General features: G+C 60.4%; 106 protein-coding genes, 2 tRNA genes and 1 pseudogene (2 of these 109 running past the window's edge). 49 read left to right on the forward strand and 60 right to left on the reverse strand.

Annotated features, from left to right (window positions below):
• The 5 genes from ACY8D3_RS14820 to ptsP all read right to left on the reverse strand — a co-directional run.
• On the reverse strand, nucleotides 1-2,700 hold the 5' portion of the coding sequence (locus ACY8D3_RS14820) for a putative bifunctional diguanylate cyclase/phosphodiesterase (protein WP_462379544.1). Its footprint begins 48 nt before the window's first position; the window shows 2,700 of its 2,748 coding nt (coding positions 1-2,700); its start codon is at nucleotides 2,698-2,700; the stop codon falls past the left edge of the window.
• Between the two features lie 2 nt (nucleotides 2,701-2,702).
• Nucleotides 2,703-3,170: a prepilin-type N-terminal cleavage/methylation domain-containing protein gene (locus ACY8D3_RS14825; RefSeq protein WP_462379545.1), complete on the reverse strand. Its 468-nt coding sequence runs from the start codon at nucleotides 3,168-3,170 to the stop codon at nucleotides 2,703-2,705.
• Between the two features lie 101 nt (nucleotides 3,171-3,271).
• Nucleotides 3,272-5,008: a fructose-specific PTS transporter subunit EIIC gene (locus tag ACY8D3_RS14830; RefSeq protein WP_462379546.1), complete on the reverse strand. Its 1,737-nt coding sequence runs from the start codon at nucleotides 5,006-5,008 to the stop codon at nucleotides 3,272-3,274.
• A complete protein-coding gene (gene pfkB, locus ACY8D3_RS14835) occupies nucleotides 5,005-5,964 on the reverse strand; it encodes a 1-phosphofructokinase (protein WP_462379547.1) in 960 nt (319 codons plus the stop codon). The genes ACY8D3_RS14830 and pfkB overlap by 4 nt, the downstream gene beginning before the upstream one ends.
• Complete coding sequence (gene ptsP, locus ACY8D3_RS14840; RefSeq protein WP_462379548.1) at nucleotides 5,964-8,840, reverse strand: phosphoenolpyruvate--protein phosphotransferase; 2,877 nt, start codon at nucleotides 8,838-8,840, stop codon at nucleotides 5,964-5,966. The genes pfkB and ptsP overlap by 1 nt, the downstream gene beginning before the upstream one ends.
• 187 nt (nucleotides 8,841-9,027) lie before the next feature.
• Between ptsP and cra the strand changes: the two genes are divergently transcribed.
• Together cra and ACY8D3_RS14850 are read left to right on the forward strand one after the other, a co-directional pair.
• Nucleotides 9,028-10,008: a catabolite repressor/activator gene (cra, locus tag ACY8D3_RS14845; RefSeq protein ID WP_462379549.1), complete on the forward strand. Its 981-nt coding sequence runs from the start codon at nucleotides 9,028-9,030 to the stop codon at nucleotides 10,006-10,008.
• A gap of 10 nt (nucleotides 10,009-10,018) precedes the next feature.
• Nucleotides 10,019-10,795, forward strand: coding sequence for a TatD family hydrolase (locus ACY8D3_RS14850; protein WP_462379550.1), 777 nt, complete (start codon nucleotides 10,019-10,021; stop codon nucleotides 10,793-10,795).
• Between the two features lie 208 nt (nucleotides 10,796-11,003).
• Here ACY8D3_RS14850 and ampE read toward each other — a convergent pair whose 3' ends face one another.
• From ampE to ACY8D3_RS14865, 3 genes are all read right to left on the reverse strand, one after another.
• On the reverse strand, nucleotides 11,004-11,840 hold the full coding sequence (ampE, locus tag ACY8D3_RS14855) for a regulatory signaling modulator protein AmpE (RefSeq protein ID WP_462379551.1): 837 nt from the start codon (nucleotides 11,838-11,840) through the stop codon (nucleotides 11,004-11,006).
• A 4-nt stretch (nucleotides 11,841-11,844) separates the two neighbouring features.
• Nucleotides 11,845-12,396: a 1,6-anhydro-N-acetylmuramyl-L-alanine amidase AmpD gene (gene ampD / locus ACY8D3_RS14860; RefSeq protein ID WP_462379552.1), complete on the reverse strand. Its 552-nt coding sequence runs from the start codon at nucleotides 12,394-12,396 to the stop codon at nucleotides 11,845-11,847.
• A gap of 175 nt (nucleotides 12,397-12,571) precedes the next feature.
• Nucleotides 12,572-14,839, reverse strand: coding sequence for a DUF1631 domain-containing protein (locus tag ACY8D3_RS14865; protein WP_462379553.1), 2,268 nt, complete (start codon nucleotides 14,837-14,839; stop codon nucleotides 12,572-12,574).
• A gap of 269 nt (nucleotides 14,840-15,108) precedes the next feature.
• Here ACY8D3_RS14865 and nadC point away from each other — a divergent pair, with 269 nt between their 5' ends.
• Nucleotides 15,109-15,957 (forward strand): carboxylating nicotinate-nucleotide diphosphorylase, encoded by an 849-nt coding sequence (gene nadC / locus ACY8D3_RS14870; RefSeq protein WP_462379554.1) that lies wholly within the window; start codon nucleotides 15,109-15,111, stop codon nucleotides 15,955-15,957.
• A 312-nt stretch (nucleotides 15,958-16,269) separates the two neighbouring features.
• On the opposite strand, the gene ACY8D3_RS14875 is transcribed toward nadC, so the two are convergent.
• Complete coding sequence (locus ACY8D3_RS14875; RefSeq protein WP_462379555.1) at nucleotides 16,270-16,647, reverse strand: hypothetical protein; 378 nt, start codon at nucleotides 16,645-16,647, stop codon at nucleotides 16,270-16,272.
• Between the two features lie 13 nt (nucleotides 16,648-16,660).
• Nucleotides 16,661-17,368, reverse strand: a complete 708-nt coding sequence (locus ACY8D3_RS14880; protein ID WP_462379556.1) for a COG3904 family protein — start codon at nucleotides 17,366-17,368, stop codon at nucleotides 16,661-16,663.
• An 882-nt stretch (nucleotides 17,369-18,250) separates the two neighbouring features.
• On the opposite strand from ACY8D3_RS14880, the gene ACY8D3_RS14885 reads away from it, so the two are divergent.
• Entirely contained in the window at nucleotides 18,251-19,465 is a 1,215-nt protein-coding gene (locus ACY8D3_RS14885) for a tyrosine-type recombinase/integrase (protein WP_462379558.1), read from the forward strand.
• Here the strand turns inward: ACY8D3_RS14885 and ACY8D3_RS14890 are convergent.
• Complete coding sequence (locus ACY8D3_RS14890; protein WP_462379559.1) at nucleotides 19,462-20,025, reverse strand: hypothetical protein; 564 nt, start codon at nucleotides 20,023-20,025, stop codon at nucleotides 19,462-19,464. The genes ACY8D3_RS14885 and ACY8D3_RS14890 overlap by 4 nt on opposite strands.
• 152 nt (nucleotides 20,026-20,177) lie before the next feature.
• Between ACY8D3_RS14890 and ACY8D3_RS14895 the strand changes: the two genes are divergently transcribed.
• The 14 genes from ACY8D3_RS14895 (at nucleotide 20,178) to ACY8D3_RS14960 (ending at nucleotide 28,555) form a co-directional block, all read left to right on the forward strand.
• Complete coding sequence (locus ACY8D3_RS14895; protein ID WP_462379560.1) at nucleotides 20,178-20,375, forward strand: helix-turn-helix domain-containing protein; 198 nt, start codon at nucleotides 20,178-20,180, stop codon at nucleotides 20,373-20,375.
• The gene (locus tag ACY8D3_RS14900) at nucleotides 20,372-20,593 is read left to right on the forward strand and encodes a hypothetical protein (protein WP_462379561.1); all 222 of its coding nucleotides are present in this window, start codon (nucleotides 20,372-20,374) and stop codon (nucleotides 20,591-20,593) included. Before ACY8D3_RS14895 ends, ACY8D3_RS14900 begins: the two co-directional genes overlap by 4 nt.
• Nucleotides 20,590-20,721, forward strand: a complete 132-nt coding sequence (locus tag ACY8D3_RS14905; RefSeq protein ID WP_462379562.1) for a hypothetical protein — start codon at nucleotides 20,590-20,592, stop codon at nucleotides 20,719-20,721. Before ACY8D3_RS14900 ends, ACY8D3_RS14905 begins: the two co-directional genes overlap by 4 nt.
• A complete protein-coding gene (locus ACY8D3_RS14910) occupies nucleotides 20,718-20,966 on the forward strand; it encodes a hypothetical protein (protein ID WP_462379563.1) in 249 nt (82 codons plus the stop codon). The genes ACY8D3_RS14905 and ACY8D3_RS14910 overlap by 4 nt, the downstream gene beginning before the upstream one ends.
• Nucleotides 20,950-21,195: a hypothetical protein gene (locus ACY8D3_RS14915; protein ID WP_462379564.1), complete on the forward strand. Its 246-nt coding sequence runs from the start codon at nucleotides 20,950-20,952 to the stop codon at nucleotides 21,193-21,195. Before ACY8D3_RS14910 ends, ACY8D3_RS14915 begins: the two co-directional genes overlap by 17 nt.
• Nucleotides 21,196-21,280: 85 nt before the next feature.
• Nucleotides 21,281-21,517, forward strand: coding sequence for a helix-turn-helix domain-containing protein (locus ACY8D3_RS14920; RefSeq protein ID WP_462379565.1), 237 nt, complete (start codon nucleotides 21,281-21,283; stop codon nucleotides 21,515-21,517).
• Nucleotides 21,518-22,667: 1,150 nt separating this feature from the next.
• On the forward strand, nucleotides 22,668-23,882 hold the full coding sequence (locus ACY8D3_RS14925; protein WP_462379566.1) for a phage major capsid protein: 1,215 nt from the start codon (nucleotides 22,668-22,670) through the stop codon (nucleotides 23,880-23,882).
• On the forward strand, nucleotides 23,882-24,388 hold the full coding sequence (locus tag ACY8D3_RS14930; protein WP_462379568.1) for an HK97 family phage prohead protease: 507 nt from the start codon (nucleotides 23,882-23,884) through the stop codon (nucleotides 24,386-24,388). The genes ACY8D3_RS14925 and ACY8D3_RS14930 overlap by 1 nt, the downstream gene beginning before the upstream one ends.
• Nucleotides 24,385-25,635, forward strand: coding sequence for a phage portal protein (locus ACY8D3_RS14935; RefSeq protein WP_462379569.1), 1,251 nt, complete (start codon nucleotides 24,385-24,387; stop codon nucleotides 25,633-25,635). Before ACY8D3_RS14930 ends, ACY8D3_RS14935 begins: the two co-directional genes overlap by 4 nt.
• A complete protein-coding gene (locus ACY8D3_RS14940) occupies nucleotides 25,632-26,006 on the forward strand; it encodes an HNH endonuclease (RefSeq protein WP_462379571.1) in 375 nt (124 codons plus the stop codon). The genes ACY8D3_RS14935 and ACY8D3_RS14940 overlap by 4 nt, the downstream gene beginning before the upstream one ends.
• A gap of 5 nt (nucleotides 26,007-26,011) precedes the next feature.
• Nucleotides 26,012-26,473, forward strand: coding sequence for a TerS protein (locus ACY8D3_RS14945; RefSeq protein ID WP_462379573.1), 462 nt, complete (start codon nucleotides 26,012-26,014; stop codon nucleotides 26,471-26,473).
• Nucleotides 26,470-27,966, forward strand: a complete 1,497-nt coding sequence (locus tag ACY8D3_RS14950; RefSeq protein WP_462379575.1) for a terminase large subunit — start codon at nucleotides 26,470-26,472, stop codon at nucleotides 27,964-27,966. The genes ACY8D3_RS14945 and ACY8D3_RS14950 overlap by 4 nt, the downstream gene beginning before the upstream one ends.
• The gene (locus ACY8D3_RS14955; RefSeq protein ID WP_462379577.1) at nucleotides 27,963-28,238 is read left to right on the forward strand and encodes a head-tail connector protein; all 276 of its coding nucleotides are present in this window, start codon (nucleotides 27,963-27,965) and stop codon (nucleotides 28,236-28,238) included. Before ACY8D3_RS14950 ends, ACY8D3_RS14955 begins: the two co-directional genes overlap by 4 nt.
• Nucleotides 28,238-28,555: a phage head closure protein gene (locus ACY8D3_RS14960; protein WP_462379579.1), complete on the forward strand. Its 318-nt coding sequence runs from the start codon at nucleotides 28,238-28,240 to the stop codon at nucleotides 28,553-28,555. Before ACY8D3_RS14955 ends, ACY8D3_RS14960 begins: the two co-directional genes overlap by 1 nt.
• Before the next feature lie 320 nt (nucleotides 28,556-28,875).
• Here ACY8D3_RS14960 and ACY8D3_RS14965 read toward each other — a convergent pair.
• The 3 genes from ACY8D3_RS14965 to ACY8D3_RS14975 all read right to left on the reverse strand — a co-directional run bounded on the left by ACY8D3_RS14965 (nucleotide 28,876) and on the right by ACY8D3_RS14975 (nucleotide 30,916).
• Nucleotides 28,876-28,951 (reverse strand) — tRNA-Thr (locus ACY8D3_RS14965).
• A gap of 132 nt (nucleotides 28,952-29,083) precedes the next feature.
• Entirely contained in the window at nucleotides 29,084-29,614 is a 531-nt protein-coding gene (locus ACY8D3_RS14970; RefSeq protein WP_462379581.1) for an REP-associated tyrosine transposase, read from the reverse strand.
• 840 nt (nucleotides 29,615-30,454) lie between these two features.
• Nucleotides 30,455-30,916 (reverse strand): pilin, encoded by a 462-nt coding sequence (locus ACY8D3_RS14975; RefSeq protein WP_462379583.1) that lies wholly within the window; start codon nucleotides 30,914-30,916, stop codon nucleotides 30,455-30,457.
• A 226-nt stretch (nucleotides 30,917-31,142) separates the two neighbouring features.
• Between ACY8D3_RS14975 and pilB the strand changes: the two genes are divergently transcribed.
• From pilB to yacG, 5 genes are all read left to right on the forward strand, one after another.
• On the forward strand, nucleotides 31,143-32,843 hold the full coding sequence (pilB, locus tag ACY8D3_RS14980; RefSeq protein WP_462379585.1) for a type IV-A pilus assembly ATPase PilB: 1,701 nt from the start codon (nucleotides 31,143-31,145) through the stop codon (nucleotides 32,841-32,843).
• Nucleotides 32,844-32,845: 2 nt separating this feature from the next.
• A complete protein-coding gene (locus tag ACY8D3_RS14985) occupies nucleotides 32,846-34,063 on the forward strand; it encodes a type II secretion system F family protein (protein WP_462379586.1) in 1,218 nt (405 codons plus the stop codon).
• Between the two features lies 1 nt (nucleotide 34,064).
• Entirely contained in the window at nucleotides 34,065-34,937 is an 873-nt protein-coding gene (locus ACY8D3_RS14990; protein WP_462379588.1) for a prepilin peptidase, read from the forward strand.
• Between the two features lie 322 nt (nucleotides 34,938-35,259).
• Nucleotides 35,260-35,877: a dephospho-CoA kinase gene (gene coaE / locus ACY8D3_RS14995; protein WP_462379589.1), complete on the forward strand. Its 618-nt coding sequence runs from the start codon at nucleotides 35,260-35,262 to the stop codon at nucleotides 35,875-35,877.
• The gene (gene yacG / locus ACY8D3_RS15000) at nucleotides 35,874-36,065 is read left to right on the forward strand and encodes a DNA gyrase inhibitor YacG (RefSeq protein WP_462379590.1); all 192 of its coding nucleotides are present in this window, start codon (nucleotides 35,874-35,876) and stop codon (nucleotides 36,063-36,065) included. The genes coaE and yacG overlap by 4 nt, the downstream gene beginning before the upstream one ends.
• Nucleotides 36,066-36,106: 41 nt before the next feature.
• Here the strand turns inward: yacG and ACY8D3_RS15005 are convergent, their stop codons facing one another.
• Nucleotides 36,107-36,676, reverse strand: coding sequence for a pseudouridine synthase (locus tag ACY8D3_RS15005; protein WP_462384398.1), 570 nt, complete (start codon nucleotides 36,674-36,676; stop codon nucleotides 36,107-36,109).
• A 194-nt stretch (nucleotides 36,677-36,870) separates the two neighbouring features.
• Between ACY8D3_RS15005 and ACY8D3_RS15010 the strand changes: the two genes are divergently transcribed.
• Together ACY8D3_RS15010 and ACY8D3_RS15015 are read left to right on the forward strand one after the other, a co-directional pair.
• Nucleotides 36,871-37,329 carry a GNAT family N-acetyltransferase gene (locus ACY8D3_RS15010; protein ID WP_462379591.1) on the forward strand — a complete coding sequence of 153 codons (459 nt, stop codon included), beginning with the start codon at nucleotides 36,871-36,873 and terminating at the stop codon, nucleotides 37,327-37,329.
• A gap of 36 nt (nucleotides 37,330-37,365) precedes the next feature.
• On the forward strand, nucleotides 37,366-37,584 hold the full coding sequence (locus ACY8D3_RS15015; protein WP_462379592.1) for a hypothetical protein: 219 nt from the start codon (nucleotides 37,366-37,368) through the stop codon (nucleotides 37,582-37,584).
• A gap of 82 nt (nucleotides 37,585-37,666) precedes the next feature.
• Here ACY8D3_RS15015 and amn read toward each other — a convergent pair whose 3' ends face one another.
• On the reverse strand, nucleotides 37,667-39,139 hold the full coding sequence (gene amn, locus ACY8D3_RS15020; RefSeq protein ID WP_462379593.1) for an AMP nucleosidase: 1,473 nt from the start codon (nucleotides 39,137-39,139) through the stop codon (nucleotides 37,667-37,669).
• A 261-nt stretch (nucleotides 39,140-39,400) separates the two neighbouring features.
• Here amn and ACY8D3_RS15025 point away from each other — a divergent pair, with 261 nt between their 5' ends.
• The 4 genes from ACY8D3_RS15025 to ACY8D3_RS15040 all read left to right on the forward strand — a co-directional run bounded on the left by ACY8D3_RS15025 (nucleotide 39,401) and on the right by ACY8D3_RS15040 (nucleotide 42,908).
• On the forward strand, nucleotides 39,401-40,198 hold the full coding sequence (locus ACY8D3_RS15025; RefSeq protein ID WP_462379594.1) for a hydroxymethylpyrimidine/phosphomethylpyrimidine kinase: 798 nt from the start codon (nucleotides 39,401-39,403) through the stop codon (nucleotides 40,196-40,198).
• Nucleotides 40,199-40,210: 12 nt separating this feature from the next.
• Complete coding sequence (gene thiE / locus ACY8D3_RS15030; protein ID WP_462379595.1) at nucleotides 40,211-40,840, forward strand: thiamine phosphate synthase; 630 nt, start codon at nucleotides 40,211-40,213, stop codon at nucleotides 40,838-40,840.
• 13 nt (nucleotides 40,841-40,853) lie between these two features.
• Nucleotides 40,854-42,146 carry a glutamate-1-semialdehyde 2,1-aminomutase gene (gene hemL, locus ACY8D3_RS15035; RefSeq protein ID WP_462379596.1) on the forward strand — a complete coding sequence of 431 codons (1,293 nt, stop codon included), beginning with the start codon at nucleotides 40,854-40,856 and terminating at the stop codon, nucleotides 42,144-42,146.
• A gap of 222 nt (nucleotides 42,147-42,368) precedes the next feature.
• Nucleotides 42,369-42,908 carry a tetratricopeptide repeat protein gene (locus ACY8D3_RS15040; RefSeq protein ID WP_462379597.1) on the forward strand — a complete coding sequence of 180 codons (540 nt, stop codon included), beginning with the start codon at nucleotides 42,369-42,371 and terminating at the stop codon, nucleotides 42,906-42,908.
• 127 nt (nucleotides 42,909-43,035) lie between these two features.
• Here the strand turns inward: ACY8D3_RS15040 and ACY8D3_RS15045 are convergent, their stop codons facing one another.
• Entirely contained in the window at nucleotides 43,036-43,365 is a 330-nt protein-coding gene (locus ACY8D3_RS15045) for a DUF1820 family protein (protein ID WP_462379598.1), read from the reverse strand.
• Nucleotides 43,366-43,518: 153 nt separating this feature from the next.
• Here ACY8D3_RS15045 and miaB point away from each other — a divergent pair, with 153 nt between their 5' ends.
• From miaB to lnt, 5 genes are all read left to right on the forward strand, one after another.
• Entirely contained in the window at nucleotides 43,519-44,862 is a 1,344-nt protein-coding gene (miaB, locus tag ACY8D3_RS15050) for a tRNA (N6-isopentenyl adenosine(37)-C2)-methylthiotransferase MiaB (RefSeq protein ID WP_462379599.1), read from the forward strand.
• A 181-nt stretch (nucleotides 44,863-45,043) separates the two neighbouring features.
• Nucleotides 45,044-46,069: a PhoH family protein gene (locus ACY8D3_RS15055; RefSeq protein WP_462379600.1), complete on the forward strand. Its 1,026-nt coding sequence runs from the start codon at nucleotides 45,044-45,046 to the stop codon at nucleotides 46,067-46,069.
• Nucleotides 46,062-46,538: an rRNA maturation RNase YbeY gene (gene ybeY, locus ACY8D3_RS15060; protein WP_462379601.1), complete on the forward strand. Its 477-nt coding sequence runs from the start codon at nucleotides 46,062-46,064 to the stop codon at nucleotides 46,536-46,538. The genes ACY8D3_RS15055 and ybeY overlap by 8 nt, the downstream gene beginning before the upstream one ends.
• 8 nt (nucleotides 46,539-46,546) lie before the next feature.
• Nucleotides 46,547-47,386, forward strand: coding sequence for an HlyC/CorC family transporter (locus ACY8D3_RS15065; RefSeq protein ID WP_462379603.1), 840 nt, complete (start codon nucleotides 46,547-46,549; stop codon nucleotides 47,384-47,386).
• A gap of 72 nt (nucleotides 47,387-47,458) precedes the next feature.
• On the forward strand, nucleotides 47,459-48,985 hold the full coding sequence (gene lnt, locus ACY8D3_RS15070) for an apolipoprotein N-acyltransferase (RefSeq protein ID WP_462379604.1): 1,527 nt from the start codon (nucleotides 47,459-47,461) through the stop codon (nucleotides 48,983-48,985).
• On the opposite strand, the gene ACY8D3_RS15075 is transcribed toward lnt, so the two are convergent.
• Both ACY8D3_RS15075 and ACY8D3_RS15080 read right to left on the reverse strand, forming a co-directional pair.
• Nucleotides 48,973-49,758 carry a YdcF family protein gene (locus ACY8D3_RS15075; protein ID WP_462379605.1) on the reverse strand — a complete coding sequence of 262 codons (786 nt, stop codon included), beginning with the start codon at nucleotides 49,756-49,758 and terminating at the stop codon, nucleotides 48,973-48,975. The genes lnt and ACY8D3_RS15075 overlap by 13 nt on opposite strands.
• A gap of 25 nt (nucleotides 49,759-49,783) precedes the next feature.
• On the reverse strand, nucleotides 49,784-50,164 hold the full coding sequence (locus ACY8D3_RS15080) for a hypothetical protein (protein ID WP_462379606.1): 381 nt from the start codon (nucleotides 50,162-50,164) through the stop codon (nucleotides 49,784-49,786).
• A 202-nt stretch (nucleotides 50,165-50,366) separates the two neighbouring features.
• Here ACY8D3_RS15080 and leuS point away from each other — a divergent pair, with 202 nt between their 5' ends.
• From leuS to lipA, 4 genes are all read left to right on the forward strand, one after another.
• The gene (gene leuS / locus ACY8D3_RS15085) at nucleotides 50,367-52,973 is read left to right on the forward strand and encodes a leucine--tRNA ligase (protein ID WP_462384400.1); all 2,607 of its coding nucleotides are present in this window, start codon (nucleotides 50,367-50,369) and stop codon (nucleotides 52,971-52,973) included.
• 46 nt (nucleotides 52,974-53,019) lie between these two features.
• Nucleotides 53,020-53,628, forward strand: a complete 609-nt coding sequence (locus tag ACY8D3_RS15090) for an LPS-assembly lipoprotein LptE (protein ID WP_462379607.1) — start codon at nucleotides 53,020-53,022, stop codon at nucleotides 53,626-53,628.
• Between the two features lie 39 nt (nucleotides 53,629-53,667).
• Entirely contained in the window at nucleotides 53,668-54,696 is a 1,029-nt protein-coding gene (gene holA, locus ACY8D3_RS15095; protein WP_462379608.1) for a DNA polymerase III subunit delta, read from the forward strand.
• A gap of 153 nt (nucleotides 54,697-54,849) precedes the next feature.
• Entirely contained in the window at nucleotides 54,850-55,902 is a 1,053-nt protein-coding gene (lipA, locus tag ACY8D3_RS15100) for a lipoyl synthase (protein ID WP_462379609.1), read from the forward strand.
• A gap of 148 nt (nucleotides 55,903-56,050) precedes the next feature.
• On the opposite strand, the gene lipB is transcribed toward lipA, so the two are convergent.
• The 11 genes from lipB to ACY8D3_RS15155 form a co-directional block, all read right to left on the reverse strand.
• Complete coding sequence (lipB, locus tag ACY8D3_RS15105; RefSeq protein ID WP_462379610.1) at nucleotides 56,051-56,677, reverse strand: lipoyl(octanoyl) transferase LipB; 627 nt, start codon at nucleotides 56,675-56,677, stop codon at nucleotides 56,051-56,053.
• Entirely contained in the window at nucleotides 56,677-56,955 is a 279-nt protein-coding gene (locus ACY8D3_RS15110; protein WP_462379611.1) for a DUF493 domain-containing protein, read from the reverse strand. Before ACY8D3_RS15110 ends, lipB begins: the two co-directional genes overlap by 1 nt.
• 70 nt (nucleotides 56,956-57,025) lie before the next feature.
• Entirely contained in the window at nucleotides 57,026-58,186 is a 1,161-nt protein-coding gene (locus tag ACY8D3_RS15115; protein ID WP_462379612.1) for a D-alanyl-D-alanine carboxypeptidase family protein, read from the reverse strand.
• A gap of 77 nt (nucleotides 58,187-58,263) precedes the next feature.
• Entirely contained in the window at nucleotides 58,264-59,238 is a 975-nt protein-coding gene (locus ACY8D3_RS15120) for a septal ring lytic transglycosylase RlpA family protein (protein WP_462379614.1), read from the reverse strand.
• Nucleotides 59,238-60,242, reverse strand: coding sequence for a lytic murein transglycosylase B (gene mltB / locus ACY8D3_RS15125; protein ID WP_462379615.1), 1,005 nt, complete (start codon nucleotides 60,240-60,242; stop codon nucleotides 59,238-59,240). Before mltB ends, ACY8D3_RS15120 begins: the two co-directional genes overlap by 1 nt.
• 17 nt (nucleotides 60,243-60,259) lie before the next feature.
• Complete coding sequence (gene rodA, locus ACY8D3_RS15130; protein WP_462379616.1) at nucleotides 60,260-61,402, reverse strand: rod shape-determining protein RodA; 1,143 nt, start codon at nucleotides 61,400-61,402, stop codon at nucleotides 60,260-60,262.
• Nucleotides 61,395-63,296 (reverse strand): penicillin-binding protein 2, encoded by a 1,902-nt coding sequence (mrdA, locus tag ACY8D3_RS15135; protein WP_462379617.1) that lies wholly within the window; start codon nucleotides 63,294-63,296, stop codon nucleotides 61,395-61,397. Before mrdA ends, rodA begins: the two co-directional genes overlap by 8 nt.
• 11 nt (nucleotides 63,297-63,307) lie before the next feature.
• Nucleotides 63,308-63,775, reverse strand: coding sequence for a 23S rRNA (pseudouridine(1915)-N(3))-methyltransferase RlmH (gene rlmH / locus ACY8D3_RS15140; protein WP_462379618.1), 468 nt, complete (start codon nucleotides 63,773-63,775; stop codon nucleotides 63,308-63,310).
• Between the two features lie 12 nt (nucleotides 63,776-63,787).
• On the reverse strand, nucleotides 63,788-64,138 hold the full coding sequence (rsfS, locus tag ACY8D3_RS15145; RefSeq protein ID WP_462379619.1) for a ribosome silencing factor: 351 nt from the start codon (nucleotides 64,136-64,138) through the stop codon (nucleotides 63,788-63,790).
• A gap of 15 nt (nucleotides 64,139-64,153) precedes the next feature.
• Nucleotides 64,154-64,807 (reverse strand): nicotinate-nucleotide adenylyltransferase, encoded by a 654-nt coding sequence (gene nadD / locus ACY8D3_RS15150; protein ID WP_462379621.1) that lies wholly within the window; start codon nucleotides 64,805-64,807, stop codon nucleotides 64,154-64,156.
• On the reverse strand, nucleotides 64,807-66,072 hold the full coding sequence (locus tag ACY8D3_RS15155) for a glutamate-5-semialdehyde dehydrogenase (protein WP_462379623.1): 1,266 nt from the start codon (nucleotides 66,070-66,072) through the stop codon (nucleotides 64,807-64,809). The genes nadD and ACY8D3_RS15155 overlap by 1 nt, the downstream gene beginning before the upstream one ends.
• Before the next feature lie 238 nt (nucleotides 66,073-66,310).
• On the opposite strand from ACY8D3_RS15155, the gene ACY8D3_RS15160 reads away from it, so the two are divergent.
• Nucleotides 66,311-67,630, forward strand: coding sequence for a bifunctional DedA family/phosphatase PAP2 family protein (locus ACY8D3_RS15160; protein ID WP_462379624.1), 1,320 nt, complete (start codon nucleotides 66,311-66,313; stop codon nucleotides 67,628-67,630).
• Nucleotide 67,631: 1 nt separating this feature from the next.
• Here ACY8D3_RS15160 and ACY8D3_RS15165 read toward each other — a convergent pair whose 3' ends face one another.
• The 3 genes from ACY8D3_RS15165 to ACY8D3_RS15175 are packed head-to-tail and all read right to left on the reverse strand — an operon-like array spanning nucleotide 67,632 to nucleotide 69,318.
• Nucleotides 67,632-68,222, reverse strand: a complete 591-nt coding sequence (locus ACY8D3_RS15165) for an LON peptidase substrate-binding domain-containing protein (RefSeq protein ID WP_462379625.1) — start codon at nucleotides 68,220-68,222, stop codon at nucleotides 67,632-67,634.
• A 20-nt stretch (nucleotides 68,223-68,242) separates the two neighbouring features.
• Complete coding sequence (locus tag ACY8D3_RS15170; RefSeq protein ID WP_462379626.1) at nucleotides 68,243-68,959, reverse strand: LrgB family protein; 717 nt, start codon at nucleotides 68,957-68,959, stop codon at nucleotides 68,243-68,245.
• On the reverse strand, nucleotides 68,956-69,318 hold the full coding sequence (locus tag ACY8D3_RS15175; protein WP_462379627.1) for a CidA/LrgA family protein: 363 nt from the start codon (nucleotides 69,316-69,318) through the stop codon (nucleotides 68,956-68,958). The genes ACY8D3_RS15170 and ACY8D3_RS15175 overlap by 4 nt, the downstream gene beginning before the upstream one ends.
• A 211-nt stretch (nucleotides 69,319-69,529) precedes the next feature.
• On the opposite strand from ACY8D3_RS15175, the gene ACY8D3_RS15180 reads away from it, so the two are divergent.
• Entirely contained in the window at nucleotides 69,530-70,174 is a 645-nt protein-coding gene (locus ACY8D3_RS15180) for a Rossmann-fold NAD(P)-binding domain-containing protein (RefSeq protein WP_462379628.1), read from the forward strand.
• Nucleotides 70,175-70,183: 9 nt separating this feature from the next.
• On the opposite strand, the gene dnaB is transcribed toward ACY8D3_RS15180, so the two are convergent.
• From dnaB to rnr, 8 genes are all read right to left on the reverse strand, one after another.
• A complete protein-coding gene (dnaB, locus tag ACY8D3_RS15185; protein WP_462379629.1) occupies nucleotides 70,184-71,578 on the reverse strand; it encodes a replicative DNA helicase in 1,395 nt (464 codons plus the stop codon).
• A gap of 152 nt (nucleotides 71,579-71,730) precedes the next feature.
• Nucleotides 71,731-72,177 carry a 50S ribosomal protein L9 gene (gene rplI / locus ACY8D3_RS15190; RefSeq protein ID WP_462379630.1) on the reverse strand — a complete coding sequence of 149 codons (447 nt, stop codon included), beginning with the start codon at nucleotides 72,175-72,177 and terminating at the stop codon, nucleotides 71,731-71,733.
• Nucleotides 72,178-72,197: 20 nt separating this feature from the next.
• Complete coding sequence (locus ACY8D3_RS15195; RefSeq protein ID WP_462379631.1) at nucleotides 72,198-73,085, reverse strand: hypothetical protein; 888 nt, start codon at nucleotides 73,083-73,085, stop codon at nucleotides 72,198-72,200.
• 37 nt (nucleotides 73,086-73,122) lie between these two features.
• A complete protein-coding gene (gene rpsR / locus ACY8D3_RS15200; protein ID WP_003095634.1) occupies nucleotides 73,123-73,353 on the reverse strand; it encodes a 30S ribosomal protein S18 in 231 nt (76 codons plus the stop codon).
• Between the two features lie 26 nt (nucleotides 73,354-73,379).
• Nucleotides 73,380-73,796: a 30S ribosomal protein S6 gene (gene rpsF, locus ACY8D3_RS15205; protein WP_462379632.1), complete on the reverse strand. Its 417-nt coding sequence runs from the start codon at nucleotides 73,794-73,796 to the stop codon at nucleotides 73,380-73,382.
• 245 nt (nucleotides 73,797-74,041) lie between these two features.
• The gene (locus ACY8D3_RS15210; RefSeq protein ID WP_462379633.1) at nucleotides 74,042-76,570 is read right to left on the reverse strand and encodes a response regulator; all 2,529 of its coding nucleotides are present in this window, start codon (nucleotides 76,568-76,570) and stop codon (nucleotides 74,042-74,044) included.
• A 213-nt stretch (nucleotides 76,571-76,783) separates the two neighbouring features.
• On the reverse strand, nucleotides 76,784-77,533 hold the full coding sequence (gene rlmB / locus ACY8D3_RS15215) for a 23S rRNA (guanosine(2251)-2'-O)-methyltransferase RlmB (RefSeq protein ID WP_462379634.1): 750 nt from the start codon (nucleotides 77,531-77,533) through the stop codon (nucleotides 76,784-76,786).
• On the reverse strand, nucleotides 77,530-80,142 hold the full coding sequence (gene rnr / locus ACY8D3_RS15220) for a ribonuclease R (RefSeq protein ID WP_462379635.1): 2,613 nt from the start codon (nucleotides 80,140-80,142) through the stop codon (nucleotides 77,530-77,532). Before rnr ends, rlmB begins: the two co-directional genes overlap by 4 nt.
• A 207-nt stretch (nucleotides 80,143-80,349) precedes the next feature.
• Between rnr and ACY8D3_RS15225 the strand changes: the two genes are divergently transcribed.
• Nucleotides 80,350-80,436 (forward strand) — tRNA-Leu (locus ACY8D3_RS15225).
• Between the two features lie 273 nt (nucleotides 80,437-80,709).
• Here ACY8D3_RS15225 and ACY8D3_RS15230 read toward each other — a convergent pair.
• From ACY8D3_RS15230 to ACY8D3_RS15280, 11 genes are all read right to left on the reverse strand, one after another.
• Nucleotides 80,710-82,005 carry an adenylosuccinate synthase gene (locus ACY8D3_RS15230; RefSeq protein ID WP_462379636.1) on the reverse strand — a complete coding sequence of 432 codons (1,296 nt, stop codon included), beginning with the start codon at nucleotides 82,003-82,005 and terminating at the stop codon, nucleotides 80,710-80,712.
• 48 nt (nucleotides 82,006-82,053) lie between these two features.
• Complete coding sequence (locus ACY8D3_RS15235; RefSeq protein ID WP_462379637.1) at nucleotides 82,054-83,241, reverse strand: ATP phosphoribosyltransferase regulatory subunit; 1,188 nt, start codon at nucleotides 83,239-83,241, stop codon at nucleotides 82,054-82,056.
• Between the two features lie 225 nt (nucleotides 83,242-83,466).
• Nucleotides 83,467-84,336, reverse strand: a complete 870-nt coding sequence (gene hflC, locus ACY8D3_RS15240) for a protease modulator HflC (RefSeq protein WP_462379638.1) — start codon at nucleotides 84,334-84,336, stop codon at nucleotides 83,467-83,469.
• Entirely contained in the window at nucleotides 84,336-85,514 is a 1,179-nt protein-coding gene (gene hflK, locus ACY8D3_RS15245) for an FtsH protease activity modulator HflK (RefSeq protein WP_462379639.1), read from the reverse strand. The genes hflC and hflK overlap by 1 nt, the downstream gene beginning before the upstream one ends.
• A 95-nt stretch (nucleotides 85,515-85,609) precedes the next feature.
• On the reverse strand, nucleotides 85,610-86,911 hold the full coding sequence (gene hflX, locus ACY8D3_RS15250; RefSeq protein ID WP_462379641.1) for a ribosome rescue GTPase HflX: 1,302 nt from the start codon (nucleotides 86,909-86,911) through the stop codon (nucleotides 85,610-85,612).
• A gap of 11 nt (nucleotides 86,912-86,922) precedes the next feature.
• Nucleotides 86,923-87,177 carry an RNA chaperone Hfq gene (hfq, locus tag ACY8D3_RS15255; protein WP_462379642.1) on the reverse strand — a complete coding sequence of 85 codons (255 nt, stop codon included), beginning with the start codon at nucleotides 87,175-87,177 and terminating at the stop codon, nucleotides 86,923-86,925.
• An 85-nt stretch (nucleotides 87,178-87,262) separates the two neighbouring features.
• Nucleotides 87,263-88,234 (reverse strand): tRNA (adenosine(37)-N6)-dimethylallyltransferase MiaA, encoded by a 972-nt coding sequence (miaA, locus tag ACY8D3_RS15260; protein ID WP_462379643.1) that lies wholly within the window; start codon nucleotides 88,232-88,234, stop codon nucleotides 87,263-87,265.
• An 85-nt stretch (nucleotides 88,235-88,319) separates the two neighbouring features.
• Nucleotides 88,320-90,236, reverse strand: coding sequence for a DNA mismatch repair endonuclease MutL (gene mutL / locus ACY8D3_RS15265; RefSeq protein WP_462379644.1), 1,917 nt, complete (start codon nucleotides 90,234-90,236; stop codon nucleotides 88,320-88,322).
• On the reverse strand, nucleotides 90,229-91,659 hold the full coding sequence (locus tag ACY8D3_RS15270; RefSeq protein WP_462379646.1) for an N-acetylmuramoyl-L-alanine amidase: 1,431 nt from the start codon (nucleotides 91,657-91,659) through the stop codon (nucleotides 90,229-90,231). The genes mutL and ACY8D3_RS15270 overlap by 8 nt, the downstream gene beginning before the upstream one ends.
• Nucleotides 91,660-91,666: 7 nt before the next feature.
• On the reverse strand, nucleotides 91,667-92,095 hold the full coding sequence (tsaE, locus tag ACY8D3_RS15275) for a tRNA (adenosine(37)-N6)-threonylcarbamoyltransferase complex ATPase subunit type 1 TsaE (RefSeq protein ID WP_462384402.1): 429 nt from the start codon (nucleotides 92,093-92,095) through the stop codon (nucleotides 91,667-91,669).
• 26 nt (nucleotides 92,096-92,121) lie between these two features.
• Nucleotides 92,122-93,627, reverse strand: a complete 1,506-nt coding sequence (locus ACY8D3_RS15280) for an NAD(P)H-hydrate dehydratase (protein ID WP_462379647.1) — start codon at nucleotides 93,625-93,627, stop codon at nucleotides 92,122-92,124.
• A gap of 61 nt (nucleotides 93,628-93,688) precedes the next feature.
• Here ACY8D3_RS15280 and queG point away from each other — a divergent pair, with 61 nt between their 5' ends.
• Complete coding sequence (queG, locus tag ACY8D3_RS15285) at nucleotides 93,689-94,783, forward strand: tRNA epoxyqueuosine(34) reductase QueG (protein ID WP_462379648.1); 1,095 nt, start codon at nucleotides 93,689-93,691, stop codon at nucleotides 94,781-94,783.
• On the opposite strand, the gene orn is transcribed toward queG, so the two are convergent.
• Nucleotides 94,784-95,326: an oligoribonuclease gene (orn, locus tag ACY8D3_RS15290; protein ID WP_462379649.1), complete on the reverse strand. Its 543-nt coding sequence runs from the start codon at nucleotides 95,324-95,326 to the stop codon at nucleotides 94,784-94,786.
• A 29-nt stretch (nucleotides 95,327-95,355) separates the two neighbouring features.
• Entirely contained in the window at nucleotides 95,356-96,168 is an 813-nt protein-coding gene (locus ACY8D3_RS15295; protein ID WP_462379650.1) for a class I SAM-dependent methyltransferase, read from the reverse strand.
• Nucleotides 96,169-96,291: 123 nt separating this feature from the next.
• Between ACY8D3_RS15295 and rsgA the strand changes: the two genes are divergently transcribed.
• The gene (rsgA, locus tag ACY8D3_RS15300; protein WP_462379651.1) at nucleotides 96,292-97,311 is read left to right on the forward strand and encodes a small ribosomal subunit biogenesis GTPase RsgA; all 1,020 of its coding nucleotides are present in this window, start codon (nucleotides 96,292-96,294) and stop codon (nucleotides 97,309-97,311) included.
• A gap of 57 nt (nucleotides 97,312-97,368) precedes the next feature.
• Here rsgA and motB read toward each other — a convergent pair whose 3' ends face one another.
• Together motB and motA are read right to left on the reverse strand one after the other, a co-directional pair.
• On the reverse strand, nucleotides 97,369-98,397 hold the full coding sequence (gene motB, locus ACY8D3_RS15305) for a flagellar motor protein MotB (RefSeq protein ID WP_462379652.1): 1,029 nt from the start codon (nucleotides 98,395-98,397) through the stop codon (nucleotides 97,369-97,371).
• Nucleotides 98,398-98,406: 9 nt separating this feature from the next.
• The gene (gene motA, locus ACY8D3_RS15310) at nucleotides 98,407-99,258 is read right to left on the reverse strand and encodes a flagellar motor stator protein MotA (RefSeq protein WP_462379653.1); all 852 of its coding nucleotides are present in this window, start codon (nucleotides 99,256-99,258) and stop codon (nucleotides 98,407-98,409) included.
• A 217-nt stretch (nucleotides 99,259-99,475) separates the two neighbouring features.
• Here motA and ACY8D3_RS15315 point away from each other — a divergent pair, with 217 nt between their 5' ends.
• The 5 genes from ACY8D3_RS15315 (at nucleotide 99,476) to ACY8D3_RS15335 (ending at nucleotide 106,906) form a co-directional block, all read left to right on the forward strand.
• On the forward strand, nucleotides 99,476-101,041 hold the full coding sequence (locus ACY8D3_RS15315) for an HDOD domain-containing protein (RefSeq protein ID WP_462379654.1): 1,566 nt from the start codon (nucleotides 99,476-99,478) through the stop codon (nucleotides 101,039-101,041).
• Between the two features lie 84 nt (nucleotides 101,042-101,125).
• Nucleotides 101,126-101,941, forward strand: a complete 816-nt coding sequence (locus tag ACY8D3_RS15320) for a rhodanese-like domain-containing protein (RefSeq protein WP_462379655.1) — start codon at nucleotides 101,126-101,128, stop codon at nucleotides 101,939-101,941.
• A 30-nt stretch (nucleotides 101,942-101,971) separates the two neighbouring features.
• Nucleotides 101,972-102,847 carry an archaetidylserine decarboxylase gene (asd, locus tag ACY8D3_RS15325; RefSeq protein WP_462379656.1) on the forward strand — a complete coding sequence of 292 codons (876 nt, stop codon included), beginning with the start codon at nucleotides 101,972-101,974 and terminating at the stop codon, nucleotides 102,845-102,847.
• 123 nt (nucleotides 102,848-102,970) lie between these two features.
• Nucleotides 102,971-104,698, forward strand: a complete 1,728-nt coding sequence (locus ACY8D3_RS15330; RefSeq protein ID WP_462379657.1) for a molecular chaperone — start codon at nucleotides 102,971-102,973, stop codon at nucleotides 104,696-104,698.
• A 153-nt stretch (nucleotides 104,699-104,851) separates the two neighbouring features.
• Nucleotides 104,852-106,906 (forward strand): GGDEF/EAL domain-containing response regulator, encoded by a 2,055-nt coding sequence (locus ACY8D3_RS15335; RefSeq protein ID WP_462379658.1) that lies wholly within the window; start codon nucleotides 104,852-104,854, stop codon nucleotides 106,904-106,906.
• Nucleotides 106,907-106,934: 28 nt separating this feature from the next.
• Here ACY8D3_RS15335 and serB read toward each other — a convergent pair.
• Nucleotides 106,935-107,837, reverse strand: a pseudogene (gene serB, locus ACY8D3_RS15340) (phosphoserine phosphatase SerB); the annotation flags it as partial.
• A 532-nt stretch (nucleotides 107,838-108,369) separates the two neighbouring features.
• Here serB and ACY8D3_RS15345 point away from each other — a divergent pair.
• Nucleotides 108,370-109,935, forward strand: a complete 1,566-nt coding sequence (locus ACY8D3_RS15345) for a histidine kinase (protein WP_462379659.1) — start codon at nucleotides 108,370-108,372, stop codon at nucleotides 109,933-109,935.
• Nucleotides 109,936-109,954: 19 nt separating this feature from the next.
• Here the strand turns inward: ACY8D3_RS15345 and ACY8D3_RS15350 are convergent, their stop codons facing one another.
• From ACY8D3_RS15350 to ACY8D3_RS15360, 3 genes are all read right to left on the reverse strand, one after another.
• A complete protein-coding gene (locus tag ACY8D3_RS15350; RefSeq protein ID WP_462379660.1) occupies nucleotides 109,955-111,766 on the reverse strand; it encodes a glycoside hydrolase family 15 protein in 1,812 nt (603 codons plus the stop codon).
• The gene (gene fabG / locus ACY8D3_RS15355) at nucleotides 111,759-112,559 is read right to left on the reverse strand and encodes a 3-oxoacyl-ACP reductase FabG (protein ID WP_462379661.1); all 801 of its coding nucleotides are present in this window, start codon (nucleotides 112,557-112,559) and stop codon (nucleotides 111,759-111,761) included. Before fabG ends, ACY8D3_RS15350 begins: the two co-directional genes overlap by 8 nt.
• A 96-nt stretch (nucleotides 112,560-112,655) precedes the next feature.
• Nucleotides 112,656-113,290 carry the 3' portion of a type IV pili methyl-accepting chemotaxis transducer N-terminal domain-containing protein gene (locus tag ACY8D3_RS15360; protein WP_462379662.1) on the reverse strand. Its footprint extends 139 nt past the window's final position, so only the last 635 of its 774 coding nucleotides appear in the window; its start codon lies off the right edge, out of view — the gene reads right to left on this strand; the stop codon is at nucleotides 112,656-112,658.

Raw genomic sequence — 113,290 nt, forward strand, 5'->3', positions numbered from 1 at the left:
TTGCAGGAACGCCGACGCAGGTACCGGCCTGCAGTAATAGAAGCCTTGATAGGTATCACAGCCATTCGCCACCAGCCAATCTCGCTCCTCGACAGTCTCGACACCTTCCGCCACGCTCTGAAGACCGAAGTGGCGGCATAGCTCAAGCATGGCCGACACGATGGCGGTATCCGTCTCTGGACTGCCCAGGCCGCGCACGAACGCCTGGTCAATCTTCAGCTTGTTTACGGGAAATCGTTTGAGGTAGGCGAGCGAACTGTATCCGGTACCGAAGTCGTCGATGGCAAGCGAGACACCCAGCGACCGCAGGCCATGCAAGGTTTTCAACGCATGGTCGAGGTTGCCGATCAGCGCGCCTTCGGTGATTTCGAGCTCAAGGCGTGCGGGCGTCACCGCGTACCGCGCGAGCAATCCGGAAACGAAGTCGATGAAGTCCTTTCGCTCGAACTGCGGCGCCGAAACGTTGACTGAAAGCCGCCCAAGCTCGGCGCCGCATTCATGCCATTCGCCCAGCTGGCGGCACGCTTCTTCGAGCACCCAGGCATCGATGTCGGCGATCAGACAAGATTCTTCGGCCACCGGAATGAACACAGCGGGTGACACCATGCCGCGAACCGGGTGGGGCCACCGTAGCAGAGCTTCGGCGCCAACGAGCCGCCCGTCCGGGTCGACCTGCCCCTGGTAGTGCAGCTCGAACTGACCTTCCTCTAACGCTTGGCGAATCTCGCTCTCCAGCTCCAGGCGGTCTCGAGCAGCCTGCTGCATTTCATCCGTGTAAAAGCGATAGCCATTGCCGCCACCGTGCTTGGCACGGTACATCGCGGCATCGGCTTGCTTCATCAGCGTATCGGGGTCGGTGCCATGCGCGGGGTAAAGCGCGACCCCGATACTGGCGGTGCTGCGCAGCGTATGCGCATCCACCTCGGCCGGGAGCGCCACGGTGTCCAGCACGCGCTGGACGACCTGCGCCCCATACGTACGCACGTCCGTGCTTGCAGAAGGCATATTCACGATCAGGGTGAATTCATCGCCCCCGAGCCGAGCGACCATATCGTACGGGCCGATGCAGGCAGCGATCCGTTGGGCAATGATTTGTAGAAAACTGTCGCCCGTCGCATGGCCAATGGTGTCGTTGATAAGCTTGAAACGGTCCAGATCGATAAACAGAATCGCCGCCGCGGTTTGCTGGTCCGCCGCACGCTTGATGGTAGCCGCCAGCCCTTGCCTGAAGGCCGCGCGGTTGGGCAAGCCAGTCAGGTCGTCCGTGTTGGCCTGCTGGTAGAGTCGCTGCTGCCAAAGCGCACGCGTCATGGCCAGGGTTATGCGGCCAATCCCGCTCTCGATGGCCGGCCGCCTGGCTTTCAATGCGATCCTGTCTTGTGCACTGCCCAGCATCACCATGCCTACGGTCTCATTGCCCGTACGAAGCGGCACGACTAACCAGCTGACGACGCCGTGCTGGTCTTCCAGCGGGAGCCACGCAGGTGGATGGGCAACAAGCCGCGCACCTGATGGCGTATCGAACAGCTCACAGTGGTCAGCGGCACTCAACGAAGCCTGGTGAAGCCGCCGCTTGGTATGTACTTCCGCGACCGCTTCGTCGGCCTTAAGCACCACAGCCACGCATTCGGCATTGAGCAGATCACGCACCCTTGCGATTACGTCGGTCATCGCCTGCTGAGGGTTCATTGACGAGAGAATGATGCCGTCAATGGCCGCCTGACCTTCGATCTGCCGAAACTGCTCTGCCACGCGCGCGGTCATGAGGTTGAAGGCGTCGGCCAGCGCTTCGAATTCGTCGCCGCTCTTCAGCTCGACCGGCTTGCCGAACTCACCTGCCCCGACCATGCGCGTGGCGTCATGCAGCGTTTCAAGCGGCCGCAGTACGCGTTTTATCTGCGAAATCCCCACCAGTACCGCGCCCAGTATCGCGACGAGAATGACCACGATAAGGTTGTTCTGGAACTGGTCGATTGGCGCGAAGAAGCTTCGCTCATCTTCGCTGACGACCACAGACCATTGAGCCACCAGCCCGACGTTCGCAAAACTCGCTCCCCAGTATGTAGCCAGGCTCGGCTCGTCATTGGATAGCCATCGAAAATGCCCTGAGGAACTGGCCCTGCGAGCAATTGCCAACCCGCGGCTTAGAGCGTCCACGTCGGCGACGGAACACCACGGCAACGGTTGGTCGTCCTCGAAGACGCACGCGCTCCGCGCTTCGGGCCAGTGCGACGCGTCCCACAATGCGTCGGAGCTGACCACTGCGCCTAGCCACCGGCCGCCGGGTGTCCGTTTCCAAAGGAAGGTTTTGAAACCGTTCCTGCTGTCCAGGAAACGCAAGGCAGTGTCGCCCGTGTGGTGTTGATCGGGACGGATTGCGTCGAGACTGCCCCTATAGGGTCGCGGGTCAATCCAGGCCCAGGCTACCGAGGCTGGATCGACCAGGCGGATACGCGGCCCGCCGGCGTCGGGCAGCGAGGCGAGATCGCTCTCCATGCGCTCAAGCCGCTCGAACAACATCATGCCGGCCTGTTTAGCATCGTGGCTCATTTGCTGCTGGTGCTCTTGCAGCAAATGGTCAGTCACTTGGGCGATCGTCAATGTTGCCAACACCGCGACCGGCATCGACACGGCAAGAAAGACGAAGAAGAACAGTCGCCGAGCCAGATGGCTCTTGAACGTCCGCAGGTGCAGGCTCATGGTCAGTAGTTGGCTGCCGGCCCGATATAGCCGCCATTGTTGGCGCGCACGATGTCGTCTCGCCCAGCCTTGGAGGTGAAGGTCTGGTTGGTCTTGCCGTCCGGCCCCATGCTGTAGAGGTCGTAGTCCGTATTGACCGGGACCATGTTCTTGTCCTTTCGCATGTGCCCCTTCCCCTTCAACCCCGCGAAATTCAGGTACTGATAAGGGTTGCCCCATGGATCGCGCCGATCTGCACTGCCCACTTGGGCGAGATCAGCGGGAAAACGGCGATTAAGCGCATGGAACCGGTCGATGCGAAGGGAAATGTCGGTAATGTCCGCGACGGCGACAGCGATTTTGCCGCGCTCCACGTAGGCGCGGTAATTGGGCAGCGCGATTGTGCTGAGAAGCGCAATGATCGCAATAGCGATCAGGAGCTCGATGAGCGTCAGCCCATCGAGTCGGCGAGGGAGCGGAGACAGCCGCATTTCACCAATCCATTGGAAGTCGGGCCGTCTACCGTATCACCTTTTAGATATTACTTTGCCATCATTCGACCACCTGCACTCCTGGCGGTCGAATGATTGGGTCAGGCGGGCGCGCTCGATTCTGCCACCAGCTCCACCTTCTCCTCCCGCTTGAGGAGTGCATAGAGCACACCCGTCAGGAGACTGCCCGCAGCGATGGCGAGGAGATAGAGCAAGGCGTAGTTGATCGCATTCGGAATCGCGAGCACGAACAGCCCACCGTGCGGCGCCATGAGACGGCAGCCGAAGTACATCGACAGCGCCCCGGTCAGCGCCCCGCCTGCCAGGCTCGCAGGGATCACCCGAAGCGGGTCCTTCGCAGCGAACGGGATGGCGCCTTCGGAGATGAAGCAGAGGCCGAGCACACCGGCAGCCTTGCCCGCTTCCCGCTCTGTCTGCGCGAACTTGCGACGCGCCAGGAACGTGGCGATGCCCATGCCGATCGGCGGTACCATGCCTGCCGCCATGACGGCCGCCATCGGCGCATAGCTCTGGGATGCCAGCAAACCGACCGAGAAGGCGTAGGCCGCCTTGTTGATAGGGCCGCCAAAATCGATGCACATCATGCCGCCCAGCAACAGGCCGAGCAGGATGGCGTTAGTGCTGCCCATGCTCTCGAGGAAGCCTGTCAACCAGGCCAACATGCCTGCAACTGGCTTCCCGACCACGAGAATCATGCCGAGGCCCGTAATCAAGCTGGCGAGCAGTGGAATGATGAGAATCGGTTTGAGCGCTTCGATACTGGCTGGCAGGCGAACGTAGCGGGCGAGCACCTTCGCGGTATAGCCGGCAAGAAAGCCCGCGGCGATTCCGCCAATGAAACCCGCCCCAAGGGTATGCGCGAGCATGCCGCCGATCAGGCCTGGCGCGAGGCCGGGACGATCTGCAATCGAGTAGGCGATGTAGCCCGCCAGGACGGGCACCATCAACGTGAAGGCCGCATCGCCGATCTGCTTGAGAACCGCCGCAGGCGACCCCTCAACTTCGAACGCGTTGATACCCCAGAAAAATGACAACGCGATCAGCAGGCCGCCCGCAACAACCATTGGGAGCATGTAGGACACGCCCGTCAGCAGGTGCTTGTAGATGCCACTCTTCTCGGCAGAAGCACTGTCACCCTGTTGCGCCGTGTTGCTCGTACCGGCCGGCGGTTTACCCTCGGCAAGTGCTTTTTTCAGGGTCTCGGCCGGCTGCTTGAGGGCTACGCCCGTCCCGCAGCGATAGACCTTCTTGCCTGCAAAACGCGTGGTGTCGACTTCGATGTCAGCCGCCAGAAGCACGACATCCGCCTTTGCGATCGCTTCTTCCGGCAGCACATTTTTGGCGCCTACCGATCCGCGCGTCTCCAGATGAAGCTGGTAACCCAGCTTCGCCGCCGCGCTCTGCAAGGCCTCAGCGGCCATGAAGGTATGCGCTACACCGGTCGGGCACGCCGTTATCGCGACAATTCGTGGCGTCGCTGGTGCGCTATCCGCGACGCTTGTGGCTTCGTAAGGCCTCGCCTGTTCGGCTGCCTGCGTGAGGAAGCGCTGCGGATCGTCGAGCGCTTCAGCCGGCGTCGCCTCCACCAGACGCTTGCCCACAAAGCGCGCCAGTGACAGCGCGCCCGTACGCACCACGACAACCAGATCCGCTTCGGCAATGTCGGCCTCACTCAACGGCGAACCGATCGCCTGCGGGTCGTGGACCTCCACGCGCGACGTCCAGCCGAGCTTTTCGGCCGCAGCCTGCAGCAGGCGTGAGCACAGGACGCTGGTAACCTGCCCATTGGGGCAGGCGGTTACGATGAGCACTTTCATCTGGAAGCCTCTGATTGTTCTTTCTCTAGCGGTGTCACGCAGACTGCCGCGTCCAGGCGTGACAGCTGCTCCCGATCATGTATGCCGAACCCGACCTGGGTAACGGCCTGTGCCGCGATCGCCGTAGCCTGGCGCAACGCGTCCTCTGGTGGCAGTTGGTTCAATAGCCCGTGCAGGAGCCCAGCGAGCAACGAATCGCCTGCGCCAACCGTACTGACGACATCGACCTTTGGTGGCCGGGCGTGAAGGCCGATATCCGGGCCGAACCAGCAAGCGCCCTCGCCGCCGAGCGACAACAGCACGTGCTCCACACCGCGCCTGTTCAGGTCACGTGCCGCAGCCTCGACGGTGGTACGCTCATGGTCGGGCAACTTCAGCGCCTCGGACAGCTCGACCTCATTGGGTTTCACGAGCCACGGCGTCACGGCCAAGCCGGCCGCCAAGGCAGCGCCGCTGGTGTCCAGAACCAACCGCTCGTTCTTTGCGCAGATCATCCGCAGGAACGTGCCGAACCACTCTGCGTCAACGCCACGTGGCAAGCTGCCCGCCACGACGACCGCGTCATGCCCCGCTGAGATGGCCTCGATCTGCTCCCAGAGCACATCACGATGCGCAGGCGCAACGTCTGGGCCCGGCCCGTTGATATCCGTCACGCGGCCTGCCCGTTCGGCGAGCTTGATATTGCTGCGGGTCTCGCCCGGTACGCGTACGAACGCATCGACGAACCCGCGACGGGCGAATAGCGCGTCGAAGGCAGTTGCATTCGCACTGCCAAGAAACCCGGCGACAGTAACCTTGTGGCCAAGATCTGCCAGTACCTGGCCGACATTGAGGCCCTTGCCGGCCGCATGCGACGCAAGCCCAAGGCTACGGTTGACGGCGCCAGGCGTGAGGGTATCGAGCCCGACCGTGACGTCGATCGCCGGATTGAGGGTGATGGTGAGTACACGTGCCATCAGCACTGTTCCTCGACGAGTTGACGAACAGCCAATGCGCTTTCCAGGGTCAGCGCCTGCTGCGCCATGGTTTGTAGCTGGGTTTGCTGGAGTTCACGCACGCGTGCCTTGACCAGTGGAATTGCCCGGCCAGCCACACTGAGCTCATCCACACCCAGGCCCACCAGTATGGGCACGGCCAGCGTATCGCTGCCCAGCTCACCGCAGATCCCCACCCACTTGCCTTCGGCATGGGCGGCCCTCACAGTCATGTCGATCAGCCGGAGCACAGCCGGATGGAGGCCATCGGCCTGAGCGGACAGCGTTGGATGGTCACGGTCGATCGCCAGGGTGTATTGCGTCAGGTCATTCGTACCGATACTGAAGAAGTCCACTTCCTTGGCCAGAACCGGGGCGAGGAGCGCCGCCGAGGGCACCTCAACCATGATGCCGAGCTGCAAATCCTCAACCGGAATCTCGGCGCGCAGGCGTTCCACCAGGTCCCGCGCGGCCCGCCACTCAGCCACTGAGCCCACCATTGGAAACATGATGCGCAATGGACGCCCGTCCGCCGACGCCAGCAAAGCGCGAAGCTGCGTTTCAAGGATGTCCATGCGTTGCAGGCACAAGCGGATACCGCGCACCCCGAGGAACGGGTTCTGCTCGGCAGGCATTGGCCAGTAAGGCAAGGGTTTGTCACCCCCGACGTCCAGCGTCCGCACGACCAGTGGCCGGCCTTCCAGCGCGTCCAGGACACGACGGTATTCCGCTTCCTGGGTCGCCTGATCAGGTGCCTCGGGATGATCCATGAACACCAGTTCGGTACGCAGCAACCCGATGCCTTCCGCACCCTGTGCGACGGCCTTGACCGTGTCTTCACTGGAACCTACGTTCGCCGCCACCTCTACGGCATGGCCATCGATCGTGACGGCCGGCTCGATCCGCAGCGCTTCGGCTTGCTCGCGGCGACGAAGGCTTTCAGCTCTCGCCTCCTGCGCACGCCGCAGGACCTCGGAATCCGGCGCAACCTCCAGAATGCCGTGGTCGGCATCGAGCAGGAGGGGCGTCATTGGCGCCAGCCCCAGCACCGCGTTGCCGGCCCCGACCAGCGCCGGGATGCCCAGCGCCCGTGCAATGATCGCGCTGTGCGCCGTTGCGCCGCCGCGAGCAGTAAGAATGCCTGCAACGCGATCCCGGTCCAGGCTCGCCACGTCGGAGGGCACGACTTCATCCATCACCAGGATGTAAGGTTCTTTTGGCTCTTCGGGCGTTTCCACGCCGCAGAGATTGGCCAGGACGCGGCGGCCTACATCACGCAGGTCCGCCGCGCGCTCGGCCAACAGGGCATCACGCAACGCTTCCTGCTGCTGGGCTGCGGATTCGACCTCGCTCGTCCAGGCCGCCTCAGCGCTCATCCCCTGATTCAGGCGTGCATCAACATCCTCGCGAAGCGCCGGATCGGCGAGCATGGCCTGATGGGTGACGAAGATCTCCTGAACACTTTTCTCGCGCGAATTCTGGATCAGGCGGGTGATGTCCGCATGGACGTCGGCCAGTGCTTGGTCCAGACGCTCACGCTCGCGTACGGTACCTTGCCCCTTCTCAGGAAATTCAAGCTGCAGAGGCTTGCGGACAAGCGCGGGGCCGATCGCGATCCCGGGCGACGCTACAACGGCCTGGATACGGGCGCCACGCGCCAATGCCACAATCGCCGGCTCCTGCTCTGCGCGCTCTTCGGGCGTTGCGAGCACCGCATCGCCCGGTGCCGGCAGCGGACGGACTTCTTCACCCAGGCCCTCGATCACTGCGCTGGAGAGCGCCGGTAGCGCCTCGTCAGCGATCGGCGGCTCGGCGAGGAATTCCAGCTCCTGACCACGACGCACCCCCATGGCCAACAGTTTGCTGAGGCTCTTCACGGAGACGCCACGGCCTTCGTCGCCCGCCAGGCGGACACGCACATCGCCGTCAAAGCCCTGCGCAATTTCAGTAAGCGCCTTGGCCGGGCGCGCATGCAGCCCGTGCTCGTTCGCCAGCGTCACGCGGATATGCGGCCACTCAGGCGCCACTTCGCCGCCCAGCGCCTGCAGTACGACGCGGCTGGACGTGGCCTGGCTCAGCTCTTCGCCGCGGCCCTCGATGAGCACATCGCACAGTCGCTCGAGCAGTTGGCGGTGGGTCTCCCCCATGCTGGCCAGGCTGAACAGACCCCTGACCTCCTGGCCCCGGTATTCGACCGGCTTGTCCGGGGTCACGAATGCCAGCCCAGGACGTTCGACGGATTCTTCACTGTTCAACCACCACAGCCCGTTGCCCAGAGGCAGCGCCTCCGAGCGGCTGAGGCTGGAGGCGAACCCGCTGCCGGCGCAGCCGGCTTTCTTCAACAGGCGCCCGGCTTGCCAGACCAGCTCGTCGTAGTCTTCCACCGGCAGATGAAGGCCAATCAACTGGCTATCCAGCGCCAGCTCCTGCGGTTCGCCCTGAAGCAGCTCGATGATGCGCTCGGCGGACGGTGCGGACCGCAGCGCGTCGCCGATATCGCCTTCGCCCAGCGCACGGGTCAGTAACTGCAACAGCCGCAGGTGCTCGTCGGATTTCGCAGCGATAGCGATGGCGAGGTACACGATCTGTCCGTTACCCCAGTCGACGCCTTCTGGAAACTGCATCAACGCAACGCCCGTGGTCTGGACGAGGTGGCGTGTGGCAGGCGTGCCATGGGGGATTGCGATGCCCTGCCCCAGGAATGTCGAGCCCTGGGCCTCGCGCGCCTTGAGGCCATCAAGGTAGCCGGCAGACACCAGCCCGGCGCCAGCCAGGGCTTCGGCAAGCATGCCCAAGGCGGCCTCTTTGCTGGCCGCGCGTTGATTCATCTGGATCTGGTTTGCATTCAACTCGAGCATGTCGGGTCCCGTATTCGATTCCTGTTCACCTGCATGCGCTTGCTGAAGGCATGCATCACTTGTTTTTCTGACAGCGGCGCAGGCAAAGGTGCAGATCGGACTGCAATGATGCTGAAACGTTTCAGTAAAGTTGCCACGTTACTCGAAAATCGCCCATGCTTGAAGCCGGCCCTATAGGACAACCGTAGTGAAACTTGCAGATATCGCACGCCTCGCGGGCGTCTCGGTGACAACCGCCAGCTACGTCATCAATGGAAAGGCGCAGGAAAAGCGCATCAGCCCTGCCACCGTTCAACGGGTGCTGGAGCTGGTGGAGCATCACGGCTATCGCCCGGATCAACACGCCGCCGGCTTGCGCCGCGGGACCACACGGACCCTCGGCCTCATCATTCCTGATCTTGAAAACCCCAGTTACGCGCGCTTGGCAAAATGTTTGGAGCGTTTGGCCCGGGCGCGCGGTTACCAGCTTCTGATCGCCTCGTCCGACGACGATCCGGAAACCGAATTGCAGGTATTGTCCCTGCTTCGCGCGCGGCGCTGCGATGGGCTGATCGTCGCGACCTGTCTGCCTCAGGACAATGATCACTACGACCGCGTCGTTTCATCAGGCACGCCCGTTGTCGCGGTTGACCGTGCGATGGCGCCGGAGCGCTTTCGGTCGATCGTCAGCGACGACCGGCAGGCGGCCACGCAACTGACCCGTACGCTGCTTCAGCCGGCTCCGCGCCACATTCTGATGATCGGCGCACGGCCGGAGCTGCCGATCAGTCAGGAACGCGCCGCCGGCTTCCGAGAGGCCCTGGCCGGTTTCGAAGGGCGGGTTTCGTTACGCAAGACAAGCCAGTTCAGCCGGCAATGTGGTGCGGACATCATGCAGGGGCTCGTCAAGGAGAACCCCGATGCGATCGTGACCACTGCCTACGTGCTGCTGGAGGGCGTGCTGGATGTGCTTCGCGCCGCCGGTCGGCTCGATGACAACAAGATCCGCCTGGCCACGTTCGGCGATACGCAACTTCTGGACTTCCTGTCGCTACGCGTGAATGCAATTTCCCAGCAACACGAACGGATCGCCGAGCAGGCACTCGAAGCCACCATAGCCGCGATAGAAAACGGACCGCAGGCTGGCGGAATCGAAGCCATCCCGCGGCAATTGAAACTTCGTCAATAACGGTATTCCTGTGCGCTTGATCGACACCCATACCCATCTCGATTTTCCGCCTTTCGATGGCGACCGCGACGACGTGATCGCGAACGCCTGCGCGCGAGGCGTCGAGCGTCAGGTGGTCATCGGTGTCTATCACGACCACTGGGAACGTCTCTGGGCGCTCGCACTGTCGCACCCCCCGCTCTACGCGACGCTGGGCCTGCATCCAGTCTTCATGCACAAGCATACGGACGCACACCTGATGCAGCTGCGCACATGGCTGGAAAGGCTGCGCGGCCACCCCAAGCTATGCGCCATTGGTGAGGTTGGACTCGACTATTACATCGACGCGCCGGACAAGCCGGCACAGCAGGCGCTATTCGAAGCGCAGATCGAATTGGCCATGGAGTTCGACCTGCCCTTGCTGCTCCATGTCCGTCGCGCACATGCGGATGTCGTTGCAACTCTCAAGCGGTACAAGCCGTCGCGTGGCGGTATCGCCCATGCCTTTAGCGGCAGCTACGAGGAAGCCCGCGAGTACCTGAGGCTTGGGTTCAAGATCGGCCTCGGCGGCGCTGGCACGTGGCCTCAGGCCCATCGCATGCACCGGGTCCTGAAGCAACTGCCTCTGGACGGCATCGTGCTCGAAACCGACGCCCCCGACATCGCGCCCGCCTCGCATCCGGGCGAACGCAACAGTCCCGAGTTTCTGCCGGACATTTGCGTGGAACTGGCGAAGCTGAAAGGCATCGAGCCGGACGAATTGGCCGAAACAAGCACTCGGAACGCCGAAGAGCTGTTTCGCTGGTGACACCGCCACACTCCAGCATGTCCGGTTTTTGAGGACGCTGGGCCCTTATCAGGCGACCTGCAGAAAAACACCGTTGCTGTATGGCTTTGTCAGCCCCAATCTAGGTGCAGGGAATGCCGCAGGCTTATCCACGTATCCACGCCTTCAATCTGTCCAATACAGCACCCACGACGTGTACCGCATCCAAGCCCCCAGCCGCTTTCCTGGCTCAGACAAAAACGACCCACAGTGCAAACGCGACGTACCAGAACACGGCCGAACGCACCACGAGCTGCCAGAGGGCGTCGAGGTTGGCATTGCCCTCCTCATCCAGCGACGGCGACGACACCTCGGCGGCTGACCGGGCCGTCTCAACGACCAGGTCAGCCGCTTGGACGTCCCAATCCAGCAGGCGCCCCAACAGGCTGCGATTAAGCGTTACAAAGTCGCCCACGAGGCCAAAGGTGAGCGCCAGCACCCGCGCCGGCAACCAATCCAGTCCGTGCTGGATTTGCGCTGCCCGCTCTTTGAGCTCTGGCGCTGTCGCGTGTTGAACCAGCAGCGCGTTCAAGCGATAGGCCAGTGCCACGACCGGCCCGAGCAAGACGTACCAGAACACGACGGCGAAAAACCCTTCGAACGCGTGATACATGAAGCGGCGCTGAACGCCGACAGCCAAGGCCTCCGGCGTCGCAGCGTCCACGCCCAGGTCCCGCCTTGCAACCAGGTAGGCGCCTTCGAGGTCTGCCCGGCGGCAGGCGTCCTTGAAAGGCCCCAGGCCGGCATTCACGCCGCCCCGCCCCAGGCTAAACAGCAGCACGGCAACATGAATGGGCAACGCCAGCAGGCCGTAGGCAACGGGCTGAGCAAGAGAGAGCAGCATTCCAACCAATGCGATGGGCACCCCAACCAGAACCAGGATGATCCACCAGGCGCGCCCAGGCGCCGCGGGCCGCCGCTCAAGTTGCCGTAACTGGTGAAGCCACGGTCGGTCCAGCTGCACGCGCCGACGCCAGCTCGAAAGCTTTTCGATCGCGACGATCAGCAGCAACACCAGGAACTTCATACGCTCACATCTCCACTCTCAATGCGTCTCTGAAACGGCCCCAGTCGAAGGCCTCACCCGGGTCGGTCTTGCGTGCCGGTGCAATATCGCAATGCCCGCAGACACGTCCGGAAAGCGCGGGATACGCACTCATCAGTATCCGGCCCAAGCGTGACAGCGAATCATACTGAGCGTCTTCATACGGCAAGTCATCAGTACCTTCCAACTCGATGCCGATCGAAAAGTCATTGCAGTTTTCTCGGCCTTCGAACACTGAAACCCCGGCATGCCACGCGCGATCGAGACAGGATACGAACTGCGTGATTGCGCCCGTGCGCTCGATGAAGAAATGTGCCGCGACGGTCATCTGCGCGATGCTTTCGAAATAGGGATGCTCGGACGGTTCCAGCGTGTTCTGGAAAAACGCCTGGACTTTTTTCGTTCCGAAGTGCCGCGGAGGCAGGCTGATGTTGTGTATCACCAACAGCGAAATTTCACCGACCGGGCGGGCGTTGAAATTTGGAGAAGGACAGTGGGCGATCCCCTCGATCCAACCGGTACGAGAATCCAGGCGCATGAAGACTCCAGTGATACCTGCGCGAATATTCCGGCGTGTGCCGGCACGCATTCAAGCGGCTGGAATGATACCCGAATGCAATTGGCTTGGAGCGCCGTACCCGCGCGCCCACCCCCAGGATACGTAACGAAAAACGCCCCGCTATGGCGGGGCGTTCAGTGGCCTGGTGGCGAAATCAACTTTCCTTGAGACGCCGAAGGTTGCCGATAACCGAAGCCAGCGCGCGGTCGAAGAGCAACGCGTCGTCCAGGATTCGAACCGCATTGCGCCGAAACTCCACGGCGAGCGCCATGCGCGTCTTCTCCAGCACTTTCATCCCCGTACGGTTCACGAAGATGTATTTGCCGGCTGGCTTGATGATCGCCGCCAATTTGCAGCGTAGCCGATGCTCGCTGTCTTCCTGGAGCTCCACCCAACTACCAACGCGAAGGTTATCGACCTGGCGCAATGCGTCATCGTCCGCGACGGGGAAATCGCGAGGATCCTCAACGGCCTGGCCGCCCGGGCTTTCAAGAACGATCTCCTCGACCACGTCCACCATCGCAGTCGTGTCATCAGAGGCGGTCGACAACACCGCAACAGCAGGTGCCGGGAGATCCAGTGCCGGCTCGGCATCTGCCGCATCCACGCCGTTAGGCTTGAATCGCTGCAGCGCTTTCACATGCAACGCTTCGAGTTGCTTGAAGAACTCGCTGGTAGAGAATGGATCGAATGCCGCGCTCGCCAAGCCTTCGCGCAATGCTCGAAGCAAACCAGGCACCAACTCAAGCAGCTGCAGCCGGGCTTCAGGGTCCTCGTGCGGTTCGACGCTCCAGAGAAGGTCGTCCATCGTCTGGAGCGCCTCCTTCCATTGCGTCGAGCCATGGCCGTGTTTCAGGCATGTCAGCAGGAGCACCTTGCTCCACGCCTCTTCAAGCAAACGAACCACGACTTCCGGAAGTTTCTTTCCAAACAAACGCTGATTGAGTGCATGCTCGACCTGCTGGCGCGCCAACTCGGCCTTCGCACGCCCCTCTTCTGCATCCCGCGTGCGCTGCTCCAGCAATTCGCTGCGGCGCCGTTCGTCCTTGGTGTAGTTGAGGAAGTCGGCGAGCAGCTCATTGAAGATCGAAGGATCATCGGTGAAGTCATGCAGTAGGCGCTGCACCACTTGTTCAATACGAATGTACAGATTGTCGCGCTGCAGATCGCCCTGCTCGCTCCAGCCCATGGCGGCGGCCGCGATTTCGTTCAACAGGCGGCGCGCGGGATGATTGCCGCGACTGAAGAACTGCTTATCGAGCAGCGCCACTTTCACCATCGGGATCTGAAGGCGTCCAATGAGCGCCTTGAGCGAATCCGGCAGTGTGCGGTCGTCGAGAATGAACTCGAAGAGCATCGCCACCACATTGATCACGTCATCGTCGGAATCGGCGACCACTCGGGTCTTGCCCGTCTTGGCACTGGCACGCTGAAGCAGATGATCAAGCTGCGCGCGCATGTCCACGTCGGCCTGCGCATGGCTGGGCAGGTGAAGCTGAATGTGTGAAAGCAGGCGCAGCAAGTCATTGCTGGTGATCGGCATCGCACCCGCCGGTGCGGTACGCCGCCATTGCGAGTGGTCCCGGACGTCAGCCAACAGGGACTGAAGGGCGCCGTAGACTTCCTGCATGCCCTCCTCGCCCTGGGCATCCTCCGCCTGCACAGGCGCACCGCTCGAGGCGGACTCCTTTGGCGGCACGCCCCGGTTGGCGCGAGGCACCTGCTGGCGGGGCGGCAGTGATTTCAACTCCGGCAATATTCCGGCATCGACCAAGGCCTGATTGGCCTCTGCGTACAGCTGGTCGAGCCCGGAGAGCACGTATTTTTCGAACAGCTTGAGGATGATCAGCTTGACGCGGATCTCAACGCCCAGCTTCCGGCAGCAGTCGAGGAACAGGTGGCACAGCGCTGCGGGGCCGACCGGGTTCGACGTGTCGTCCAGCTTTCGGATGACCTGGGTATTCAGACGGACGGTGAGATGCCCGAGCGAAATGCGGTCGCGATTGAGCACCTTTGCGACCATCGAATCGATGGCAACCGTCTCCTCGAGCTCGTCATTCTGGACGAGCGAGAGACTCTCGAAAGAGGTCGACTGGAGCTTCGGCTTGGGTGGCTCGGGCTGGTTGAGCGCTGCGAACGAATCGAGTACGCCCTGGAGGAAGTCGCGCTCGATGCTTTTACGCTTGAGACGCAAGTCACGCATCGCTTCGAAGAACGCATTCTGCTCAGCATTGCTGACAGCACGATCCGCCATCTCGAAGAGCGTGTCGTCCGCGTTGTCGAAGAGCGCCTGCAACGCCTGTTTCAGCTGCTCGGCCGACTTATCGCGCACAGGAACCAATACGGCAGGCACACGTCCAGCGAACGCTTGTGTCTGGCGCCCAGCTCCTTTGTTGAGATGCACGATTTTGGCATCGCTCATTGCGAATCTCCTCGACCAACTGCAGAAGGTCGAATGGCTGCGGTCATTCCTAACTTCAGCAAACTCGTCAACATCGTGACGTCAACGGAATCTACCCCCTTATAAAAGGAAAGGAAATGGAGGCCACGCGCCATCATCCACTCCATTTGCCTAAGGTGTGTTACAGACCGCATAAAATCGAAAACAATGCAGACCGACACAACTTTTTTGAGCGTGCCCGATGACGGGTGCGTTTCCTTATAATCCGGCGCCCCGCACAGGAGAAAAGCATGGCGAATCTGGCGATTACGGATCTGCAAGACGAAATCGGGCAAAATGTCCGCTCGGCACTGCATGAAGATATCGGCAGCGGTGATATTACCGCGCAGCTCATCCCCGCCCATCGTTTGGCGCACGCAAAAGTCATCACGCGGGAGGAAGCAACAATTGCCGGTGCTGCATGGGTCGACGAGGTGTTTCGGCAGATCGATCCGTCCGTGGTCGTCCGGTGGCATGCGTCGGATGGTCAGCGCGTCCCGGCGGACAGCACCCTGTTTGAAGTCGAAGGCCCGGCCCGGTCATTGCTGTCAGGCGAGCGCAGTGCACTCAATTTCCTGCAACTCCTATCGGCTGTCGCCACCAAGTGCCGCCACTATGCCGATAAGGTCGATGGCACCCAGGTAAAGCTCTTGGATACGCGGAAAACGCTGCCAGGCCTTCGCATGGCCCAGAAGTATGCCGTGACCTGCGGTGGCTGCCATAACCACCGCATCGGGCTGTACGACGCATTCCTGATAAAGGAAAACCACATTGCCGCTTGTGGCGGTATTCGCGAGGCAGTGGAAGCTGCGCACCATATCGCACCGGGCAAACCGGTTGAGATCGAAGTGGAAGACTTGGGGGAACTGGATCAAGCCCTCTCGGCGGGCGCCGACATTATCATGCTGGACGAACTGAGCCTGGACGACATGCGCACCGCCGTCCGGATCACCAACGGCAGAGCCCGCCTGGAAGCCTCCGGCGGCATCAACGACGAAACCTTGCGCCCCATCGCCGAAACGGGCGTTCACTACATCTCGATCGGCGCACTGACCAAAGACGTCAAAGCCATCGACCTCTCCATGCGCCTTCGCATGTAGCGCAGTTTTCTGCACCGCAGAAACGAAAAAGGCCCTGACATCGTCAGGGCCTTTCGATTGGTGGTGCCGGAGATAGGAGTCGAACCTACGACCTTCGTAGCCGCTGCACCGAGCGTGCCTTAGTGCCGGTCAGCCTGAACTCGATCGCTTCTTCATCGAAAGAAGCCCGGGATTCAAAGCCAAAATACCAACAGAACTTCTCGAAAGAAGCCGGAAGCCAGCGTGCTGCGCGTGCTGTAACTCATCCGCTCTATAAGCCACACTTCGGCTGCTTCGTTGAAAACCGCCGTGGACTACGTTTCGGTGTTATTTTTAAGTCCGACAGACGTATTCGTACAAAGTACTCAGGCCCGAATTTGGTACAGGTAAGTTTATGATCCGGTCGCTTTCCGGCAGATCAGGCATGACGACGACCTTGGCGGAGCGGCTCGAGGAGATTTGACCGCTCAATATCCTCATTTGCGCGCTGCCGCAGTAAATAGCTAGGTCTTGTTGCATGAAGTAATTAACGCCATCCTGTTCAATACCGGCACGAATAGATGCGAATCCAGTACCCCCTACCCTGCGCACCGAGCTTCTATCAACCTCACCTTCGAGTGGGTCGTTACCCAGAGATATCCAGTCAGCAGCGTTACTGCCGAACGATAATAGCACTGCGGTAAACGCAGTGATCCTGATGAAAGCTTTCATTTTAGTTTCCCTACTAATTACCAAAGTACTCGACGAGCTCAGCGGGCGCGTGGTGTTTACGCGCAATTTCGCGAATACATGGTCGCATGCGCTCCATCTGACCTATATAGATCGAACAGCGGTAGTTCAGTTCAGTACGGAACGTTTCATACTGCTGCCGGTCCCACCCCGTGACGTCCATATTCGTTATTGCTTCTTGCTCGTCAATTACAAAGTCGCGCTGGTTAAGCCTATAACTACCTAATTCGGCTACGGACAGAACTTTCATATCGCTAGGCTGGATGCTGTACATGTCGTCTGCCAGCCTTGTCGGGACGTTCATCTCGTCAAAATAATCCGCTGAGATAGCCTTAACCCTTTTAAGGGAGGCTCCAGCATCGCCGTTTGGGGAAACGCTGAAATATGGACGATGGATGCCAACTAGGCCGTACACGGCCTTGCCTATGCCCGCAGCCAAGAGATAGACACATGCGCTTTGACACGCTCCACCTTGCGGGACGGTGGTATCGAACCGTTCTCTACGAAGAAGACGTCCTATCTTCATTGCCTCGTAAACTTCGCCCCCTGTGGAGTTCAGCACTGCGACCTTAAATGACGTATTGCTGAGGTCCTTTAACGCCATTTCCTCGCTAAGTTGCTCGTAGTCATCCCCAGATATCGAGCCTGTAAAACCGACAACGCCCACCCTCACCCCATGCGGCTTTTCAAGTACCTGTACCATTACATCCGCGAAAGCGTTAGAGCAAAAGCCAAGGCATAGAACAAGCCCATAAAGTCGGCGTGCATGTACCATTGGTGTAGCCTTATAAAAGTGAATTGAAGCCGCACCCATGACGGCCAAAGTTGCATCGACGGAAGCAGTTCGCTAGCGCATCAGCACTCGCCGGCATCGCAACAGGTGCCGAGCCAAGACGCGCATCGTATCATAATGACATCATTGCGAATTACTCTACACCTGCACTTGGCCGTACTTCGATCGCGACCGCGCAAAGGCTCCTGCTTCAGGATATGTGTACCCTCTTCCAGACGCACCGGCGCAATAGGTCCACACTGCAGTCCGCGCCGACATTCAAGACGAACCTAATGGCGTGGAGATTAAAGCCTAAAGCGCAATTCAAGCGCCGAATGGCTACCCCTGTTCTGCCGATCAAAGAGATATTCGCCGGGCTCCTTGAACCACAACTGAACAGATAGCGAGGTTAACCGCTACGTGGATACGATAGCTGTATACCGAGATTGAAGTGCCTACAATGATTAGCTGACGACTAATATGGCGCTCATGTGAAGGCACGTAGATCAGCAACGGTAGCAAGGTATAAAACGTTGCAGGGGACACGCCTAGGTTTGGACACTGCCCTTCCGCCCCGATACGAGCTGAGTGATAGACTGATGCAGAAAGGAATAGGCCCACATGGTGTGGGCCTTAATTTATATGGTGCCGGAGATAGGAGTCGAACCTACGACCTTCGCATTACGAAAGAGAAACGGACTCTTTTCATATCAATGACTTACCTTATAAATCAGTGACTTAGCGTCCCGTTGCGTCCCGTAAATCAGCCCCGTATTATTCATTTTGCACCCACAATGCACCCATGGGGACAACTTGAAAGAGAAGCTGACGGCCCGCCGACTCAATAGCCTGGTGGCGACGGGTAAGGAATATGAGGTCCACGATACTACCGTGCCGGGCCTTTTCGTGCGCGTTACGGCTGCTGGCGCGAAATCCTATGTCGTCACCTGGGCACGTGGCCGCAAACGCACCTTGGGTCGTGTAGGCATCCTGACACTCGCTCAGGCTCAGGAAGAAGCACTGCAATATCTGAACGAGGCCCGCAAGCACGGCGAGCCTATAGCCGTCACCCAAGGCAGACGGGGGACCGGCACCCCTACCCTTCGCCAGTTTCTCGACGATACCTATCTGCCGTGGAGCGAGGCGCACCACAAAAGCTACGCGAAGACGAAGCACGCGCTCGAGCATAGCTTCGACTCGATGATGACTCGCCGTCTGGATGAGATAGAGCAGCGCGAATTGGAGCGGCTGCGCGTGTCCTGGCTATCCGGTGGCTTGAGCGAGTCCAGCGCCAACCGCAAGATGGCATCACTTCGAGGCGTGCTCAGCCGGGCCGTTGAATGGGGATATCTGGCAACCCACCCCATGACCAAGCTAAAGCAGCTCAAGACCGACACAAAAGGCCGAGTGCGCTACCTGCTGCCGGATGAGGAAAAGCGCCTACGTGCTGCGCTGGACGATCGGCAGGAACAAGGCCGGGCCGAACGTGAATCGGCCAATCAGTGGCGAGAGGATCGCAAACGGGAACTACTGCCCGACTTATCGAAAGTTTCCTATATCGACCACTTAATGCCGCTGGTGCTGCTATCGCTTAATACCGGAATGAGGCGCGGCGAAGTTTTCGAACTTACTTGGCGGGACGTGGACTTGAAAACCAAAGTTCTAACGGTGGGCGGCGATACCGCGAAGTCTGGGCAAACTCGGCATATACCGTTAAATCGCGAAGCGCTTGAAGTATTACAGTGCTGGCGCGATCAACATACCCGGAAAGTCGGGTATGTATTTCCAGGCAAGAACGGCGCACGCCTGGATAACGTGAAGAAGTCGTGGGAAGAACTATTGAAGCGGGCCAAGGTAACTAGCTTTCGGTGGCACGATCTGCGCCACACATTCGCATCCAAGCTAGTCATGGCGGGCGTACCGCTGAACACCGTGCGGGATCTGCTGGGCCACGCGGACCTCAAGATGACCCTACGCTATGCGCACCTAGCACCAGACAGCAAGGCGGCTGCGGTGGAGCTGATCTAATCCTCATTAAACGTGCTGAAATCCATCATCATGCCGTCTTCTTGAAATGTATAGCCAAATGGCTGGCCGTGAGCCGCTTTGATTTCCTCCATCAACGGATGAGGCGCTGGCTTTCCTTCGGCCATATGTTCCGCCCGCTCCTCAATAAGCGGCCAAGCTATTTCTACTACTCCTGGAATTAATTCAACCCGCTTCAGTGCGCCGTTTTTGCCATAGATCGGGGCCGAACAAAAACCTCGCGATTGAAAAAGAAGAGATAGCTTGCACTCTTCAAGATGGCTGAGCAGACCGGGAGAGATAGCGGCCAGAGCGATCAGCCTTTTCCATTCTTGGGGGCTCCACAAGACGGCCATCATTGAATCAAGCGACTGATTCAACTCGGGCCGACCCGTAATTTCGATAGCCGTCGATTTTGCCTGAAGCTCAATGCCCTGTTCCAAAGCTTTCGCTATTGAGCGACCCGAAAGCCGCGCAAGCAATTCAAGCGTGTATTTGGTCTTCGGCTCGAGCCTTGTAGTGAAGGTTTCGGTTTTTTTTGTCCGGCCAATAGTCTTCGCCACGGGTTTACCGCTCGTTTGTCAATAAATGTCAATCCTAATGACATTTCGAAAATAAAACCATAGTGACAGCAAATGTTGTCATTACGGTTTTCGTCCGGTAGAGTTCGATTCCACTGGCCCTCCATTCCAACCCGGCCAGCGGAGAACTCACGATGTCACTCGCAACCCTGCAACCCCTCGCCGTCGGCCCTGAAGAAGCTGCCCGCGCATCCGGCACCACCCGTTCCGCCGTCTACGAAGCCATCGCCCGCGGCGACCTTGTTTCGTTCAAGGCCGGCAAGCGCCGTTTGATCCTCGTTGAAGAACTGAAAGCCTGGCTAAACCGTATGGCTAAGGAGGGGGTACGATGAGCGCTGACCTGCTTCGCCCATTCCAACTGCGTCAGCTCGTCGTGGATATCGAGCACGACCGAATCATCATCGACGCCATCAACCACGTGGGCACGATGCAAATTGACCTTCACGAGTTGCACGCCAATGAAGGGACAGCCCTTCTCGACCAACTCGATGCGGGCGACCGCGCGCTGATCCAGCGGTTTTCCTCCGCAGCTTGGAGGGACTTCGAATGACGCTCGTTCGACTGCTGGATCACGGCGGGAAAGTGCTTGGCCTGCTGTCACTACCGCGCACGATCAAGCTCGCTGAACTGGAGATGCTGCGGAAGCTGGGCGCGGCCCGTATGGAGGTGATCGCATGAGCACGGAAGACAACATCCCACTGACAGACGCCTACGACCTAGCAACCTATTCAGCCGAGCACGGGCGATGGATATCGGCGCTAATGCGGGCGATTGAGCTGGACGCCAAGCACAACGAAGGCCGCAAGGTAGCGGAACTGGCATCGCTGGGAAATATCCTGGGCGACGACCTTCACGGGTACATGACTGGCGAAGCCGAACGTATTGGAAAGCTGGGAGGGCTGAGTCGTGAGCAACGTCACTGACCAACAGGCATTCGCCCGCATTCAGGAACGGGCTAACGCTTTGGTAAACGCGGGAATTGGCCTGGAGACGATTGGCAACCTGTTAGGCGCCGATTCGTCGGAGCACGGCCTTTGCGATGAAGAAAAAACAGGGCTCGCCCATACAGTGGCCGCGCTTGGATCGCTGGTCAGCCAACACGCTAACGAAGTGTGGAGCTATGCGGCGCCGGATCGGGAGGAATGGATTTGAAGAAAGTAGCGAAGGGGAAACCCGAAGCGGTGCTGCAACACCGCCAGGGAAAACACATTGGACTGCACCAAGTGAGGACTGAACTATGCCAGCACACTCAGCCATAGAGCAAGACCGCAGGATGTTGGAGGCACTGAGAATTCATCCAGTGACCACCATCGAAGCCGCCAACGATCTGGATATCGTCCACCCGCCAAGCGCGATTCGTCGGCTACGAAAAAGGGGATTCGATATCCGCACCCAGTGGACCTATCAGCCAACCGAACCGGGGCGCCCGCCTCATCGTGTCGGCCAATACGTTCTGATATCTGAAGCGGCCTGACGGCCATCCAGTCAGCGGGGCGTCCTGCCCTGCTGGCCTCTGTCTGGATTCAATATGGCGGGAAAATCCAAACCGAAGTCCGGGCCGCGTTTCTTTCGGCTCGAGAGTAGGCTCGTCCAGTCGCCCGGCCACCGTGCGCTCAGTTTTGTGGCGCGGGTTGTCCTGCAAGAGCTCATGGCGCAGTACAACGGGGAGAACAATGGCGATCTATCAGCCACGCGGACGATGGCGAAGGATTGGGGAATTGGCTCTGACAACACGCTACGGCAAGCCTTGAAGGATCTTGAAGCGGCTGGCTGGATAATTCAGACGCGATCTAGCCTCTTCAACAAGCACGGCGCACGATGCGCCCTTTATGGCCTGTCATGGCTTCCTATCGATGAATGCCCGGGAAAGGAGCTGGAAGTGTTGCCAAGGCGTACACCGATCCGCCCTCTTCCAACTCTTCTGAATTCGATTTCTTCCTGCGCAGTTTCTGCGCATTGACCGGCGCAGTTTCTGCGCACGTAGGATCTGACGACTATCCCGCTTAATCCCGTTCCGTTTCGTGCCCGCATCTATGTGCGCAGTTTCTGCGCCGTAATCCGGTTTCTATATGCGCAAATACTGCGCACCTTCTTAGAGTCTGCCATATACCTATGGCTTTCTAGCGCGTTCTGGCTCTTCAGCTTCTGAGCTTTGAAGGCTTTAAAACAGCTCTGTAGACCTGGGCGGCCCTGTCTCACATCCTCCGATTGAGGGGGTGACTTCCGCCATTACCGGAAGTGACATCACCATACCTTGTCCGACTCGGACCATCCGATCCGACTCAGCAAGGGATGCAAAAAAATTGCACCCTCCACTGTGTTGGAATCGACACACTGTGTAGAAAACAACACGCCCGCCAAGTAGTCACGGCGTGTCACGCAAAGTCACGCGACAGGCACTACCTAGGCACCACCCAGGCGATGTCTCAGAGAGACCAAATCGTCTCACTCGCCGGTAACGCCGATGACCGTTCGTCCGAAACTGTCGTCGACTATTTGTACCCTCAGACAAGACGGAACAAGACAGTACGAAAGGCCCGTCTACTGCACGATAAGCCACTGTTTTTACAACATAAATCGCCCTATGGTGTGCGTGAAAAACCCATTCCACAGGACCCATCCGCATGAAGATTTCCGCCCTACGCGAGCAGCGCTCCGCCAAGGTCGCCGCCATGAAAACCCTGGTAGATACCGCCGCCGCTGCTGGTCGCGATCTGTCTGCCGATGAAAACCAGAAGTTCGACGCCCTGAAAGGCGAAGAGCGCACCCTGTCCACTCAGATCGAACGTGCCGAGCACCTGGCCGAATGCGAGCGCCGCGCCGCTGGCACTCCGGTATCTGGTGAGCCTTCCGCCGACTTCGACCGCCTCGCCGGTTCCGTAAGCATCATCAAGGTGCTGCGCAGCCAGATGGAAGGCCGCAGCCTGGACGGTGCTGAACTCGAGTACGCCCGCGAAGCTGAACGCCGTTCTGGCCGCAAAGCCGAAGGCGCCTTCGTGCCGTTCGCCAGCCTGGAGAAACGCGCCAACACCACGGCGACCGCTCCAGAGCTGGTCGGCACTGACCACCGTGCGGATCTGTACATTGGCCCACTGCGTGAAGCACTGCTGGCTCGCTCGCTGGGCATCCGTACCCTGACCGGCCTGCGCGGGAACGTGTCAGTGCCCAAGTACGGTTCGGGTCTGGAAACCGGTTGGGTCACTGAAGGCCAAGCCGTGCCGGAAGGCCAGATGAGCTTCGACGGCGTGACCCTGACGCCCAAGCACGTTGGTGGCAAAACCGAGATGAGCCGCCAGCTCATTCAGCAATCGAGCCCCGACATTGAGCAACTGGTCCGCGAGGATCTTTCGTTCCTGATCGCACGCCAGATCGACCGCGCCATCATCAACGGTTCCGGCACTGCGGGCGAGCCGCTGGGCATCCTGAACACCGCAGGCATCCAGACTGCGCCAATGCCTGCGACCTGGGCCCAAGTGCTGGCGATGCTGGAACAACTCGACGACGTGGAAATTGCCAACGGTCGCTGGCTGACTTCTGCCGCGGTGCGCACTGCCCTCGCGAGCACTGAGAAGGTGCCAGGCTCCGGTAGCGGTTTCCTGTATGACGGCGGTTCGCTGGCTGGCCTGCCGCTGTCCGCAAGCAAGAGCGTCCCGGCCAACACGCTGATTCTCGGGGACTTCTCGCAAGTCATGCTCGGTGTCTGGTCCGAGGTGGACATTCTCGTGAACCCATACGCCGAACCGGCCTACAGCCGCGGTGGCGTGCAAGTTCGTGCAATGGCGACCGTGGACACCGCAGTCCGTCATCCCGAAGGCTTCGTGGTAGCCGAGGGCGAATAATGGAACGGCGTAGCTTCAGCATCGAGCAAAAGGGCCGGACGCTGTATGGCTACGCCGCCCTGTTCAACTCTGAAACCACCGTGGGCGACTTTGCCGAGGTCATCCGGCCCGGTGCATTCGCCCGCACTCTTTCCGCTCCGACCGCCGCGAATATTCGGGCGATCTATGAGCACGACAACCGCTCACTGCTGGGCAAGGTTGGCTCGTCCACGCTGCGCCTTCGTGAAGACGACAAGGGGCTGGCCTTCGAGCTGGACCTACCTGATACCAGCCTGGGCCGTGACCTGGCCGAACTGGTGAAGCGCGGCGACGTGTCCGGCTGCTCGTTCGGGTTCATTCCAGCCAAAGAAACCTGGCTTTCGAACCTGCGCGAGCTTAGGGACGTGGACCTTTACGAAATCACCCTCACCGCTTCGCCCGCCTACCCGGAAACGACCGTGCAAGTGCGTAGCAAACAACCGTTGCGACTGGCTTTGGCCCGCAAGTATATGGAGGCCATCGAGTGAAATTCCCTCGCCTGTTCAAACGGTCCAGCCCGGAACCGACCACCCCAGCCTATGACACGTATTACGATCGCCTGAGCGGCTTTCCTGGCGTTGCTGGCGTAGACGTGAACACGACCACCGCCGAAGGTATCAGCGCGGTTTATGCGTGCGTGGCGGCCATCTCTGAAACGGTCGGCAGCCTGCCGCTGGACGTGTACCGCAACACCGACGATGGACGCGAGAAGGCCAAGTCTCATCCGCTCTATCGGCTGCTACACGACACCCCGAACAACTACCAGACCGCAATGGAGTTTCGCGAGCAGATGCAGCGTCATGTCCTGCTACGCGGCAACGCCTATGCAGAGATCGTCTGGAACCCAAACGGGTCAATCAAAGCCCTTCTGCCTATGCATCCTGATAGCGTGGCCGTACTGCGTTCGAGCCAGGGGAATCTGGTCTACGAGCAGACCGACCGTAACGGCAACCTGCGCCGCCTGCTGGCCGATGAAGTGCTGCACCTTCGCTACCACTCCGACGATGGCATCCTGGGACGCTCACCGATTCAGGTAGCCCGCGACACCATTGGCCTAGCCCTGGCTGAACGTACCCACGGCGCGAAGATGTTCGAGCAAGGCACCAAGCTATCTGGCGTCATCGAGACTCAGGCAGGCACCACCAAGGAACAGGCCGGGCAGATCCGCGAAAGCTGGGCCGCTGGTCAATCAGGTGTGAGCAACCACGGCAAGACCGCTGTACTCCCACAAGGGGCCACATTCAAGACCGTCTCAATGACGCTCGAGGATGCCGAGTGGATCGAAGCCCGCCGCCTGTCCATCGTCGAGACTGCCCGCCTGTTCCGAGTCCCACCCGTGATGATTGGCGACATGGAAGCGGCGAACTATTCCAACGTGGTCGAGCTGGCCCGTTTCTTCGTGACCAACACCCTGCGCCGCCATCTGGTCATGTGGGAACAGGCCATCAACCGCGCCTGTATCACGAACCCGGCTTTCTTCGTTGAGCACAACGTGGAAGGACTGCTGCGCGGCGACAGCCTGACCCGAGCGAATTTCTACCAGCGCGGCATTGAGGACGGATGGATGCTGAAGTCCGAAGTCCGCCGCCTGGAAAACCTACCCACCATTGAAGGAATCGACGATGAGCAAACGACCACGACTCAAGACACTGCCACCCCGCCTCAAGGAAGCACCGACCCCGTTCGAAGCGATGAAGGCGAGAGCCAAGAAAACCCGCGAGGTACCGCCGCATGACGATCTACCGCCCGCAGCGTAAGAAACGCACCGTCAGCCTCAATAGCGCTGCGTGGAAGGCGTTGCGTGCGCAGGTACTGGCAGAGGAACCGCTGTGCCGTATGTGTGCAGCCCGTGGCCTTGTGGTGCCTGCCACTGACGTGGATCACATCGAGGACAGCCGAGAGGACTTCACCGATGACAACCGGCGCGAGAATCTGGCTGCCATGTGCCATGAGTGCCACTCAATCAAGACGGCGCGTTCGATGGGTAAAAGCGTGACGCTGGGCTGTGACACGAACGGATTGCCGATCGACCCGGACCATCCGTGGAATAAATCACCAGCAACCGCCCACAGCAAGACCGCTCCCGTCCTGCTTTTTCATTCGTAACCGCCATGAAAGTGACCCCACGCCGCCCCCGCTCTGACAGCGCCAAAGCAGCCGTTGCAGCCGCTCAAGCCGTTGCGCTTGGCCCACTACCGCCTCCGGCCTTCGTGCGCGTCAGCAAGCCCGCCAAACCGTTCTGGAATGCCATAGTAACGGCTCGCCCGCGTGATACGTGGACGGATGCTGACCTGATCCTGGCTGGCAACCTTGCCCGCACCTATGCCGACATCGAGCAACTGCAAGCGGCAATCGAGCAGGACGGTTTGATCGTGGACGGCAAGCCCAACCCGGCCTGTGACCTGCTGGACAAGATGACCCGCCGCGCTCTAGCAACAGGTCGCCAGCTCAAGGTCGACACCATCGCCACCGTGGGCAAAGCTGAGGATCTGCCGAAAGGTGCCGCCCTGGAGCGTGACGCACGCCACCGCCTAGACGATGACCTGATCCCGACGATGGCGACGATGCAATGAGCCGCGCCGACAAGATCATTCAGTTCGTAGAACGCTACTGTGTCACGCCGGAAGGTGCGGACGTGGGCAAGCCGCTGGTACTGGCCGAGTTCCAAAAGCAATTCATTCGCGACATCTACGACAACCCAAACGGCACCCGCCGCGCCATCCTCAGTGTAAGCCGCAAGAACGGGAAGTCCGGCCTGATTGCTGGATTGATCCTCGCGCACTTGGTCGGCCCCGAAGCACGCCAGAACAGCCAGCTAGTGTCTGGGGCGATGAGCCGTGACCAGGCCGCGCTTGTGTTCAACCTGGCTTCCAAGATGGTCATGCAGTCGCCGGCGTTGTCGAAGGTCGTCCGCATCGTGCCGTCCGGTAAGCGCCTGATCGGTCTGCCGCTAAACACTGAGTTTCGCGCCCTGGCTGCAGACGGGAAGACCGCCCACGGCCTTTCCCCAGTGCTCGCCATCCTCGATGAGATCGGCCAGATCCGCGGGCCGCAGTCCGACTTCGTAGACGCCATCACCACGTCGCAAGGTGCCCACACTGCACCCCTACTGATCGCTATCAGCACCCAAGCCGCGAACGATGCCGACCTGCTGAGCCAGTGGATAGACGACGCCAAACAGTCGAAAGACCCGCGCATCGTGTGCCACGTCTACAGCGCCCCGAAAGGCTGCGATCTGTTGGATGAGGACGCCTGGAAAGCGGCCAACCCCGCACTGGGCCTGTTCCGCTCACTGGACGACCTGCGCGAGCAGATGAACCAGGCAGCCCGTATGCCGAGCATGAGCAACACCGCCCGCAATCTACTGCTGAACCAGCGTGTGAGCCTCGACAGCCCGTTTATTAGCCCTGATGTGTGGATGGCTTGTGGTGAAGAACCCGAACCCTTCGATGGGCCGGTATATGCGGGCCTTGACCTGTCCGCCCGAACCGACCTGACGGCACTGGTGCTCATCGGCAAGACCGGCAACGTCTGGCAGGTTCGCCCGTTCTTCTGGACGCCGGAACAAGGCTTGTTCGAACGCGCCAAGAAAGACCGCGCCCCGTATGACCAATGGGCCGCTGAAGGCTATCTGCGCACCACTCCCGGCGCGACGGTGGACTACGAAGCCGTGGCCCTGGATATGGTCGAGATCCTGGACGGCCTTGATATCCAATCGATCGCGTTCGACCGCTGGCGAATGGACGTGCTCAAGAAGGAGTTCGAGCGCATCGGAATCGAGCTGCCGCTCGTGCCGTTCGGGCAAGGTTTCCAATCCATGTCGCCCGCCTTGGATGCACTGGAAGCGGAGCTGCTGAACGGCCGCATCGCTCACGGTGGGCACCCGGTGCTGCAGATGTGCGCCGCTAATGCCGTGGCCACCAAAGACCCTGCAGGCAACCGCAAGCTGGACAAGACACGCCGCACGGGCCGAATCGACGGCCTGCAAGCCCTGGCAATGGCGATGGGGGCCGCACAAGCCGCCGCCGCTCCGATGGAATTAGACACCGAGGTGTTCTTCGTATGATTACCGTGACCGAAGCAAAGCAACACCTTCGCGTGATGCACAACCTTGAAGACGGCATGATCCAGCTTTACCTGGACGCTGCCACCAAGCACGTTGCCGAGTACCTGGGCGATGACCTACCCGACCCAATGCCCGAACCCATTCAAGCGGCTGTATTGCTGCTGACCGCTGACCTGTACGTCAACCGTGAGCGGCAAGGGGATCGCATCCTGTACGAAGGCACGGCCTATACCCTGCTACTCGCGCCCTATCGCTCGATGGCGGTGCTGTGATGAATATTGGACGGCGTAGGCACCCGGTCGAAATCCAGATCGAAAGCAGGGTTTCCGATGGTATGGGAGGCTGGCAAACCGGCTGGGCAACGATCGGCACCGAGTGGGCCAGTATCGATAGCATCAGCGGCAAGGAGTTCGTAGCAGCCGCGGCGATGCAGAACGTTACGACAGCACGCATCACGATTGCCTATCGGGACAACCTGACCACGGCGAATCGCTTCGTCTACCACGGCAAGAAATACGACATCAAAGCGCTATTGCCGAATAACACCATGACCGAGCTCGCCTGTATGTGTGAGGTCGGATTGATCTGATTCATCCCGCAGCCTGGGCGGTCCTTCGGGAGACCAGGACGAGGATTAGACGGGCAGTGCCTCGCTCATGAAAAAACCCCGTCACGCTGTGCGGTCACGCCTTAGCACTCCAAGGCCGGCGACAGCGAACCGGACCCCGCGTATGGGGACCATCACTGGCCGGAGAGAGTCTGAGCCAGGCCCGACCTGAGTGATTCTGGATCGGGGGAACGCCCGTCATGCTTCGCGCTGGCGGGCGTTTTTCTTTGCAGATTGCACCCGCCCTGCACCCATGAACAAAAAAGCACCTAGTCCAAAAGGAGCTAAGTGCTTGATTTTATTGGTGCCGGAGATAGGAGTCGAACCTACGACCTTCGCATTACGAATGCGCTGCTCTACCAACTGAGCTACACCGGCAGCGGGCGGCAAAATATCACCGAGCCGACAAGCTTTCAAGCGTACGCAACACCCTAGCTCTTGTAGGGTGGGTTAGCGGAGCGTAACCCACCGATTCTACGGGGCTTATAGCGATGCGAAGCCGAATCGATCCTACGCATCCCCACCCACCGACAACGAAACATCACCGGCCCAATCGGGCGCATACAACCCGGTCGCCACATCTCGATGAAAGCTCGAATAAGGCCAGTCCATAACCGTCTGGACGCGCCCATGCTTCACCGGATTGATATAGCAGTAGTCGATATGTCGAGCAAAATCTTCCTCGTCACGAATCTGATGCTCCTCATATCGTCGCTGCCATATCCCCCGCTCACCCCTGAGAATGCGTGATTCACTCCGCAACTCATCACCTGGCAAGCTCCTTGAGAAGCCCGTCTTGATGAGCCGCCAGCGTTTCGCGTAGTCATGATCGCCTTCAGGCAACGTCCACACGCAATGCATATGCTCTGGCAGAACTACCCACGCATCGATGCGGAACGGGTGAAGCGTCAGCACACGCCGCACAGCCTTGCGCAGATTATAAATATGCCGCACCAGCAAATCATTATCTCGCCGCTGGAGCAGGTTAACGGTAAAGAACCACGTGCCGCCTGATGCATAAGCACGTCGATAATTCGGCATTCCATTGCTCGATGGCTATTTTCCCAAAACCATAATCCACGACGCACCCGGCAAACACGACGCATATCGCAAATAGACCATCGAACCAGTAGTAGGGTGGGTTAGCGAAGCGTAACCCACCAAGCAATTCCGGCCGCGCCGCATGATCATCGCAACCAAAGTGTGTTCATGAGACAAACAAAAACGCCCCGGCAGATAACCGAGGCGTTCAAGCGAACCATTACGAGGTAAACGGTGGAAGCCCCTTCGGGGATTCCACCCTACGGATCAATCCGTGTTACAGCGTTGGTGCATAAGCACGTCAATAATTCGGCATCCCATTTGCTCGATAGCTATTTTCCCAACACCGTAATCCACCACGCACCCGGCAAACACGACGCATATCGCAAAATAGACCATCGAACCAGTAGGGTGGGTTAGCGAAGCGTAACCCACCAAGCAATCCAGGCCGCGCCGCATGATCATCGCAATCAACGTGTGTTGATGGAACAAGCAAAAACGCCCCGGCAGATAACCGAGGCGTTCAAGCGAACCATTACGAGGTAAACGGTGGAAGCCCCTTCGGGGATTCCACCCTACGGATCAACCCGTGTTACAGCGTTTACCGCGTTACAGCTTTATCCGTCTTACAGCGTTTACCGAGTTACGCATTGATCCGCCTTACAGCGTTAGCCGCCCCACATAATCATCGCATTGACATTCATTCAAAGCACAAACAAAAACGCCTCGGCGATTAACCGAGGCGTTCGAGCGAACCAGTACGAGGTAAACGGTGGAAGCCCCTTCGGGGATTCCACCCTACGAGTTCACCCGTCTTACAGCGTTACGGATTGATCCGCCTTACTCCGTCTTTGGGGCAGTGCCAACTGTGCAAGTTCCTGGCAACCAGCTTTGCTTGGCGGATTTGCTCAAAACGGCAGTGCAATCCCACTTTGTCACAACGCCCGGGGCTTTAAAAGCTGCGCCGCCTTCAACGCTTGGCTTGAAAGTAGGTGCCAAGCTCAACGCAACGCCCTCTACGTCACTGTCGCTGTTCACGGTAATCTTCCCATCTTCCCCAACAGTGATATCTTTCGCGTACTTCGTAGCCTGGAAATTCGTACCGCATCCTGTTGGCGCGGTTCCAAGCTGAGCATGCTCGGATACGCACGTGCGAGCCGTACTAGCTGCAAGCATAACTTCACTCATCTTGGCCCGCGCCGTGTAATCTTGGTAAGCAGGCAGTGCAACCGCAGCCAAAATACCGATGATCGCAACGACGATCATCAGTTCGATCAATGTAAAACCCTTCTGAGCTTTCATGTGTTTCCCCTTGAGTGTGTTTAGGTGTAAACCTGACCCTCATTCAGCATCCTCCGTGCCAACTTGGGTCTGCGCGTGAAATCTGGCGTTGAAGCCCCGCGAACAGCGGTGCTGACTCTCACGCAGACGCACGTAGTGACACTTTTTGGCACCTTAAGAACGGTGATTTGGCACACCCGTATGGCTGCGCTATAACGGCCGCATTCTGAAAAGCCAGGTAGCAGCCATGACACCCGATTCCACTCCCCTTTCCGGCCTTGCCAGGCAAATGGTCCAGGCGAGCCTGCTCGATGAGCGTGCCGCTCAGCAGGCGCAGAACCAGGCGCAGCGGGACAAGGTGTCGCTTGTGCACTACGTTGTGCAGAACAAACTGGCGAAAGGGCGCGCGGTGGCGGAGCTGGCAAGTGATCAGTTTGGGGTTGCACTCATGGACCTTGCCGCTATCGATAAGGAAACGCAGCCGCAGGACATTATCAGCGAGAAGCTTGTGCGCGAGCACAGGCTGCTTCCACTATGGAAGCGCGGGACTCGCTTGTTCGTGGCGGTTTCAGACCCGTCTAACCAGCAAGGCATTCGCGATATCCAATTCAGTACGGGCCTTACCATCGAGCCGGTGCTTGTGGAAGACGATAAGCTCACGGCAGCCATCGAGAAGTTCTTCGACAGTGTAACAACGGGACTTGAGAACTTAGATGACGTTGATCTCGACGGCATTGAGACTTCGAGCGTTACCGAGGATAAGCCCGCCGGTACCGAAGACGCCGACGACGCCCCAGTGGTCAAATTCGTCAACAAGATGCTGCTCGATGCCATCCGCCTAGGCTCTTCCGACCTTCACTTCGAACCGTACGAGAAGAGTTACCGCGTCCGCTTCCGTACGGACGGCCTGCTCCATGAGGCCTCGAAGCCGCCGATCCAGCTCGCCAGCCGCCTTGCCGCGCGCCTGAAGGTCATGGCTGGCCTGGATATCTCCGAGCGTCGCCGGCCTCAAGATGGCCGGATCAAAATGAAGGTGACGAAGAACAAGTCGATCGACTTCCGGGTGAACACGCTGCCTACCCTTTGGGGCGAGAAGATCGTGATGCGGATCCTCGACCCCACAAGCGCGCAGATGGGCATCGAGCACCTGGGCTACGAGGATGAACAGCGCGAGCTGTACCTGGCCGCACTGAAGCAGCCGCAGGGCATGATCCTGGTCACCGGACCCACCGGCTCGGGCAAGACGGTGTCGCTGTATACCGGCCTTAATATCCTCAATACGACCGACATCAACATCTCCACCGCAGAAGATCCCGTCGAGATCAACCTGGAAGGTATCAACCAGGTAAACGTCAACCCACGCCAGGGAATGGACTTCGCTCAGGCACTTCGTGCCTTTTTGCGTCAGGACCCTGACGTCATCATGGTGGGTGAGATCCGTGACCTGGAGACCGCCGAGATCGCCATCAAGGCGGCTCAAACGGGCCACATGGTGATGTCGACACTGCACACCAACAGCGCAGCGGAGACCCTGACTCGCCTGCGCAACATGGGCGTCCCGGCCTTCAACATCGCGACTTCCGTGAATCTCATCATTGCACAGCGGCTTGCGCGCAAGCTGTGCAGTAGCTGCAAGAAGCCCGTCGACATTCCGTCGGAAACGCTTCAAAAGGAAGGCTTCCCGGCCGATAAGATCGGTTCATTTAAGCTGTATGCGCCAGTTGGTTGCGAAAATTGCAAGGGCGGATACAAGGGCCGAGTCGGGATCTATGAAGTGGTTAAAAACACCGCCTCATTGCAGCGCCTTATCATGGAGGAAGCCAACTCCATCGATATCGCTGTGCAGATGCGCAAGGACGGCTATAACGATCTGCGTACGTCCGGACTCCTCAAGGCCATGAACGGCGTTACCAGCCTGGAAGAAGTCAACCGCGTGACCAAGGATTAACCATGGTGGCAAAAGCAGCAAAAACCAGCATCTTCGCCTTCGAAGGCCTTGACCGCAAAGGCACCAAGGTCAAGGGCGAATTGAGCGGGACAAACCCGGCGCTGGTTAAAGCGCAGCTGCGCAAGCAGGGCATCAACCCGACGCGCGTGCGTAAAAAGAGCATCTCGCTGTTCGGCAAGGGCAAGAAGATCAAGCCGCTGGACATCGCCCTGTTCACCCGCCAGCTTGCCACGATGATGAAGGCGGGCGTGCCGCTGCTCAACGCCTTCGACATCATCGGCGAAGGCTTCGACAACCCGAACATGCGCAAGTTGGTCGACGACGTGAAGCAGGAGGTGGCAGCGGGCAACAGCCTTGCTAACTCGCTTCGCAAGAAGCCCCAGCATTTCGACGACCTCTATTGCAACCTCGTGGACTCGGGCGAGCAGTCCGGTGCACTCGAAACGCTGCTCGATCGCGTTGCTACCTATAAGGAAAAGACCGAGCTTCTGAAGAAGAAGATCAAGAAGGCAATGAACTACCCGATCGCGGTCGTTCTGGTCGCGGTCATCGTCTCGGCGATTCTATTGATCAAGGTCGTGCCGCAGTTCCAGTCCGTATTCGCGAACTTTGGCGCGGAACTGCCAGCCTTCACCCTGTTCGTCATCGGTATTTCCGAGACCCTTCAGGAAAGCTGGTTCTTCGTACTGCTGGGGATGTTTGCTGCGGCCTTTGCTTTCCGAGAAGCGCACAGGCGGTCGCAGAAATTCCGCGACTTTGTGGACCGCTCGGTTCTGAAGCTGCCCATCGTGGGCGACATTCTCTATAAATCGTCCATCGCGCGTTATGCGCGAACCCTGTCGACCACCTTCGCAGCCGGCGTGCCGCTTGTGGATGCCCTGGACTCCGTATCCGGCGCCACCGGTAACGTTGTGTTCAAGAACGCGGTAAACAAGATCAAGCAGGACGTCTCGACCGGTATGCAGCTCAATTTCTCGATGCGTACCACGAACGTGTTCCCATCGATGGCTATCCAGATGACCGCGATCGGCGAAGAGTCGGGTGCGCTGGATACCATGCTGGACAAGGTTGCGACCTACTATGAAGAGGAAGTCGACAACAAGGTCGACGGCCTGACCGCACTCATGGAGCCCATGATCATGGCGGTGCTGGGCGTACTCGTCGGGGGCCTGATCATCGCAATGTACCTGCCTATCTTCCAGCTCGGCTCCGTGGTCTGACATGCAGGCGATCGAGTTTCTGGCCAGCGAACCGCTGGCCGCTACCCTGTGCGCGCTTGTGCTGGGCCTTCTGGTTGGCAGCTTTCTCAACGTCGTGATTCACCGCGTGCCGCTCATGCTCAAACGCGAATGGCAGGGACAGGCGCGCGAGGTGCTTGAACTGCCGGCCGACGCTCCGACGTCACGCTTCAACCTGATGGTTCCGGCATCACGCTGCCCCCATTGTGGGCATCGGATCCGCGCTTGGGAGAACATTCCGGTTTTCAGCTGGCTCTTCCTGAAGGGCCGCTGCTCGTCGTGCCAGGCGGCGATCTCTTCTCGATACCCGCTGGTTGAGCTTGCGACAGGTCTGATCAGTGGCTGGCTGGTTTGGCATTTCGGCATGACGGCGCAGGCCGGCGCAATGCTGGTCCTGACCTGGGGCCTCATTGCCATGAGCCTTATCGACGCCGACCACCAACTGCTTCCTGACATACTCGTCCTGCCGCTGCTGTGGTTGGGCCTCTTGCTCAACACCGTCGAAACCTTCGCAACGCTGCCTGATGCCGTCTGGGGTGCCGCGATCGGCTATCTCAGCCTCTGGTCGGTGTACTGGGTGTTCAAGCTGCTTACCGGCAAGGAAGGGATGGGCTATGGTGACTTCAAGCTGCTTGCCATGCTTGGCGCTTGGGGCGGTTGGCAGATACTGCCCCTGACGATTCTGCTGTCCTCTCTGGTTGGCGCCATTCTCGGCATTATCATGCTCCGCCTGCGCAATGCCGATAGCAGTACGCCGATGCCGTTCGGACCTTACCTTGCTATCGCAGGCTGGATCGCCTTGATCTGGGGCGATTGGATTACGAGCAGCTATCTTCAGGTGGCAGGGTTTCGGTAAGCAGAAACAAGCTTCGCCCCTGCTGTGGGCTTAAGCCCACCGAGTTCACCCACAAAAGCGCCACGTTTACAACGGCGCCACGTGACGGGGCGCCATCAGGAAGCCAAGTGGTATCTTTTACCCTTACCCAGGGCTAATAGCCCGGCTGAAAACAGTACGCGGGTTTTACCCGCCCTACGGTCCTGCGATGTCCGTAGGGCGGGTGCAACCCGCAGCCATACGCGTGCGCTGATCCAAACGCTGAACACCCATCGCCCGCTTTTTACCTGAGCGGCATCCTCCGGTAATCTTGCGCGCCAACAGGTCTGGCTCTGGATGCTTCATGACTGAACACGCTCCCTGGATACTCGGACTTACCGGCGGCATCGGCAGCGGGAAAAGCGCTGCAGCGGCGCACTTCGAGCGGCTAGGCATCCACCAGGTGGACTCCGATCAAGTGGCACGGTGGGTCGTAGAGCCTGGCCAGCCTGCGCTGGCTGCCATTGCCGAGCATTTCGGGGACGAGGTACTGCGACCGGACGGCAGCCTGAATCGCCCGCGCCTACGCGAGCTGATCTTTCAGACGCCTGATGAACGCAAATGGCTTGAGGCGTTGTTGCATCCCATCATCCGGGAGGAAACCCATCGCCACCTGGCGCTTGGAACGTCCCCCTATGCGATCCTCGTCTCGCCTCTGCTCATAGAATCCGGGCAGTGGCAGGCGGTTCAACGCGTACTTGTCGTCGATACGCCTGAGCACCTTCAACTGGAGCGCACGCGGCTCCGCGATGGGGTTTCGGAAACGCAGGTCCGCGCAATCATCGCCGCGCAAACGCACCGGGACGAACGCCTGAAGCATGCGGACGACATTCTGGTGAACGATCGAGACCAGGCCTGGCTGAACCAAGAGGTGGAAAGACTCCATCGTTTTTATCTGACCCTACGTGGAGGCCAACCATGACCCTGCAAGTCGACTGCCCTACCTGTGGCGCTCCAGTGGAATGGACGCCAGAAAGCAAATTCCGCCCGTTCTGCAGCCATCGCTGCAGGCTGATCGATCTAGGCGCATGGGCTTCCGAGGACCACGCTATTCCTGGTGATCCGCTAGAAGACGAAATCTTCTCCGGCGATCTGCCCCGGGAGCACTGATTCACACGACGCGCACCGACCTGACGCAACCGCCTGGGCCATTACAACGCTTGCGGATCGACGTCCCGCCAATGGCCGGGCTCCAACCCATCGAGGGACCAGGGTCCTATCCGCACCCTGACCAGCCGCAGCGTCGGCAGGCCGACCGCAGCAGTCATGCGTCGGACCTGCCGATTGCGGCCCTCTCGAATGGTCAGGCTCAACCATGACGTTGGGATGTGTTTACGGAAACGCACCGGCGGATGGCGCGGCCAAAGGTCAGGCGGTGCGAGCGGCTCCGCTTCTGCCGGTAGTGTCACCCCATCGTTCAGCTGAACGCCTCGACACAGCTGCTCGATTTGCTCCTTTGTGGGCTCGCCCTCGACCTGAACCCAATACGTCTTCGACAGCTTGTGCTTGGGGTCAGCAATGCGCGCCTGCAACCGGCCGTCATTGGTGAGCAATAGCAGGCCCTCACTGTCCCGATCGAGTCGGCCTGCAGGATAGACGCCCTTCATAGGCACGAAATCAGCCAGCGTTGCCCTACCCGCCTCGTCCTGGAACTGCGTCAGTACATCGAATGGCTTATTGAGCAGAATCAGGCGCGGCTCCACCGGTGGCGCCTTGGCGATACGCCGCGCAACAGGACGATTATTTCCGGGGCGCAACGGCCGCTTCATGAACACCTCGCTTTGATTCTCGACTTCCCACCAGCGGGGGCGCCCGCGGCACCAGCAGTTTACCGTCATCGTGCATGACTGGATCAGCTTTACCGCTGTTGCTCACACTGGCAGGCTGCGCCAATCGTTGAAGGAATAGCCCAAAGATGGACGTTGAACTGAATGCAGCCGAGCCCGGAGATTACGACGCGTTGGTAGAAATATGGGAGGCAGCGGTACGAGCCACCCACCATTTCCTGAGCGAAGCGGACATCCAGATGCTCAAGCCCCTGATCCGGAGTCAATACCTCCAGGCGGTCACACTCGTTGTCGCCCGCGACAGCAGGAGTGTTGCGCAAGGTTTCCTCGGATATGCCGACGGCAAGGTGGAAATGCTCTTCGTGGCGCCCGAGCATCATGGCCTGGGTATCGGCAAACGGCTTCTATCCCATGCCGTACGGGTGCTTGGCGCCTCGGCCGTAGACGTGAACGAGCAGAACCCCGCTGCACTCGCGTTTTACGCCAGCCAAGGCTTCGAAGTCACTCACCGCTCGCCACTGGACGGCGGCGGCCGCCCATTTCCGATCCTTCACATGGCCTTGGCTGGCTCGGTCCATTCGGGTTAGCGTTGCCATCCCACCAGAACGTCTGACAATCTACCGATGCCCGCTCGCTCTCTCCACCGCCTTACCATTCTTGGTCTCGTCTGCTTCCTGCTCGGCCTCGCAGGCGTCGCGTTTGCGCTGTACCGCATCTATACCGGCCCTACACCCGCCGATCCGATGCTCATGCGTAGCCTCCTGATCGCTGCAGGCATCCAGCTGACCGGCTACGTGCTACTTAACCGCAATCGCTTTCGGTACATGTTCGGCAAGAAGTAGCGATCCCTCGAGATGCTCCGCCAACCGCAGAGCCCGACGAAAAACGGCGACCGAAGTCGCCGTTCTTGTTCCGCCACCCGCCTTAACGGAACGGCGGCTCGTCGAAGCTACGCAGCTTGCGCGAATGCAGCGAATCCAGCTGCGTTCGCAACAAATCCAGTGCCGCGATACCGATCGACAGGTGCTGGCTCACGGCGCGCTGATAGAACCCGGACGCGGAGCCGGGCAGCTTGATCTCACTGTGCAGCGGCTTGTCCGATACGCAGAGCAGCGTTCCGTAAGGGACCCGAAGTCGGTAGCCCTGCGCGGCGATCGTGCCGCTTTCCATATCCACCGCGACTGCGCGTGACAGGTTGATCACCGAGCGCTCGTGAGCCCAATGCAGTTCCCAGTTGCGATCGTCATAGGTCAGTACGGTCCCGGTACGCAGACGCCGCTTGAGCACCTCACCCTGGTCACCTGTCACCTGGGCCGCAGCCTCTTGGAGGGCTTGCTGCACTTCGGCCAATGCCGGAATCGGGATATGCGGTGGCAGCACCCGGTCGAGGATACCGTCACGACGCATGTAAGCATGTGCCAACACATAGTCACCGATCGTCTGTGACTGCCGCAGCCCACCGCAGTGACCAATCATCAGCCAGCAATGCGGACGCAGCACCGCCAGGTGATCCGTGATGTTCTTGGCGTTGGATGGCCCTACCCCGATATTGACCAGCGTCACGCCATGGCCGTCTGCCGCAATCAGGTGGTATGCAGGCATCTGGTACCGATGCCAGACGATGGCATCGGCCACCGCCTGTGCGTCCTCTTCGGAGGTGCCGCGTTCAATGGTCACGTTGCCGGGCAATACCATCTTCACGAAGCGCGGGTCTTCACGCAGTTGCGCGAGCCCATGGCGAATGAATTGGTCGACATAACGGTGGTAGTTCGTCAGCAGGATCCATGGCTGCACGTTGCGCCAGTCGCTGCCGGTGTAATGCACGATGCGCCGGAGCGAGAAATCGGTCCTCGCGGCATCGAACAGCGCCAATGGCAGCGAGTCGGTATCCGTCCAGTCGTACAGGCCATCGGCGACCGAATCGGTCGCCGCCGACAGGTCCGTACTGGGGAATACACGAGCCAGGGCTGCTGCGGTGACACCGCTGCCGGCAAGCTCATCACCCTGGTCGACGACGTAGGGATAAGGAATGTTCTGTTCACTGAGCCCTACATCGAGCTGGACACCGTAATCGCGGATCAACGGCCTGAGCTGGTCCAGCAAGTATTTGCGAAACGCGCCCGGGCAGGTGACGGTAACGCTATAGGTACCCGGAACCTGGACCTTGCCATACGCCCTCGTGGTGCTCGGCACCTCGCTGTGGCATTCATAGCGCAGACGCAGCTCGGGGTAGCGAAAGAGCGCACGCTCCTCGGCGCTGGGTTCGGTGCGGTCCTTGAGGTAGCGCTTGAGCGCACCGTTCAGCGCGCGCGTGGCCTGAAGATGCAGAGACTCGAGGCGGTCGACGGCCTCTTCGGCCGTATTCACAGTAACGAAGGCGTCAGCAGGCTGGCTCATGAAACACGATTCCAAACTTGAAGAGAGCCTTATCTTGCCTGCGCTCGATTCAGAAAGGCACCCTTCTTCGGCCCAGACTGCCGACAATGCGCTGTGGCCCTTGCAACGACGGACATGGGCCCCTGCACACGCCCGAGGGAGCTGTCGATCTTGAAGGCAGGTTCAGTGTCTCGGAGTTTCGCCTGGCTACCCGCCTGGGGCTACCCGCCTGGGGCTACCCGCCTGGGGCGAAACATCAAAATGGTGATAAGCTCGTGCACCATGAATACATACCCCTTCCGTCCCGTCGTACTCTGCCTTTCCGGCCATGATCCCAGCGGTGGCGCTGGGCTTCAGGCCGATATCGAAGCCTTGATCGCACAAGGGTGCCATGCTGCGCCTGCGGTGACCGCGCTGACGGTGCAAGACACCGTCGATGTGCGTGATTTCCGTGTACTCGACCGTGAATGGGTGATTGCCCAGGCAAAGGCCGTTATCGGGGACATGCCGGTTTCAGCGGTCAAACTGGGCATGCTCGGTTCTGTTGAAATGGTCGACACCGTGCTGGACATCATGCAGTCGCTGCCGGGCGTACCGCTGGTGTGCGACCCGGTACTGCGTGCGGGCGGCGGCGGCTCCCTGGGCAAGGATGAGGTCGGCTATGCTGTCCGGGAGCGCCTGTTCCCCGTATCGACCATCGCCACGCCGAACCTGCCCGAAGCGCGGATCCTCGCTGAACTGCCCGAAGGCAGTGCCGACGAATGCGCCGATAAGCTGCTGCCTTTTATCGAACACCTGCTGATCACCGGCGGCCACGGTGATGAAGGCGACGTTCACAACCGCCTCTACAGTCGCGATGGCGGCCGACATACCTTCACCTGTGCACGACTGCCGGGCAGCTATCACGGCTCGGGCTGCACGTTGGCAAGCGCGCTGGCGGGCCGATTGGCCTTGGGCCAGGCCTTGCCTGGTGCGGTTGAAACAGCGCTGGACTATACGTGGCGCACCTTGCGGGATGCGGAAAGCCCGGGCCGAGGCCAGTACGTCCCGCGCCGGTTACCGCTCGACTTCTGTTCCTGAAGGACCCCCGTCATGAAACTGCGCGGTCTCTACGCTATTACCGACAGCACGCTACTGGCCGAAGGCCGCCTTCTGCCCTACGTCGAAGCCGCGCTGCGCGGTGGCGCACAAGTGATCCAGTACCGCGACAAGTCGACTGACGAAGCGCGCCGCCTGCGCGAAGCCGATGCACTCAGGGAAGCCTGTGCGCGGCATTCGGCGACGCTGATCATCAACGATGACGCCGAGCTTGCCGCACGCCTCGGTGTCGGCCTGCACCTCGGGCAGACCGATGGCTCACTTTCCGCCGCACGTGCACTGCTTGGCAGAGAAGCCATTATCGGTTCAACCTGTCATGCCAGCCTCGAGCTTGCGAATGCCGCCGCCCGCGAAGGTGCCACCTACGTGGCGTTCGGCCGCTTCTTTGACTCCCAAACCAAGCCCGGCGCCCCCGCCGCGACCCCCGAACTCCTGGACGAGGCCCGCAATCGACTGAATCTGCCGATCTGCGCGATCGGAGGGGTCAACCTTGATAATGCACCGACGCTGATCGCTCGCGGCGCCAGCCTCATTGCGGTGATCCACGCGCTGTTCTCCGCGCCCACCGCTGACGATGTAGAGCGCCGCGCCCATGCCTTCAGCGCTCTGTTCGAATCCGCCTGACCACGAGGCCACCATGTCACGCTCAGAATCACTTTTCGCCGCCGCCCAGAAACACATTCCGGGCGGCGTGAATTCCCCCGTTCGCGCTTTTCGTAGCGTCGGTGGCACGCCCTTGTTTTTCAAGCACGCCGAAGGCGCCTACGTCTTCGATGAAGATGACAAGCGCTATATCGACTACGTGGGCTCCTGGGGTCCGATGATCCTCGGCCACAGCCATCCGGACGTGCTTGACGCTGTGCGTCGCCAGCTGGAGCACGGGCTTTCCTACGGCGCGCCAACGGCGCTCGAAACCCGGATGGCAGAACTCGTCTGCAGCCTGGTGCCGTCGATGGACATGGTCCGGATGGTCAGCTCTGGCACCGAAGCGACCATGAGTGCGATCCGCCTGGCCCGCGGCTATACCGGGCGCGACAGCATCATCAAGTTCGAAGGTTGCTACCACGGCCACTCAGACAGCCTGCTGGTGAAAGCCGGCTCTGGCGCGTTGACGCTCGGCGTACCCAGCTCACCGGGCGTTCCGGCCGCCTTCGCGCGACACACCCTTACGCTTCCGTTCAACGATATCGACGCGGTCGAGAAAACGCTCGCCGAAGTGGGTGAAGAAGTCGCCTGCATCATCGTCGAGCCCGTTGCGGGCAACATGAACTGCGTGCCTCCCGTACCTGGCTTCCTCGAAGGGCTACGTCGCCTTTGCGACCAGCATGGTGTCGTACTGATCTTCGACGAGGTGATGACCGGCTTTCGCGTGTCGCTGGGCGGCGCCCAGGCCCACTACGGCATCACGCCCGACCTGTCGACCTTTGGCAAGATCATTGGCGGCGGCATGCCGGTCGGCTGCTTCGGTGGCAAGCGCGCCATCATGGAGAAGATCGCACCGCTTGGTCCGGTGTACCAGGCGGGCACGCTCTCCGGTAACCCGCTGGCCATGGCTGCGGGCATCACGACACTGAACCTGATCTCGCGGCCTGGCTTCCATGATGAGCTGACCCAGTACACCAGCCGCATGTTGCAAGGCATGCAGGAACGCGCGGACGCCGCGGGCGTACCGTTCGTGACAACCCAGGCAGGCGGCATGTTTGGCCTGTATTTCAGCGGCGCGGACGACATCCTGACCTTCGAAGACGTCATGGGCAGCGATTCGGAGCGCTTCAAGCGCTTCTATCACCTCATGCTCGAAGGGGGCGTGTACTTGGCGCCCAGCGCATATGAAGCCGGCTTCACCTCAATTGCCCACGGTGAAGAAGAGCTGCGCGTCACGCTTGACGCCGCACAGCGCGCCTTTGAGGCCATAGCCAAAGGCGTGTGATGGGAACTGCGGGTCACCCTGATGCGGTCGACATGTTGTCGACGCTTCCTTTGGGTGGCCCGTGGCAACGGTAGATGGAGTCGGCGCGCATCGATCTAACCGATTGATCCATAGAGAAAGACGTGCAAAGTTTTTGTAACGCGCGACCGGCTTATCCATAATGTCGAGTACGGGTTCGCTGAGCCAGCTCCAACCGTTCCGATCTGAAGGCGTTTCGATCCGATGATTCGCACCCTTGTTCTGGGTTGCCTCTTATTTTCTCTCCCCGCCACCGTGCTGGCTGGAGAAAACTCGCTGCTGGTGCCGGCGACGGGTCGCTGTGCGCTTAATACTGAGCCAGACGATCGCCAGGCGGCGCTGGACGCCTGCCGCGCGCTCGCACAGCAGGGCGATAGCGAAGCGCAATTCGAACTCGGCGAGTATTTCTTCGAAGGACAGCTGGCGCCTCGTGATCTCGAGCAGGCGCTGACCTGGTTCGAGCGCGCCTCGCTCCAGGGCCACGCAGAAGCGCAGTACAAGCTCGGCATGATGTTCTTCCGCGGCGACGGCGTACCTGCGAATAACATCCAGGCCTACGTCGTATTGAAGATGTCCGCGGTGAACGGCTCGGACGATGCCATGGACGAGGCGGATGTAGTGGCCGCGCAGATGAAACGCGACGAACTGGAGATTGCGACCCAGGTACTGGGACAGATCTTCCGCAGCTACCTCATGGAACTCCAGGCAGCCGACGGTCGCTCGCCCTTCTCACCGCTTCCCTGATCCCAGCTTACAACCAGGGCCCATGCTCACCCCGGCTGCAAGCCGAAGCCGTGGCTCGATGCCACCCGTAAATCGTGTCCGGTTCGACGCAGGTCGCTGACTCGCAACGACCTGCACCTACTCCATGTCAGTGCTTATCCGGCATGGGCATAGGGAACGGCATTACATTCCCGCCGGCCTTCGCCTCGCTGATCTTCGGTGTACCGAGGCGCTCGACCTCGTCGATGCGGATGACGGCATGCATCGGTACGAAGCTGCGCACAACGCCATCGAACTGCGCCTTGAGTTTTTCCTCGCTGGGGTCGACGACGACCTGTGTACGCTCACCAAAGATGAACTCTTCGATCTCGAGAAAACCCCACAGCTCGCTCTGGAAGATCTGCTTGGCGTACATCTCGTACACCTGGCCCTGATTGAGGAATATGACCTTGAAGATAGGGGATTCGCGCTTGCTCATACGTGCATGTCGGATAGATGACAAAGGGCGCGCATGGTAGCACGCAGCCCTTGCGCTCATGAACGTATCGACGTGCCAACCGACCACCGCCCTATCAACGGCTGCCGGGGCTCTTTATAATGCGCGGTCCATTTTCCAACGCCTGACGAGTCCATGGCCAAGAAGCTTTACATCGAAACCCACGGTTGCCAGATGAACGAGTACGACAGCTCGCGCATGGTCGACCTGCTCGGTGAACACCAAGCCCTGGAAGTGACGGAAGATCCGGCGCAGGCCGACGTCATCCTTCTCAACACCTGCTCGATTCGCGAAAAGGCGCAGGACAAGGTCTTTTCCCAGCTGGGTCGCTGGCGCGAACTGAAGCAAGTCAATCCTGATCTCGTCATCGGTGTTGGCGGCTGCGTAGCCAGCCAGGAAGGCGAAGCCATTCGCGACCGCGCGCCCTACGTGGACGTCGTGTTCGGGCCACAAACGCTACACCGGCTCCCCGAGATGATCGATGCGGCGCGCGACTCCAAGCAGCCACAGGTAGACATTTCCTTTCCAGAGATCGAGAAGTTCGATCGCCTGCCCGAGCCCCGCGTGGACGGCCCTAGCGCGTTCGTTTCGATCATGGAAGGGTGCAGCAAATACTGTACGTTCTGCGTGGTGCCCTATACGCGCGGCGAAGAGGTCAGCCGACCGCTGAACGACGTTCTCGCGGAGATCATTCATCTCGCTGAAAACGGCGTGAGCGAAGTGACCCTTCTCGGGCAGAACGTCAATGGTTACCGCGGTGACAATGGGGCGGGCGGCATCACGGACTTCGCCGAACTGCTTTACATGGTCGCGGCCATCGATGGTATCGAGCGAATTCGCTATACCACTAGCCACCCACTCGAATTCTCCGACGCCCTGATCCAGGCACATGCCGAGATCCCCGAACTGGTCAAGTTCGTGCACCTGCCCGTTCAGTCTGGCTCGGACCGCATTCTCGCCGCGATGAAGCGCAACCATACGGCGCTCGAGTACAAGTCGCGCATTCGCAAGCTGAAGGCCGCCGTTCCGGATATCTGCATCAGTTCGGACTTCATCGTGGGCTTCCCAGGCGAAACCGAGCGCGACTTCGAGCAAACCATGAAGCTCATTCAAGATGTCGGCTTCGATTTCTCGTTCTCGTTCGTCTACAGCGCCCGCCCTGGCACCCCAGCAGCGGACCTTGCCGACGACACGACCGACGAGCTGAAAAAGCAGCGGCTTCAGATTCTCCAGACCAGGATCAACCAGCAAGGTTTCGAGATAAGCCGACGCATGGTAGGTACCACTCAGCGTATTCTTGTAACCGACTTCTCGAAGAAAGACCCCGGCATGCTGCAGGGACGGACCGAGAACAACCGCATCGTCAACTTCCGCTGTGCCGATGCGCGGCTGATTGGACAGTTCGTCGACGTCTACATCGACGACGCCCTTCCGCACTCCCTTCGGGGCAGTCTGGTGAACGAACTCGCCACCGCGTGATCTCTGCTGATACCGGGGTGTGATTGTCGAGCGAAGCCCTTTTTCGCCAAGCGAACCCGCCCCGTACAGCCTGCCACGCAATATCGGCACCTGTATGCGGCTAACGTCGGCTTTCGTTCATCGGATGTCGACGCTATCCTTCTCTTCATCGAATCTGCCGTTCGGCGGCCAATAGACGACTTTGAATACTGACCAGACAGCGCATCGTTTCATCCTTGAACCCTTCGAAGCCGACCGCTTCGCCAACCTCAGCGGCCAGTTCGACGAAAATCTCCGCCTGATCGAAGAGCGCCTCGGCGTGCAAATCCGCAACCGTGGCAATCAGTTCGAGCTCGTCGGCGACCCACAGAAAGCCCGTGCATGCGAACAGTTATTGCGCCGGCTCTACCGCGAAACCGAAGCCACCGAACTCTCTCCAGACCTCGTCCACCTGTTCCTCCAGGAGTCAGGCATGGAGCAGATCGCGAACCCCAACCGGGTCGACCACAACGTGGCACTGCGCACGCGCAAAGGCATGATCAAACCTCGCGGCGAAAATCAGCAGCGCTACGTGAAGTCGATTCTCGACCACGACATCAACTTCGGAATCGGCCCGGCGGGTACTGGCAAGACGTACCTCGCCGTCGCCTGTGCGGTCGATGCGCTGGAGCGCGAACAGATTCGCCGCATCCTCCTGGTACGCCCCGCTGTCGAGGCCGGTGAAAAACTGGGCTTTCTGCCGGGCGACCTGGCTCAAAAAATTGATCCGTACCTTCGTCCGCTTTACGACGCCCTGTATGAGATGCTGGGCTTCGAGAACGTCGCTCGCCTGATCGAAAAGCAGGTCATCGAAGTGGCCCCGCTCGCTTACATGCGCGGCCGGACGCTGAACAACAGCTTCATCATCCTCGACGAGAGTCAAAACACGACGGTCGAGCAGATGAAGATGTTCCTGACCCGGATCGGCTTCGGTTCCACGGCGGTCATCACCGGTGACATCACCCAGATCGACCTGCCTCGCGGAACGCGGTCCGGCCTTACCCATGTCATCGACGTACTGCGTGACGTGCCCGGAATCGGGTTCACTCATTTCCAGTCCAAGGACGTCGTGCGCCATCCACTGGTGCAGCGAATCGTCGAAGCCTACGACCGCTACGACAACCGGACCCAGAACAGCATGGCCAAACCGGCCGACAACAACCCGGGCGCCATCAACAACGATGCTTGAACTCGACCTGCAGATCGCCAGCGAGGCCGAAAGCCTGCCTGACGAGGAAGCGTTCAGGCGGTGGTGCGAGCTGGCCCTGCGCCAGCGCACCGCCGACTCCGAGCTGACCATCCGTATCGTGGACGAACCCGAAGGGCGCGAGCTCAACCATCGTTGGCGTCACAAGGACTACGCGACCAACGTCCTTTCTTTCCCGGCTGACCTGCCCGAAGGTCCCGATGGCGAGCCATTGCTCGACATCCCGCTACTGGGCGATCTGGTGATTTGTGCACCGGTCGTCGTACGAGAAGCGGCCGAACAGCATAAGTCGGTGGACGCCCACTGGGCGCACCTTGTTATTCACGGCTGCCTGCATCTACTGGGCTATGACCACATAGACGATGTGGAAGCCGAGGAAATGGAATCACTGGAACGGGATTTGCTCGCCGAACTGGGCCATCCCGATCCCTATCTCGAAGAGCGTCTCTGAGCACACACATGAGCGAAGATCGATCAAGCAATGGGCACAGGTCCTGGTTGGAACGCATCATCCAGGCCTTTGCCCATGAGCCCAAGAACCGTCAGGAATTGCTGGAAAGCCTGCGTGAAGCCCACGAAAACAAGCTGCTCGACAGCGAGGCGCTGGCGATCGTGGAAGGCGCCATTCAGGTCGCTGACCTTCAGGTGCGCGACATCATGGTGCCCCGCTCCCAGATGATGATCATCCGAGCGAACCAGACACCGCAGGAATTCCTGCCAGCCGCCATCGAGGCAGCCCACTCCCGGTTTCCGGTAATCGGTGAGAGCCTGGATGAGGTGAAGGGCATTCTTCTGGCAAAGGACCTGCTGCCCCTGCTACTTGAAGACGCAAAACCCTTCGACATCGACCACATGATGCGTCCGGCGACCTTCGTGCCGGAATCAAAACGCCTCAACGTCTTGCTGCGCGAGTTCCGCGCCAACCGCAACCACATGGCGATCGTGATTGACGAATACGGTGGCGTTGCGGGGCTTGTCACGATCGAGGACGTGCTCGAGCAGATCGTTGGCGACATCGAGGATGAGCACGACGTCGACGATGACACGGGCTTCATCAAGGCGCTTCCAAGCGGTGACTTCATCGTAAAAGCGCTCACCCCGGTGGAAGCCTTCAACGAATTCTTCGATACTGCGCTATCGGATGAAGCGTTCGACACGGTGGGTGGCATGGTAACCAGCGCCTTCGGCCACCTGCCCAAGCGCAACGAAACCATTGAGATCGGCGATTTCCGCTTCCGCGTCCTCAACGCTGACAGCAGACGCTTGCATCTCCTGCGCCTTACACCACTCTCACGTTGATCCTGCAACCGACCCTCGTCGTCTGCCTCCGGGCGCTACGCTATCGCGTGCGCCTCTGTCATTGAGGAACTCATGTCTGTGATCACCCGTACCGGTTGGGCCGGCCACCTGATCGCTCTGTTAGCGGGTGCACTGACCCCCCTCGCCTTCGCGCCGTTTGGCATCTGGCCCATCCTGCTGGTGAGCATTGCCCTCTTTCACCGTAGCCTCTCGGCGCTTTCACCGAAAAGCGCGCTTTGGCGCGGCTGGTGGTACGGCTTAGGCGTTTTCCTCGCGGGCACCAGTTGGGTGTATGTCAGCATCCATGACTTCGGTGATGCGCCGGCGCCTCTTGCAGCGCTACTGACCGGCGGCCTGGTGGTTGGGCTGGCATTCTTCTTTGGCGTGTTCGCATGGGTTTGGGCCAAGCTTTTCCGGCGCCCAGACGCGCCGCTGGCGGATGCGCTTGCATTCGCCGCGCTCTGGGTCTTTCAGGAAGTGTTCCGCGGCTGGTTCCTGACGGGCTTTCCCTGGCTATACGCAGGCTACAGCCAGCTGTCGGCCCCGCTGGCCGGGTTGGCGCCGATCGGCGGCGTGTGGCTGGTTGGATTCGTTACCGTGGCAACGGCGGTCCTGCTCGGCTCGCTTCGACCGCTAGCGGCGCATCGCACACAGCTGCTGGCGGCGGTAGCGCTGATTGCCGGAAGCTGGATCACGGCAACTTCACTCAAAGGCCACGCCTGGACAACACCCGCCGGCGCGCCTCTGAAGGTACTGCTGGTCCAAGGCAACGTGGCGCAGGAGCTCAAGTGGAACCCCGAGCAGCTCAACGCACAGTTGGCGCTATACCGCGACCTTACGCTCGAACATATCGGCGATGCGGACCTCGTGGTCTGGCCGGAGACCGCCGTGCCCGTGTTGAGAGAAATGGCCGAGGGATACCTCGCGGACATGACCCGCTTCGTCCAGTCCCATAATGCCGCCTTGATCACGGGCCTGCCGCTGCGTGAGCGCAACGAGGCGGGCGAGCTGCGTTATTACAACGGCATCACAGCCATGGGGCGAGGTGAAGGGACGTACCTGAAGCAGAAGCTCGTCCCGTTCGGGGAATACGTCCCCCTGCAGGACCTCCTGCGCGGCCTGATCGCATTCTTTGACCTGCCCATGTCCGACTTCGCGCGCGGCCCTTCCGACCAACCGCCGCTCTTTGCCAAGAGCTACCGGATCGCGCCTTTCGTCTGCTATGAGGTGGTGTATCCCGAGTTCGCAGCGGACCTCGCCGCACAGAGCGAAATCCTGCTGACCGTGAGTAACGATACCTGGTTCGGGCATTCCATCGGGCCTCTTCAACACCTGCAGATGGCCCAGATGCGGGCCCTGGAAGCGGGCCGCTGGATGATCCGCGCCACCAATAACGGCGTGACGGTACTGGTCGATCCGCAGGGCGCCGTGGCTCTGGAGCTACCGCAGTTTCGCAAGGGCGTGCTTCGTGGAAGCGTAACGCCCATGCAGGGCTCGACGCCCTATCTCCAGTGGCGCATCTGGCCTTTGGCCGTGGTGTGCCTCGGCTTGTTGGTTTGGGCTTTCACGGCCCGGCGCCGTGCGCGTCATTCCGGCTGAGGCCAGGGCTCTCCGGTATAGACCATCGGGTACGTAGCCAACCCGATGGCTTCGTTCAGCAACAGGCTGCTTTGCCAGAACGCCTTGGCTTCGGGCAGCCAGCCACCGAAAGGCGCACTCACCGGGGCGCTCAAAAAGCCCATTGGGGCCGTGACGACTTCGAAACCGAACTGCTCGAAACACCATCGCGCGCGCGCCATATGCCACGCCTGTGTGACAAGCACGACACGGCGCTTTCCCTCTGGACGCAGAATATCCGCAGTGTATTTTGCATTCTCCCAGGTCGTTCGGCTCCGAGACTCGCGCCAGCGAACGGAAACCTCGAATTCATTCTCAAGCACCTTGGCCATCAAATCGGCTTCGCTGGGCGGGGTGTCGTAGTGCAAGCCGCCGGTAATCAAAATCGACAAACCCGACCCTTTTGCGAGTTCTGCGGCGTAGCGGACGCGCTGGGCGGCATAAAGACTTGGCTGGTCATCGTCATAAGCGGGATCGCCGCGCTCACGCCCGCCACCGAGAATAACGATGGCATCGGCGCGCTGATCCAGCAGTGGCCATTGGCTTCGGTCCAGTGCGGGCTCCGTTTCGATCCATCGCGCCCCATGCTCCACAACGACCGGTGAGCTCATTCCACAGAACCCACCCACTCCGAGCACGAGACAAAGCGCTGCCAGTCGCGGCCGCCGGTTACGCCACCACCAGGCCAGGAGGATCAGAACGAGAAACAGGCCTGGCGGCAGCAGAAGCTGTTTGAAGAAGTAGCGTATGGGCATGGACACCTCCGAGAGGCGTCCGAGTCTATTGCGGCTTGCCGACCAAAAAAAGGCGTGAGCTGCAGGCAATACACGGATCGACCGTGGTACCCGCCCGCCATAGCGCCGGCGCACCGCACTGCGCGCAGGTCAATTCGCTTTCCAAGGGGGTTTCTGGTGGTGGCGGTTGCTGCGTAGAAGCCGTCGCAACGGCATCCAGCCAGTCGCTGAGCCAGCGTTTATCGCCAGCAAGATATGCCTTGATGAGCGCTACATCACTGGGTTGCAGACCGCGCAGCTCCAGCTCATCCGGAAGTGTTCCGCCCAGGGCAGCCGACACCTCAGCCGAATCGATTACGCGGGAGAGTTCGCCAAGGAGCCGGTCGTAGGCTCTCTGCTCGCCCTCCGGTGATTGGGAATTACTCATGTCTACCGTTCTCCTGACGCATGGCGCCATCCGGCTTGTTGAGGTGAATTCAGCTTAGTCGTCCAGGCAATGGTTACACATGCATGACGACCAACGGCGTGAAACAAGACATGGCCGCGTCGCCAAACTGCGTTTCCCTCGATAACCGGCGCTCATGTATGCTACGGCGTTTCTCGTAAGCCCCATTCCAGCGCCCGTGACCATGCACGAACAGTATCAGCCCAGCGAAATTGAAGCCGCCGCACAATCCCATTGGGACACGAAGCAATCCTTCGTCGTCACCGAGGAACCCGGCAAGGACACCTACTACTGCCTGTCCATGTTCCCGTACCCCAGCGGCAAGCTGCACATGGGGCACGTGCGTAACTACACCATTGGCGACGTCATTGCACGCTACCAGCGTATGCAAGGCAAAAACGTGATGCAGCCCATGGGTTGGGACGCATTCGGCATGCCGGCGGAAAACGCCGCCATGAAGAACAAGGTCGCACCCGCAAAGTGGACTTACGAAAACATCGCCTACATGAAGGCGCAGCTCAAGAGCCTCGGACTTGCCATCGACTGGTCCCGCGAGCTGACGACCTGCAAGCCGGAGTACTACCGCTGGGAGCAGTGGCTGTTCACCCGTCTTTTCGAGAAAGGCGTTATCTACCGCAAGAACGGTACGGTGAACTGGGACCCGGTCGACCAAACGGTCCTGGCCAACGAACAGGTGATCGACGGCCGCGGCTGGCGGTCGGGCGCGCTCATCGAGAAGCGCGAGATTCCGATGTACTACTTCCGGATCACCGACTACGCACAGGAACTGCTCGATTCGCTCGACGACCTGCCCGGCTGGCCTGAGCAGGTCAAAACCATGCAGCGCAACTGGATCGGCAAGTCCCGCGGCATGGAAGTCGGCTTCCCCTACGATATCGCCAGCATCGGTCACGAGGGCGTACTTAACGTCTTTACAACACGTCCCGATACGCTAATGGGTGCGACCTACGTCGCAGTTGCTGCGGAACATCCGCTGGCCACCCAGGCCGCACAGAACGATCCCGAACTGCAGGCGTTCATCGACGAGTGCAAGCGTGGCGGCGTCGCGGAAGCCGATATCGCTACACAGGAAAAGAGAGGCCTGGCAACGTCGCTCAAGGTTCAGCACCCCCTCACCGGCGAACTGTTGCCGGTCTGGGTCGCCAACTACGTGCTCATGCACTACGGCGAAGGCGCGGTCATGGCGGTCCCGGCCCACGACGAGCGCGACTTTGAGTTCGCTACCAAATACGACCTGCCCATCAAACCGGTCGTCCGCACCAGCGCTGGCGACGAAACGCCTGCGCCTTGGCAGGCGGCCTATGGTGAGCATGGCGAGCTGATCAACTCCGGCGAATACGATGGCCTGGATTTCGACGGCGCGTTCGATGCCATCGAGGTCGCGCTTCGCAAGAAGAACCTGGGGCAGGCTCGAACGCAGTTCCGTCTGCGGGACTGGGGAATCAGCCGTCAGCGCTACTGGGGCTGCCCAATTCCGATCATCCATTGCGAAACCTGCGGCGACGTACCGGTGCCGGAAGACCAGCTGCCGGTCGTTCTGCCGGAGGATGTCGTACCGGACGGAGCGGGCTCGCCGTTGGCGAAGATGCCTGAATTCTACGAATGCACCTGCCCCAAGTGTGGTGCAGCAGCGCGACGCGAAACCGATACCATGGACACCTTCGTGGAATCGTCCTGGTACGCTTCCCGCTATACCTCGCCAAATTACGAGCACGGCATGGTCGACCCAGCCGCTGCCAACCACTGGTTGCCAGCTGACCAGTACATCGGGGGTATCGAGCACGCCATCCTGCACCTGCTCTACGCGCGCTTCTTCCATAAGCTGATGCGTGATGAGGGCCTGGTTACCTCCAATGAGCCGTTCAAGAACCTGCTGACTCAGGGCATGGTCGTAGCCGAGACGTACTACCGGATGGCTGATAACGGCGGCAAGGACTGGTTCAATCCTGCCGACGTCGAGGTGGAGCGCGATGCCAAAGCCAAGATCATCGGCGCGAAGCTCAAGTCGGATGGCTTGCCAGTTGAAATTGGCGGCGTCGAGAAGATGTCGAAGTCCAAGAACAACGGTGTCGATCCTCAAGCCATGATCGACGCCTACGGCGCCGACACCTGCCGCCTGTTCATGATGTTTGCCTCGCCACCGGACATGAGCCTGGAATGGTCGGATGCGGGAGTCGAGGGCGCCAGCCGGTTCCTTCGCCGCGTGTGGCGTCTTGCTCACGCGCATGTCACAGCCGGCCTGCCGGGTTCGCTGGATATCGGTAGCCTCACGCCAAGCCAGAAAGACGTGCGTCGTATCGTTCACCTCGCCATTCGGCAGGCGAGTACCGATATCGGGCAGCATCACAAATTCAACACGGCAATCGCCCAGGTGATGACCGTGATGAACGCGCTCGAGAAGCTGCCGCAGGATTCCGCACAGGACCGAGCCCTCCTCCAGGAAGGTCTGGAATCCGTGGTGCTGCTGCTTGCACCGATCACCCCGCATATCTGCCACAGCCTCTGGTCCGCGCTGGGCAAGTGCGGGGATGTCATCGACGCGACCTGGCCAGCTGTGGACGAAAAGGCCCTTGAGCAGGACACCCTGACACTTGTCATTCAGGTCAACGGCAAGCTGCGCGGGCAGATCGAAGTGCCCGCAGGTGCCAGTCGTGAAGAGGTCGAGGCGGCAGCGCGTGCCAACGAGAACGTGCTTCGCTTTACGGACGGCCTGACGATCCGCAAGGTCATCGTGGTCCCTGGAAAACTGGTCAATATCGTCGCCAACTAAGCATGCTGCCGAGCCGCGAACAGCGGCCGCAACAAAGAGGAAAATCATGATGAAACGGACACTGCTGGTCATCGGCGCGGCGTTGTTTCTGACCGCTTGCGGCTTCCACCTTCGCGGCACGGGCGTGGATCGTATCTCGCTCACCGAGCTGGACGTTCAGGCCCGTGATTCTTACGGGGCGACCGTAAAGGACCTGCGAGAGATGCTCGAGGACGCAGGCGTACGCGTTCACAACGGCGCACCGTACACCCTGTACATCGCTGATGAGCGCGATACCAGCCGCACCGCCAGCTACAGTGGCGGTAGCCGGAGCGCCGAGAACCAGCTGACCAAGACACTGGACTACCAGGTTCGTGGCACTGGTGGGCTGCCGCTGATGAGCAATCGCCTGGAAGTGCAACGCGTCTATGTCTACGACGGTAACAATCCGATCGGCTACGAGCAGGAATCCGTCAAACTGAGCCAGGAAATGCGCCGCGATCTGCTTCAGCAGTTGATGCTGCGCTTGCAGTCCCTCGACGCCGCACAGCTGGAGAAGATGCAGCAGGTTGCCGAAGAAAAACGCCGCCAGGAACAGGAAGCACTGCGCCGCGCGCAAGAAGAGGCCAACCGCCCCCAGCAGTCGCCAATCGAATTTCCGACACGTTCGCAGTAAGCAGACAGGGGCGAGAGATCGCCCCTTCTTTTTTCGATTATGAAGCTCAACGTCAATCAGCTCAGCAAACATCTCAAGGGCACGCTGTCGCCTGTCTATGTGGTCAGCGGCGACGAAGCACTGCTGTGCCAGGAAGCCTGCGATGCGATCCGCGCAGCGACCCGCGCACAGGGTTTCAGTGAGCGGCAGGTCTTCAACGCCGAGAATGGGTTCGACTGGTCGCAACTGCTGGAGGCGGGTGCGAGCCTTTCGCTGTTCGCCGACAGACGCCTGATCGAGCTGCGAATTCCCAACGGCAAGCCAGGTGACAAGGGCGCTGCTGCACTACTCCAATACCTGGCAAGGCCTGCCGAAGATACACTGCTGCTGATTACGCTGCCCAAACTCGACGGCAGCGCGCAAAAGACCAAGTGGGCCAAGGCCCTTATCGACGGCAACGAGACCCAGTTCGTGCAGGTCTGGCCGGTCGACGCCCACCAGCTGCCCCAGTGGATTCAGCAACGCCTCGCCCAGGTCGGGCTGTCTGCCACGCCGGAGGCGCTCGATATGATCTCCGCCCGGGTCGAGGGCAATCTTCTCGCAGCCGCGCAGGAAATCGAGAAACTGACATTGCTCGCTGAGAACGGCCAGGTCGATGTGGAGACGGTTCAGGCGTCCGTAGGGGACAGCGCACGTTACGATGTCTTCGGGCTCATCGATGCGGTACTCAACGGCGAAGCCGCCCATGCCCTGCGCATGCTTGAGGGCCTCCGAGGCGAAGGCACGGAGCCCCCTGTCATCCTATGGGCCCTTGCGCGCGAACTTCGCCTGATGCTCAACCTTGCTCAAATGCACGCACAAGGCGTCCCGCTCGACCGCGCATTTTCCCAGGTGCGTCCGCCCGTCTGGGACAAGCGGCGCCCTCTGGTCAGCAAGGCATTGAAGCGCAACGACGCCGGCCGCTGGCAGCTCATGCTGGTCCAAGCTCAAGAGATCGACGCCCGGATCAAGGGCCAAAGCCAAGGGTCGCCCTGGACTGGCCTTTCGAGTCTCTGCCTGCAGATGGCAGGAAAACGCTTGCCCATTTGACGCTACGCCTCACGAAGTCCGCGGCTCATGAGGCGTTTTCGGCCATTGCCAAAGGTCGGTGGTTCGATTCGGCCCAAGGCCGCCTGTGATACACTGCCGCTCAGCCACATCCCTCCCCTCGCCCACGAAGTCCTACCGGAGCCGAGATTTTCGATGTCCGATACCACCTCGCCCAAGCCTGTCTCCAGCGGTGAAAAGTTCAAGACCGCACATGGGATCACCGCGATCAAGGACGGCCAGAAGCGCCGCGCTTCGGCCGAACCGACCGTCTTCGAGCCCAAGCCCAGCTGGTTGCGCGTAAAGGCGCCGAGCGGCAGCCGCTTTGAGGCGGTCAAGCGCAACGTGGGCGAACATCGACTGAGCACCGTCTGTCAGGAGTCTCACTGCCCCAACATGGGCGAGTGCTGGTCCAACGGCACGGCAACGATCATGCTGATGGGGTCAGTCTGTACGCGTGCATGCCGATTCTGTGCCGTCGACACCGGTAATCCCAATGGCTGGCTCGACCTCGAAGAACCTCAGAACACGGCAAAGTCCGTTGAGCTTATGGCGCTGCGCTACATCGTGCTGACGTCAGTGGACCGGGACGATCTCCCAGACGGAGGCGCAGCCCACTACGCGGACTGTGTGCGGGCTATCAAAGCCAATACGCCGCACGTCGTCGTCGAGGCGCTTACACCTGACTTCGATGGAGATGCCGAGGCAATCGAGCGCGTTGTGGATTCCGGGCTCGAAGTGTTCGCTCAAAACGTGGAGACGGTGAAACGGCTGACGCACGTGGTACGGGATCCTCGCGCAGGTTACGAGAAAACCCTGAACGTGCTGGAGCACGCCAAGCGCCATCGCCCGGACGTGCTGACGAAGACCAGCCTGATGCTGGGCCTGGGCGAAACGGATGAAGAGATTCTGGAGACCATGGATGATCTGCGCGCAATCGGCGTCGACATCCTGACACTGGGCCAATATCTGCAGCCGACTCGCAATCACTTGCCTGTCAAACGCTGGGTCAGCCCGGATGAATTCAACCGTTTCCGCGAAATTGGCCTCGAGAAGGGCTTCATGGAAGTCGCGGCTGGCCCTCTTGTACGTTCCAGCTACCGGGCAGACCGAGTGTTTGAAAAGAACAACCTCGGCCTTGCTGCACCGGTCCCCGTGCCGGGCCAACAGACTGAAACGAACCTCATCCCGACGCTCAGCGTGAGCTGAACCTCCGGCACACCCTACGGTCATCTGGCGTGCAGGATGTGGCGGATGAGGAAGTCTCCCCTCGCTCGCATTTGGCTGGTAAGTAGCTCAGCAGGGCTACGTCCGGCAGGAGCACCAGAGTACTCACAGGCAAGCAGCGCAGTCGCTGTCAGCCTGCCGGATAGCCCAATCGCTGCCTCAGGGCTACCTCGAGGCGCTCCACAACCTCGTCGAACGGCACAGCCTGTTCGATAAGATCGCGGAGCTGGACCATTTTCAGGCCCGCGTAGCCGCAAGGATTGATACGCTGGAACGGCGACATGTCCATGTCGACATTAAGGGCCAGACCGTGGAACGAGCATCCCCGGCGAACCCGGAGGCCCAACGAAGCGATCTTGTTTCCGTCTACGTAGACCCCCGGCGCGTCTGGCTTTGGCGCCGCACTGACGCCATAGGTTGCCAGCAGGTCCACCAGGCTTTGTTCCATGGCGGTGACCAACTCGCGCACGCCTAGCCCCAAGCGTCGTAGATCGAGCATTAGATAAGCGACGAGCTGCCCGGGGCCGTGGTAGGTCACCTGTCCGCCGCGCTCCACCTGGATGACGGGAATATCGCCCGGAGCCAGCAGGTGTTCGGGTTTCCCTGCCTGCCCCTGAGTAAACACGCTCTGGTGTTGCAGAAGCCAGATCTCGTCAGGCGTTTGCTCATCGCGCTCGGCTGTCAGGCGGCGCATGGCGTCGAGCGTTGGCTCGTACTCAACCAACCCGAGATGACGAACGATGAGCGGAGCTGCCACTACAGCACCATCTGTACGCGGCCGGTCGCACGCAGATCGTTGTGGATGGCCTGGAGCTGATCAACGCCCGTGGCGGTGATCAACAGCTGCACGGAAAGGAAGCGGCCGTTACGGCTATCGCGAGTTACGAGGGTGCCTTCATCAAGATCAGGGGCGTGGCGTTTGAGCACCTCCACGACCATCTCGGTGAAGCCCTCACCAGCGTCGCCGATCACCTTGATGGGATAGCGCTCGCAGGGAAATTCGATCTTTGGAGGTTGTACTTCGGTATCGGACATGACGACGGGCTCTTATCCCGTGTGCCGCGCGCGGGGCCCCCTTGGGGCAGCCACGCGCAGGCATGGAGGGTTAGTTGAACAAACCGTAGATGAACAGGCGGATGCTATCCCACACGCGGCGGAAGAAACCACCTTCCTCGACCGGCTCGAGTGCGATGAGATCGGCGGTGTGAACGACCTGCTCGCCGTTACGCACCTCGACCTTGCCAATCACGGCGCCCTGCTCGATCGGTGCAACCAGATCAGGATTGACGGTCATCGAGGCAGCAAGCTTCTCGGCCTGCCCTTTCGGCAACGTCATGGTCAGGTCTTGCGCGAGGCCAGCCTTGACCTGCGGCACCGCCCCTTTCCATACACGCGCTTCGGCCAACTCGGTGCCCTTCTTGTAGAAGGTGCGTGTTTCGAAGAAACGGAAGCCATAAGTCAGCAGCTTTTGCGTTTCGGCCGCACGTGCCTGCTCGCTGTTCGTACCGAACACGACGGCGATCAGCCGCTGACCGTCGCGCACGGCTGATGCCACGAGGCAGTAGCCGGCTTCTTCGGTATGACCGGTTTTCAGGCCGTCGACGGTATTGTCGCGCCACAGCAGCAGGTTGCGGTTAGGCTGCTTGATGTTGTTCCAGAAGAACTCTTTCTGCTTGTAGATCGCGTAATGCGCCGGATCCTCATTGATGATGGCCTGGGCGAGAATGGCCATGTCATGCGCGGAGGAATAGTGGTTTGGATCAGGCCAGCCAGTGGCATTCATGAAGTGGGTGTTCTTCATACCCAGTCGCTGGGCTGCCGAATTCATCATGTCGGCAAACGCGTCCTCGCTGCCGGCGATGTGCTCGGCCACGGCTACGCTCGCATCGTTACCGGACTGGATGATGATGCCGTGGAGCAGGTCGATCAGGGACACCTCCTTGCCGACCTCGATGAACATCTTGGAGCCACCCATCCGCCAGGCACGCTCGCTGACGCGAACCATGTCGGATTCCTTGATCTGACCACGGTTGATTTCCAGCGTGGCGATGTAGGCGGTCATGAGCTTGGTCAGGCTCGCAGGCGGCAGGCGCTCGTCCGAGTTGTTCTCGACCAAGATGTTCCCGCTGGCTGCATCCATCAGCAGATAGGATTTGGCAGCCAGTTGTGGAGCGGCAGGGACGACTTGCGCCGAAGCCCAGGTGACCGGCAATACGCTCATGACGACGAGCAGGGTGATACGTTTGGCAAAGCTGGTGATGTTCATCCGTTTCTCTGGCTTGAAGTCTAAAGGTCGAACACTTCTGTGGCACCTACACCTCGAGGGCTCGGCGCCGAGGGCGGTCAATCCGGCTTGACCAGGGTTGGCTGTCCGAGGTTGGCCAACCGAAGGCTGTCCTGCAATTGCCGGGCTTCATCCTGGGACTGTAATGGCCCCAGCCTTACCCGATGCAGTGTCTGCTGATTGCGCACGACCGAGTCAATGAAGACCGGAGCATGCGTGGTCTGGCTCAGCTTGTCCTTGAGCAATTCCGCCGCGTCCGGGTTGGCAAAGGCGCCGACCTGAACGAACAGGCCTGCCGCATCGCCGATCGATTGCGCCTGGCGAGCCACCTGCGAAGGCTGCGTAGGCGCCGCATGCTGCTGAGGGGGCGGAGTATAGTTTTCTACGGTGCGGCTTGCGACCATCGGCGCTGGCGGTACCAGCCCCTTGTCGCTGGCCGGTACGGGACGTCCCTGCTGTGCCCACCACTGAACGGGGTCGACGCCCTCAACGCGTACGTGTGCAGTACCGGTCTCCGCATATCCCAGCTTCTTGGCCGCCGCGAAGGACAGGTCGATGACCCGGTCGGAGTAAAACGGCCCGCGATCGTTCACACGCAGAATGACAGTGCGACCATTGTCCAGATTGGTGACCTTGACGTAGCTTGGCAGCGGTAACGTCTTGTGTGCGGCGGTCATGCCATAGAGGTCGTATGTCTCGCCATTGGCGGTCGCCTGCCCGTGAAATTTCGTGCCATACCAGGACGCTGTTCCCGTCGCCCGGTAGTTGCGCGACTCATTGATCGGGTAATAAGTCTTGCCGAGTACTGTATAGGGGTTGGCCTTGTACGGCCCGTAGTGCGGCATGGGGACAGCGTCAGGAATCTGCGACACATCGACGTCCCACCATGGCGCGCCATCCTTGTGCGGGCGCGCATAAGGGCTGGTCGACCCTTGCTGTTGCTGTGTGGGAACCGAAGCGCGCTGGCTCGAGCAGCTGGCTACCATCAGCCCGACGGCGCCGATGGCAACCAGGCGGAACAGGTGAGTACGCATCAATGCTTGCCTCGTGCTTCTTGGAGTTTCTGGGAGAGCTGGTAGACCGCCATGGCGTACATGGCGCTGCGGTTGTAACGGGTAATGGTGTAGAAATTCGGATGACCGAGCCAGTACTCCGGACCGTTCTCGCCTTCTAAACGAAACGCTGTCAGCGGGATGTCAGCTTCGACAGGCCTTTCCGCTGTCCACCCCTTTGCCTTCAGTTCAGCATAGGTCGTACTTGGGTCCAGCCCCGGGCTCAGCCCTTCATCGGCGCGGCTTCCCGATACGCTCGCTCGGGTCGCGACGGCAGCACCCGGCGTCCAGCCATGCGCCTTGAAATAGCTGGCGACGCTACCGATCGCATCATCCGGATCGCTCCAGATATTGATGTGGCCGTCTCCGTCGAAGTCCACGGCATATGCGCGAAAGCTACCTGGCATGAACTGCGGCAGGCCCATAGCGCCCGCGTAGGAGCCTTTCAGGCTAAGCGCATCCACCTGTTGCTCGCGGACGAGCATCAGATATTCGCGTAGTTGCTGGCAGAAAAAAGTGGCGCGTGGCGGGTAATCGAAGCACAGCGTCGAAAGCGCATCCATGACACGATAGCTGCCGGTATTACGGCCATAGAACGTCTCGACCCCGATGATGGCCACAATGATCTGCGCGGGCACACCGTATTCGGCTTCCGCACGCTTGAGCACTTCTTCGTGCTGGCGCCAGAAATCGACACCCTGAGCAATGCGTGCCTCAGCTATGAACATCGGCCGGTATTCTTTCCAGGGGCGGACGCGCTCGGCCGGACGCGAGATCGCATCCAGAATGGCCTGTTTGCGCTCGACGTCCTTGAAGAGCGAGGTGAGCTGCTCGGATGCGAACCCGTAATTGCGAGACATGTCATCGATGAATGCCTTCACCTCGGGCTTTTGATCGTAGTCACGCGCGATCGCAAGGGGAGCAGCAGCGGCCGATATAACCAAGGCGGCAATCGATAATGCGAGCCGGAAGGACGGTGATTGCATGCGATTCCTTCTTGTTTTCAAGTCTGTGCAATCCATTTCCTGTGCGTTTGGATTGCCATGAGAATCCCGAACGCTGACAGCAGCGTGACCACGTGGGTGCCGCCGTAACTAATGAAGGGAAGCGGAACGCCTACCACTGGAAGCAGACCGCTAACCATCCCGATGTTGATGAATACGTAGACGAAGAAGGTCATCGTCAGCCCGCCCGCCAGCAGCTTCCCGAACAGCGTCTGGGCGTTCGCGGTGATCACGAGCCCACGAAGGATAAGCAGCATGTAGATCACCAGCAGCAGGCTCACACCAACCAGACCGAACTCCTCGCTGAGCACCGCGATGATAAAGTCCGTGTGACTTTCGGGCAAAAAATCCAGATGGGATTGCGTGCCCAACAGCCACCCCTTGCCGAACACGCCGCCCGAGCCAATTGCGGCCTTGGACTGGATGATGTTCCAACCGCTGCCAAGCGGGTCGCTTTCCGGGTCCAGGAAGGTATGGATCCGGCGCTTTTGATAATCGTGGAGCACGAAATACCACATGCCAACCGCCACCGGCACGGCGGCGGTGATCGCACCGATCAGCCAGCGCCAGGGCAACCCTGCCATGAAGATCACGAACGCGCCTGACGCCAGGATCAGCATGGATGTGCCGAGATCAGGCTGCTTGAGAATCAGCACGAAGGGCACACCGATCATCACGAGGCTGATCACCACGTGTTTCAGACGGGGTGGGAGGTTGTATCGGGACAAATACCAGGCGATCGTCGCCGGCATGATGATCTTCATGAATTCCGAAGGCTGGAAGCGGATGACACCGGGGATATTGATCCACCGCGTCGCGCCCATTGCGGTGTGGCCCATCACCTCGACCACTACCAGCAAACTGACGCCGATTGCGTAGCCCAGCGGGACCCAGCGCGCCATGAAGCGCGGCTCGAACTGGGCAATCACGATCATGGCGACCATGCCGATGCCGAACGAAGAGGCCTGCTTTGCCAGCAAATCCCAGTGTCGGCCGCTCGCCGAATAGAGCACGAAGAGGCTGCCGACGCCCAAGATCAGGAGAATGAGTAGCAACCAACCATCGATGTGCAGTCGCTGTAAAAGCGTTGACCGACGCTTGAGCACGTCCTCGGTCGACAACGTACGGTCGAAATTACTCATGGTGTCCACTGGTGTGCTCCGCCATGGGCAAAGGGGGCCTGAATTCTGGTTTCAGATGGCCAGTCTCGTCGAGCAGCCAGGCATCCATGACCTGCTTGACGACCGGAGCCGCAACGCCTGAGCCGGACTCCCCGTTCTCGACCATGGCCGCGACCACGATCTTGGGATCATCCGCAGGCGCGAAGGCCACGAACAGGGCATGATCCCGGTGGCGCTCGGCCAATGCCGCGCTGTTGTATTTCTCACCCTGCCGGATGGCGACCACCTGGGCGGTACCGCTCTTGCCCGCGATGCGATACGCGGCTGTGTTGCCTACCTTACGCGCGGTACCCCGCTCGCTGTGCATCACGTCCTCCATGCCCTGGCGTGCGAAATCCCAGAACCGATCGTCACGCAGCACGACATCCGGCATCGGATCCGGGTCGACAGGCTTTTCACCATCGATGACCTTGGCCAGGTGCGGACGGATCCACTTGCCATGAGTGGCGACGAGGCTGATCGACTGTGCCAATTGCAACGGCGTAACCTGCATGTATCCCTGGCCGATCCCAAGGATCAGCGTCTCGCCAGGGAACCAGGGTTGCTTGTAACGTGCACGCTTCCAATCCCGCGACGGCATGAGGCCAGCCGTTTCCTCGAACATGTCCAACGCAACGCGCTGGCCCAGGCCGAAGCGACTCATGTAGTCGTACATGCGATCGATGCCCATCTTGTGGGCGAGGTCGTAGAAGTAGGTGTCGTTGGAACGAGCGATGGCCAGACGCAAGTCAACCCATCCATCACCGCTACGGTTCCAGTTACGGTATTTGTGATCGTAATTCGGCAGTTGATAGAAACCTGGGTCGAAGACGCGCGTCGTAGGCGTGACCACTCCGGCATCGAGCCCGGCCACGGCGACAACCGGCTTGATAGTCGAGCCTGGCGGATACAGGCCACGCAGTACGCGGTTGTACAACGGCCGATCAATGGAGTCGCGCAACTCGGCATATGCCTTGAAGCTGATACCGGTCACGAACGGGTTGGGATCGAAACTGGGCTGGCTCACCATAGCCAACACCTCCCCCGTCGAGGGCTCGAGCGCTACGATCGCGCCACGACGACCACCAAGCGCCTCCTCAGCGGCTTCTTGGAGGCGCGAATCCAGTGAGAGCTGAATGTCCTTGCCCGGCTTGGGGTCGGTGCGATTCAGAACGCGAAGCACTCGCCCGCGGGCGTTGGTTTCGACTTCCTCATACCCAACCTCTCCGTGGAGTTCGTCTTCGTAGAAGCGTTCGATGCCGGTCTTGCCGATGTGGTGCGTGCCGCTGTAATTGACCGGATCGAGCTTTTTCAACTCTTGCTCGTTGATGCGGCCAACATAGCCCACCGAATGGGCAAAATGCGCACCCAGTGGATAGTGACGGACCAACTGCGCGGCGACATCCACACCTGGGAGCCGGAACTGGTTCACCGCAATGCGTGCAATCTGCTCTTCGGACAACTCGAAATAGATCGGCACGGGTTCGAACGGCCGCCGCCCCTGCCGAAGCCGTTTCTCGAAGAGTTCGCGATCTTCCTGTGTGAGGCCAAGCACCTCGACGATGGTATCGAGGACCTGCTCCCATTTACCGGCACGCTCCCGTGTAAGCGTGAGGCTGAAACTCGGCCGATTGTCGGCAAGAATGACGCCGTTACGGTCATAGATCAGCCCGCGGTTGGGCGGGATCGGCTGTACATGGACACGGTTGTTTTCAGACAGTGTCGAGTGGTACTCGTACTGGATCACCTGCAGGTAATACATCCGTGCGAACAGCACGATCGTGAGCAGGAGAACGCCGATGCCGCCGGCCACCACGCGCTTCCGCACCAGGCGGGCGTCCTTTTCATGATCCTTGAGGCGTATCGGCTGCGGCATTGCGAACGGTACTACTTGTGGTAGGGGTGCCCAGACAGCACGGTCCAGGCGCGGTAGATCTGTTCCCCCACCAGCACCCGCACCAGAGGATGAGGAAGCGTTAGCGGGGATAGCGACCAGCGTTGCTCACTGCGGGCGCATACTTCAGGCGCCAGGCCTTCGGGCCCGCCCACCATGAGATTTACCGTCCGCGCATCCAGCCTCCAGCGGTCCAGCTCAGCGGCTAGCTGCTCGGTGCTCCAGGGTCGGCCCTGGACCTCCAGCGTGACGACCCGCTCGCCCGGCTGAACCTTGCCGAGCATGGCCTCACCTTCCTGTCGGATGAGCCGTGCGACATCGGCATTTTTGCCGCGCGTATTGAGCGGGATCTCGACCAGTTCAAGGCTGAGCTCCGCTGGCAACCGCTTGACGTACTCGTGCCAGCCCTCCTCAACCCATCGAGGCATCTTGGAACCCACTGCAATCAGCCGGAGACGCACGACGAACGCTCCTTATTCGCTGGCTTGCGCTCGGCTCTGCTCAGCCCCCTGCCACAGGCGCTCAAGGTCATAGAACTGGCGTGTCGCTGTCTGCATCACATGGACCACCACGTCGCCGAGGTCGAGCAAGGCCCACTCGCCGCTCTCCAGACCTTCACTGCCCAGCGGGCGGACGCCCTGCTCCTTGACCTTCTCGATCACGTTCTCGGCCAGCGACTTCACGTGACGGCTGGATGTACCGCTGGCAATCACCATGTAGTCGGTAACACTGGTCTTGCCACGCACGTCGATCGTGAGGATTTCCTGACCTTTCAGATCTTCCAGCGCTTCGACTGCCAGCTGTACCAATTGCTCGTTTTGCATGTTTACGTCTTTACCTCAGTTCGAGGACGCCGGGTAAAGCCCCTGCGCCTGTATATAGTTCAGCACGGCGTCCGGCGTGAGAAAGCGGATGGACCGCCCAGCCCGACGACGTTCGCGTATATGTGTCGCGGAAATCTCCAGTGGCGTTTGCCAGATGAAGGAGATCTGCCCGGCCGCGCCCTTGAGCGTCAAAGGATCACTGATACTTCGCGCGGCGACGAGGTTCCGGAGTTCTTCCGGCGCCTCGGTATTGGCGTCCGGCCGCTGCAGGACCAGGATGTGACACAGGTTCAACAACTCTTCCCAGCGATACCAGCCCGGCAGGCCGCAAAAAGCGTCCCAACCAAGCACCAGCAACAGTTGCACCGAATTCCCCAACTCCTGACGCAGCGACTCGAGTGTCTCCACGCTGTAGGAAGGGCGCTCTCGTTTGAGCTCCCGGTCATCAACCGCCAGCCCGTCGACGCCTGCTACGGCCAGCTCGACCATCCGCAGCCGGTGCGTTGCGGCCGTCTGCGGCTGCCCACGGTGCGGTGGCCGGGCACTGGGTATGAGACGCAGCTCATCCAGGCCCAGGAATTCGATCACTTCCACGGCCGCACGGAGGTGACCGATATGAATGGGATCGAAGGTTCCTCCCAATAGCCCGATGCGTCGAGAACCGCTCATCAAGTCCGCACGTGCCCGTCGCCGAACACGACATATTTTTCGCTGGTCAACCCTTCGAGACCGACCGGACCACGCGCGTGAAGCTTGTCCGTAGAAATACCGATTTCCGCCCCAAGCCCATATTCGAAGCCATCGGCGAAGCGCGTCGAAGCGTTCACCATCACCGAACTTGAATCGACTTCGCTCAGGAACCGACGCGCATCGCTGAAATGCTCGGTGACAATCGCATCGGTGTGGTGGGAGCCGTAGTGGTTGATGTGCGCAATCGCTTCGTCCAACGAGGACAGGATACGGATCGCCAGGATCGGCGCGTTGTACTCCGCGAACCAGTCATCTTCGGTTGCGGCCAATACGCCTTGCCCCAGCAGCTCACACGTCCGTCGACAGCCCCGGAGCTCTACGCCCTTTTCGCGATAGATCTTGGCTAACTCAGGCAGGATCGCCTCGGCCCGGTCTTCATGGACAAGCAGGGTCTCCATGGTATTGCAGGGCGCGTAGCGCTGGGTCTTCGCGTTATCGGCGATGCGTATCGCCTTCACGGCATCCGCGGCCTGATCAATGTAGACGTGACACACGCCGTCCAGATGCTTGATCACCGGAACCCGGGCATCGCGGCTGATACGCTCGATGAGCCCCTTGCCACCGCGCGGCACGATTACATCGACAAATTCGGGCATGGCGATAAGCATCCCGACCGCTTCTCGATTAGTAGTCTCAACGACCTGTACGGCGGCCGAAGGCAAACCGGTTTTGGACAGCCCGACATGAATGCACCGTGCGATCGCCTGGTTCGAAAGAATCGCCTCGGAGCCGCCCCGCAAGATCGTTGCATTACCTGACTTCAAGCACAGGCTGGCGGCATCGATCGTCACGTTGGGCCGCGATTCATAGATGATACCGACGACACCGAGGGGGACGCGCATCTTGCCAACCTGGATGCCAGACGGCAGGAATCGCATGTCCCGAATTTCGCCGATGGGATCGGGCAGCTTGGAAACCTGACGAAGCCCTTCAATCATGCCATCGATGCGCGCTGGGGTAAGCGCAAGGCGGTCCAGCATGGCTGCGTCCAGCCCACGCGCACGGGCATTCTCGAGGTCTTTTCCATTCGCCGCCTCGAGCTCGCCACGCGCAGCATCCAGCGCATCGGCTATCGCATCGAGCGCTGCGTTCTTGTCGGCGGTCGTGGCACGAGCAAGCGCTCGCGATGCTTCGCGAGCGGCCCGTCCCAGCCGGGTCATGTAGTCGTGTACGGACTCGCTCATGGCGTCTGCATCCGGCTATCCAAAAAGGGGCTGATTATAGCCGCGACCGGCGGCCACGGACAGCAGAGAGGGGCAGACGGTCCAAGTAAAAGCTTGGTAAATCTGCGCATTCGCCACGCACGCTCGACTGATACTATTGGGCCATGATCCAAAGAGGTCGAGGTCCACGGAATGATCATCGGAACCGGAATGCCGGTTCCGCTCTCGAACAACGATTGCGCTTCGCCTGAGTTTCAACATGTCGTCCTACATTCAAAGCATCAACGCCTGGCTGTCCAGCAATCCTGAGTGGCTGGGCGTTGTTCTCTTCGCGGGTGCGTTCTTCGAATGCCTTGCCATCGCAGGCCTGCTCATTCCTGGCACCGTACTGCTTTTTGCACTCGGTGTACTTGCTGGCAACGGCGTGCTGAGCCTGAGTGAAACACTCATCCTGGCGTTCGCCGGCGGCTTGCTCGGTGACATCGTTTCCTACGGCCTGGGCCGCCGATTCCATGGGAGCATCCGCCAGTTCCCCCTGCTTCGCAGACATCCGCAATGGCTCGATCATGCCGAGCGCCATATCGAACGCTATGGAATCATCAGCCTGCTCATTGGTCGATTCATCGGCCCACTGCGACCAATGCTTCCGATGCTCGCGGGCATGCTGAGCATGCCTTTCATCCGTTTCGTTCTGGTCAGCGTCGTTGCCTCCGCTGGCTGGGCCATTGCCTATATGCTGCCCGGATGGAGCGCGGGCGCGGCACTTCGCCTGCCACTTCCGCCGGGCTTCTGGCCGGAAGCAGCCGTCGTTGTCGGCACGCTTATTGTTGCACTCGGCATTTGCATCCAGCAGGCCATGACCGGAAAGCACTACGCAACGATCCTTACTTGCGGAGTCTGCGCCGTGCTTTTCGTCGCCCTGATGCTCGCCCTTCAGCATTTCAAGTCGCTGGACCAAGGCATCATTTCAGTGATCCAGGAAGCGCGAGAGCCCAGCTGGGATCGTGTGATCGCCTTCATCACCGGCCTTGGAGACTTCAAGGCGCAGCTGCTCGCAGGCATCGCGGCGTGCCTGGTGCTGCTGTTCTCGCGAGAATGGCGAGCCTTGGCGTTCGCAGGATTCACCGGATTGGGCACAGCGGTTGCGAACGGATTGATCAAGCATACGCTCGAGCGTACCCGGCCGGAGGTTCTGGTCGACCCGCTGCACACGTTCAGCTTTCCAAGCGGCCATAGCTCTGCGTCCTTCGCCTTCTGCCTTACCCTGGGGGTGCTTGCCGGACGAGGCCAGGCGGCACGCCTTCGCCTGACCTGGCTATTGGTAGCGAGCCTACCAGCGGTTCTGATCGCCGCAAGCCGTATATATCTGGGTGTCCATTGGCCGACCGACATCATTGCAGGGGCCCTGCTAGCTGGCTTCTTCTGTTCGCTCAGCCTGTTCCTGAGTGAACGCGTTACGCCTATGCAGCCCCTGCCCGCCCGTCGCTGGGCCCTACTGTTGCCACTGAGCCTAACGGTGCTGGTGCTTTTTGCGCTGTGGGTATTCCCTTACAACCTCGAACTGTACCGCTACCAGTAAATCAGCCGTCGCTCCCTTCATGTTGCAGGTTCTCGACGAGAACCTGAATCTGCGCAAGGCGGCGCACCGGGTCGGTCTGCACAAGCAACTGGAGCTTTTCCTCTGGACTGAACGGCAATAGATAGGCCAATTGATTGGCCAGTGCATGCTGCCCTTCGACGGCGCCGCCCATACCCAGGTCTGCCACGAGGGGATGGCCTGCCAAGGCGCGAAGCAAAGCCATCAGGTCCGCGTGCTCATCGGTGATAGGCCGATCAGCCACCTCGCCCAGCCAATCCACTTCGGCCACCGTCAGCTGGTCGCGCTCAACGTCGGCACGATTGACGCGAAAGCGCCGCCCCCCCTCAACGCGAATGCCAAGCAACCCATTGCTACGTTGCTGCCAATCCCGAATGATTGCCTCGCATCCAACAGCCGAAAACCGGTTTGCCGCTTCACCGACCTCCTCGCCCTCCAGGATACAGACCACACCGAAACCACTATCCTGTTTCATGCATCGACTGATCATGTCCAGGTAACGGGCCTCGAATATCTGAAGATCGAGCATGCAGCCTGGGAACAGCACCGTATTGAGGGGAAATAGCGGAAGCATCGTCTCTCCTGTCGCGCCGGTCAGGCGATTATCGCGACCATCAGTGGCAGCAGAACCGCCGTGGCCACGCCCATGAGGCTCATGGACAATGCGGCCAATGCACCACACTCCTCGCTCTCCTGCAAGGCACGCGCGGTGCCGACCGCATGCGCGGTCAAGCCGAGCGCCAGCCCTACGGCGGCAATATGGCGGACGCCGCACATGCGCAACAAACCTGGGCCGATGATTGCACCGAGCACGCCCGTGATGAGTACGAAGACGGCCGCAAGCGCCGCATCCCCTCCCATTTCATCGGCGACCAGCATGGCGATCGGCGATGTCACGGACTTCGGCAGCAAGCTCATCGTCATGACGGGGCCCAGATCGAGCGCCCAGGCAAGCACTGCAATGGCACCTGTCGCGAAACATCCGCCCACCACCAACGTGATCATGATGGGCCAGAATAGCTGCCGAATTCGCCGCAAATTGAGATAGAGCGGGACTGCAAGTGCAATCGTCGCCGGCCCAAGCAAGATCGTCATGATCGACACGCTTTCGCGGTAATCTGCATACGCAATGCCGCAGCTGAGCAATACCCCAACGACCAACAATACCGAAAGCAGCACCGGCTGGAGGAAGACCCAACGTGTACGCTCGTATGCGGCAAGCGCCACCTGGTACGCCGCGAGCGTTATACCAATGCCAAACAGCGGATGCTGCACGATGGCTAACCATGCGCCATGCCAATTCGGATTCATGACTGCCCCCGGCGACGAGCCTGACGTTCACTAAGTGCCTGCATCAGCCAGCCACAAAAGACCATCGAAAGCCCGAGCGACACCACAAGCGCCAGAGCGATTGCCCAGAAGCGCTCCCACAGCGCAGCGCCATACGCCATGATGCCAACCGCAGGCGGAACCAGCAGAAGGGGCAGATAACGCAACAGGCTACTGGCAGCGGCATCGAGCGAAGGCCCGACCTCACCACGAATCAACAAAAATACAAAGAGCGCCACAAGCCCGATAATAGGCGCGGGCAGCATGGGAAGAAGAAGGACATTGATACAAGTGCCCAACAGCTGAAACAGGACAAGCCAGGTCAGACCGCGAAGAAGCATGCGTAAGATCCAGAGCGCACCGGCATGCGCGCCCATGTCGAAGCGTTCACCATCATCGGGCGCAAAAGACGCCCGACACCGCACCACAGTATATCCCCTGTAACGCGGAGACCGGGGAAAGCCAGGCGAGCGGGGGCGATATGCTCATTGCGCGACGCACCCGCATCGCTTGCCGTGGTCCTATTGGAAGAAGCTAAGGGAGGAACGCGTCATGTACCTCACACCGCAACGCGTCCTGATTGCGGGCGCATCAGGCCTCGTTGGCGAACACCTGCTGGACCGCCTGCTCTGCGAACCTACTGTCCAATGTGTATTGGCGCCTACCCGCCGGCCACTGGCGGAACATCCCCATCTAAGAAATCCAATTGGCGAAGATCTCGCCTCGCTATTGGAAGAGGCCGAGCCGGGAATAGACACGGCGTTCTGCTGCCTGGGTACAACTATCGCGAAGGCGGGTTCCGAAGAGGCGTTCAGGTCGATCGATCATGATCTTGTTGTCGAGGTCGGCCGCCGCGCTCGCGCCTTAGGAGCACGGCATTTCATCGTCATCAGCGCCATTGGCGCAGACCCCGATTCCTCGATCTTCTATAACCGCGTCAAAGGCGAGATGGAACAGTCACTCAGAGCACAGGCCTGGCCGCAGCTAACGATCGCGCGACCCTCGCTATTGCTGGGCCTCCGTCAGGAGCGGCGTGTTGTGGAGGCCATCGCTGGCCCGCTCATGAAGCACGTCCCAGGCAAGTGGGGCGCCATCGAAGCCACGCAACTGGCTTGGGCACTATGGCGGTTGGCACTGGAGGACGACGACGGTGTTCGTATCGTAGAGTGCGATGAACTACGACGCCTGGGCAAATAGCAAGCTCGGTTACTCGTCGTCCCAGTTGTAGCTTCCAGGCGCCAGGTTCTCGAATCGCGAGTACTTACCCAGGAACGCCAGCCGGACTGTACCGATCGGGCCGTTACGCTGCTTGCCGATAATAATCTCAGCCACGCCCTTGTATTCGGTTTCGGGGTGATATACCTCGTCCCGGTAAACGAACATGATGATGTCGGCGTCCTGCTCGATCGCACCTGATTCCCGCAGGTCCGAGTTTACGGGGCGCTTGTTGGGTCGCTGCTCCAGCGAGCGGTTCAGCTGCGACAAGGCGATGACCGGACAGTTGAATTCCTTCGCAAGCGCCTTTAGTGAGCGCGAGATTTCGGAGATCTCGTTTACTCGATTGTCACCACTCGAACCCGGAATCTGCATTAGCTGGAGGTAGTCGACCATGATCAAACCCACTTCGCCATGCTCGCGGGCCAGGCGCCGGGTGCGCGCGCGCATTTCCGACGGCGAAATGCCCGCGGTATCGTCGATGAACAATTTACGGTCGTTCAGCAGGTTGACTGCCGATGTCAGGCGCGGCCAATCATCATCGTCGAGCCGGCCGGCACGAACCTTCGTCTGATCAATTCGCCCCAGGGACGCGAGCATACGAATCACGATTGATTCGGCTGGCATTTCAAGCGAGAACACCAGCACCGACTTGTCGCTGCGCATCAAGGCGTTTTCAACGAGGTTCATGGCGAAGGTCGTCTTACCCATGGAAGGACGGCCCGCCACGATGATCAAGTCCGCTGGTTGCAAGCCGCTGGTCTGGTTGTCCAGATCGGTGAAACCAGTCGAAAGACCTGTAATGGCATCCCCGGCATTGAAGAGCTCGTCGATTCGGTCGATCGCCTTCACCAGGATGTCATTGATCGCCATCGGGCCGCCGGTCTTTGGCCGAGCCTCCGCGATCTGGAAGATAAGGCGCTCGGCTTCGTCGAGAATTTCTTCGCCCGTACGCCCCTGCGGTGCATAGGCCGAGTCGGCAATCTCGTTACTGATACCGATGAGCTGTCGGAGCGTCGCGCGCTCTCGAATGATCTGCGCGTATGCCTTGATGTTGGCAACCGACGGGGTGTTCTTGGCCAATTCCCCCAGATAGGCCAGGCCGCCGACCTGACTAAGCTGGCCTTCCTTGTCGAGCTGCTCGGACAGGGTCACGACATCGAACGGCGCATTACGCTCCGCCAAGCGGAAGATGGCGCGGAAGATCAGCCGATGATCATGCCGGTAGAAGTCGCCATCCGACACCTGGTCCAAGACGCGCTCCCAGGCGTTGTTGTCCAGCATCAGACCGCCCAGTACCGCCTGCTCTGCCTCGATCGAGTGCGGCGGGACCTTCAGCGCAGAGGTTTCGAGGTCGTATTGCTGGGGAAGGCTGATGTCATTCATGGCGCAGGAGACAACCAGAGAAAAGGAATTCAGGACCGCGTTTCATTTTCAAAACGCCGAAAAGCAATCGGGCACGCCCACCGAAATGGCACGTGCCCGATTCATAGTGGCCTCACGCGCAAAGCGCAAGACACACCGATCGCCTGCAAAGATTAGGCGGCGATCACGACCAGCTTGACGGTCGCTTCAACGTCAGTGTGCAGGTGCACAGCAACGTCGTATTCGCCAGTCTGGCGAATGGTGCCGTTAGGCAGACGAACTTCGCTCTTGGCGACTTCGACGCCCGAAGCGGTCAACGCATCAGCGATATCGGCGGTGCCGATAGAGCCGAACAGCTTGCCTTCGTCGCCAGCAGTCGCCGTGATGGTGACTTCCAACTCGGACAGCTGAGCAGCGCGGGTTTCGGCAGATGCCTTGCGGTCAGCAGCCGCTTTTTCCAGCTCTGCGCGACGGGCTTCGAACGCAGCGACGTTCTCGGCGGTAGCGGCAGTGGCCTTGCCTTTCGGCAGCAGGTAGTTACGGCCGTAACCAGCCTTGACGTTTACTTTGTCGCCAAGGTTGCCCAGGTTGGCGATTTTTTCCAGCAGGATGACTTCCATTGGGTCTTACCTCTCAAACTTTAACCTTCACCGCCCGTGGAATCGTCTTTGGCGTTCTCATCACGCCGGCGGCGACCACGGAAATCAATCAAACTGTCGACGATGGCCAGGACCACCAGCAACGGATAGATCACGTGCATGAACAGCACGACCACCACGTATAACCCGGCCAACCAGAATCGGCTGAACCCCATCCCATGTATTACGGCCAGGCCTGCAAAGGCCAGCGGAACACTGCAGATTGGCGTCAACATCGCCATCTGAGGCCCGAGATTTGGGCCTAAAAGCATCCCTACCACAAGCAACACGGTCAGCGGCACAGGCAGTCGAAGCGCTCGAAACTCCGCCCCAAACCCACCCGGGTTATACAACAACGCCTGCCAGTAGCGACCGAGCATCAGGCTCAGGATCGTTACCAGCTGAAGCAATGCGGCCATCAGGCCGGTCAGTACCGCGGCGAGCAGCCCGGCCAAGCGCGTACGCTCGTCAGGCGAAAGCTGTTCGTAGGTGTCGCCCAGCAATTGCGGCAGGAACTTCTCGAACTCAGACGCTAGCGCCTGGATGCTCTCGCCGAACACTACCGACAACAACAGCCCGAACACGACACCGACAGCCACACTGGCCATCAGGGTTCGAACCCACGACGCCGTACTGCGCAGCACGAATGCCAGCGCCAGTGTACCCAGCATGACCATGAGGGTCCTCGGCTCACCGAAGTACCACCAGGCCAACGCGGGCAACAACGCCCAGACGACGATCCCGAACGCGTCGCTGAGCCCACGACGCAGCAGCACGAGACTGCTGGCAGCGGCACTCAACCAGAACAGCAATGGCAACGCAGCGGAACCGACCACTACGAGAGTGGCCTGCATACGGCCGCGCATAATCAAATCAGCTAGGGCGCGCATGCGGTTTATCTATCCTTGCTTTCGACAGTCAGACCAATCAGCGGCCGTGGCTGTCGGTGTAGGGCAACAGGGCCAGGTAGCGGGCACGCTTGATAGCGGTGGCCAGCTGACGCTGATACTTGGCTTTGGTACCGGTGATACGGCTAGGAACGATCTTGCCGGTTTCAGATACGTACGCTTTCAGGGTGTTGAGATCCTTGTAATCGATCTCTTTCACGCCTTCAGCGGTGAAACGGCAGAACTTACGACGACGGAAGAAACGTGCCATGGATAGGCTCCTCAAATGATCCGGGATTACTCGTCAGCGCTGTTGTCGCTGCTGTCGTTGTTGCTGTCGTTGGAAGAGTCCGAGTCCGGACGCTCACGACGCTCACGACGCTCGCTGCGGTTTTCTTCGGCCTTCAGCATTTCGGACTGGCCAGTAACGGCTTCGTCGCGACGAATGATCAGGTTACGGATCACGGCATCGTTATAGCGGAAGTTGTCTTCCAGTTCAGCCAGTGCCTTGTTGCTGCACTCGACGTTCAGCATCACGTAGTGAGCCTTGTGAACGTTGTTGATGGCGTAAGCCAGCTGACGGCGGCCCCAATCTTCCATACGGTGGATCTGGCCACCGTCTTCTTCGATGAGCTTGGTGTAGCGCTCGACCATGCCGCCCACCTGCTCGCTCTGGTCCGGGTGAACCAGGAATACGATTTCGTAATGACGCATTGCAGCTCCTTACGGGTTGCAGCCTGCCGCGAATGCGATCAGGCAAGGAGAAAAAATAGACTGACATGCCGATCAAAGGGCGCGGATACGCCTGCCCGACCGGCAAGGGGCGCCATTCTAGAGAAGGGGCCAGGGGGAAGCAAGCGACGGGAAAGCCTTCGATCGGATCCTCGGAAAACCCCGAAAGCCCGCGATCCGCGGGCTTTCGGGCCACTGGTGAAGATCAGAGGCTACGGCATCCTGTATCAGAGCGTGTCCAGGAGCTTGCGAACCGCCTGGACATCATAGGGCTTGAGCATGACGTCCGCGTGGTCGATCCCGTGCTCACGCGGATTAACCGGATATCCGGAGGCGATCACAACCTTCAACGCCCCGTCCTGCTCGCGGGCACGGCGGATCAGCTCGATACCCGACATCCCTTGCAACCCAACATCGGTGAACAAGACATCGAACGCGCCCGGCGTCAGACACTGGAGCGCATCTTCACCCGACTCACACTCGGTCACACGATGCCCCAATTCCTCGATCACTTCACCGGTCAGCATGCGTAGCGTTGGGTCATCCTCGACCAGCAGGATCCGCAGTCCCGCTTCTTGCTCGGTCATCACACTCTCCTCATGCACCGGACTCTCAACCTCCAGATGCGGCTCGATAGTTACCTCACCCGCACCGTCTCGCCCCGTCCGCTCATCCAGCTGACGCCGGATCCGGCGGGCCAACTGCTCGATACCATACGGCTTGCCAAGCAGCTCGACGCCTGGATCGAGCTGACCGCTTGGGGTTATTACATTTTCAGGAAAGCCTGAAGCGAACAGCACAGAGACATGCGGCAGCAAGCGACGCGCTTCCCGTGCGACCTCCATGCACCCGAGCGACCCCGGCATCACGACATCGCTGAAAATCAGGTCGAACGTTCCGCCGGCTCTAAGCAGATCCACCGCTTCACGCGCGTCGCGAGCCTCGGTGACCCGGTAACCCAGCTCACGAAGCATTGCGACGGAAGTCGCCCGAACACCGCTGTCGTCCTCGACAACCAGGACGTGCTCGGTTCCGCCACGGATCTCTTGTGACCGGCCAGCGTCAGAAACACTTCCCTCCTCCAAACAGCGCGGAAGGAAGAGCGTGACCGAGGTGCCGCCGCCCGGTGCGCTGTCCAACAAGATATGCCCACCGCTCTGCTTAACGAAACCGTAGACCATGCTGAGCCCAAGTCCACTGCCAAGGCCGTCTCGCTTCGTCGTGAAGAACGGTTCGAATGCCCTCATGCGTACGTCCTCGGACATTCCACATCCTTCATCGATCACGCTCAGTTCGACATAGTCGCCCGGCTCGACCTCTGAGTGCCCCAGTAATTGTTCCGCATCGAGCACGACATTGCGCACGTGCAACTTCAGCGAACCCACCCCGGACATCGAATCCCGCGCATTGATGGCGAGGTTGAGCACAACGCTTTCCAGACTGCCTGGGTCGACGAAGGTTGGCCAAAGCGTCTCATCTACCTTGATTTCAATCTCGATGGCCTCACCCAACGCGCGGAGCAACGCGTTACTCATTTGATCGAGCATCCCACCAACGTCCACTGGCTTCGGCGCCAATGGCTGCTGACGGGCAAACGCGAGGAGCTGCGAGGCAAGCCGAGCGCCGCGATCTACGGCTTCAAGTGCCGATTCCACTCGCTGGCGTGAAGAGGAATTGAGATCGCCACTGATCTTAAGCAACTGAAGGTTGCCGCCAATGACCTGAAGGACGTTGTTGAAGTCGTGAGCCACTCCGCCAGTCAGCTTGCCGACCGCTTCCAGCTTCTGCACCTGGGTCAGCGCCTGCTCGACCTGTAGTCGCTCCGCCTCGCTTCGCGCCAGCTCGCGCGTGCGCTCGGCGACAAGCTCTTCGAGATGCTGCCGGTATCGAGCCAGCTCCTCTTCGCTGCGTTTTTGCTGCGTGACGTCCTGGCCTTGGGTGAAGATACCGGCCACCCGGCCATCCTCGCCCAGTACAGGCTGGAACGTGAAGTTGGCGAAAATCTGCTCGAGTCGATCACCGCGCTGGATCATCACCGGCATTTGCCGCACGATGAAGGGCTCGCCCGTGGCAAAGCACCTGTCCAGGTGAGCTACGATGCCCTGATCGACCAGTTCCGGAAGCGCCTGCGCCAGCGGAATACCCAGCCGGGCACGATAGTCGACGAGCTTGTCATATGCCGCATTGGTCAGCTCGTATACATGCTCCGGGCCTCGCACGAAGCAGATAAAACCTGGCGCCTGCGCAAAGATGCGCCGCAATTGCTCACCCTCGGCTTGCAAAGCCAAGCCTCGCGCAACGATCCCCTCGGCCAGCTGCATCACGGAGCCATCGTTGCCGCCCGCCTGTCGGGCAAGCTGCAGCTCGGTAATGTCGGATGTTGTGAGCAGTATCGCGTCCAACCCGCCCTGCCCTGCCAGCACGGGCGTCAATGTGGTACTCCAGTAGCGATCTACAACCGCACCCGCGCGCCCCGAACCGTCGGGAATGCGATAGCGGATAACGGGAAGGTTTTCCTGACGCTTGTACTGAATAACGCGCTCGAATGCCGTTACAAGTCGCTGCTCTTCGCCCTGCGCGTCCAGACTGGGCGGAAAGACATCAAGAAGGCAACGTCCGATGAGATCACCGGACGTCATGCCGGTTACAGCGAGGTACGCACGATTGACATCAAGGATGACGAGATCTGGGCTAAGCAACGCATAAGCACTTGGCGCAGCACGGAACAGTGCCTCGAAACCGCAGTGTTGCGACATAAATCCTCCACAAGCCGCCCGCCCGAGACCCTTCCGAGCGTTCACGCGGTGAACATCGAGTTCCATAGACAGCGCGTCTTTACGAGCGATCCCATAGGTTTCCCAAGAGATCGCAGAGAGACACTGCCGTCACAATAACGGTAGCGCCGAAGGAGTCATACGCGCAGCCTGATCAGGGTATTGGCCTCGATCCGGATGCGCACGCTTGAAGTGTCAGCGAGCTTTGCTTTGGCGCTGCCGCAGTGCCTCGAAAAGACAGACGCCTGTCGCAACGGACACATTTAGGCTGCTGACACTTCCTGCCATCGGCAAGCGAACGAGAAAGTCGCAGTGTTCGCGGGTAAGGCGGCGCATCCCCTTGCCCTCCGCACCCATGACCAGCACGATCGGCCCACTGAGGTCCTGTGCATAAAGGTCCTGTTCGGCCTCACCTGCGGTTCCCACAACCCACAGGCCGCGCTGCTGCAGCTTCTCGAGCGTGCGCGCCAGGTTGGTAACCGCCACGAGAGGAATGACCTCCGCGGCACCGCAGGCGACCTTTCGAACCGTCGCATTCAGGGTAGCTGACTTATCCTTCGGGACGATGACCGCCTGCACGCCGGCAGCGTCGGCCGTGCGCAAGCATGCCCCGAGGTTGTGGGGATCGGTCACGCCGTCGAGCACGAGCAGCAAGGGCGGCCCCTCGCTGCGCTCCAGCAGCTCGTCGAGCATGTTCTCGCCCCATACCTGGCTGGGACTGACATCCGCGACGACGCCCTGATGAACGCCCTCCACCCACTCATCAAGTTCGCGCCGCTGGCATTGAGTTACCGCCACGCGGGCGGCCTGCGCGAGGTCCACCAGAACCTGAACCCGCGGATCCTGACGCCCCTCTGCCAGCCATAGCTGCTTCACCCGCTTGGGATGATGGCGGAGCAAGGCCTCAACGGCATGTACGCCGTGAATACGCTCCCACTGGCTCATGATTTGGCCTTACGCTTTCGCGGCGCGGACTTGCCCGCGGCTTTGCCGCTGTCTGGCGCGGTGCTCTTGCGCTTCCCTTGGGCCGGCGTGCTGGCGGCGCGCTTACCGTCCTTGGTTGCCTTACCCTTACTGGTGCGAGCCTCGCCCATCAACGCCTTTTTCATCGCCCGACTCTTGCCGACATCGGTATTGCCAAGCAGTTTTTCCGCCTCGTCGAGCATCTCCGGCGGAACGCTGTTTTCAGCCGGCTTCTTGACGCGACCACCCGAGCGCTTGGCCCCGTCGCTTTTGGACGATCGTTCGGATGTGCGATCGTCACGCCCCTTGCCTCGGCCGCGCCCGCGCGAGGTCGGAGCGGGTTCCCAAACGGTTTCAGCCACCTCGAAGTCGATCTTTCGCTCATCCAGATCGACGCGCATGACCTTGACGGAAACGCTATCACCCAACCTGAAATGGCGGCCGCTTCGCTCGCCTGAAAGCCGATGGTGGATCTGATCGAAGTGGTAATAATCCGCTGGCAACGCCGTCACATGGACCATGCCTTCGACGTAGATGTCCCGCAGCGCTACGAAGATGCCGAAGCCTGTCACCGCAGTGATCACGCCATCGAAGGTTTCGCCTACGCGGTCGCTCATGAATTCGCACTTGAGCCAGTTCACCACATCACGCGTGGCTTCGTCGGCACGGCGCTCGGTCATCGAGCACTGTTCGCCCAGCTGTTCCAGCGCCGGCTCGTCGTACGGATAGATGCGAGCCTTGGGCATCACGGCTGCACCGACGCGCTCAACGTGGGATGTCTGCCGCTTGGAACGGATTACGCTACGGATCGCGCGGTGTACCAAAAGATCTGGATAACGGCGGATCGGCGAGGTGAAGTGCGTGTACGCCTCGTAGTTGAGGCCGAAGTGCCCGTTGTTGTCGGCGCTATAAACCGCCTGGCTGAGTGACCGGAGCATCACCGTCTGGATAAGTTGGAAATCCGGACGATCGTGAACGGTCTCAAGCAGCTTCTGGTAATCCTTCGGTGTCGGTCCTTCCTTGCCCTTGTGCAACGAAAGCCCAAGTTCGGTCAGGAACGCTTTCAGCTTTTCCAGACGCTCAGGCGGCGGGCCATCGTGGACACGGTAGAGCGAGGGAATGTCGTGATCCTGCATGAACGCCGCCGTTGCGACGTTGGCCGCGAGCATGCACTCCTCGATTAACCGGTGCGCGTCGTTGCGCTGGGTCGGCTTGATCTCGGCGATCTTCCGATCCTCGCCAAAGACAATGCGCGTCTCCTGGGTTTCGAAATCGATCGCGCCCCGAACGTGGCGCGCCTTTAGCAGCACCTTGTACAACGAATGAAGTCGCTTGAGGTGCGGCAATACCTCTGCATATTCTTGGCTGAGGCGACGACCATCTTCGGACTTGCCATCCTCCAGCATCGTCGCAACCTTGTTGTAGGTCAGCCGTGCATGGGAATGAATGACCGCTTCGTAGAATTTGTAGTCTGTCATCTTGCCGCTGCGTGAGAGCTTCACCTCACACACCATTGCCAGACGGTCCACATGCGGGTTGAGCGAACATAATCCGTTCGACAGCGCTTCGGGCAACATCGGGACCACCCGCTCCGGGAAGTACACGGAGTTGCCGCGGGTCCGCGCCTCTTCGTCGAGTGCTGAGCCTACTTTCACGTAGTGAGAAACGTCAGCGATCGCAACGAAGAGTCGATAGCCGGAGAACGGACCCCAACTGCCCTTTTCGCAATACACCGCGTCGTCGAAGTCGCGCGCGTCCTCGCCATCAATGGTAACGAACGGCAAGTCGCGAAGGTCGACACGCTTCTGCTTGTCCTTTTCGCTCACTTCCGGTGCGAGCTTGGAGGCTTCCTTCTCGACCGCCTCAGGCCAAACGTGCGGGATATCGAAGCTGCGAAGCGCCACATCAATTTCCATGCCCGGCGCCATGTAATTGCCGATCACTTCAATGACGTCGCCCTGAGGCTGGAAGCGCTGGGTCGGCCAGTGCGTGATACGGATCTCGACGAACTGCCCAGGCTTGGCGCCTGCATTACGGCCTGGAGTGACGAGAACCTCCTGCTGAATTTTCGGGTTATCCGGCGTGACGAAGCCAACACCGCTCTCTTCGAAATAACGGCCGACGATGGTTTCATGCGCGCGCGATACCACCTCTACGAGCGATCCCTCGCGGCGGCCACGGCGGTCAAACCCTGCGACGCGAGCCAGCGCGCGATCACCGTCGAACACCAGCCGCATTTGCGCCGGGCTCAAGAACAAATCGTCGCTCTTGTCATCGGGAATGAGGAAACCGAAACCATCACGGTGCCCGCTGACACGGCCGAGGATCAGATCGAGCTTATCGACCGGCGCGTAAGTGCCGCGACGGGTGTAGATCAATTGACCATCGCGCTCCATTGCGCGCAGACGGCGTCGGAGCGCTTCGAGCTGCTCCTCTCCGGCCAGTCCGAATTCCTCCACCAGCTGCTCACGGTTGGCCGGGGAACCGCGGTCATCCAGATGTTTGAGGATCAGCTCGCGGCTGGGGATAGGGTTATCGTATTTCTCCGCTTCACGAGCGGCCTCGGGATCGAGGGATTGCCAATCGGCCATTGAGTGGAAGTACCTTCTTGATAATTCAATGTTGAAATTCGTATATGCGTATTGAAGCGCGAAACGGGCCGCCGAGGCAGCCTTGCCTGTGCAATAAAATTTTTTCACAACAGGGGTTTACAACCCAAAACCCGGTCCGTATAGTGCGCCCCCACAACGACAGCAAACGTTGTTGAGTTGAAGCGACGCAGCATACACCGCTTCAATGCCCAGGTGGCGGAATTGGTAGACGCACTAGGTTCAGGTCCTAGCGGTGGCAACACCGTGGAAGTTCGAGTCTTCTCCTGGGCACCATATTCCACAAAAAACCGAGCCTCTGGCTCGGTTTTTTGTTTGCGCTGAATAAAATCTAGCGCAATGCGCCGATTCGAGCCAGTGCCCCGAGCTGGAATACGCGCACTGCGATCCTAATCCCCTGCCGACGGCTGCAGCCTCCAAATGGCCCTGCGCGCCGGTGAAATCGCGCCGCCTGCGTGACAGCCAACTCGATCGGAGCGGCTCAGCGCTGTGGACCGCGCGCGCAAAAAAGGGCCGCCGAAGCGACCCCCTTCTTTACCCACCATTCGATCAGCTGTAAGGATGCTGGAGAACGATAGTTTCGTTACGGTCCGGCCCAGTAGAGATGATCGCGATGGGCGCGCCGACGAGATCTTCGATACGCTTGATATAGGCGCGTGCGTTGGCAGGCAACTCGTCGAGACTCTTGACACCAACGGTCGACTCACTCCAACCCGGCAGATCTTCATAAACCGGCTGCAGACCGATGTAGCTGTCTGCATCGGTAGGTGCGTCAACGAGCAACTGGCCGTCAGCATCCTTATAGCCGACGCAGATGCGGATCGTTTCGAGACCATCGAGAACATCCAGCTTGGTCAGGCACAGCCCGGAAATGCTGTTGATTTCGATCGCGCGACGAATGATGACCGCGTCGAACCAGCCGCAGCGACGTGCGCGACCTGTGGTCGATCCGAACTCGTGGCCTTTCTTCGCCAGGTACGCGCCGGTCTCATCGAACAGCTCGGTTGGGAACGGCCCGGACCCCACGCGCGTTGTGTACGCCTTGGTGATACCGAGGATGTAGTCCAGATAGAGCGGACCAAAGCCCGAACCGGTCGCCGTGCCGCCCGCGGTCGTGCTGGAGCTTGTCACGAACGGATACGTGCCATGGTCGATATCGAGCAGCGAGCCCTGCGCGCCCTCGAACATGATGTACGCATTCTGGCGACGGAGCTCATGCAGTCGCGCAGCAACGTCGGTGATCAGCGGCTTGAGCACTTCGGCATAGCCCAGCGCTTCGTCGAGCGTCTGCTGGAAGTCGACCGCAGGCTCCTTGTAGTAATGCTGCAGTACGAAGTTGTGGTAATCGAGCAGCTCTCCGAGCTTCGCGGCAAAGCGCTCGCGATGAAAGAGATCACCGATACGCAGGCCGCGACGGGCCACTTTGTCTTCATACGCCGGCCCAATACCACGCCCGGTGGTACCGATCTTTGCATCCCCGCGCGCTTTCTCACGGGCCTGATCCAGCGCCACGTGGTAAGGAAGAATCAATGTACAAGCCGGACTGATCCGCAGGCGCTCACGCACCGGAACGCCCTTGCTTTCGAGGTTGGTGATCTCGCGCATCAGCGCATCGGGCGCAACCACGACACCGTTACCGATGAGGCATTCTACATTTTCACGCAGGATGCCGGATGGAATCAGGTGGAGGACAGTCTTCTCGCCATTGATCACCAGGGTGTGGCCAGCGTTGTGGCCGCCCTGATAACGAACAACTGCAGCCGCCTGATCGGTCAACAGATCGACGATCTTGCCCTTGCCTTCGTCGCCCCACTGGGTCCCAAGGACCACCACATTCTTACCCATAACGCTTGTCCCCTCGAACTCGAAGCCGGCGTTCGCCAGCGAACTTGTTTAGACCGTCAGCGGCAGAACCTTCCAGCCGCCATCCTGCCAGCACAGCTGGCGGTCACAGCCCGCAGTGCGGGCCGCCGCAATGTCCTGCCCAGGCATCGCCTGGATGACGCGGGTGCCGCTACGGCGAAGCGCGCTTACTGCATTCCACAACAATAGATCGTGACTATCCGGCGCCCAAACGCCAGGTACGACGTCAACCCTGGGCATGTCGCCCAGGGTGACCAGGGTCTTGAGATCCGTGGAGAACCCGGTAGCGGGACGCGCGCGCCCGAAATCGCTACCAATGTCATCGTACCGACCGCCCTGCGCGATCGCCTGACCTACGCCAGGGACGAAGGCCGCGAAGACTGCGCCGGTATGGTAGTGGTAGCCACGCAGCTCGCCCAGATCGAAATAGAGCGGCAGTTCCGGGTAACGCGCAGAGAGGGTGTCAGCGATGGCGATCAACTCATCGAGCGCAGCATGGACATCATCCGGCGCGTCAACCAGTGCCGCCTGGGCCAGATCCAGCACCTCACGACTACCACATAGGTCAGCGAGGGCCCGAAGCATGTTCGCCAGCCCGGCGGGAAGCGGCTCGGTCAGCGCATGGATCTCGTCTATCGCCTTGCGCTGCAGGGCATCGAACAGGATCTGCTCGGCAGCACCCGACAGGTTCGCGGCCTTCGCCAGCCCACGGTAGATACCGACATGGCCGAGATCCATATGCACGTCAGGAACCTTGGCCAGTTCGAGCGTCTCGAGCATCAGGCTGATCACTTCAAGATCGCCCGCGGGCGTGGCGTCCCCATAGAGCTCTGCGCCCAGCTGGATGGGACTACGGGACGTAGACAGCGCACGAGGCGTTGCATGCAGCACACTACCCGCGTAACAAAGTCGGTTCGGCCCGGAGACCTTCATGCTGTGAGCGTCGATGCGCGTGACCTGGGGTGTGATGTCTGCGCGAAAGCCCATCTGACGCCCCGACTGCGGATCGGTCACCTTGAATGTACGGAGATCAAGGTCCTGACCTGCGCCGGTCAGCAGCGATTCGAGAAACTCGATATGGGGGGTTACGACGAATGCGTAACCCCAGCGATGAAAGAGATCCAGCACATCACGCCGAGCCACTTCGATTCGTGCCGCCTCGGGCGGTAGCACCTCTTCGATGCCATCTGGCAGGAGCCAGCGGTCTATCGTCGCCATCTAGCCTTCCCCTTCTGACCGAGCGATCCACGCCCGGCAAACGGACGCCTTCACGGCGGCCGTCATGTATGAACCAAGAATGCGAGAGCGCCTGACGCGGACATTTCACTATCCTGCAGACGCAAAAAAGCCGGGCTTTTTTCCCGGCTGCCGCATCATAACACGTTTCAGTCCCGGGTCACCCCAGCGGGCACGATGCCCGCCAGAAGGTGCCCAGCTCGAACCTTAAGGGCGGAAGTTCTCCAGGTAACGGAAGAAGTCGCTGCTTGGGTCGAGCACCATTACGTCACGCTTGTCCGCAAAGCTTTCGCGGTACGCCTGAAGGCTACGGTAGAACGCGTAGAACTCTGCATTCTGATTGTAGGCCTGGGCATAGATCGATGCTGCTTGTGCATCGCCGTCGCCTCGGATTTCCTCGGCGTCGCGATAAGCGTCGGCCAGAAGCACACGACGCTGACGATCGGCATCGGCGCGAATACCCTCAGCCAGCTCGCGACCTTTCGCACGATGCTCACGCGCCTCACGCTCACGCTCAGAGCTCATACGCTCATAAACGCTGCGGTTGACTTCACGCGGCAGGTCGATCGCCTTCACACGCACGTCGAGAACTTCGATACCGAGCTCTCGACGCGCCATGCCATCGAGCACGGCCGTCATGTCGGCCATGAGCGCATCCCGCTCACCGGACACCACCTCATGAAGCGTGCGCTTACCAAACTGGTCACGCAAACCGGCTTCCAGGCGACGGGACAAACGCTCGTCCGCAATCTGCTTCATACCCGAGGTAGCGGTATAGAAACGATTGGCGTCCGAGACTCGCCACTTGGCATACGCGTCCACCATGACCGCTTTCTTCTCAAGTGTCAGGAAGCGCTGCGTTACGGTATCCAGCGTCAGCAGACGACCGTCGAACTTGCGCACGCGATTCACGTAAGGAATCTTGAAATGCAGGCCCGGCGGCACATCCGTTTCCACTACACGGCCGAACTGCAGCAGCACCGCACGCTCGGTTTCAGACACGATATAGAAGCTGGACCAGACAACGATGGCCAGCACGACCCCTGCAATGAGGGCGAATAGCGATTTGTTGGTCATCAGCGACTCTCCCTAGAACGCAGGTCACGCTGGTCCAGCTCACGGGCGATGCGGGATCCGAGATCCGCGGTACCGGCGCTGGCAGAGTTGGAGGACGAAGAGTTGTTCGAAGCCGAGCCTTGACCCCGCCCACTCTCGACCATCTTGTCGAGCGGCAGGTAGAGCAGGTTGTTCTGACCCTTGTCACCCGTCACAAGAACCTTGCTGGTGTTGGTCATCATTTCCTGCATCGTCGCCAGATAGAGACGCTCACGCGTAACCTCCGGCGCCTTCTGGTACTCGGTCAGCAGCTTGACGAAACGATCCGCCTCACCCGAAGCCCGCGCCACGACTTCCTCGCGATAACCGTTTGCCTCCTCGAGCAGGCGCTGCGCCTGGCCGCGGGCCTCTGGGATCACGCCGTTGGCATAGGTTTCAGCCTGGTTACGCTCACGCTGCTCATCCTCACGCGCCCGGATGACGTCATCGAATGCTTCCTGAACCTCACGTGGTGCCGAAGCGCTCTGGATGTTCACCTGAGTCACGGTGATACCCGCCTTGTAGACATCCAGGAATCGCTGCAGGCGCTCACGGACCTGGGCGGCGATGGCTTCACGACCTTCGGTCAGCACCTGATCCATCGTCGAAGAGCCCACGACATGGCGCAATGCGCTGTCCGTCGCGTGTTCAAGACTCGTTTCGGGCTGGTCGACATTGATCACGAAGTCACGCAGATTGCTGATCCGGTATTGCACGGTCAGAGGGACTTCCACGATGTTCTCGTCCTGCGTCAGCATCGCACCCTGCTTGCTGTAAGCACGCTCTCGTGTGACGTTTTCCTGATACTTGGTATCGAACGGTGGGAAATAAATGTTAAGGCCAGACTCAACGGTGTCGTGGTACTTACCCAGACGCAGGATTACCGCCTGCTCCTGCTGGTCGACCACATAGACCGCGTTGTAAAGCCAAGCACCGACAAGGACCAGCAGAACCACGAGCAGCATGCCGAAGCCGCCACCTTTGCTACCGCTACCACCGCTATTGGAGCCACGCTTCTTGCCACCGAAGATCCCGCCCAGGCTTTCCTGCAGTTTGCGGAAAGCCTCGTCGAGATCTGGTGGCCCCTGACGACCGCCGCCTTTGCGACCGCCCCAAGGATCTTGGTTATTCGAATTGCCACCCGGCTCATTCCAAGCCATAGCGCTCTCCATCACTGATATGCAAAAACGCGCCCACGGCGCGCCGCCAATCCTACAGAATCCCCCGATCGGCGCCAAAGGCCACCGGCCAGCCATTATTGCAAAGTGTGTTGTCGTATGAAGACGTCTGGCTCCAGGCCTTCACGACTGACCAATCGGTTAAGTTCTACGCGTGGCAAACGAACTGAAAGCAAAGTGTCGCCCTGCTCGTCATGCCGCTCCTCCTTGACCGCCCCCGTGGCAAAGAGCTGGGAACGCAGGCGCGCCAAGTGCTGCGGCAACCGCAGCGTGCCCGTGAACATGTCCTCGCCTACCAGCTCGGCGATGGCTTCACGAATGAGTTCAAGCCCGACGCCGTCGCGTGCCGATACCCACACCCGGCGAGGAATACCCTGCTCGTCTCGCTGAATATGAGGTTCAACGCTCTCGAGAAGGTCCAGCTTGTTGTACACCTCGAGGATCGGCAGCTCGTTGGCGCCGATCTCCCCTAGCACCGCCATCACTTGTTCAATTTGCTCGTCCCGATCGGGCTCGTGCGCATCGATAACATGCAGCAGGAGGTCGGCATTGGCCGATTCCTCGAGTGTCGCCCTGAACGATTCAACGAGCTTGTGCGGGAGGTGGCGAATGAATCCCACTGTATCCGCCAGAATCACAGGCCCCACATCGGGCAACTCGATTCGGCGGAGCGTCGGGTCCAGCGTGGCAAACAGCTGGTTTGCCGCGTACACCTCGGAAGTCGTCATTGCGTTGAACAGTGTGGACTTGCCGGCGTTGGTATAACCCACCAGGGAAACGGAAGGAATCTCGGCGCGGCGACGGCCACGCCGCGCCTGGTCTCGCTGGCTGCGGACTTTTTCGAGCCGCTGCTTGATCTGACGGATGCGAACACGCAACAGACGACGGTCCGTCTCGAGCTGAGTTTCGCCCGGCCCGCGCAGGCCGATGCCGCCCTTCTGGCGCTCAAGGTGAGTCCAGCCACGAACCAGTCGCGTACTCATGTGCTCGAGCTGCGCAAGCTCTACCTGAAGTTTGCCTTCATGGGTACGCGCACGCTGGGCGAAAATATCGAGAATCAGCCCGGTACGATCCAGAACACGGCACTCAAGTGCGCGCTCCAGGTTTCGCTCCTGGCTAGGAGAAAGGGTGTGATTGAAGATAACGAGCTCGACCCCTTCGGCATGGACGAGGTCGTGCAATTCTTCGACCTTGCCCGTGCCGACGAGGTACTTGGCAGTCGGCCTGTGCCGCGGAACGTTGACGAATGCCACCGTTTCGGCACCGGCCGATCGGGCCAGTTCTGAGAACTCGTGAGGGTCTTCCCGCACGTCGGGGTCCTGACCTTCCAGGTGTACCAGAATGGCCCGTTCACCCCCGCCGGGTCGCTCGAAGAACAATGCCGGCCCCGTCAGGCGTTACCGGGCTCGGACTGCTCCTGCTCATTGCCACTGGGCAGCCGGACCGGACGGCTTGGTACCACAGTCGAAATGGCATGCTTGTAAACCATCTGGCTGACGGTGTTCTTGAGCAGGATAACGAACTGGTCGAACGATTCGATCTGGCCCTGCAGCTTGATGCCGTTGACCAGATAAATGGAAACCGGGACGCGCTCTTTGCGAAGCGTATTCAGGTAAGGGTCTTGTAGCGAATGCCCTTTTGACATGTGACGCACTCCTTATCGAGATTTGAATTTTTTAAACTGGTATACGAACTCGCCACTGTCAGGGGCGAATGCGCTGAATGAGGGGTCACCTCAATATGGAGGCCGTCTTCAGGTATTTCAAGACGAGTGAGCGATTACCCGTTGCAAGGCTGTCCAACCAGACAAGATCGGACCAACTTCGGAGCCAGGTGAACTGTCGTTTGGCCAACTGCCGCGTCGCGATGATACCGCGCTCTTCCATCTCCCCTCGCCCCATCTTGCCGTCCAGGTACTGCCACACCTGTCTGTAGCCAACAGCTCGAATCGAAGGCAACCCCTCATGCAAGTCTCCTCGCGCCCGCAAGCTTTCGACCTCCTCCACGAACCCCTGTTCCAGCATCTGGCCGAAACGCAGGGCAATTCGTTCGTGTAACGTCCGCCGCTCCGCGGGTGCGATTGCGAATTGCGCAACAGTATACGGCAAACGGCCGTTTTCGCACGCCGCTGGGCTGCCATTTTGAGCGCTTTGGCGGCGGCGAAATTCGCTCATCGTGACGCCGCTCAAACGGTAAACCTCCAGCGCCCGCAGCAGGCGCTGCGGATCGTTGGGATGGATGCGTAAAGCAGACTCCGGGTCGATGCGTGCAAGTTGCTTATGCATCGCCATCCACCCGCGCTCCTGAGCCTCTCGCTCTAGCTGCAGACGCACCTCTGCGTCTGCGCCTGGCATGTCGGCCATGCCTTCGATCAACGCCTTGAAGTACAGCATGGTCCCGCCAATCAGCAGCGGGATACGGCCACGCGCTGTGATATCCGCCATCAGCGTGAGCGCATCGGCGCGAAAATCTGCGGCAGAGTAGCTTTCCAACGGATCGCGGATATCGATGAGATGATGGGGAAACTGTGCGAGGAGCTCAGCCGACGGTTTCGCGGTTCCGATATCCATGCCGCGATAAACAAGAGCCGAGTCGACGCTGACCAACTCGCACGGCAGCTGATCGGCCAGCTCGATAGCGAGGTCGGTTTTCCCGGAGGCTGTCGGCCCCATGAGGAAGATCGCGGGTGGCAAGCTGGACATGATCGATCTCGGCGCAAAGGGCGCCTAGTTTCCAAATGCGTGACGCTGCATGCAAGCGTGACCTGCCTCACTGGCTGGAGCCGTGTCATTGCCCACGAAGGAAGAGCTTGTCCAACTGGTCCATGCTCATCTGCGTCCACGTTGGACGGCCATGGTTGCATTGACCACTGCGCTCCGTCTGCTCCATGTCCCGCAGCAGGCCGTTCATCTCGGGCACGCTGAGCCGTCGATTGGCACGCACGGCGCCGTGACAGGCCATGGTCGCGAGAAGCTCGTTCAGATGCGCCTGGATGCGATCACTGCTGCCGTATTCCAACAGGTCCGACACCACGTCTCGTACGAGCTGGCTAGCATCGGCCTGTTTCAGCAGCGCAGGAATCTGTCGAATCGCCAGTGTCTCCGGCCCAAGGCGCTGCAGCTCGAAACCCAGGCGGTCGAACCACTCGACATGTTCCTCCGCGCAGTCAGCTTCCCGCTGGCTGAGCGCGATGGATTCTGGAACCAGCAGCGGCTGCCCACGCAGACCCTCGCTGGCCATTGCTGCTTTCAGCCGCTCATAGGTGATGCGCTCGTGAGCCGCATGCATGTCCACGACAATCAGGCCCTGGGCATTCTCAGCAAGGATGTAGACGCCCTTGAGCTGGGCTACGGCATAACCAAGCGGCGGCACATCGCTGTTGGCCTCAGGTAAAGGCGCAGGCTGCGCGCCCGTTTCGAGTGGCGCATAGAAGTTCTTGTACGCGCCTTGCATCTCCGCCGTCGCAGGCGGCACAGCCTGAGCGCGGTAGCCGCCATATGCGGGCGACACGCCGTAGGACTGTCCCTGCGCTGCCGTATCCGGCATGGACGCCCCCATCGGCATGGCCGGCTGGACGGGCATTTCCAGCACGGTGGCAGCCAGGCTCATTTCGCCTTGCGGCCCAAACTCGCCCGCTGCCGGGCCGGTGGGCCGCACAACCGCCGGCGACACAGTTGCCAGCTGATCCTCGGGCCGTACCTCGCCCAGGGCCCGATGCAGCGTGCCGTAGAGAAAGTCGTGGACCATCCGGCTTTCACGGAAACGAACCTCATGCTTGGTTGGATGTACATTCACATCCACCACTGCCGGGTCGACCTCGAGAAAAAGCACGAAGGTAGGATGACGGCCATTGAACAGCACGTCCCGATAGGCTTGGCGCACGGCGTGCGCGACCAGCTTGTCGCGGACCATGCGGCCATTCACATAGAAGTACTGAAGGTCGGCCTGGCTACGGGAGAAGGTCGGCAGCCCAACCCACCCCCAAAGGCGAACACCGTTACGCTCCACTTCGATTGGCAACGCCTGCTCGAGAAATGCAGGCCCACAAACCGCACCTACCCGTCGACCACGCGCCGTAGCATCCCCTGCCTCATGCAACGCCAATACGCTCTTGCCGTTGTGACGCAGGTGAAACGCCACATCGAAACGCGCTAGCGCCAGACGACGAATCACTTCCTGGAGGTGATCGAATTCCGTCTTTTCGGTCCGAAGAAACTTACGACGCGCTGGCGTATTGAAGAAAAGATCGCGGACTTCGACCGACGTACCTACCGGATGGGCCGCTGGCTGGACCCTCGCTTCCATGTCGCGCCCTTCGGTCTCGACCTGCCAGGCCTGATCGGCATCGGCAGTACGCGATGTCATCGTCAGTCGGGCAACCGAGCTGATCGAGGCCAGCGCCTCGCCCCGAAAGCCCAGACTCAATACACGCTCAAGATCCTCGAGATCCCGAATCTTGCTGGTCGCGTGGCGCGCCAGCGCCAACGGCAGGTCATCCGAAGGAATCCCCGAACCATCGTCGCGGACGCGAAGCAGCTTGATACCGCCCTGTTCGACTTCGACATCTATACGACGCGCGCCCGCGTCAAGACTGTTCTCAAGCAGCTCCTTGATAACGGAGGCGGGCCGCTCAACGACCTCACCTGCAGCGATCTGGTTGGCAAGACGGGGGCTCAGCAGGTGGATTCGGCGCGTATCAGTCATCACTTGCGGCCAGCGTGGTCGCCGGAATATCGAGGGTCTGACCAACCTTGATCACGTCAGTGGACAGCTTGTTCGCACTACGCAACGAGGCGAGGCTGACTTGGTAACGCTGGGCAATCATCGCCAGGCTTTCGCCCGAGCTGACGACATGCTCGCGCGGCCCCATCGCCAGCTTGCCGGAATCACGCAACCACGCAATGTAGGTGCCGGGCGGTGGGTTCTGCGCGAAGAAGTCGCGGACGCCGCTCGCGATGGATCGTGCAATGCCCTGCTGGTGGCTGGAGGACAGCAGCTTGGCAGCCTCGCCCGGGTTGGAAATGAAGCCCGTCTCAACAAGGATGGACGGAATATCCGGCGACTTGAGCACCATGAAACCAGCCTGCTCGACCTTACGCTTGTGCAACGGAGTCATCTTTCCAATGTGGTTGAGCACCTTCTGGCCGACATTGAGACTCGAGGCCATCGATGCCGTCATCGACAGGTCCAGAAGGACGCCTGCCAGCATCTGGTCCTTGTCGTCCAGGCTCACATTGCCCGTACCGCCGATGAGATCCGAGCGGTTTTCGTTATCGGCCAGCCACCGCGCTGTCTCGGAGGTGGCACCTCGATCCGACAGCGCAAATACCGATGCACCAAATGCCGACGTTCTTGGGGCGGCATCCGCATGGATGGAGATGAACAGGTCAGCGCCCTTCTTGCGCGCGATCTCAGTCCGCTTGCGCAACGGAATGAAGTAATCCCCAGTGCGTGTGAGTTCGCCGCGATAGCCTTTCTGAGCGTTGAGCTGGCGCTGCAGCTCCTTGGCAATCGCGATCGTCACGTCCTTCTCACGGGCCCCTCTGGGGCCAAGCGCACCGGGATCCTCGCCGCCATGGCCAGCATCGATGGCAACGACAATGTCACGCTTGCCGCTCGGCACAGGCGGTAGCTTCGCTGATGGCTTGGCGGGTGTCACCGGCGTAGCCGGCACACTGGCGGTAGTCGTTGCAGGCAAGCTCGGCGAGAGGTCGGCGCCCTTGTCGAAGAGGTCGATGACGAGCCTGTTGCCGTATTCCTGGTTGGGATCGAGCGCGAAGCTCTTGGCCGTGACCTCGGCCGACAAGTCAATAACGACGCGCAGCTCATCTGCCGATCGCTGGGCAGACCGGATGCTCGTGATAGGGGTATTTGCGAGCGGAAGCTGATCGAAACGCGTTTTGAGATCCGCACCCTTGATGTCGACTACGATTCGATCGGGTGCAGTCAGCGTGAACAGGCTGTGCTGAACCGGACCGGAAAGATCGAACACCAGACGCGTGTTATCCGGCGCACGCCAGAGGCGGACGCTCCGCACATCCGAGGCCGCAAGCACTTCGACGGCCAGGAACGCCAGCAGCAGACCCACAATGCCGCGCAACATACCCACCCGCATTACGATCCCCATTGCTTCTTCATACTCCTGTGGCGAGGGCAGCACACCAGGCTTCACCCCGCTGACCGTGAGGCACGAAGTGGAGCACACGCCCTTCAGCTTGCGCCGTAATGGTAATGGCCATGTCCGGCTTTGGCAAAACGCCGGCGCCCCGCTCGGGCCATTCGATCAGGCACAGGGCATCTTCGGCAAAATAATCCCGGATGCCCAGAAATTCCAGTTCCTCGGGGTCCACTAGTCGGTAAAGGTCAAAATGGTAGGCCTGGACTTCTCCGACCTGGTACGGCTCGACCAAGGTAAAGGTAGGGCTCTTGACCCGCCCTTCATGCCCAAGGCCTCGTATCAGCCCCCTCGACAGTGTCGTTTTACCTGCGCCAAGGTCACCGTTGAGGAAGATCACGCCATGACCTGCCGTGATACGAGCCAGGCGCGCGCCCAGCGCCATCATGGCGTCTTCGCCTATTACATGAAGGGTCAATCCTGAAGCGGCCGACACGGTGAATGCTCCTCGAGAACGGTCCTGATATAGGTGGGTAGATCACTGGCAGCCAGACCTCGGCCTTCCGCCCGGCCAATGCGCTCGCCAGCGCAGGCGTGCAACCAGACGCCCAGGCAGGCGGCATCGTACGCGTTCATGCCCTGTGCTCTCAACGCGCCGATCAATCCGGCCAGCACATCGCCGAGGCCCGAACCCGCCATCGCCGGATGGCCGCGATCGCACACCGATACCGCACCTCCCGGGGCGGCAATGACGGTACCTGCGCCCTTCAATACGACGCACGTATCGTAACGCTCCGCAAGCGCCTTAGCGGCCCCGTAGCGGTCAGCCTGTATGTCCCGTGTAGATGCGTTCAACAGCCTGGCCGCCTCTCCTGGATGCGGCGTAATCACTGCATCCTTTGGCAGCCTCACGTTCCCGCTTGCAAGCAGGTTCAGCGCATCGGCATCCCAGACCTGCGGCAAATCGGCGAGCGCTACGCCGCTCAACAGGCTTCGCCCCCACGGCCCCTGGCCAAGCCCAGGACCGACGACAACCAGATCGGCCTTTTCAATCATGGCCCTGAGTTCATTCGCTGACCGCACACCATGAGTCATCACCTCGGGCCGTCGTGCCTGCGCTGCAGCGACATGCTCTCCGCGCGTTGCGACGGACACCAGTCCACTGCCTGATCGCAAGGCGCTTTCGGCCATAAGCAAGGCGGCCCCGCCCATGCCACGATCCCCTCCTACGACCAATACATGCCCAAAATGCCCCTTGTGCGCGGTTGGCGAGCGCGGGGAAAGGGCGGGCAGGTTGGCTGCCGTCAGCCGTCGCGTCTGCGAAGGGGCATTGTTCGAATCGCCATCGGCTAGCGGATCGAAGACCAACGAACCGACATGCGCGCCCGCCTCGCCTGTGAACAGTCCCTGTTTGAGTGCAATAAAGGTAACCGTCACCGTCGCGTTTACGGTTGGCGTCTCGGCATGACCTGTATCAGCATTCAGACCGGACGGTACATCGACAGCGAGAACGGGCAATCCGCTTTGATTGATCGCATTGATGGCGCTGTCGAAAGGCGCACGGATACTCCCCTTCGCACCGATACCGAGCAGCGCATCAACGACGATGCCGTCGAGCAGGGCGTCATCGCGCCATGGCTGGATGTCGACGCCCAGTTCGACGCACTGCGCATGCGCCTTCGCCGCGTCGGCGCCCAGCTTCGCAGGGTCTCCCACGGCCCACACCTTCACAGCCCAGCCCACGCGCTGGGCCAACGCCGCGATCAGGTATCCATCCCCTGCGTTGTTGCCGCTGCCGGCGAGCACGGTAATGGTTTGCGTATTTGGCCAACGCCCCCGCAATGCCCGCCAACACGCAGCCGCCGCCCTCTGCATGAGTTCGAAGCCGGGGACGCCCTGCTCGATCAGGCGTGCATCCTGCCCGCGCACCTGCTCCGCGGTGTACAGCGCGTCGGGTAATAGGTCATGTGTCTGCTGCATCGCGTCGTACCGCTCCATGTCTGGCAGAATTGTCGGCCCTTTTCGCCGCGTCCTCGCTCTCATGTCCGAATCGCTCGACCTCATCGCCCTCGCCACTGCCATCAAGGAATGGGGTCGCGAGCTGGGCTTTCAGCAGGTCGGCATTGCAGAACCCGACCTGACCGAGCACGAGGCACACTTGGACCGTTGGCTTGCGCAAGGCTTTCACGGGGAGATGGACTATATGGCCGCGCACGGGCGCAAGCGTTCCCGGCCCGAGGAACTCGTCCCCGGCACGCTACGCGTCATATCGCTGCGCATGGACTACCTGCCCGGCGACACGCAGATGACAAAGCAGCTCGCCGATCCGGAAAGCGCCTACGTCTCGCGCTACGCCCTAGGCCGTGATTACCACAAGCTGATCCGCAAACGACTGCAGCACCTGGCAGAACGCATCATCGAGCATACTGGCGAACTGGGCTACCGCGCCTTCGTCGACAGCGCCCCAGTCCTCGAGAAAGCCATCGCCGAGCAGGCCGGATTGGGCTGGATCGGCAAGAATACGCTGGTACTCAACCGCAAGGCAGGAAGCTACTTCTTCTTGGGTGAGCTGTTCGTGGATATCCCGCTGCCGGTGGACCCTCCTCAGGCAAGCGAGCATTGTGGGCGCTGTCACGCCTGCCTGGACATCTGCCCTACCCAGGCCTTCGCGGGTCCGTACCAACTGGACGCGCGGCGCTGCATTTCCTATCTCACGATCGAATTGAAGGGTGCTATCCCAACCGAGCTACGCCCTCTCATCGGCAATCGAGTGTTCGGCTGCGATGATTGCCAGATCGTTTGCCCCTGGAATCGCTTCGCGCGACCTACCGCCGAGGGTGACTTCCGGCCTCGGCACAACCTCGACAACCAGGCGCTGGCAGCCCTGTTTCGATGGACGGAGGAGGAATTCCTTTCACGAACCGAGGGCTCACCCCTCCGACGCGCGGGATACGAGCGGTGGCTGCGCAACCTGGCGGTTGGCCTCGGCAATGCGCCGAGCACGGTCCCGGTCCTCGAAGCCCTGGCGTCGCGCCGAAATGAACCCTCGGAACTCGTGCGTGAGCATGTCGAGTGGGCGCTGGCGCAGCACAAGGCACGCGGCGCGCCAATCACCGCACACCCGGCGGTAGGATAACTACAGTTTCAGCAGGTGCTGGCGGTAGTAGCGCAGCTCGGCAATGGACTCGCGGATGTCGTCGAGTGCCAGGTGTGTATTGTTCTTCTGGAAACCATCCTTGACCGTCGGTGCCCAGCGCTCAGCCAGAATCTTCAGGGTCGAGACGTCCAGATAGCGGTAGTGGAAGTAGCTCTCTAGCGCGGGCATGTAGCGATAGAGGAAGCGGCGGTCCTGACCGATGCTGTTGCCGCAGATCGGCGACTTGCCTTTCGGCACCCATTGCTCGAGGAACGCCAGCGTCTGCGCTTCCGCGCCAGCCATGTCGACCGTGCTCTCGCGAACGCGCTGGGTCAGGCCGCTTTGCCCATGGGTACGTGTATTCCACTCGTCCATCCCCGCGAGCACCTCATCCGAGTGATGGACAGCGATGACAGGACCCTCCGCGAGCACGTTCAGATCGCTGTCGGTGACGATCGTCGCAATCTCAATAATCACGTCGCGCTCCGGGTCCAGGCCCGTCATCTCGAGGTCGATCCAGATCAGGTTGTGCGGGTTCGGCATGAGGGTACTCCTATCGTGGGGCGCGCATTCTAGCCGGCGCTCAGGGGTTCGTCCCGTCTATCGTAAGTCGCTCCCGGCATGATCCAGACCAGCAAGCGCGAGTCACGCCAGTCATTGAGCGCCACCGTCGACGACGGGGGGCTATCGGGAATTTCGAAGCTGTTGCTGACAAAACGAGCATTCGTCTTCATTTCGGCAAGCGCCTTCACCCAAAGTGCCGCCATGGGTGCCGGCGAAAGAAAGCAGTACACCAGATCGAACGCGGCCAGATCCTGCTTCCAAAGATTGCGGTAACGAATTCGGCAATTACGCAGGCCGAGCGTACGCAGCCATGCCCAGGCAAAACTCAACGGTGCCGTCTCCACACCCTCGAAGCGAGCCTGCGGGAAACGACGTGCGAGCCGACTGAGTGTGCCGCCCAACCCACACCCCAGGTCAATGAAGGAAACGTTGCCGCCCTGCTCCTCGATCATCGTCGCGAGCGCCTGCTCTGCCGGCTCCCCACTCAGATAGAGCGGGACGCGTTCGCTGAAGCTGTTCCAATTAAAGAGCAGTAGCAGTACGAAGAGCACCGCATAAGCCCAGGCCGGCAGCGACAGCATGTACATCAGCGCGAGCGCTGGCACGAAACCGAGATTGATCGGCACCCACCAGCGTGAAAGCCCAAGCCGCACGCCTATCGCGGCCGCGCCCACCGCCTGAAGGGTGACAACGCCCCAAAGCGGAACACGGATGTTCGCTAACTGAAACAGCGCCAGCAGGACCAGCCAGATACATACGGCAGACAGTACCTGTGCCAGTAGTGCACGTAGTGCGGGAGTTCGGGTAACACCGGCAGCCATGGGGGCCTCTTGTTCGAGTACAGGCGGGCGTCAGCGGCAAGGCACGCTCCACCGGGCAGTTTAGCCCGAGCCGAAACGGACGGCGTGCTAGACTCGCGGCACCTTCTTTCATCAGACAGACGAATGGCCAAACGGCAACTCACACGCCGCCAGCAATGGCGCATCGAAAAGATCCAGGAAGAACGTGCTGCACGGTCCGCCAAGCGTGAATCGCGCGCGGTCGAGGAACTGCAGGGCGGTGACCTGGGGCCCGAGCAGCCTGGGCAAGTCATTGCGCACTTTGGCGTGACCGTGGAGGTCGAGGATACCGAAGGCCGCACCTTCCGGTGTTATCGGCGGGCAAACCTGCCGGCGTTGGTAACCGGGGATCAGGTTGTCTGGCGCTCAGGCGCTGACGATCAGGGCGTGATCGTCGCGGTACTGCCGCGGCGCTCGGAGCTGTGCCGGCCCGATATGCGTGGCCTGCTCAAGCCCGTCGCCGCCAACGTCGATCAGCTGGTCATCGTATTTGCCCCGCTTCCCGAGCCGCACGGCAATCTGATCGATCGTTACCTGATCGCAGCCGAACATGCCGGCATCGAACCGCTGCTCCTGTTGAACAAAGCCGACCTGGTTGACGAGCAGAACGCCGGGGCGCTTGATCCGTTGCTCGAAACCTATCGCGAACTGGGCTATTCGCTACTCGAGGTTTCCGCGTTCAAAGGGCTTGGCCTCGATGAGCTGCGTGGCCATCTCGATGGTCGCGTTAGCGTGTTCGTGGGTCAGTCCGGGGTCGGCAAGTCTTCACTCGTGAACGGTTTGCTGCCAGACGCCGACACTCGCGTCGGCGCGCTGTCGGAGGCCACAGGCAAGGGCACACACACCACGACTACCGCTCGACTGTTCCACTTCCCATCCGGTGGCGACCTCATCGACTCACCAGGGATCCGAGAATTTGGTCTGGTCCACGTCACGCGTGAAGATGTGGAAGATGGCTTTATCGAAATGCGCGCACTGTTCGGCACTTGCCGTTTCAGGGATTGCCGGCATGATCGTGAGCCTGGCTGCGCACTGCTCAAGGCACTTGAGGATGGGCGCATCCGGCCGCAACGGATGGACAGCTACCGCCACATCCTCGCGACCCTGCCAAAGGACGACTACTGATACGAAAAAGCGCCGCCGGGTTCTAACCGTGCGGCGCTTCGGCCCCCAGGTGCCGATTTACTGTTTGGCCTGATCGAACTTGAGCACACCCGCCTCGAAGACATTGACCTTCTGCTGTACCTGAGCAGCCGGTGCCGGCGCGCCTGATGGCGCGGCACTTGCACCCGGCACCGCGCTTGGCGCGGCCTCTGCCTTGTCGCCTGACGCGCCCTCGGCACCCTGCGTGCCTTCGATTTCGCCCTGCGCCTTGCGTGTCAGCACGACGATATCGATGCGGCGGTTGACTGGATTCATCGGGTCTTGCCTGTCGAACAGGCTCGAAGAAGCATAGCCGACCACACGCGCCACTTGATCCGAGGGATAACCGCCCGCCTCTAGCGCCCGACGCGCTGCATTCGCGCGATTCGCGGACAGCTCCCAGTTGCCAAAACCGTTGTTACCGGCGAACGGCTTCGCATCGGTATGGCCACTGATGCTGATCTTGTTCGACACAGCGCGAATGGTGTCGGCCATGATCAGCAGGATGTCTTCGAAGTACGGCTGGAGCCTCGCACTGCCCAGATCGAACATCGGCCGGTTGGCCGCATCGGTGATCTGAATCCGCAACCCGTCCTGCGTGATTTCGAAGTTGATCTGGTCGCGGAAATCCTTGAGTTCCGGGTTTTCATCGACCTTGACCTGAAGCTCTTTCAGCAGCAGCTCCAGGCGCTCCTTGTCGACCTGCTCCGCCAACTGCTCCGCCAATTGCGATGCCTGCAGCGCATTGGTGCCCTTGTCCGGCAGGACCTCATTCTGCGGCTGTTCCTCCACCTGTGGGTTCAGCGTCCTGTCGGGAGAAGGCGTAGGTGTCCCTCCCAAATCGATGACATAGGGGCTCGCGCTTTCACTGAAGCCGATCGGATCCTGGAAATAGCCGGAAATCATCTTCTTCTGCTCCGGCGAAGCGGAAGACATAAGCCACATCACGAGAAAGAACGCCATCATGGCCGTCGCAAAGTCTGCGAACGCGATCTTCCATGCCCCACCGTGGTGGCCGCCGGCGGTCTTCTTTACCCGCTTGACGATGATTGGCTGGTTATTTTCCATGACTCAGCCTCAGCTACCGCGGACCGCTTGCTCAAGCTCGCTGAAGCTGGGCCGGTGCGCGGGATAGATGACCTTACGGCCGAACTCCACCGCCAACGAAGGCGGCATGCCGGAGGCGGACGCCACCAAGGTGGCCTTGATCGCTTCGTACAGGTTCACTTCTTCCTTGGCGTCGTGTTCAAGTGCGCCTGCCAGCGGAGCGAAGAAGCCGTAGGACGCCAGAATGCCGAGGAATGTGCCCACCAGAGCAGTCGCAACCTTTTCACCGATCTCGGCGTTGGTTGCCTCAGCAAGAATCGACATCGTAATCACGATACCGAGTACCGCGGCCACGATACCCATCGCCGGCATACCATCAGCCACCTTTGCAACGGCATGGGCAGGATGCTCCAGCTCTTCTTTAAGGCTGGATATCTCCATGTCGAAGAGGTTTTCGAGCTCGTGCGGCGCCATGTTGCCGCTGGACATGATTCGCAAGTAGTCACACACGAACGCCATCATGCGGGCGTCCTTGATGACGGTCGGGTATTTGCTGAAGATCGGGCTCGCAGCAGGGTCTTCGATATCCGCTTCGATGGCCATCATGCCTTCGCGACGGCTCTTGTTGAGGATCTCGTAGAGAAGCTTCAGCACATCAAGATAGAACGAATGCGTGAAGCGGCTGCTGAACATGCTCAAGGATTTCTTGAACACGCTCATGAATGCGCTACCAGGGTTCGCCTGCAGGAACGCACCCAGGGCCGCACCGCCGATGATCATGACTTCGAAAGGATGCACGAGCGCCATGACTTTGCCGCCGGAAAGTATGAAGCCGCCGAGTACGCTAGCGAAGACGACGATGATGCCGATGATTTTTGCCATTGAGGGAATCTTGCGAAGCCAATCGGAAAACAGGACGTGGGGGGCGCGCCAAGACAGGCCGAACCACACGCTTCGAAGGGGTTATCGGACAAAGCGGGCGAGACTATAGGCCGCTTGCCGGAAAAAGCCATCGGCGCGCATTGAATTTAATTGGTGCCCGGCCGATACACTGTATGTGCGGGACACCCGCAGCACCTTCCGGATTGGTCGTCGACTCATGCCAGACAAATACGCGGTACCCGACAGCCCCAGCGAGTGGCTCAAGCAATTGGACGCCGTCCGTCTGCCTATTCCGGCCGAGCAGCATTTGAAGGTGCGCCGGGCGCTTGGCGATAACCGTCGCTCGATCCGGGAGATCGCTGACATGATGCAGGGCAGCCCGGCATTGGCGCTGGCAGTCCTGCGCGAGGTAAATCGGCATCGCAGCAGCCTTGCCGAGCCGGCAGAAAGCCTTGAAATTGCATTGACACGCCTGGGCCTGAAGAACGCCGAGGCCTTGATGGACCGGCTTCCTGCTGTACCCGAAGCCGACATTCCCCCAGCGCTACGGCAATTGCTTTCGATAAGCCAGCATGCCTGCCAACAAGCCAATGGCCTCTTCGCTTCACGTCTCGCACGGCTATGGCAGGATATCCACTGGGGCAGCCTGCTTTTCCTCTCGCCTATGTGGACGCTGGCCGCCGCTCATCCCGACCTGTTCGGACAATGGGAACAGCGCGTGCTGGCCGATGACGAGGCCCCCCAACGGGTGGAAGCCGAACTGCTTGGGACGCCCTTGATGCCGCTCTGTCTGGCACTGGCGGAACGTTGGCAACTGCCTGATTGGATCATCGAAGGGTATCGGCTTCTGGTGGAAGACCGGCGAATGCTGGTCAAGGCGCAACACATTGCTCGGGACGAAGCCCACCCCCTCGACCAGCAGCGCCGGCTGGACGAGGACGAGCCTCTGCGGCGCTGGCTCACGCAACCGGGCAACACCGTAGTCCTGGCCAATGGACTTGCGCTGACAGCACACCATGCGTGGGATACCCCCCACAGCCTACGCTGGCAGCGCCTCACCGCGCTCTACCTACAAGTGAACCTTGACGAACTGCAACAGCAGCTGCATCAGTTGGCAGTCGTTAGTGCTCGCCAGCAGAAAGAGAAGGACCTCTGGCATCCAGCCGAAGCCCTCATCTGGCCGTGGCATGCGCGTCGTTTGACGCCAAAGGCGCCCATGGCCGCACCCAAACCTCGCCCCGCCGCTGCACCTGCTACTGCGCCGATGGATCCAGCCAATGGCGATCGCTGGCGGTCGCTATGCCGCGACCTGCTGCAAAGCCCTTCGCCCTTCGTCAACGTGCTTCAACTCGGCGCGACGGCGTGCGAAGCCGTTCAGGCCGGTGGGATGCAGCGCGTGCTGGTATTACTGGCTGATCGAACCGGAAGCGCCGTCACCGCGCAGCAGAGCGCGGGCTTCATGACACGGACAGCCGGGCTGAAGCTCGAAGCCAGCCAAAGCCAGGTCATCCGCAGGCTTATCAACCAACCGGGCCTGCTACGCCTGTCACCCGCCAATTATCCTCAGTTCTCGCCGCTGCTGCCGGGAGGCCTCAAGGCACTGTTCGAAGGCGAGCACCTCGTGCTGCGTTCGATTGGGGTCAATGGTCGTGTCGCGTTGATGATTGTGGCCGATCAGGCCGGTGCTCCCCTCAGCGATAACAGCGTCCAGATCCTGGGCAAGACGACCCAGTGCATCGAACGTGCCCTGGCGCAATTCGCATCGCGCGGTCGTCCCGGCTAGCGCTCAACAGCACCACACACCTGCGCCCTGTCAGACAGGCGGCGATCCGCTACAATCGGGCCTTTATGCTTCGGAGGCCCATGCATGTCTGCGTTTTCCGATTTACCCATGGTCATCGAGCCCGCCGATCTCGCTCCTCTGCTATCGGAGCCCGACCTGATTCTCGTCGACCTGAGCAGTGCCGACCATTACACCGCAGGGCACTTGCCAGGCGCCCACTGGGTCGATTATCGGCGCACCCAGCAGGGCCAGCCTCCAGCGCCCGGGCTTTTGCCGTCCAAGGATGCAATCGAAGCTGTGTTCCGCGAACTCGGTCATCGTCCCGACGCGGTCTATGTCGTCTACGACGACGAAGGTGGCGGCTGGGCAGGCCGGTTCATCTGGCTGCTCGATGTCATTGGCCACAGCCGTTATCACTACCTAAATGGCGGCCTGCATGCTTGGAGCGGCGAGGCGCGCCCCCTCACTCAGGACGTGCCGACCGCAGCCTCGAGCCCTGTCAGCCTGACACTGAGCGATGCGCCGACCGCGACGCTCGATGACATTCTCGACCATCTCGGCAAAGACGACCGTGTCATCTGGGATGCACGCGGACCGCTCGAGTACAGCGGAAAAAAGATACTGGCAGCGAAGGGCGGGCATATTCCAGGTGCAATCAACTTCGAATGGACCGCCGGAATGGACCGCACGCGCGGCCTGCGCATCCGCGAAGACATGGCCGAGCATCTGGTGTCATTGGGCATCACCCCGGACAAGGAAGTCGTGACGCACTGCCAAACGCACCATCGTTCCGGGTTCACCTACCTCGTAGCGCGCGCGCTGGGGTACCCCCGCGTCAAAGCCTATGCCGGCTCCTGGTCGGAATGGGGCAACCATCCGGCCACGCCCGTCGAACGCTGAGCGTTCACGTCGACACAGACAAGGACCATCATGACCTTCAAAGATCGCCTGTTCATCTTCAGCCAGTACATCACGCCGCACCATCTCCTCTCGCGCGCGGCCGGTTGCGTCGCCGAGTGCCGTGTTCGCTGGTTCAAGAACGCCTTCATCAAGGGCTTCATCAACCATTTCCAGGTCGACATGCGCGAAGCGCGCGTGGAAGATCCAACCGCCTACGAACACTTCAACGCCTTCTTCACCCGGGCGCTGAAGGATGGCGCTCGCCCCCTGGACCCGGCACCGGAAGCGATCGCCTGTCCTGTCGATGGCGCAGTAAGCCAGCTAGGCACCATCGAGAACGGCCGGATTTTCCAGGCCAAGGGACATAGCTTCAGTGCACTGGAACTGCTGGGCGGAGACGCCGGCCGCGCCGCGCCATTCATGGGCGGCTCGTTCGCAACGCTTTACCTGTCGCCCAAGGACTACCACCGGGTCCATATGCCCATCAGTGGCACGCTTCGCGAAATGGTATATGTCCCGGGCCGTATCTTCTCCGTGAACCAGGTCACCGCGGAGAACGTACCGGAGTTGTTCGCGCGCAATGAACGCGTCGTGTGTATCTTCGATACCGAGCGAGGCCCGATGGCCATGGTACTGGTAGGAGCGATGATCGTCGCAAGCGTCGAGACGGTCTGGGCAGGCCTGGTGACACCGCCGAAACGCACGCTGAAAAGCACCCGCTACGACGAAGCGGCACGCGCCCCGATCCATATCGAAAAAGGCGAAGAGATGGGCCGATTCAAGCTCGGCTCCACTGTCGTCATGCTGTTTGGCCCTGAGCAGGTCGCCTGGGCTGAAAACCTCGGCCCGCTGGACAAGGTCGTCATGGGTCAGACAATCGCTCACAAGCGTACCGGTACGCTTTGATCGCTGCGCAGGGTGCGCCAGGCACCCTGCTTCCCGCTAGATCGTCCATCGCCCGGAAATGCGAACTTGCTCACATGATGGTAGAGTGCCTTCATCCTCAGCAAGCGACCCGTCTTCAGCGCCATGGACGAGCCTACGCCTTACCTGCGTAACGCAGCGCCAGATCTCACTGCGCTCAGCTTTAGCAACGCCACGCCAGAGGCTTTGGGTGACTGGCTGGGCTCGCTGCCGCGCCAACAGATTGGTCCTTTCGCCCAAAAGCTCTACCAATCGCTCATTGAGTTGAATCGACTACAGGCGCCTGCCTCGGTTCGCTTCTACCTGCTCGAACGCCTGCGCCCCGAGGTACAGCTTGCCTGCCGCCAGCTCGATCAGTGGATTGCCCGCGGCGGCGTGCTCGATGAGCGCGCGCGAAAGGCAATGACGCTGGCCCAGGGCCTACAAACGCACCTCGCCAGCGGTTACAAGCGAATTGCTACGCAACCCCGTGCTCCCGAACGACCCTCGGACCTCGAGGCGACGGCATGTCAACGCACGCTTCGCGTTCTACTGGGGCCATTGCTGCGAACGGCCGGGCTTTATACCCAAGCTCCGTCTGGGCTTTGGGTGGAAGCGCACAGCCTGTATCAATGGGCGCATCAGCAGGGTTTGCATCAGACGACAATCACCGATGCACAACATGGCGGCAGCGCTCAGACCATAGAACAGGCCTATCTGACATTGCTTTTGCTGGGCTGCGCCCGGACGAACCAGCTTCGTCCGGGCGCGATCATTGCTCTGGCCGCCTGGCTGGAAGAACATGCTCACCTCGCAGGGCTAAACCCCTTGAAGCCTTCCGGAGCTCGGCTGGTCGTGAGCCTCGAACAGGACGCTCCGCCACGCGAGCCGTCCCTTCATGCAAGCTATTGCCCAACCGACCTTGCACTTGATCCGCACCGGCTTCTCACCGCACTCGGCCACGCACAGGTTCGCTCGGGGCCGACAGGGCTAACGCCTGATGTAGTAGGCCATCTGCAACGCACATGGGGTGACAACCCCGTCCGTACGTTCAACCGAACACCGGCTCAGGGCAGCCTGAGGTGCTGCATTGGCATGACGGCCATTCACACGTTGCTGGCGGATGGGGAGGATTTTGCGAGCCAGTTGCGGAAATCGTCTACCTCGCGCACTGCGCGCTACCGCCTCGACAATGAAGAGCCGGACGTCTGGGCCAGCGTGCTCAATACCGAAAGCCCGACTGACTGGCTTGGCCTGCCGTCGCAAGAGGTTCAATACCCACGCGACGATGCATCTGACGCAACGCTTGATGATGACGTCATCCTCCATGAGCCGCATATCGTCAATCACAGCCCAGGTGGCTATTGCCTGCGCTGGCCCGGAGATGCGCCTCCAAATCTTCAGGTGGGTGAACTATTGGCTATCGACGACCGCCGCCAGGGATGGGGAATTGCGGTCGTACGCTGGCTCAACCGGCGCACCGCTGACACGCGTATCGGTGTGGAAATGATCGCACCGCAGGCCCGCCCCTGCGGCTTGCGAATGATCTACAAGGTCCGCCAGGACGTCGACTACGTGCGCGGCTTGCTTCTTCCCGAGATAAAGGCGCTCGCCCGGCCGGCCATGCTCATCACGCCACGCCTGCCTTTCCACGAAGGCTGCAAGGCAACGGTCAATCTCCAGGGTGAAGAGCGTCGGGCGTTGCTTCGTGAGCAGCAAGGGGTCACTGCGAGCTTCGGTCAATTCACGTTCGAATGGCTGCAATCACTACCCGAAAGCGCGGCCCAGGTGAAGACGGACCTCGACTACGACCCCGGGCGCCCCATTCAGCCTCCCGCGTCGTTGCGCTTCTGATGTGGTGGTCCTGTGGTGTGCAATACGCATCACATCACCGGCGAAGCGTGTGTCAGGTACTTTGACGGGCAGGTCAACTCTCTGTAGATTCGGACCAAGCACTGCCGACCCGCTAGGCGGTCCGCTGTCCCGGGAGGCCGTTTCACAAAAGCCATGGCAATCGAAAAAAACACCGTTCGGCTGCTTATCCTCGAGGATTCGCAGAACGAAGCCGAGAGGCTCGCAAGCCTCTTTCGCAACAATGGACGCGCCACGCGCCTCCACCGTGTGTACACCTCTGAAACCCTGAACGATGCACTGAGGCAGGACTGGGATCTGTTGATCGCAGCGCCGGAAAGCGAGCATCTGCCGACGTCGGAAGTTCTCGCGCATATACGCCGTTTGGGCAAGGACATCCCGCTCATTCAGCTGGTCGCCGACAACGACTCCGACAGCATCACTGAGGCGCTGATGCTGGGCGCCCAGAACGCCGTTCCGCAATTCGAGGACGAACGCCTCCTGCTCATCGCTATGCGCGAGCTCACAGCGCTGGAAGATCGCCGCGGCAGGCGTGCCGCCGAAGGCGCCCTGCGTGAAGCGGAAAAGCGCTGCGAGCTGCTCCTGGACAGCTCGGTCGATGCGATCTCCTATGTCCATGACGGCATGCACATCTACGCAAATCGGGCTTACCTCGCCCTGTTTGGGTATGAAGACGCAGAGGACCTGGAAGGCGTCCCGATGATGGATCTGGTCGCTTGTGACGACCAGGCAGACTTCAAGGATTACCTGAAGAACCCGCAGGCTTGCGACTCAAAGCCTGAACTGACGTGCCGTGGCCTGAGCGCGACCGGCGACTCCTTCCCAGCCCGTATAGGCCTGTCGCCGGCTACTTATGACGGTGAGCCCTGCATTCAGATCGTCATACGTGCCGAAAGCGAAACCGCCGAATTGGAGGAGAAGCTGCGTGAAATCAGCAGTCTCGATCCGGTCACCGGCCTGTTCAACCGAAACCGGTTCATGGAGCTGCTCGACGGCGCCGTCACCGAAGGGCATGCCTTCAGCACCGCGTACCTTCGTGTGGACCAGTATTCAACGCTGCTGGCCGATATCGGTATCGCTGGCACCGATGCCCTGCTGGTGGAGCTCGCCGGGTTCATTGAACGCGCGTTGCCGGAGGGCAGTCAGATAGGTCGCTTTGGCGACGATGCCTTCGCCGCGGTTCTTCCAGGGGACGGCACCGTCCACAAGGCCAAGCTCGAGGGCCTGCTGACCCAGGTCGAGGGGCAACTTTTCGAAATACAGGGCCGCACCGTTCAAGTTACCCTGACCATTGGCCTGTCGGGTATCGATGACAAGGTACGACGTGCCCAGGACCTGATCGACCGCGCGCTGCGCTGCGCTGACGAAGCCAGCGGCGGCAACCGCCTCCAAGCGTATGATCCGAGTGAAGCATTGGCTGCAGCAGCCGGGCGCGGTGATCTGGTCGCCATGATCCAGCATGCGCTTACAAACGATCAGTTCCGGTTGCTGTTTCAACCTGTCATCAGTTTGCGAGGCGACAGCGCCGAGCACTACGAGGTCCTGCTGCGCCTGCTAAGTCAGAAAGGCGAAGAAATCACCCCGGACGTATTCCTGGATGCCGCGCGGCAGGCTGGCCTGACGACTGATATTGACCGCTGGGTGATCCACAACGCGGCCCAATTGCTGTCGGAGCATCGCAGCCGAGGCAACAATACGCGCCTCTTTCTCCACCTCTCGGCTGCCAGCCTCCAGGATGCGTCGTTCCTGCCTTGGCTTACGCAGACCATCGCCCGGTTCCAGCTCGGGCCGGACACCTTGATCTTCCAACTGCACGAAGCAGATGCGATCACCTATCTCAAACAGGCCCGCGACCTGAGCGTTGGCCTGACGGCACTGAATTGCCACCTCGCCCTGAGCCACTTCGGGGAGACCATGAATCCGTTCAACACGCTGAAGCATCTGGATGTGAAATTCGTCAAAATCGACGATAGTCACGTCCAGGGGCTGACAGAAGCACATCGTCGCGATGCGTTGAACGAGATGCTCGTCAACATTCATTCACGCGCCAAGCTCAGCATCGTTCCAAAGGTAGAAAGCGCCAGCATGTTGGCTACTCTGTGGCAAGCCGGCGTCAACTACATTCAGGGTTTCTATCTACAGGAGCCGTCCCACTCGATGAGCTACGACTTCTCGGCAGACGAGGGCTAGCGGGGCTGGCAGCCCAGCCCCGTGTACGTCAGACAATGTCGTTCTGCTTGCGGTACCGGTCGTGCACGCCGAGCAGGTAAAGCACACCGTCGAGCCCAAGCACGGTGATGGCCTGCCGGGCCGACTGGCGGACCAGCGGCTTGGCTCGAAACGCAACACCCAACCCGGCCAGCGCAAGCATCGGCAAATCGTTGGCGCCGTCGCCCACAGCGATCGTTTGCTCCAGATCCAGCCCGGCATCTTTTGCCAACTGCCGTAGCAGATCCGCCTTGCGCTGGGCATCGACGATAGGCTCCACCGCTTCACCGGTCAGCTTGCCATCGACGATCTGGAGCTCGTTGGCAAATACATGATCGATACCCAGGCGCGCCTGGATTCGCTTGGCGAAGTAGGTAAATCCGCCGGACAGAATGGCCGTGGTGTAACCAAGCCGCTTGAGTTCAGTGAAGAGCGCCTCTGCACCCTCCGTAAGCTGGATCTGCTCGGCGATTCCCTCCAGTACCGTCTCCGGCAGCCCCTTCAGCAGGGCCATACGCGCCTTGAAGCTGGCACGAAAATCCAGTTCCCCACGCATGGCGCGCTCGGTAATCTCGGAAACCTGTTCACCCACCCCTGCCGCCTTGGCGAGTTCGTCGATCACTTCAGCCTGGATAAGCGTGGAATCCATATCGAACACCGCCAGGCGACGGTGCTGGCGGTAGAGATCATCCTGCTGTAGTGCCACGTCCAGCTCGAACGCGGTACCGGCTCCAAGCAGGGCTTCGCGAAATGCCTTCGGGTCGTCAACCTCGCCCGCCAGCGTAAGCTGCAGGCAAGTCCGCGGCGCATCGAGGGAGAACGGGAGCGACAGCCGCTCGGTTCGCTCGATATTCAGCCCCGCACGCTCGGCCAGGGTAGCGATATGCGGTAACGCATCCATTGGCATCGCTCGCCCCGCCACTGTCAGTACCTGACGGGACTGCTGCTTTCCAGCCAGCAAGTCTAAACCGCTCTCACCGTCCAGCACCGATACATTGACCTGTGCATCGGGCCGCGCCGTGCGAACGGCGTCCATGACGGCCTGCGCCGCATCGGGGCCTGGCATCTCGGCAACGATACTGATGTGCTCCATACCGTGCAGCTGGCTTTGATCGAAGTCGAGAAGCCTCGAAACAGCCACGGAGGCAGCGGAAAGAAGGTCGGCGAATGAACCTGATTGGCTCGGGCAGCTGATTTGAATCCGGACAATCACGTGTACAGTCCTGTACCCAATGAAAAAGGCTGCCAGTCTACCAGCCTGATTCGGCGCCGACAGGCAGGCGAGTGCCGTTTCGAATCGACCGGCGGTGCATGACAGGGATGACGGGCGGTCCCGCATCAATGCGGGCCTTGCACGTGCGAAATGCCTACCGCCGCACCTTTGCCACCCCAAGGCCTGTCGCTATACTGCGCGGCATTCCATCCCGAGAGAAGAGCCGCGCTCTGTGAACCGGCCTGCGCCCGTCAAGTCCGACAATTTCTTCGTCCTCCTCTTCAACGCTTTGCGGCAACGTCGCGTACCGTTGGCACTGCGGATTGCATTCCATAGTGTGGTCCTCGTGACACTGGCACTGGCGATCTACGCCTGGGTCATGGGCATGCAGTTCAAGCACGCCATGGAGCAGCAGGCCGACGCCCTTGGCCAGAGCCTTACCGCGCAAACCGCGCAGTCCGCGACGGATCTGCTCGTTGCCAACGACGTCATCAGCCTCAACGTTCTTCTGAACAACCTGGTGCGCAACCCGCTCGTGGCCAACGCGGCAATCTATAGCGTCGACAACCGGATCCTGGCGGAGGCTGGTGAGCGGCCACAGCGAAGCCTCCTGCAGGACAAGGACGGCGTCTATAGCACTGACATCACCTTTCAGGAGGTCATCGCCGGGCACTTGCGCGTGTCGCTGGACATGAAACAGTTCCAGCAGCCGATGACGATCAGCCTCCAGAGCATGGGCATCCTTAGTCTGATCCTGCTCGCCCTAGCACTCACATTGAGTTTGCGCCTGGGCCGCCATATCTCCACTCCTCTACTGCAAATGCGACTCTGGCTTCGTGACCCGGATGACCCGGCGCCCGGAGCCGGTCGCATGGATGAAATCGGTGATCTGGCACGCCAGCTTCAGCACCGCCTGGTACCGCCGAAGCCCGAAGCCGACGAAGAGGACGACGACCACGCATTCGAAGAAGCGCCGGTACCGCGTGCGGCATCGACACCTCGCCCGGCGTTCAATCTGGATACCCGCCACGACCGCGAGAACGACAACGACTTGCAGACACCGGCGGTGAAACCTGCCGCTCGCGTCGCACCGCCCAACCCGCCATTGCGTCCGGCTGCACCGATGCCTACACCGACGCGAACCCTGTCGGATGGCGACGATTTCGACTTCTCGATGGACGACGAAGACGCACCGCTGAGCAGTGGGTTCGATGACGATGAGGCCACCGGCCAAACCGCCGCGCTGGCCATTCAGTTGGGCGCACAGGATCAGCTTCGCCGATTGCCGAAAGCACGTCTGGTAGATTTGCTTGAGCGCTACCGGGGTTGCCTGGAACGGGCGGCAAGTCTGTACCAGGGCGAAGTCCATACCTTGGGCGACGGCAGTACCTTGATGCTCTTCCATCGCCACGACAGCGACGACTACCTCACGCATGCGATCTGCTGCGGTGAGTTGCTGCGTGCCCTGGGGCACGCACTGCAAGTGGAGGTGGCCGACAGCGGTATCACGCTTCAGCTACAGCTGGGCCTTACGGTTGGCGATGACATGCGCGGCCTGGGCCAGGCCGAATTGCTACTGGACGATACCGCTCAGAATGCGCTCGCGCTAAGCCAACACAGCCGGAACCTGCTCCTGCTGGAGCGCGCCGTGGCCGATGACCCTCTGGTACGCCAGCGTGCGCGCATTCGCCCAATTGCCAGTCCCGAAGGAGCCAGTTGTGTCGAGCGCCTGCTCGAACCCTACCCTTCGCTGCTGGAGCGTCAGCTGGTACGCATGCAGGACGGCAACGGGCACTAAGCGCGCTGCCACCGGTTGATCAGGGCTGCCACAGCACCGGGTCATCGCTCAATCGGCGATCCAGGAAGTTCGCCGCGCTAATGAGCGCAAGATGGCTCAGCGCCTGAGGCGTATTGCCCAGGTGATCCCCTTTCAGGTCAAACTCCTCCGCATATAGCCCCACTGGATTGCTCAATCGCAGCAGCTTGTCGAAGGTTCGGTGCGCCTGTTCGATGCGATTGGCACGCGCCAGACATTCCACATACCAGAACGAGCACGCAACGAACGCTCCTTCCTCGCCTTCGAGCCCATCCGGGCTATCTTCCGTCAGGTATCGCCGGACCATGCAATCCCTGACCAGCTTTCGCTCGATCTCCTCGAGCGTCGCCAGCCATTGCGGGTCGGTCGCCGAGACGAAGCGCACGAGCGGCATGAGCAGCATGGCCCCATCGACCGCGGTACTTCCCTGGCGCTGGACGAAGTGGCCACGCTCGGCATTCCAGAAGTTTTCGTAGATATCCATATAGATCGCCGAACGTGTCTCGTTCCAGCGTGCGAAAGGTGCTGGCAGGGAGCGTTTCTCCGCAAGGCGTATTGCGCGATCGAGCGCGACCCAGCACATCAGGCGCGAATGCAGATAATGAGACTCCTCCCCCCGCATCTCCCAGATGCCAATGTCCGGACGATCCCAGCGTTCACACACCTCATCGACAATCTCGGTTACGCGCGTCCAGCCATGGTGACTGACAGCTTCCCCGTACTTGTTTGATAGATAGACTGCGTCGAGCAACTCACCATAAATGTCCAACTGAACCTGGTCATGCGCGTCATTACCGATTCGAACCGGGCGGGAGTTCGCGTATCCCGAGAGGTGCGTCAAGGATTCCTCGTGCAGATCGGGGTGGCCTTCAACACTGTACATGACATGCATCGCCTGCGAAGTATGGCAATTATCGTCAAGCCGATCGGCCATCCAACGCATGAACTGTTTGGCCTCATCCGTCAGGCCAAGGCGCATGAAGGCGTAGACGGTAAACGACGCGTCACGAACCCAGGTGTATCGGTAGTCCCAGTTCCGTTCGCCGCCCAGGTGTTCAGGCAAACCAAAGGTCGCCGCCGCGAGAATGGCTCCTGTTTCGCGATGCGTGAGAAGCTTCAGCGCAAGGGCCGAGCGTTCGACCATGTTGCGCCAACGCCCATTGTAGTTCGACCGGCGAATCCACTGACGCCAGTACTGAACCGTGGCATCGAGGGCCTTCTCGAACGCTTGCGGCTCGGGTATCTCGCTATTCGTACCCGCCAGCTGGCAGTACAAGGTTTCGCCCCGCTCCAGCGTCACGGAGAGCTCGGCCGCGCCCTCTTTTATCTGTAGAGGCTGACTGGCTTGTAATTTGAGGGTCGGATGCCCTTCCGCTTCGAACAGGACGCAACCGTTCCCTTCACGGGCTGTTGTGTCCGCCCGTGCATAGTCGTGCCTGGGCATGCAGTGCAGTCGGATGACGGCTTTCCCACTAACGATCGAGACCTTTCGCATCAGGCGCGAAGGTTCTCCATCCACCGGCATGAAGTCCGTTATTTCAACGATCGCTTCGTCGTCCGTCCAGCGCGTCTGCAACACGTTTGTGGCAGGTAGATAGATCTGTTGGCGGCGCGCGTCGGGCAAATCGGGAGCAAGTTCGAAGTCGCCCGCCTTGGGGGTATCGAGCAGTGAAGTGAAGATCGATGGGCTATCAAAGTGGGGCCAGCAGTAGAAATCGACGGTGCCGTCGTCTGCGACCAGGGCAGCTGTTCGCATGTCGCCGATAACGCCGTGTGCCATGATTGGGCGCTGCTTGGGATGTTGGTCAGCCATTGTCTCGGAACCCTGGGTAGTTGCTCATACCGCCATCGATGAACAAGGTCGTTCCGACGACGTAGTCGGACAGGTCGGATGCCAGCCAGACGGCGGCGTTAGCCACATCGTCGACATGGCCGACCCGGCCATAGGGAATGAGCTTCAGAAGGTGCTCCAGCGCTTCCCCTTCGGTGCTTTCCGCATTGATTGGTGTACGTATCGCGCCCGGCGCAATGCTGTTGACGCGGATCCCGCGTTCGGCAACTTCCTGGGCCAGACTCTGCATCAGCATGTCCACGCCACCTTTCGACGCGGCGTAATTCACATGGCCAGCCCAAGGGACGCGCTGATGGACAGAGCTCATGTGGATGATCTTGCCTTTGGCCCGAGAAACGTCGGGCTGGTGCGCTTGCTTGCCGAACTGCCTGATAGCCGCCTGGGCGCAAAGGAATTGGCCCGTCAGGTTGGTATTGATGACCTTGTTCCAGTCGTCGAGGGTCATGTCATCGACGGACGCATCGCGCTGCATGCCCGAGTTCGCGACCAAGATGTCCAGCCGTCCGAAGGCATCGACCGTTTCCTTGAACATCCGCTCGACATCATCGAGCTGACCGACGTCCGCCCCGACGGCGATGGCGCGACCGCCGGCGGCGATGATCTTCTCGGCCAGTTCCTGCGCCGGTTCACGGTGGGAGTGGTAGTTAACGGCAATGGCGGCGCCTGCGGCGGCCATGCGTTCGGCAATCGCAGCACCGATACCGGAGCTGCCGCCTGTCACCAGTGCAACCTGGTTGGCGAGAGAAACGTGCATGGGTCGATCCTCTTGATCAGGAGTAGAGGGTCGACCCGCTCCGCTGTAACGGAGTTCAGCGCTACCTGCGGATGGGCTCCGCAGGTGGAAGGAAGGTTAAAGCGTGTTGTCGTTCAGGCCGGCATACAAACGGGTCAATTCGTTGAGCTGACGGAACAACGAATCGGCATTGACCGCGACGATGTTGGGCATGAATTCTTTAGCGGAGAACGCTTCGCTGACGAACATCCAGCGCGCTTCGGTCTTGCGCAGCGACTTGGCAATCGCGTCATTTGGCGCACCTTCGGCCTGAAGCTCAGCCAGAATCCCTCCAAATTCCTTTACCGATGCGTCGAACGCATCGTCCAAAGGCGCCTGAACACCCCATGCACGAGCGATATAAAGCAGCGCGATACGCTGGGTCAGAACCCGGTTCCAGCCACTTCGGTTGATTGAATGGGACGCCGCATCACCGTTGTGCTGCTCGAAAAGGTCAGTTACGTGCTGACACTGTTTCACCAGCGTCTCAGCGGTAGTGAACACTTGTACCGCACCCGTCTTGGTTGGCGCGCCCATTACTTGGCCCCGGTAAGTCTGCCAAGTGGTTCCGACCTCATTCAAGGCGGCGCGTATAGCGTCGTTCGGCGCGTAGGCCACCAGCTTCCGGTGATGGTCCTCGAACAGCGCCAGGGTCTCCTGGCGCTGTCGCGTGGCGACGTCGGCCTTCACATCGGAACCGATCATCATGTAAT

The organism is Pseudomonas sp. Marseille-QA0892 (assembly GCF_054950135.1).

Excerpts from the sequence above, each read along its gene's own strand:
- ACY8D3_RS15010 (WP_462379591.1), top strand. The coding sequence starts at position 36,871 with ATGGACGTTGAACTGAATGCAGCCGAGCCCGGAGATTACGACGCGTTG.
- ACY8D3_RS14975 (WP_462379583.1), bottom strand. The coding sequence starts at position 30,916 with ATGAAAGCTCAGAAGGGTTTTACATTGATCGAACTGATGATCGTCGTT.
- hflC (WP_462379638.1), bottom strand. The coding sequence starts at position 84,336 with ATGACCAACAAATCGCTATTCGCCCTCATTGCAGGGGTCGTGCTGGCC.
- ACY8D3_RS15175 (WP_462379627.1), bottom strand. The coding sequence starts at position 69,318 with ATGCTTCTTCGCGGTCTGACCTGGCTTGTCCTGTTTCAGCTGTTGGGC.
- tsaE (WP_462384402.1), bottom strand. The coding sequence starts at position 92,095 with ATGATGGCGCTGGGCGCGCGCCTGGCTCGTATCACGGCAGGTCATGGC.
- ACY8D3_RS14920 (WP_462379565.1), top strand. The coding sequence starts at position 21,281 with ATGCCAGCACACTCAGCCATAGAGCAAGACCGCAGGATGTTGGAGGCA.
- ACY8D3_RS15210 (WP_462379633.1), bottom strand. The coding sequence starts at position 76,570 with ATGTCGCAACACTGCGGTTTCGAGGCACTGTTCCGTGCTGCGCCAAGT.
- ACY8D3_RS14930 (WP_462379568.1), top strand. The coding sequence starts at position 23,882 with ATGGAACGGCGTAGCTTCAGCATCGAGCAAAAGGGCCGGACGCTGTAT.
- rodA (WP_462379616.1), bottom strand. The coding sequence starts at position 61,402 with ATGAGTAATTTCGACCGTACGTTGTCGACCGAGGACGTGCTCAAGCGT.
- ACY8D3_RS14910 (WP_462379563.1), top strand. The coding sequence starts at position 20,718 with ATGAGCACGGAAGACAACATCCCACTGACAGACGCCTACGACCTAGCA.
- rnr (WP_462379635.1), bottom strand. The coding sequence starts at position 80,142 with ATGGCCGATTGGCAATCCCTCGATCCCGAGGCCGCTCGTGAAGCGGAG.
- ACY8D3_RS14895 (WP_462379560.1), top strand. The coding sequence starts at position 20,178 with ATGTCACTCGCAACCCTGCAACCCCTCGCCGTCGGCCCTGAAGAAGCT.
- coaE (WP_462379589.1), top strand. The coding sequence starts at position 35,260 with ATGACTGAACACGCTCCCTGGATACTCGGACTTACCGGCGGCATCGGC.
- ACY8D3_RS15180 (WP_462379628.1), top strand. The coding sequence starts at position 69,530 with ATGTACCTCACACCGCAACGCGTCCTGATTGCGGGCGCATCAGGCCTC.
- ACY8D3_RS15270 (WP_462379646.1), bottom strand. The coding sequence starts at position 91,659 with ATGGGGATCGTAATGCGGGTGGGTATGTTGCGCGGCATTGTGGGTCTG.
- ACY8D3_RS14905 (WP_462379562.1), top strand. The coding sequence starts at position 20,590 with ATGACGCTCGTTCGACTGCTGGATCACGGCGGGAAAGTGCTTGGCCTG.
- ACY8D3_RS14990 (WP_462379588.1), top strand. The coding sequence starts at position 34,065 with ATGCAGGCGATCGAGTTTCTGGCCAGCGAACCGCTGGCCGCTACCCTG.
- hfq (WP_462379642.1), bottom strand. The coding sequence starts at position 87,177 with ATGTCAAAAGGGCATTCGCTACAAGACCCTTACCTGAATACGCTTCGC.
- dnaB (WP_462379629.1), bottom strand. The coding sequence starts at position 71,578 with ATGAATGACATCAGCCTTCCCCAGCAATACGACCTCGAAACCTCTGCG.
- ACY8D3_RS14950 (WP_462379575.1), top strand. The coding sequence starts at position 26,470 with ATGAGCCGCGCCGACAAGATCATTCAGTTCGTAGAACGCTACTGTGTC.
- ACY8D3_RS15025 (WP_462379594.1), top strand. The coding sequence starts at position 39,401 with ATGAATACATACCCCTTCCGTCCCGTCGTACTCTGCCTTTCCGGCCAT.
- ACY8D3_RS14875 (WP_462379555.1), bottom strand. The coding sequence starts at position 16,647 with ATGAAAGCTTTCATCAGGATCACTGCGTTTACCGCAGTGCTATTATCG.
- ACY8D3_RS14955 (WP_462379577.1), top strand. The coding sequence starts at position 27,963 with ATGATTACCGTGACCGAAGCAAAGCAACACCTTCGCGTGATGCACAAC.
- queG (WP_462379648.1), top strand. The coding sequence starts at position 93,689 with ATGTCCGAATCGCTCGACCTCATCGCCCTCGCCACTGCCATCAAGGAA.
- ACY8D3_RS14940 (WP_462379571.1), top strand. The coding sequence starts at position 25,632 with ATGACGATCTACCGCCCGCAGCGTAAGAAACGCACCGTCAGCCTCAAT.
- ACY8D3_RS15335 (WP_462379658.1), top strand. The coding sequence starts at position 104,852 with ATGGCAATCGAAAAAAACACCGTTCGGCTGCTTATCCTCGAGGATTCG.
- ACY8D3_RS15315 (WP_462379654.1), top strand. The coding sequence starts at position 99,476 with ATGCCAGACAAATACGCGGTACCCGACAGCCCCAGCGAGTGGCTCAAG.
- motA (WP_462379653.1), bottom strand. The coding sequence starts at position 99,258 with ATGGCAAAAATCATCGGCATCATCGTCGTCTTCGCTAGCGTACTCGGC.
- nadC (WP_462379554.1), top strand. The coding sequence starts at position 15,109 with ATGGCGAATCTGGCGATTACGGATCTGCAAGACGAAATCGGGCAAAAT.
- ACY8D3_RS15195 (WP_462379631.1), bottom strand. The coding sequence starts at position 73,085 with ATGCGCGCCCTAGCTGATTTGATTATGCGCGGCCGTATGCAGGCCACT.
- ACY8D3_RS14900 (WP_462379561.1), top strand. The coding sequence starts at position 20,372 with ATGAGCGCTGACCTGCTTCGCCCATTCCAACTGCGTCAGCTCGTCGTG.
- ptsP (WP_462379548.1), bottom strand. The coding sequence starts at position 8,840 with ATGCTCGAGTTGAATGCAAACCAGATCCAGATGAATCAACGCGCGGCC.
- ACY8D3_RS15075 (WP_462379605.1), bottom strand. The coding sequence starts at position 49,758 with ATGCCCATACGCTACTTCTTCAAACAGCTTCTGCTGCCGCCAGGCCTG.
- lipA (WP_462379609.1), top strand. The coding sequence starts at position 54,850 with ATGTCCGATACCACCTCGCCCAAGCCTGTCTCCAGCGGTGAAAAGTTC.
- ACY8D3_RS15350 (WP_462379660.1), bottom strand. The coding sequence starts at position 111,766 with ATGGCTGACCAACATCCCAAGCAGCGCCCAATCATGGCACACGGCGTT.
- asd (WP_462379656.1), top strand. The coding sequence starts at position 101,972 with ATGACCTTCAAAGATCGCCTGTTCATCTTCAGCCAGTACATCACGCCG.
- orn (WP_462379649.1), bottom strand. The coding sequence starts at position 95,326 with ATGCCGAACCCGCACAACCTGATCTGGATCGACCTCGAGATGACGGGC.
- ACY8D3_RS15110 (WP_462379611.1), bottom strand. The coding sequence starts at position 56,955 with ATGTCCGATACCGAAGTACAACCTCCAAAGATCGAATTTCCCTGCGAG.
- ybeY (WP_462379601.1), top strand. The coding sequence starts at position 46,062 with ATGCTTGAACTCGACCTGCAGATCGCCAGCGAGGCCGAAAGCCTGCCT.
- ACY8D3_RS15045 (WP_462379598.1), bottom strand. The coding sequence starts at position 43,365 with ATGAGCAAGCGCGAATCCCCTATCTTCAAGGTCATATTCCTCAATCAG.
- mrdA (WP_462379617.1), bottom strand. The coding sequence starts at position 63,296 with ATGCCGCAGCCGATACGCCTCAAGGATCATGAAAAGGACGCCCGCCTG.
- leuS (WP_462384400.1), top strand. The coding sequence starts at position 50,367 with ATGCACGAACAGTATCAGCCCAGCGAAATTGAAGCCGCCGCACAATCC.
- fabG (WP_462379661.1), bottom strand. The coding sequence starts at position 112,559 with ATGCACGTTTCTCTCGCCAACCAGGTTGCACTGGTGACAGGCGGCAGC.
- mltB (WP_462379615.1), bottom strand. The coding sequence starts at position 60,242 with ATGCAATCACCGTCCTTCCGGCTCGCATTATCGATTGCCGCCTTGGTT.
- rpsR (WP_003095634.1), bottom strand. The coding sequence starts at position 73,353 with ATGGCACGTTTCTTCCGTCGTCGTAAGTTCTGCCGTTTCACCGCTGAA.
- ACY8D3_RS14945 (WP_462379573.1), top strand. The coding sequence starts at position 26,012 with ATGAAAGTGACCCCACGCCGCCCCCGCTCTGACAGCGCCAAAGCAGCC.
- ACY8D3_RS15080 (WP_462379606.1), bottom strand. The coding sequence starts at position 50,164 with ATGAGTAATTCCCAATCACCGGAGGGCGAGCAGAGAGCCTACGACCGG.
- rsgA (WP_462379651.1), top strand. The coding sequence starts at position 96,292 with ATGGCCAAACGGCAACTCACACGCCGCCAGCAATGGCGCATCGAAAAG.
- ACY8D3_RS15015 (WP_462379592.1), top strand. The coding sequence starts at position 37,366 with ATGCCCGCTCGCTCTCTCCACCGCCTTACCATTCTTGGTCTCGTCTGC.
- mutL (WP_462379644.1), bottom strand. The coding sequence starts at position 90,236 with ATGACTGATACGCGCCGAATCCACCTGCTGAGCCCCCGTCTTGCCAAC.
- holA (WP_462379608.1), top strand. The coding sequence starts at position 53,668 with ATGAAGCTCAACGTCAATCAGCTCAGCAAACATCTCAAGGGCACGCTG.
- ACY8D3_RS15295 (WP_462379650.1), bottom strand. The coding sequence starts at position 96,168 with ATGGCTGCCGGTGTTACCCGAACTCCCGCACTACGTGCACTACTGGCA.
- miaB (WP_462379599.1), top strand. The coding sequence starts at position 43,519 with ATGGCCAAGAAGCTTTACATCGAAACCCACGGTTGCCAGATGAACGAG.
- ampE (WP_462379551.1), bottom strand. The coding sequence starts at position 11,840 with ATGAAGTTCCTGGTGTTGCTGCTGATCGTCGCGATCGAAAAGCTTTCG.
- hflK (WP_462379639.1), bottom strand. The coding sequence starts at position 85,514 with ATGGCTTGGAATGAGCCGGGTGGCAATTCGAATAACCAAGATCCTTGG.
- ampD (WP_462379552.1), bottom strand. The coding sequence starts at position 12,396 with ATGCGCCTGGATTCTCGTACCGGTTGGATCGAGGGGATCGCCCACTGT.
- ACY8D3_RS15170 (WP_462379626.1), bottom strand. The coding sequence starts at position 68,959 with ATGAATCCGAATTGGCATGGCGCATGGTTAGCCATCGTGCAGCATCCG.
- ACY8D3_RS15330 (WP_462379657.1), top strand. The coding sequence starts at position 102,971 with ATGGACGAGCCTACGCCTTACCTGCGTAACGCAGCGCCAGATCTCACT.
- nadD (WP_462379621.1), bottom strand. The coding sequence starts at position 64,807 with ATGAGCGGTTCTCGACGCATCGGGCTATTGGGAGGAACCTTCGATCCC.
- ACY8D3_RS14925 (WP_462379566.1), top strand. The coding sequence starts at position 22,668 with ATGAAGATTTCCGCCCTACGCGAGCAGCGCTCCGCCAAGGTCGCCGCC.
- ACY8D3_RS15065 (WP_462379603.1), top strand. The coding sequence starts at position 46,547 with ATGAGCGAAGATCGATCAAGCAATGGGCACAGGTCCTGGTTGGAACGC.
- amn (WP_462379593.1), bottom strand. The coding sequence starts at position 39,139 with ATGAGCCAGCCTGCTGACGCCTTCGTTACTGTGAATACGGCCGAAGAG.
- ACY8D3_RS15230 (WP_462379636.1), bottom strand. The coding sequence starts at position 82,005 with ATGGGTAAGAATGTGGTGGTCCTTGGGACCCAGTGGGGCGACGAAGGC.
- rlmB (WP_462379634.1), bottom strand. The coding sequence starts at position 77,533 with ATGAGCCAGTGGGAGCGTATTCACGGCGTACATGCCGTTGAGGCCTTG.
- pfkB (WP_462379547.1), bottom strand. The coding sequence starts at position 5,964 with ATGGCACGTGTACTCACCATCACCCTCAATCCGGCGATCGACGTCACG.
- ACY8D3_RS15040 (WP_462379597.1), top strand. The coding sequence starts at position 42,369 with ATGATTCGCACCCTTGTTCTGGGTTGCCTCTTATTTTCTCTCCCCGCC.
- ACY8D3_RS15280 (WP_462379647.1), bottom strand. The coding sequence starts at position 93,627 with ATGCAGCAGACACATGACCTATTACCCGACGCGCTGTACACCGCGGAG.
- lnt (WP_462379604.1), top strand. The coding sequence starts at position 47,459 with ATGTCTGTGATCACCCGTACCGGTTGGGCCGGCCACCTGATCGCTCTG.
- hemL (WP_462379596.1), top strand. The coding sequence starts at position 40,854 with ATGTCACGCTCAGAATCACTTTTCGCCGCCGCCCAGAAACACATTCCG.
- ACY8D3_RS15235 (WP_462379637.1), bottom strand. The coding sequence starts at position 83,241 with ATGGCGACGATAGACCGCTGGCTCCTGCCAGATGGCATCGAAGAGGTG.
- ACY8D3_RS14960 (WP_462379579.1), top strand. The coding sequence starts at position 28,238 with ATGAATATTGGACGGCGTAGGCACCCGGTCGAAATCCAGATCGAAAGC.
- ACY8D3_RS15160 (WP_462379624.1), top strand. The coding sequence starts at position 66,311 with ATGTCGTCCTACATTCAAAGCATCAACGCCTGGCTGTCCAGCAATCCT.
- ACY8D3_RS15115 (WP_462379612.1), bottom strand. The coding sequence starts at position 58,186 with ATGAACATCACCAGCTTTGCCAAACGTATCACCCTGCTCGTCGTCATG.
- ACY8D3_RS15155 (WP_462379623.1), bottom strand. The coding sequence starts at position 66,072 with ATGAGCGAGTCCGTACACGACTACATGACCCGGCTGGGACGGGCCGCT.
- ACY8D3_RS14830 (WP_462379546.1), bottom strand. The coding sequence starts at position 5,008 with ATGAAAGTGCTCATCGTAACCGCCTGCCCCAATGGGCAGGTTACCAGC.
- ACY8D3_RS14970 (WP_462379581.1), bottom strand. The coding sequence starts at position 29,614 with ATGCCGAATTATCGACGTGCTTATGCATCAGGCGGCACGTGGTTCTTT.
- ACY8D3_RS15090 (WP_462379607.1), top strand. The coding sequence starts at position 53,020 with ATGATGAAACGGACACTGCTGGTCATCGGCGCGGCGTTGTTTCTGACC.
- ACY8D3_RS14865 (WP_462379553.1), bottom strand. The coding sequence starts at position 14,839 with ATGAGCGATGCCAAAATCGTGCATCTCAACAAAGGAGCTGGGCGCCAG.
- miaA (WP_462379643.1), bottom strand. The coding sequence starts at position 88,234 with ATGTCCAGCTTGCCACCCGCGATCTTCCTCATGGGGCCGACAGCCTCC.
- rsfS (WP_462379619.1), bottom strand. The coding sequence starts at position 64,138 with ATGCAAAACGAGCAATTGGTACAGCTGGCAGTCGAAGCGCTGGAAGAT.
- ACY8D3_RS15165 (WP_462379625.1), bottom strand. The coding sequence starts at position 68,222 with ATGCTTCCGCTATTTCCCCTCAATACGGTGCTGTTCCCAGGCTGCATG.
- ACY8D3_RS14985 (WP_462379586.1), top strand. The coding sequence starts at position 32,846 with ATGGTGGCAAAAGCAGCAAAAACCAGCATCTTCGCCTTCGAAGGCCTT.
- motB (WP_462379652.1), bottom strand. The coding sequence starts at position 98,397 with ATGGAAAATAACCAGCCAATCATCGTCAAGCGGGTAAAGAAGACCGCC.
- rplI (WP_462379630.1), bottom strand. The coding sequence starts at position 72,177 with ATGGAAGTCATCCTGCTGGAAAAAATCGCCAACCTGGGCAACCTTGGC.
- thiE (WP_462379595.1), top strand. The coding sequence starts at position 40,211 with ATGAAACTGCGCGGTCTCTACGCTATTACCGACAGCACGCTACTGGCC.
- yacG (WP_462379590.1), top strand. The coding sequence starts at position 35,874 with ATGACCCTGCAAGTCGACTGCCCTACCTGTGGCGCTCCAGTGGAATGG.
- pilB (WP_462379585.1), top strand. The coding sequence starts at position 31,143 with ATGACACCCGATTCCACTCCCCTTTCCGGCCTTGCCAGGCAAATGGTC.
- ACY8D3_RS15120 (WP_462379614.1), bottom strand. The coding sequence starts at position 59,238 with ATGCGTACTCACCTGTTCCGCCTGGTTGCCATCGGCGCCGTCGGGCTG.
- ACY8D3_RS15320 (WP_462379655.1), top strand. The coding sequence starts at position 101,126 with ATGTCTGCGTTTTCCGATTTACCCATGGTCATCGAGCCCGCCGATCTC.
- ACY8D3_RS14825 (WP_462379545.1), bottom strand. The coding sequence starts at position 3,170 with ATGCGGCTGTCTCCGCTCCCTCGCCGACTCGATGGGCTGACGCTCATC.
- rpsF (WP_462379632.1), bottom strand. The coding sequence starts at position 73,796 with ATGCGTCATTACGAAATCGTATTCCTGGTTCACCCGGACCAGAGCGAG.
- ACY8D3_RS14880 (WP_462379556.1), bottom strand. The coding sequence starts at position 17,368 with ATGGTACAGGTACTTGAAAAGCCGCATGGGGTGAGGGTGGGCGTTGTC.